This window comes from Stenotrophomonas sp. YJH_SMC_21, from assembly GCF_059369555.1.
Genome location: NZ_JCAFSU010000001.1, coordinates 506,451 through 615,088, shown reverse-complemented (window position 1 = coordinate 615,088; position 108,638 = coordinate 506,451). Strand labels below are relative to the sequence as shown.

Annotated in this window: 106 protein-coding genes, 1 tRNA gene and 2 pseudogenes (1 of these 109 only partly in view); 60 read left to right on the top strand and 49 right to left on the bottom strand. The window is 66.0% G+C overall.

Annotation, left to right across the window (positions count from 1 at the left end; all coding sequences use genetic code 11):
• The 5 genes and pseudogenes from AC5P67_RS02845 to AC5P67_RS02825 form a co-directional block, all read left to right on the top strand.
• Positions 1 to 636, top strand: a pseudogene (locus tag AC5P67_RS02845) (RHS repeat-associated core domain-containing protein); the annotation flags it as partial.
• A gap of 283 nt (positions 637 to 919) precedes the next feature.
• Positions 920 to 1,090, top strand: coding sequence for a hypothetical protein (locus AC5P67_RS02840; RefSeq protein WP_154329644.1), 171 nt, complete (start codon positions 920 to 922; stop codon positions 1,088 to 1,090).
• 14 nt (positions 1,091 to 1,104) lie between these two features.
• A complete protein-coding gene (locus AC5P67_RS02835) occupies positions 1,105 to 1,572 on the top strand; it encodes a hypothetical protein (RefSeq protein ID WP_227843593.1) in 468 nt (155 codons plus the stop codon).
• A gap of 643 nt (positions 1,573 to 2,215) precedes the next feature.
• Positions 2,216 to 2,713 (top strand): hypothetical protein, encoded by a 498-nt coding sequence (locus tag AC5P67_RS02830; protein ID WP_224119306.1) that lies wholly within the window; start codon positions 2,216 to 2,218, stop codon positions 2,711 to 2,713.
• A complete protein-coding gene (locus AC5P67_RS02825) occupies positions 2,710 to 3,159 on the top strand; it encodes a hypothetical protein (protein ID WP_043034236.1) in 450 nt (149 codons plus the stop codon). Before AC5P67_RS02830 ends, AC5P67_RS02825 begins: the two co-directional genes overlap by 4 nt.
• Before the next feature lie 82 nt (positions 3,160 to 3,241).
• On the opposite strand, the gene AC5P67_RS02820 is transcribed toward AC5P67_RS02825, so the two are convergent.
• A tRNA-Arg gene (locus AC5P67_RS02820) sits at positions 3,242 to 3,318 on the bottom strand.
• A gap of 149 nt (positions 3,319 to 3,467) precedes the next feature.
• On the opposite strand from AC5P67_RS02820, the gene ubiA reads away from it, so the two are divergent.
• The 3 genes from ubiA (at position 3,468) to AC5P67_RS02805 (ending at position 6,496) form a co-directional block, all read left to right on the top strand.
• Entirely contained in the window at positions 3,468 to 4,361 is an 894-nt protein-coding gene (ubiA, locus tag AC5P67_RS02815) for a 4-hydroxybenzoate octaprenyltransferase (protein ID WP_005411493.1), read from the top strand.
• 272 nt (positions 4,362 to 4,633) lie between these two features.
• The gene (locus tag AC5P67_RS02810; RefSeq protein WP_005411492.1) at positions 4,634 to 6,058 is read left to right on the top strand and encodes a short-chain fatty acid transporter; all 1,425 of its coding nucleotides are present in this window, start codon (positions 4,634 to 4,636) and stop codon (positions 6,056 to 6,058) included.
• A gap of 273 nt (positions 6,059 to 6,331) precedes the next feature.
• Positions 6,332 to 6,496, top strand: coding sequence for a hypothetical protein (locus tag AC5P67_RS02805; protein ID WP_005414774.1), 165 nt, complete (start codon positions 6,332 to 6,334; stop codon positions 6,494 to 6,496).
• Positions 6,497 to 6,547: 51 nt separating this feature from the next.
• Here AC5P67_RS02805 and AC5P67_RS02800 read toward each other — a convergent pair whose 3' ends face one another.
• Positions 6,548 to 7,174: a YiiX/YebB-like N1pC/P60 family cysteine hydrolase gene (locus tag AC5P67_RS02800; RefSeq protein ID WP_099484241.1), complete on the bottom strand. Its 627-nt coding sequence runs from the start codon at positions 7,172 to 7,174 to the stop codon at positions 6,548 to 6,550.
• A gap of 82 nt (positions 7,175 to 7,256) precedes the next feature.
• Here AC5P67_RS02800 and AC5P67_RS02795 point away from each other — a divergent pair, with 82 nt between their 5' ends.
• The 3 genes from AC5P67_RS02795 (at position 7,257) to AC5P67_RS02785 (ending at position 11,003) form a co-directional block, all read left to right on the top strand.
• Complete coding sequence (locus AC5P67_RS02795) at positions 7,257 to 7,769, top strand: hypothetical protein (RefSeq protein ID WP_111117764.1); 513 nt, start codon at positions 7,257 to 7,259, stop codon at positions 7,767 to 7,769.
• 73 nt (positions 7,770 to 7,842) lie between these two features.
• The gene (locus AC5P67_RS02790) at positions 7,843 to 9,681 is read left to right on the top strand and encodes a M3 family metallopeptidase (RefSeq protein WP_111189163.1); all 1,839 of its coding nucleotides are present in this window, start codon (positions 7,843 to 7,845) and stop codon (positions 9,679 to 9,681) included.
• A 2-nt stretch (positions 9,682 to 9,683) separates the two neighbouring features.
• Positions 9,684 to 11,003: a TPM domain-containing protein gene (locus tag AC5P67_RS02785; protein ID WP_495214287.1), complete on the top strand. Its 1,320-nt coding sequence runs from the start codon at positions 9,684 to 9,686 to the stop codon at positions 11,001 to 11,003.
• Position 11,004: 1 nt separating this feature from the next.
• Here the strand turns inward: AC5P67_RS02785 and AC5P67_RS02780 are convergent, their stop codons facing one another.
• The 3 genes from AC5P67_RS02780 to AC5P67_RS02770 are packed head-to-tail and all read right to left on the bottom strand — an operon-like array spanning position 11,005 to position 13,650.
• A complete protein-coding gene (locus AC5P67_RS02780; RefSeq protein WP_100443422.1) occupies positions 11,005 to 11,676 on the bottom strand; it encodes a VOC family protein in 672 nt (223 codons plus the stop codon).
• 53 nt (positions 11,677 to 11,729) lie between these two features.
• Positions 11,730 to 12,809, bottom strand: a complete 1,080-nt coding sequence (locus AC5P67_RS02775; protein ID WP_087802585.1) for an alpha/beta hydrolase family protein — start codon at positions 12,807 to 12,809, stop codon at positions 11,730 to 11,732.
• A gap of 13 nt (positions 12,810 to 12,822) precedes the next feature.
• Entirely contained in the window at positions 12,823 to 13,650 is an 828-nt protein-coding gene (locus tag AC5P67_RS02770) for an AraC family transcriptional regulator (protein WP_024957993.1), read from the bottom strand.
• 187 nt (positions 13,651 to 13,837) lie between these two features.
• On the opposite strand from AC5P67_RS02770, the gene AC5P67_RS02765 reads away from it, so the two are divergent.
• From AC5P67_RS02765 to AC5P67_RS02755, 3 genes are all read left to right on the top strand, one after another.
• Positions 13,838 to 14,239 (top strand): hypothetical protein, encoded by a 402-nt coding sequence (locus AC5P67_RS02765; protein WP_014648738.1) that lies wholly within the window; start codon positions 13,838 to 13,840, stop codon positions 14,237 to 14,239.
• 218 nt (positions 14,240 to 14,457) lie between these two features.
• Entirely contained in the window at positions 14,458 to 16,860 is a 2,403-nt protein-coding gene (locus AC5P67_RS02760; protein WP_495214286.1) for a TonB-dependent receptor plug domain-containing protein, read from the top strand.
• Positions 16,860 to 18,161, top strand: a complete 1,302-nt coding sequence (locus AC5P67_RS02755; RefSeq protein WP_495214285.1) for an aminotransferase class V-fold PLP-dependent enzyme — start codon at positions 16,860 to 16,862, stop codon at positions 18,159 to 18,161. Before AC5P67_RS02760 ends, AC5P67_RS02755 begins: the two co-directional genes overlap by 1 nt.
• A 341-nt stretch (positions 18,162 to 18,502) precedes the next feature.
• Here AC5P67_RS02755 and AC5P67_RS02750 read toward each other — a convergent pair whose 3' ends face one another.
• The 4 genes from AC5P67_RS02750 to AC5P67_RS02735 are packed head-to-tail and all read right to left on the bottom strand — an operon-like array spanning position 18,503 to position 22,375.
• The gene (locus AC5P67_RS02750; RefSeq protein ID WP_114619005.1) at positions 18,503 to 20,017 is read right to left on the bottom strand and encodes an aminotransferase-like domain-containing protein; all 1,515 of its coding nucleotides are present in this window, start codon (positions 20,015 to 20,017) and stop codon (positions 18,503 to 18,505) included.
• Positions 20,018 to 20,026: 9 nt separating this feature from the next.
• On the bottom strand, positions 20,027 to 20,626 hold the full coding sequence (locus tag AC5P67_RS02745; protein ID WP_012481503.1) for a DUF6436 domain-containing protein: 600 nt from the start codon (positions 20,624 to 20,626) through the stop codon (positions 20,027 to 20,029).
• The gene (locus tag AC5P67_RS02740) at positions 20,626 to 20,904 is read right to left on the bottom strand and encodes a hypothetical protein (RefSeq protein ID WP_005420041.1); all 279 of its coding nucleotides are present in this window, start codon (positions 20,902 to 20,904) and stop codon (positions 20,626 to 20,628) included. Before AC5P67_RS02740 ends, AC5P67_RS02745 begins: the two co-directional genes overlap by 1 nt.
• A 55-nt stretch (positions 20,905 to 20,959) precedes the next feature.
• Complete coding sequence (locus tag AC5P67_RS02735) at positions 20,960 to 22,375, bottom strand: aminotransferase-like domain-containing protein (RefSeq protein WP_114619004.1); 1,416 nt, start codon at positions 22,373 to 22,375, stop codon at positions 20,960 to 20,962.
• A 183-nt stretch (positions 22,376 to 22,558) separates the two neighbouring features.
• Between AC5P67_RS02735 and cyoA the strand changes: the two genes are divergently transcribed.
• Genes cyoA through AC5P67_RS02710 form a run of 5 tightly spaced genes read left to right on the top strand, consistent with a single transcriptional unit; the run spans position 22,559 to position 27,104 of the window.
• Complete coding sequence (cyoA, locus tag AC5P67_RS02730) at positions 22,559 to 23,464, top strand: ubiquinol oxidase subunit II (protein WP_099472679.1); 906 nt, start codon at positions 22,559 to 22,561, stop codon at positions 23,462 to 23,464.
• 5 nt (positions 23,465 to 23,469) lie between these two features.
• Positions 23,470 to 25,446 carry a cytochrome o ubiquinol oxidase subunit I gene (cyoB, locus tag AC5P67_RS02725; protein WP_043034249.1) on the top strand — a complete coding sequence of 659 codons (1,977 nt, stop codon included), beginning with the start codon at positions 23,470 to 23,472 and terminating at the stop codon, positions 25,444 to 25,446.
• Entirely contained in the window at positions 25,443 to 26,078 is a 636-nt protein-coding gene (gene cyoC / locus AC5P67_RS02720; RefSeq protein WP_080281857.1) for a cytochrome o ubiquinol oxidase subunit III, read from the top strand. The genes cyoB and cyoC overlap by 4 nt, the downstream gene beginning before the upstream one ends.
• Position 26,079: 1 nt before the next feature.
• The gene (cyoD, locus tag AC5P67_RS02715; protein ID WP_005411473.1) at positions 26,080 to 26,412 is read left to right on the top strand and encodes a cytochrome o ubiquinol oxidase subunit IV; all 333 of its coding nucleotides are present in this window, start codon (positions 26,080 to 26,082) and stop codon (positions 26,410 to 26,412) included.
• Positions 26,413 to 26,423: 11 nt separating this feature from the next.
• Positions 26,424 to 27,104, top strand: coding sequence for an SCO family protein (locus AC5P67_RS02710; RefSeq protein ID WP_099472681.1), 681 nt, complete (start codon positions 26,424 to 26,426; stop codon positions 27,102 to 27,104).
• A 102-nt stretch (positions 27,105 to 27,206) separates the two neighbouring features.
• On the opposite strand, the gene AC5P67_RS02705 is transcribed toward AC5P67_RS02710, so the two are convergent.
• Positions 27,207 to 27,785 (bottom strand): hypothetical protein, encoded by a 579-nt coding sequence (locus AC5P67_RS02705; protein ID WP_005414757.1) that lies wholly within the window; start codon positions 27,783 to 27,785, stop codon positions 27,207 to 27,209.
• Positions 27,785 to 29,551 (bottom strand): S8 family serine peptidase, encoded by a 1,767-nt coding sequence (locus AC5P67_RS02700; protein ID WP_043034251.1) that lies wholly within the window; start codon positions 29,549 to 29,551, stop codon positions 27,785 to 27,787. Before AC5P67_RS02700 ends, AC5P67_RS02705 begins: the two co-directional genes overlap by 1 nt.
• A gap of 248 nt (positions 29,552 to 29,799) precedes the next feature.
• Here AC5P67_RS02700 and AC5P67_RS02695 point away from each other — a divergent pair, with 248 nt between their 5' ends.
• The 3 genes from AC5P67_RS02695 (at position 29,800) to AC5P67_RS02685 (ending at position 32,062) form a co-directional block, all read left to right on the top strand.
• Complete coding sequence (locus AC5P67_RS02695) at positions 29,800 to 30,210, top strand: hypothetical protein (protein ID WP_043034252.1); 411 nt, start codon at positions 29,800 to 29,802, stop codon at positions 30,208 to 30,210.
• Positions 30,211 to 30,318: 108 nt separating this feature from the next.
• Positions 30,319 to 30,759 carry a DUF2231 domain-containing protein gene (locus AC5P67_RS02690; protein ID WP_099562468.1) on the top strand — a complete coding sequence of 147 codons (441 nt, stop codon included), beginning with the start codon at positions 30,319 to 30,321 and terminating at the stop codon, positions 30,757 to 30,759.
• Entirely contained in the window at positions 30,752 to 32,062 is a 1,311-nt protein-coding gene (locus AC5P67_RS02685) for a PQQ-dependent sugar dehydrogenase (protein WP_133050233.1), read from the top strand. The genes AC5P67_RS02690 and AC5P67_RS02685 overlap by 8 nt, the downstream gene beginning before the upstream one ends.
• Positions 32,063 to 32,209: 147 nt before the next feature.
• Here AC5P67_RS02685 and AC5P67_RS02680 read toward each other — a convergent pair whose 3' ends face one another.
• Positions 32,210 to 32,860, bottom strand: coding sequence for an exopolysaccharide biosynthesis protein (locus AC5P67_RS02680; protein WP_033833724.1), 651 nt, complete (start codon positions 32,858 to 32,860; stop codon positions 32,210 to 32,212).
• A gap of 149 nt (positions 32,861 to 33,009) precedes the next feature.
• Here AC5P67_RS02680 and yidA point away from each other — a divergent pair, with 149 nt between their 5' ends.
• Positions 33,010 to 33,843 carry a sugar-phosphatase gene (gene yidA, locus AC5P67_RS02675; protein WP_114619002.1) on the top strand — a complete coding sequence of 278 codons (834 nt, stop codon included), beginning with the start codon at positions 33,010 to 33,012 and terminating at the stop codon, positions 33,841 to 33,843.
• A gap of 15 nt (positions 33,844 to 33,858) precedes the next feature.
• On the opposite strand, the gene AC5P67_RS02670 is transcribed toward yidA, so the two are convergent.
• The gene (locus tag AC5P67_RS02670; RefSeq protein ID WP_133050235.1) at positions 33,859 to 34,392 is read right to left on the bottom strand and encodes a hypothetical protein; all 534 of its coding nucleotides are present in this window, start codon (positions 34,390 to 34,392) and stop codon (positions 33,859 to 33,861) included.
• A 297-nt stretch (positions 34,393 to 34,689) separates the two neighbouring features.
• On the opposite strand from AC5P67_RS02670, the gene AC5P67_RS02665 reads away from it, so the two are divergent.
• Both AC5P67_RS02665 and AC5P67_RS02660 read left to right on the top strand, forming a co-directional pair.
• On the top strand, positions 34,690 to 37,008 hold the full coding sequence (locus AC5P67_RS02665; RefSeq protein WP_099527046.1) for a TonB-dependent receptor: 2,319 nt from the start codon (positions 34,690 to 34,692) through the stop codon (positions 37,006 to 37,008).
• Between the two features lie 165 nt (positions 37,009 to 37,173).
• Complete coding sequence (locus AC5P67_RS02660; protein WP_099472686.1) at positions 37,174 to 37,560, top strand: hypothetical protein; 387 nt, start codon at positions 37,174 to 37,176, stop codon at positions 37,558 to 37,560.
• A 159-nt stretch (positions 37,561 to 37,719) separates the two neighbouring features.
• On the opposite strand, the gene AC5P67_RS02655 is transcribed toward AC5P67_RS02660, so the two are convergent.
• Positions 37,720 to 39,219 (bottom strand): YifB family Mg chelatase-like AAA ATPase, encoded by a 1,500-nt coding sequence (locus tag AC5P67_RS02655; RefSeq protein ID WP_495214284.1) that lies wholly within the window; start codon positions 39,217 to 39,219, stop codon positions 37,720 to 37,722.
• A gap of 262 nt (positions 39,220 to 39,481) precedes the next feature.
• Between AC5P67_RS02655 and AC5P67_RS02650 the strand changes: the two genes are divergently transcribed.
• Positions 39,482 to 40,240 carry a carbon-nitrogen hydrolase family protein gene (locus tag AC5P67_RS02650; RefSeq protein ID WP_111197396.1) on the top strand — a complete coding sequence of 253 codons (759 nt, stop codon included), beginning with the start codon at positions 39,482 to 39,484 and terminating at the stop codon, positions 40,238 to 40,240.
• Positions 40,241 to 40,339: 99 nt separating this feature from the next.
• Here the strand turns inward: AC5P67_RS02650 and AC5P67_RS02645 are convergent, their stop codons facing one another.
• From AC5P67_RS02645 to AC5P67_RS02630, 4 genes are all read right to left on the bottom strand, one after another.
• Positions 40,340 to 43,039 (bottom strand): XVIPCD domain-containing protein, encoded by a 2,700-nt coding sequence (locus AC5P67_RS02645; protein WP_329754677.1) that lies wholly within the window; start codon positions 43,037 to 43,039, stop codon positions 40,340 to 40,342.
• Between the two features lie 41 nt (positions 43,040 to 43,080).
• On the bottom strand, positions 43,081 to 43,743 hold the full coding sequence (locus AC5P67_RS02640; RefSeq protein WP_024957931.1) for an imm11 family protein: 663 nt from the start codon (positions 43,741 to 43,743) through the stop codon (positions 43,081 to 43,083).
• 100 nt (positions 43,744 to 43,843) lie between these two features.
• Positions 43,844 to 44,395 carry a cold-shock protein gene (locus AC5P67_RS02635; RefSeq protein WP_495214283.1) on the bottom strand — a complete coding sequence of 184 codons (552 nt, stop codon included), beginning with the start codon at positions 44,393 to 44,395 and terminating at the stop codon, positions 43,844 to 43,846.
• Positions 44,396 to 44,485: 90 nt separating this feature from the next.
• Entirely contained in the window at positions 44,486 to 44,842 is a 357-nt protein-coding gene (locus AC5P67_RS02630; RefSeq protein ID WP_329754679.1) for a hypothetical protein, read from the bottom strand.
• 627 nt (positions 44,843 to 45,469) lie between these two features.
• Here AC5P67_RS02630 and AC5P67_RS02625 point away from each other — a divergent pair.
• The 5 genes from AC5P67_RS02625 (at position 45,470) to AC5P67_RS02605 (ending at position 49,002) form a co-directional block, all read left to right on the top strand.
• Positions 45,470 to 46,072, top strand: coding sequence for a DUF998 domain-containing protein (locus AC5P67_RS02625; protein ID WP_495214282.1), 603 nt, complete (start codon positions 45,470 to 45,472; stop codon positions 46,070 to 46,072).
• A 238-nt stretch (positions 46,073 to 46,310) separates the two neighbouring features.
• Positions 46,311 to 46,640: a hypothetical protein gene (locus AC5P67_RS02620; protein WP_012481479.1), complete on the top strand. Its 330-nt coding sequence runs from the start codon at positions 46,311 to 46,313 to the stop codon at positions 46,638 to 46,640.
• Between the two features lie 634 nt (positions 46,641 to 47,274).
• On the top strand, positions 47,275 to 47,670 hold the full coding sequence (locus tag AC5P67_RS02615) for a hypothetical protein (RefSeq protein WP_143566062.1): 396 nt from the start codon (positions 47,275 to 47,277) through the stop codon (positions 47,668 to 47,670).
• Between the two features lie 58 nt (positions 47,671 to 47,728).
• Positions 47,729 to 48,457, top strand: coding sequence for a hypothetical protein (locus AC5P67_RS02610; RefSeq protein ID WP_139338733.1), 729 nt, complete (start codon positions 47,729 to 47,731; stop codon positions 48,455 to 48,457).
• A gap of 98 nt (positions 48,458 to 48,555) precedes the next feature.
• Complete coding sequence (locus AC5P67_RS02605; RefSeq protein ID WP_012481476.1) at positions 48,556 to 49,002, top strand: DUF4279 domain-containing protein; 447 nt, start codon at positions 48,556 to 48,558, stop codon at positions 49,000 to 49,002.
• Here AC5P67_RS02605 and arr read toward each other — a convergent pair.
• Both arr and ubiK read right to left on the bottom strand, forming a co-directional pair.
• A complete protein-coding gene (gene arr / locus AC5P67_RS02600; protein WP_044571000.1) occupies positions 48,995 to 49,429 on the bottom strand; it encodes an NAD(+)--rifampin ADP-ribosyltransferase in 435 nt (144 codons plus the stop codon). The two genes, AC5P67_RS02605 and arr, sit on opposite strands and share 8 nt — an antisense overlap.
• A gap of 126 nt (positions 49,430 to 49,555) precedes the next feature.
• Entirely contained in the window at positions 49,556 to 49,807 is a 252-nt protein-coding gene (gene ubiK, locus AC5P67_RS02595) for a ubiquinone biosynthesis accessory factor UbiK (protein ID WP_005411375.1), read from the bottom strand.
• Between the two features lie 155 nt (positions 49,808 to 49,962).
• Here ubiK and AC5P67_RS02590 point away from each other — a divergent pair, with 155 nt between their 5' ends.
• Complete coding sequence (locus tag AC5P67_RS02590; RefSeq protein ID WP_005411374.1) at positions 49,963 to 50,301, top strand: P-II family nitrogen regulator; 339 nt, start codon at positions 49,963 to 49,965, stop codon at positions 50,299 to 50,301.
• Between the two features lie 167 nt (positions 50,302 to 50,468).
• Here the strand turns inward: AC5P67_RS02590 and AC5P67_RS02585 are convergent, their stop codons facing one another.
• Entirely contained in the window at positions 50,469 to 51,086 is a 618-nt protein-coding gene (locus AC5P67_RS02585; RefSeq protein ID WP_227843616.1) for a hypothetical protein, read from the bottom strand.
• Positions 51,087 to 51,202: 116 nt separating this feature from the next.
• Complete coding sequence (locus AC5P67_RS02580) at positions 51,203 to 51,862, bottom strand: kinase (protein WP_495214281.1); 660 nt, start codon at positions 51,860 to 51,862, stop codon at positions 51,203 to 51,205.
• A gap of 434 nt (positions 51,863 to 52,296) precedes the next feature.
• Between AC5P67_RS02580 and AC5P67_RS02575 the strand changes: the two genes are divergently transcribed.
• Positions 52,297 to 53,202, top strand: a complete 906-nt coding sequence (locus tag AC5P67_RS02575; RefSeq protein ID WP_024957655.1) for an aspartyl/asparaginyl beta-hydroxylase domain-containing protein — start codon at positions 52,297 to 52,299, stop codon at positions 53,200 to 53,202.
• 119 nt (positions 53,203 to 53,321) lie between these two features.
• On the opposite strand, the gene speE is transcribed toward AC5P67_RS02575, so the two are convergent.
• Positions 53,322 to 54,173, bottom strand: coding sequence for a polyamine aminopropyltransferase (speE, locus tag AC5P67_RS02570; RefSeq protein WP_032127130.1), 852 nt, complete (start codon positions 54,171 to 54,173; stop codon positions 53,322 to 53,324).
• Positions 54,174 to 54,364: 191 nt separating this feature from the next.
• Between speE and speA the strand changes: the two genes are divergently transcribed.
• Positions 54,365 to 56,254 (top strand): arginine decarboxylase, encoded by a 1,890-nt coding sequence (gene speA, locus AC5P67_RS02565; RefSeq protein WP_005411370.1) that lies wholly within the window; start codon positions 54,365 to 54,367, stop codon positions 56,252 to 56,254.
• A gap of 37 nt (positions 56,255 to 56,291) precedes the next feature.
• Positions 56,292 to 56,612, top strand: coding sequence for a DUF6122 family protein (locus AC5P67_RS02560; RefSeq protein WP_059035666.1), 321 nt, complete (start codon positions 56,292 to 56,294; stop codon positions 56,610 to 56,612).
• 302 nt (positions 56,613 to 56,914) lie between these two features.
• Here AC5P67_RS02560 and AC5P67_RS02555 read toward each other — a convergent pair whose 3' ends face one another.
• The 3 genes from AC5P67_RS02555 to AC5P67_RS02545 are packed head-to-tail and all read right to left on the bottom strand — an operon-like array spanning position 56,915 to position 59,180.
• Positions 56,915 to 58,234: a sensor histidine kinase gene (locus AC5P67_RS02555; RefSeq protein ID WP_495214280.1), complete on the bottom strand. Its 1,320-nt coding sequence runs from the start codon at positions 58,232 to 58,234 to the stop codon at positions 56,915 to 56,917.
• On the bottom strand, positions 58,231 to 58,890 hold the full coding sequence (locus AC5P67_RS02550; RefSeq protein ID WP_065183397.1) for a response regulator transcription factor: 660 nt from the start codon (positions 58,888 to 58,890) through the stop codon (positions 58,231 to 58,233). The genes AC5P67_RS02555 and AC5P67_RS02550 overlap by 4 nt, the downstream gene beginning before the upstream one ends.
• Positions 58,890 to 59,180: a PepSY domain-containing protein gene (locus AC5P67_RS02545; protein WP_012481470.1), complete on the bottom strand. Its 291-nt coding sequence runs from the start codon at positions 59,178 to 59,180 to the stop codon at positions 58,890 to 58,892. The genes AC5P67_RS02550 and AC5P67_RS02545 overlap by 1 nt, the downstream gene beginning before the upstream one ends.
• A 151-nt stretch (positions 59,181 to 59,331) precedes the next feature.
• Between AC5P67_RS02545 and AC5P67_RS02540 the strand changes: the two genes are divergently transcribed.
• A complete protein-coding gene (locus tag AC5P67_RS02540) occupies positions 59,332 to 59,766 on the top strand; it encodes a PepSY domain-containing protein (RefSeq protein ID WP_111189270.1) in 435 nt (144 codons plus the stop codon).
• Between the two features lie 152 nt (positions 59,767 to 59,918).
• Here the strand turns inward: AC5P67_RS02540 and AC5P67_RS02535 are convergent, their stop codons facing one another.
• From AC5P67_RS02535 to AC5P67_RS02525, 3 genes are all read right to left on the bottom strand, one after another.
• Positions 59,919 to 60,401: a hypothetical protein gene (locus AC5P67_RS02535; RefSeq protein WP_005411364.1), complete on the bottom strand. Its 483-nt coding sequence runs from the start codon at positions 60,399 to 60,401 to the stop codon at positions 59,919 to 59,921.
• Between the two features lie 126 nt (positions 60,402 to 60,527).
• Positions 60,528 to 61,736 carry an NAD(P)/FAD-dependent oxidoreductase gene (locus AC5P67_RS02530; protein WP_012481468.1) on the bottom strand — a complete coding sequence of 403 codons (1,209 nt, stop codon included), beginning with the start codon at positions 61,734 to 61,736 and terminating at the stop codon, positions 60,528 to 60,530.
• A gap of 11 nt (positions 61,737 to 61,747) precedes the next feature.
• Complete coding sequence (locus AC5P67_RS02525) at positions 61,748 to 62,242, bottom strand: lipocalin family protein (protein ID WP_099523853.1); 495 nt, start codon at positions 62,240 to 62,242, stop codon at positions 61,748 to 61,750.
• A 182-nt stretch (positions 62,243 to 62,424) separates the two neighbouring features.
• Between AC5P67_RS02525 and AC5P67_RS02520 the strand changes: the two genes are divergently transcribed.
• Positions 62,425 to 62,673 carry a hypothetical protein gene (locus AC5P67_RS02520; protein WP_005414723.1) on the top strand — a complete coding sequence of 83 codons (249 nt, stop codon included), beginning with the start codon at positions 62,425 to 62,427 and terminating at the stop codon, positions 62,671 to 62,673.
• Positions 62,674 to 63,007: 334 nt separating this feature from the next.
• Positions 63,008 to 65,437, top strand: coding sequence for a DUF3772 domain-containing protein (locus tag AC5P67_RS02515; RefSeq protein ID WP_049397258.1), 2,430 nt, complete (start codon positions 63,008 to 63,010; stop codon positions 65,435 to 65,437).
• 536 nt (positions 65,438 to 65,973) lie between these two features.
• Here the strand turns inward: AC5P67_RS02515 and AC5P67_RS02510 are convergent.
• Entirely contained in the window at positions 65,974 to 68,079 is a 2,106-nt protein-coding gene (locus AC5P67_RS02510; protein WP_241889106.1) for a phosphoglycerol transferase I, read from the bottom strand.
• A gap of 244 nt (positions 68,080 to 68,323) precedes the next feature.
• Positions 68,324 to 69,970 (bottom strand): annotated as a pseudogene (locus AC5P67_RS02505) (ABC1 kinase family protein); the annotation flags it as partial.
• 207 nt (positions 69,971 to 70,177) lie between these two features.
• Between AC5P67_RS02505 and AC5P67_RS02500 the strand changes: the two are divergent.
• Entirely contained in the window at positions 70,178 to 71,104 is a 927-nt protein-coding gene (locus AC5P67_RS02500) for a DUF808 domain-containing protein (RefSeq protein WP_005411357.1), read from the top strand.
• Positions 71,105 to 71,211: 107 nt separating this feature from the next.
• Here AC5P67_RS02500 and AC5P67_RS02495 read toward each other — a convergent pair whose 3' ends face one another.
• A complete protein-coding gene (locus AC5P67_RS02495; RefSeq protein WP_495214279.1) occupies positions 71,212 to 72,750 on the bottom strand; it encodes a GGDEF domain-containing protein in 1,539 nt (512 codons plus the stop codon).
• Between the two features lie 105 nt (positions 72,751 to 72,855).
• Between AC5P67_RS02495 and AC5P67_RS02490 the strand changes: the two genes are divergently transcribed.
• The 3 genes from AC5P67_RS02490 to AC5P67_RS02480 all read left to right on the top strand — a co-directional run bounded on the left by AC5P67_RS02490 (position 72,856) and on the right by AC5P67_RS02480 (position 74,776).
• The gene (locus AC5P67_RS02490) at positions 72,856 to 73,491 is read left to right on the top strand and encodes a Rossmann-fold NAD(P)-binding domain-containing protein (protein ID WP_062605846.1); all 636 of its coding nucleotides are present in this window, start codon (positions 72,856 to 72,858) and stop codon (positions 73,489 to 73,491) included.
• A complete protein-coding gene (locus AC5P67_RS02485) occupies positions 73,491 to 74,198 on the top strand; it encodes a helix-turn-helix transcriptional regulator (RefSeq protein WP_062605498.1) in 708 nt (235 codons plus the stop codon). Before AC5P67_RS02490 ends, AC5P67_RS02485 begins: the two co-directional genes overlap by 1 nt.
• Before the next feature lie 191 nt (positions 74,199 to 74,389).
• Entirely contained in the window at positions 74,390 to 74,776 is a 387-nt protein-coding gene (locus AC5P67_RS02480) for a VOC family protein (protein ID WP_062605500.1), read from the top strand.
• Between the two features lie 138 nt (positions 74,777 to 74,914).
• Here AC5P67_RS02480 and AC5P67_RS02475 read toward each other — a convergent pair whose 3' ends face one another.
• Genes AC5P67_RS02475 through pdhA form a run of 4 tightly spaced genes read right to left on the bottom strand, consistent with a single transcriptional unit; the run spans position 74,915 to position 78,806 of the window.
• A complete protein-coding gene (locus tag AC5P67_RS02475) occupies positions 74,915 to 76,312 on the bottom strand; it encodes a dihydrolipoamide acetyltransferase family protein (protein ID WP_062605502.1) in 1,398 nt (465 codons plus the stop codon).
• Positions 76,309 to 76,662 (bottom strand): SH3 domain-containing protein, encoded by a 354-nt coding sequence (locus tag AC5P67_RS02470; RefSeq protein ID WP_005411349.1) that lies wholly within the window; start codon positions 76,660 to 76,662, stop codon positions 76,309 to 76,311. Before AC5P67_RS02470 ends, AC5P67_RS02475 begins: the two co-directional genes overlap by 4 nt.
• A 1-nt stretch (position 76,663) precedes the next feature.
• Positions 76,664 to 77,731 carry an alpha-ketoacid dehydrogenase subunit beta gene (locus tag AC5P67_RS02465; RefSeq protein ID WP_005414714.1) on the bottom strand — a complete coding sequence of 356 codons (1,068 nt, stop codon included), beginning with the start codon at positions 77,729 to 77,731 and terminating at the stop codon, positions 76,664 to 76,666.
• Positions 77,724 to 78,806 (bottom strand): pyruvate dehydrogenase (acetyl-transferring) E1 component subunit alpha, encoded by a 1,083-nt coding sequence (gene pdhA, locus AC5P67_RS02460; protein WP_049451145.1) that lies wholly within the window; start codon positions 78,804 to 78,806, stop codon positions 77,724 to 77,726. Before pdhA ends, AC5P67_RS02465 begins: the two co-directional genes overlap by 8 nt.
• A gap of 335 nt (positions 78,807 to 79,141) precedes the next feature.
• Here pdhA and AC5P67_RS02455 point away from each other — a divergent pair, with 335 nt between their 5' ends.
• From AC5P67_RS02455 to AC5P67_RS02440, 4 genes are all read left to right on the top strand, one after another.
• A complete protein-coding gene (locus AC5P67_RS02455; protein WP_005414712.1) occupies positions 79,142 to 80,017 on the top strand; it encodes a tryptophan 2,3-dioxygenase in 876 nt (291 codons plus the stop codon).
• A 181-nt stretch (positions 80,018 to 80,198) separates the two neighbouring features.
• Positions 80,199 to 81,698 carry a peptide MFS transporter gene (locus AC5P67_RS02450; protein WP_005411345.1) on the top strand — a complete coding sequence of 500 codons (1,500 nt, stop codon included), beginning with the start codon at positions 80,199 to 80,201 and terminating at the stop codon, positions 81,696 to 81,698.
• Between the two features lie 19 nt (positions 81,699 to 81,717).
• A complete protein-coding gene (locus AC5P67_RS02445; protein ID WP_059035654.1) occupies positions 81,718 to 82,323 on the top strand; it encodes a thioredoxin family protein in 606 nt (201 codons plus the stop codon).
• Between the two features lie 222 nt (positions 82,324 to 82,545).
• Complete coding sequence (locus tag AC5P67_RS02440) at positions 82,546 to 83,685, top strand: hypothetical protein (protein ID WP_005411343.1); 1,140 nt, start codon at positions 82,546 to 82,548, stop codon at positions 83,683 to 83,685.
• A gap of 31 nt (positions 83,686 to 83,716) precedes the next feature.
• On the opposite strand, the gene AC5P67_RS02435 is transcribed toward AC5P67_RS02440, so the two are convergent.
• Positions 83,717 to 84,712: a PDDEXK nuclease domain-containing protein gene (locus AC5P67_RS02435; RefSeq protein WP_425513250.1), complete on the bottom strand. Its 996-nt coding sequence runs from the start codon at positions 84,710 to 84,712 to the stop codon at positions 83,717 to 83,719.
• Positions 84,713 to 84,922: 210 nt separating this feature from the next.
• The gene (locus AC5P67_RS02430) at positions 84,923 to 85,480 is read right to left on the bottom strand and encodes a MarR family winged helix-turn-helix transcriptional regulator (protein WP_111193478.1); all 558 of its coding nucleotides are present in this window, start codon (positions 85,478 to 85,480) and stop codon (positions 84,923 to 84,925) included.
• A gap of 66 nt (positions 85,481 to 85,546) precedes the next feature.
• Here AC5P67_RS02430 and hppD point away from each other — a divergent pair, with 66 nt between their 5' ends.
• Both hppD and hmgA read left to right on the top strand, forming a co-directional pair.
• Positions 85,547 to 86,659 (top strand): 4-hydroxyphenylpyruvate dioxygenase, encoded by a 1,113-nt coding sequence (gene hppD, locus AC5P67_RS02425; RefSeq protein WP_005411340.1) that lies wholly within the window; start codon positions 85,547 to 85,549, stop codon positions 86,657 to 86,659.
• Positions 86,660 to 86,744: 85 nt separating this feature from the next.
• Entirely contained in the window at positions 86,745 to 88,043 is a 1,299-nt protein-coding gene (gene hmgA / locus AC5P67_RS02420) for a homogentisate 1,2-dioxygenase (protein WP_005411339.1), read from the top strand.
• 84 nt (positions 88,044 to 88,127) lie between these two features.
• Here the strand turns inward: hmgA and AC5P67_RS02415 are convergent, their stop codons facing one another.
• On the bottom strand, positions 88,128 to 88,664 hold the full coding sequence (locus tag AC5P67_RS02415) for a hypothetical protein (RefSeq protein WP_033833880.1): 537 nt from the start codon (positions 88,662 to 88,664) through the stop codon (positions 88,128 to 88,130).
• Positions 88,665 to 88,789: 125 nt separating this feature from the next.
• Between AC5P67_RS02415 and AC5P67_RS02410 the strand changes: the two genes are divergently transcribed.
• Positions 88,790 to 89,446, top strand: coding sequence for a hypothetical protein (locus AC5P67_RS02410; RefSeq protein ID WP_114618296.1), 657 nt, complete (start codon positions 88,790 to 88,792; stop codon positions 89,444 to 89,446).
• Between the two features lie 73 nt (positions 89,447 to 89,519).
• Complete coding sequence (locus AC5P67_RS02405) at positions 89,520 to 90,479, top strand: sodium:calcium antiporter (protein WP_043034283.1); 960 nt, start codon at positions 89,520 to 89,522, stop codon at positions 90,477 to 90,479.
• Positions 90,480 to 90,553: 74 nt separating this feature from the next.
• Here AC5P67_RS02405 and AC5P67_RS02400 read toward each other — a convergent pair whose 3' ends face one another.
• The 8 genes from AC5P67_RS02400 to AC5P67_RS02365 all read right to left on the bottom strand — a co-directional run bounded on the left by AC5P67_RS02400 (position 90,554) and on the right by AC5P67_RS02365 (position 98,364).
• Positions 90,554 to 90,943 carry a Na+/H+ antiporter subunit G gene (locus AC5P67_RS02400; protein WP_012481450.1) on the bottom strand — a complete coding sequence of 130 codons (390 nt, stop codon included), beginning with the start codon at positions 90,941 to 90,943 and terminating at the stop codon, positions 90,554 to 90,556.
• Positions 90,940 to 91,224 (bottom strand): K+/H+ antiporter subunit F, encoded by a 285-nt coding sequence (locus tag AC5P67_RS02395; RefSeq protein ID WP_005411334.1) that lies wholly within the window; start codon positions 91,222 to 91,224, stop codon positions 90,940 to 90,942. Before AC5P67_RS02395 ends, AC5P67_RS02400 begins: the two co-directional genes overlap by 4 nt.
• Positions 91,221 to 91,727 carry a Na+/H+ antiporter subunit E gene (locus tag AC5P67_RS02390; protein WP_005411333.1) on the bottom strand — a complete coding sequence of 169 codons (507 nt, stop codon included), beginning with the start codon at positions 91,725 to 91,727 and terminating at the stop codon, positions 91,221 to 91,223. Before AC5P67_RS02390 ends, AC5P67_RS02395 begins: the two co-directional genes overlap by 4 nt.
• A complete protein-coding gene (locus tag AC5P67_RS02385; protein ID WP_005411332.1) occupies positions 91,724 to 93,259 on the bottom strand; it encodes a monovalent cation/H+ antiporter subunit D in 1,536 nt (511 codons plus the stop codon). The genes AC5P67_RS02390 and AC5P67_RS02385 overlap by 4 nt, the downstream gene beginning before the upstream one ends.
• Positions 93,256 to 93,648, bottom strand: coding sequence for a Na+/H+ antiporter subunit C (locus tag AC5P67_RS02380; protein ID WP_012481447.1), 393 nt, complete (start codon positions 93,646 to 93,648; stop codon positions 93,256 to 93,258). Before AC5P67_RS02380 ends, AC5P67_RS02385 begins: the two co-directional genes overlap by 4 nt.
• Positions 93,648 to 96,476: a monovalent cation/H+ antiporter subunit A gene (locus AC5P67_RS02375; protein WP_114618295.1), complete on the bottom strand. Its 2,829-nt coding sequence runs from the start codon at positions 96,474 to 96,476 to the stop codon at positions 93,648 to 93,650. Before AC5P67_RS02375 ends, AC5P67_RS02380 begins: the two co-directional genes overlap by 1 nt.
• A gap of 333 nt (positions 96,477 to 96,809) precedes the next feature.
• Positions 96,810 to 97,295 carry an Mpo1 family 2-hydroxy fatty acid dioxygenase gene (locus AC5P67_RS02370; RefSeq protein WP_005411329.1) on the bottom strand — a complete coding sequence of 162 codons (486 nt, stop codon included), beginning with the start codon at positions 97,293 to 97,295 and terminating at the stop codon, positions 96,810 to 96,812.
• 142 nt (positions 97,296 to 97,437) lie between these two features.
• Positions 97,438 to 98,364, bottom strand: a complete 927-nt coding sequence (locus AC5P67_RS02365; protein WP_043034284.1) for a phosphoribosylaminoimidazolesuccinocarboxamide synthase — start codon at positions 98,362 to 98,364, stop codon at positions 97,438 to 97,440.
• Positions 98,365 to 98,508: 144 nt separating this feature from the next.
• Here AC5P67_RS02365 and AC5P67_RS02360 point away from each other — a divergent pair, with 144 nt between their 5' ends.
• The 10 genes from AC5P67_RS02360 (at position 98,509) to AC5P67_RS02315 (ending at position 107,162) form a co-directional block, all read left to right on the top strand.
• The gene (locus tag AC5P67_RS02360; protein WP_005411327.1) at positions 98,509 to 98,838 is read left to right on the top strand and encodes a J domain-containing protein; all 330 of its coding nucleotides are present in this window, start codon (positions 98,509 to 98,511) and stop codon (positions 98,836 to 98,838) included.
• Between the two features lie 29 nt (positions 98,839 to 98,867).
• Positions 98,868 to 99,542, top strand: a complete 675-nt coding sequence (gene rpe, locus AC5P67_RS02355) for a ribulose-phosphate 3-epimerase (protein WP_495214278.1) — start codon at positions 98,868 to 98,870, stop codon at positions 99,540 to 99,542.
• A gap of 59 nt (positions 99,543 to 99,601) precedes the next feature.
• A complete protein-coding gene (locus AC5P67_RS02350; RefSeq protein WP_308310365.1) occupies positions 99,602 to 100,084 on the top strand; it encodes a GNAT family N-acetyltransferase in 483 nt (160 codons plus the stop codon).
• 304 nt (positions 100,085 to 100,388) lie between these two features.
• A complete protein-coding gene (yegS, locus tag AC5P67_RS02345) occupies positions 100,389 to 101,318 on the top strand; it encodes a lipid kinase YegS (RefSeq protein ID WP_308310364.1) in 930 nt (309 codons plus the stop codon).
• 300 nt (positions 101,319 to 101,618) lie between these two features.
• Positions 101,619 to 103,094 carry an anthranilate synthase component I gene (trpE, locus tag AC5P67_RS02340; protein ID WP_024957679.1) on the top strand — a complete coding sequence of 492 codons (1,476 nt, stop codon included), beginning with the start codon at positions 101,619 to 101,621 and terminating at the stop codon, positions 103,092 to 103,094.
• Between the two features lie 67 nt (positions 103,095 to 103,161).
• Positions 103,162 to 103,941 carry an SIMPL domain-containing protein gene (locus tag AC5P67_RS02335; protein ID WP_308310363.1) on the top strand — a complete coding sequence of 260 codons (780 nt, stop codon included), beginning with the start codon at positions 103,162 to 103,164 and terminating at the stop codon, positions 103,939 to 103,941.
• Between the two features lie 2 nt (positions 103,942 to 103,943).
• Positions 103,944 to 104,531: an anthranilate synthase component II gene (locus tag AC5P67_RS02330; RefSeq protein WP_005414697.1), complete on the top strand. Its 588-nt coding sequence runs from the start codon at positions 103,944 to 103,946 to the stop codon at positions 104,529 to 104,531.
• Positions 104,532 to 104,547: 16 nt separating this feature from the next.
• Entirely contained in the window at positions 104,548 to 105,579 is a 1,032-nt protein-coding gene (gene trpD / locus AC5P67_RS02325) for an anthranilate phosphoribosyltransferase (protein WP_005411320.1), read from the top strand.
• 75 nt (positions 105,580 to 105,654) lie between these two features.
• The gene (gene trpC / locus AC5P67_RS02320; RefSeq protein WP_495214288.1) at positions 105,655 to 106,449 is read left to right on the top strand and encodes an indole-3-glycerol phosphate synthase TrpC; all 795 of its coding nucleotides are present in this window, start codon (positions 105,655 to 105,657) and stop codon (positions 106,447 to 106,449) included.
• The gene (locus AC5P67_RS02315) at positions 106,446 to 107,162 is read left to right on the top strand and encodes a haloacid dehalogenase-like hydrolase (RefSeq protein ID WP_227843592.1); all 717 of its coding nucleotides are present in this window, start codon (positions 106,446 to 106,448) and stop codon (positions 107,160 to 107,162) included. The genes trpC and AC5P67_RS02315 overlap by 4 nt, the downstream gene beginning before the upstream one ends.
• 116 nt (positions 107,163 to 107,278) lie before the next feature.
• On the opposite strand, the gene AC5P67_RS02310 is transcribed toward AC5P67_RS02315, so the two are convergent.
• Entirely contained in the window at positions 107,279 to 108,040 is a 762-nt protein-coding gene (locus AC5P67_RS02310; protein ID WP_005411317.1) for a sulfite exporter TauE/SafE family protein, read from the bottom strand.
• Between the two features lie 62 nt (positions 108,041 to 108,102).
• A protein-coding gene (gene crp / locus AC5P67_RS02305) for a cAMP-activated global transcriptional regulator CRP (protein ID WP_012481435.1) crosses the window boundary here: on the bottom strand, positions 108,103 to 108,638 show its 3' portion. 154 nt of this gene lie beyond the right edge of the window; only the last 536 of its 690 coding nucleotides appear in the window; its start codon lies beyond the right edge, outside the window; it ends in the stop codon at positions 108,103 to 108,105.

The following is a 108,638-nucleotide window of genomic DNA, read 5'->3' as shown; positions in this document are numbered from 1 at the left end:
CCATGACGCAGCGGGCAATACCAGCAGCATCGGCAGCAAGACGTTCACCTACAACGATGCCAACCGCATGAACGCGGTGAAGCAGGGCGATGCTGTACTGGAGAGCTACGCCTACAACCATCGCGGCGAGCGCGTGCTGCGTACTCCAGCCGGTGGCGCAGCTCAGATCACGCTGTACGATGAGGCCGGGCAGTGGCTGGGCAACTACTCGGCCACGGGCCAGGCGCAGTTGCAGGCCATCTGGTTGGACAACTATCCGGTGGCGCTGATCAATGTGCCGAGTACCGGTGTTCCGCAGCTGGCCTACGTGCAGCCGGATCATCTGAGTACGCCGCGCGTGGTGATCGATCCGATGCGCGATGCGGCGATCTGGGAGTGGAGCAACAAGAGTGAGGTGTTCGGTAACCAGATTCCGAGTGCTGATCCGGATGGCGATGGTGTGGCGTTCGAGCTGGCGCTGCGATTTCCGGGCCAGCAGGCCACGGATGCGAGTGGGTTGTTCTACAACTACCAGCGGGAGTATGACCCGGCAGCGGGGCGCTATTCGCAGAGTGATCCGATGGGATTCGACGGGGGGTATCTACCTTCTCCTATGTATCAGCTGATCCAGTGCAGGCGGTTGATCCGCTCGGACTGCTGGCCAATTGCACTTGCGTGGATGGTGGAGTTCATATCGACATCCCTATTCGCTTCAGTGCTGAGGGAGCTACTCCTGAGACTTTGAGTAAAATGATAAATGCAATTGAATCGACCTGGTCTGCGCCCGGATTTACAGTGACTGTTAGCCAGCCGGAGAAAGGTCGGTTAAACCGTGTTGAGGTTCCGCTGGGGAGGGGGGGTGACCGTAACTGGAGGCAGTGTCGGTAAATGGTATGCAGGAAACACTGAGTGGACGGCTGCGCACGAAGCAGGGCATTTGATGAAATTCAAGTACGATGGTCGTTTTGATATGTACGATGTGGTGTCGCAGGCGCCATCTCGTTCTACCAAGCCCGTTCCGGGGTGGGAGGGAAACATCATGGCAGAGCATCTTGGCGTTCCAGACGATAGGGTTCGGGATGCTATCAAGAAGCGGTTGGGGTGCAAATGATGGTGAGTCTACGCGTGGCTGCGCTCCTTCTTCCATTGCTCGGAGGCTGTGGCACTAGCCAGATCAAACACATTGAATGGAACTCAGATTGGGTGGACGTTTCATCGGATGAGATCATTCCTGGGAACTCGACGACACTTCGAAGTGACCGCTTGGCCACCTTGAATCCGCAGAGCGAAAAATCGATTGCTCAGTGGATGCTCGATCAGAACTTGAGCATCATCCAAGCATCGGATGCGGCTGAGAAATTCGCGCCACTACAGTTGAATGGGTTAGTGCCGGCAGAGGGGGAGACTGTTTATCTCGTCAGAGCGGCCTCGGGTGCAGGAGGCGGGAGTTTTGTCGGCTACATAAATGAAAATGGAATTCTCATCTTGTACGGGGTAATGGGAAGTTGTGGGGAGCAAGTGCATCGAGTGGTTGCTGTGAGCCTGAGTAAGAGGCCTGCCAAGGTCTTCGGAGGGTGTTCAGGAGCGCTTTGAAGATTCTTATGTGTGTGGGTCTGAGGTGGGAATAGGGAAGTGGGAATTTCATTTGCGAGCGCTCTGTTGGTGTGTTTGCGGGCGGGGGCATAGATTGCAGCTGTTGAGCGGCTTGGCGACACCGTGGTCTTCATTGAGGCCTCTGTCGGCGCAGAAGATTGCACTTCTAGTAGAGGGCGCTTGGGAAGGCCGGTTGATTCCTGTCAAATCATGATTCTTGAGCAGAGCTTCCCGGGACGATCGAGCTATCGATCACAGGCGTAACGGTAGACCGCTAGGCCAGATGGGGACGGGCTGTTCTTTTTCATGCGAATCCATGGTGGGTGCGGAGCGATTGGCCGTTGTGGCGCATTGATCGATTGAGGGCATCACCCCGCGGTGCACGCACCGCTTGGCTTGAGCTGGGGCAGGTTGCGGGGCATGTAGGCCGGCAGGGAGCTGACGAAGGGATGGATTACAGGACGGATCACCATCGGGCCAACGCAATGGGCTCTACCGTGCGTGCAGCTCGATGAACATCATGGATCCTGTACTCAGCGAACTGCTTTCCCGGTTCGGTGTCGACAGTGACTCGGGCAGGCAGGTACTCTCAGCGCTGCGCGATGGGCTGCGTGAGTAGGCCGCCAAGCAGGAGGCAAGGTGCATGAGCTCCCGCGCTCCTCCACAACAGAACGCGATCGGCCTGCACGCCTCGGAGAGGTACAAGATGAAAGCGAGGCAGATTCTTCGGTACGGGCTGGCCTACGCAGTGTCGTGTGGAGCACTCTGGCTGTTCCTGCACTTTGTGGGCAGGGCGCTTTACGCCTTCGACTCACATCAGGTTTTCTTCTGGCTGTATGCCGTCAGCCTTCTGTTGCTGGGAATTGGCGCACGGGTTCCCGCCGCTGGCCGCCTGACGTTCAGGCGGCTTGCCAAGGGGGCTGGCTTGGGGCTGCTCGCGGGCCTTCTGGCCCAGGTCGTGGTACTTGTACTGGAAGCCTACAGATTCAGCGGATTCAGGCCATCGCTGCTCTGGCAGGTACCGGTTTCGCTGACGGTGATCAGCGTCGTGCTGCTCACGCCGCTCTGGGGCGTAGTGCTGGTTGCCCTCACCGCCGCATTCCGCCGCGACAACCACCCACATCAGGCCTCGAACCCATGAAGCGCCTGACTGCCTTTTGCCTCGCGGCCGCACTGACATCCTGTGCGGCGCATCCGAACCGCACGACGAAGTGTCAGCCTGCCCAATTCACTTACATCGGCACCGAGAGCATCGACGGGCTGACCTATGGGCGCTTCCAGGTCAGCCACAACGCTGGTCAGCCGCTTCAGCTGTGGGTGGATGAGAGACGCAGGTTGAACTCAAGGACCGCTCGCGCAGAGATGAGGCGCACAGGCGAAGATGCCTGGCGGCCTTACAACGTGATCCTTGAGGAAATCACACCGGGAGCGATCGGGGTGTCGATCGGGCAGGATGAACAGCAGAGCGTTCTGTTCGATGGTGATGGCCTGTTCCTGCCCGGCGCATCCAGCGCGGGCGCGAATTACTCCATCGTGGTACAGGACGCTGCCGGTTGCGAACATCGCTCGGCAACGTTCATTCCCTGACATTCCTGGCGGCGAGCCGGATTCCTTGCGACTTCGCAGCATCGCCCGGTTGGGACGCTGCGTACAGGCAATGAAGGAAAAATGGCGCGCCCGGAGGGATTCGAACCCCCGACCAATGGCTTCGGAAGCCACTACTCTATCCGGCTGAGCTACGGGCGCGTTGTAGAACCGCCGCGCCGTCGGCCAGTGCCGGGGCGGGCGTCGCAGCGCCATGAGGCGGTGCGGGACCGGCATTCTATCCAGTTTCGTCGAACAAATCTCCCCCCACCGGCAAAGCCCTGCCGGAGGGGCAGGAGTATCCTATCGCCATGGCTGATACCCCCCTCACTTCGCCGCAGTCGCCGGCGACGCCGCGTTGGCGGCATTACTGGAGTCTGATGCGTGCTGATCGCCCGATCGGCACGCTGCTGCTGCTGTGGCCCACCTGGTGGGCGTTGTGGCTGGCTGCTGGCGGCCTGCCGCCGCTGTGGACGCTGTTCGTGTTCACAGCCGGCGTGTGGCTGACCCGCTCGGCCGGTTGCGTCATCAACGACTACGCCGACCGCTGGCTCGACCCGCACGTGGAACGCACCAAGGCGCGTCCGCTGGCCACCGGCGCAATCAGCGGCCGAGCTGCGCTGGCGTTGTTCGCCGTGCTGATGCTGGTGGCCTTCGGCCTGGTGCTGACCCTGAATGGCCTGACCATCGGCTTGAGCTTCATCGGCGTGTTCCTGGCCGCCAGCTACCCCTACCTGAAACGCTATACCCATCTGCCGCAGGTCTACCTGGGCATGTCGTTCGGCTGGGGCATCCCGATGGCCTTCGCCGCCGTGCAGGGCGAGGTGCCGATGCTGGGCTGGCTGCTGTACGCCGGCAACATCCTGTGGTCCACCGCCTACGACACCTGGTACGCCATGGTCGACCGCGAGGACGACCTGAAGATGGGCTCGCACTCCACCGCGATCCTGTTCGGCGACCTCGACCTGGTCATCCAGGGCGTGCTGTACGCGCTGTTCCTGGCCACCATGGCGCTGGTCGGCGTGCGTGGCGGGCTGGGTGGGTACTACCTGGCCGGCGTGGCCGTGGCCACCGCGCTGGTGGTGTACGAATTCTGGATCTGCCGCAACCGCGAGCGCGGCCCGTGCTTCAAGGCGTTCCTGCACAACAACTGGGTGGGTGCCGCGCTGTTTGCCGGCATCGCCGTGGATCTGGCACTGCGTTGAGCCCAAGGTGAGGTAGAGCCGGCCGCTGGCCGGCTGCACGACCATCCCAATTGGGAAATTGCCGGCCAGCGGCCGGCGTTACCGCCTTCCACCACCTGCGATGATGCTTGGATCTGGTAGAGCCGGCCGCTGGCCGGCTGCACCCGTGTGCGATCCCGAGGTTGCCGGCCAGCGGCCGGCACTACCCTCCTCCGCGACCTACGACCAATAGGTGGCTGACAGGCCGCACCCCACCGCCCAGAATCGATCCATCGAACCTGGGAGGGTAGGCGATGGCCTCGACGGCAGCAGTACAGGACGGCTGGATGGCGCGCGCAGCGCTGCGCTCGGCCGCCTGGGCGGAAAAGTGGTTCCCCGATGCGTACGTGTTCGCGGTGCTGGGCGTGGTCATCGTCGCGCTGGCCGCGATGGGCTTCGGCTCGACCCCGCAGGCCACCGCCAGCGCCTTCGGTGACGGTTTCTGGAGCCTGATTCCCTTCACCATGCAGATGGCCTTCGTGGTCATCGGTGGCTACGCCGTGGCCACCGCGCCGGTGGTCGCACGCTTCATCGATTTCCTCGCCCGGGTGCCGCGTACCGGCCGCGGTGCGGTGGTGTACGTAGGCCTGGTCAGCATGCTCGCTTCGCTGCTCAGCTGGGGTTTCTCGCTGGTGTTCGGTGGCCTGCTGGTGCGCGCGCTGGCCCGCCGCACCGAACTGCGCATGGACTACCGCGCGGCCGGTGCGTCGGCGTACCTCGGCCTGGGTGCGGTGTGGGCCATGGGATTGAGCTCGTCGGCCGCACAGCTGCAGGCCAACCCGGCCAGCATGCCGCCGGGCCTGGTCGAGATCACCGGCGTCCTGCCGTTCACCGAAACCATCTTCCTGTGGCAGTCGATCGCACTGACCGCGGTGCTGATCCTGGTCTCGCTGCTGATCGCCTGGTTGACCGCACCGGCCGCCGGCAGTGCCCGTACCGCTGAAGACTTCCCCGGCGCCGCGCAGGCCGAGCCGGAGCCGTTGCAGCGCCGCACGCGCCCGGGCGAATGGCTGGAGTACAGCCCGCTGCTGACCGTGCTGCTCTCGCTGCTGGCGTTCGGCTGGCTGTTCAACGAGTTCGCCAACAAGCCGGTGGTCACCGCCATCGCCAACCTCAACACCTACAACTTCCTGTTCATTTCGCTGGGCCTGCTGCTGCACTGGCGGCCGCGCAGCTTCCTCAACGCGGTGGCCAAGGCGGTGCCCAGCACCACCGGCGTGCTGATCCAGTTCCCGCTGTACGGTGGCATCGCGATGATCCTCACCCACGCTGCCGGTGGCGACGGGCAGACACTGGCGCACCGGCTGTCGAGCCTGTTCGTGCACGTGGCCAGCACCGATACCTTCGCGCTGGTGATGGGCGTCTACTCGGCGGTGCTGGGCTTCTTCGTGCCCTCCGGTGGTGGCAAGTGGATCATCGAGGCGCCGTACGTGATGCAGGCCGCCAACGAACTGAAGGCACACCTGGGCTGGGCGGTGCAGGTCTACAACGCGGCCGAAGCGCTGCCGAACCTGATCAATCCGTTCTGGATGCTGCCGCTGCTGGGCGTGCTGGGTCTGAAGGCACGCGACATCGTGGGCTTCACCTTCATACAGCTGCTGGTGCACATCCCGCTGGTGCTGGGCCTGCTGTGGCTGCTGGGGATGACCCTGGCGTATGTGCCGCCGGTGATGCCCTGAATGCTGGGCTTGCTTGCCTGCGTGAGTTGGGAAGCCAGCCTCCTTCCGCGCGTGTTTCCGGCTGAGAACGCCATGAATGCGCGCCATGCTGACCACTGCATGAGCACATGCCGAACCCGCATGAATTCTTCAGCCGCTTGTGCCACAAGGGCTTCTGCGCGTTCATTCACAGGCGTACACGCAGATGTAGCCGCGCACCCACGCGTGATTAACCATTCGCTGCAGACGATGGCCACGTCCACCGCATTCCGCGAGTGGCTTTGGAGATCGGACATGGCACAGCAGAACCAGAACCCGAACCAGAAGCAGCAGGGCCAGCAGAACCAGCAGGATCAGCAGCAGGGTCGTGGCCGCGACCAGCAGCAGCAACAGCAGCAGGAACAGCAGCAGCGCAACCAGCGCAACCAGCAGCAGGGTGGGCAGGACGAGGAAGAGTGACCTCGCCACCAGCTCCGGTGATGCAAAGCCCCGCCCCGTGCGGGGCTTTGCTTATTCCAGCACGCCGAGACGCTGCAGCACCGGCGCTGCCGACATGTCGTTCGGATTGGTGCCGGGCTGATCCTGCGGTACGTCCATGCCCATGCCGCGGTACAGATCCACCCAGTGCTGGGCGATCTCCCCGGTCTGCGGGTTGCGGAAGTTCATCGGCTGCAATGCGAACACGTGGTGCGCACGGAAGACGCGTTCGATGAAGTCCGAGCAGTAGTAGCTGTCCTCGTTCAACACATACGACGTGTTGTACGGCTTGCCCAGCATCGTGCGCGCGGTGGCGACCGCATCCTTGATGGCCGCCTGCTGCGGCGCATGCAGGCGATAGACCACGATCTGCCGCTGCTTGGCGCGCGCCTCCTGGCGGAACTCGACCAGCGATTGCCGGCGCGATCCTTTCTCGTCCGCATGCAATACCTCCCAGCCCTTCGGCGTGGAAGCGACCAGGGCGACGTGATCGAAGCTGGGCGCGCCCTGCTTGCCGGTGGCATCGTCAATGGCGGCACTGAGGCCGCTGCGGCCGGCGGTGACAAACAGCAGATCGCCTTCGTGGACATCGACGGCCATCGCCACCGCTGGCCACAGGGCGGGCAGCAGCAGGCCGATCAGGAGCAGGAGGCGATGCATGAGGACTCTCGGACAGGCGGAATGCCGGAATTGTAGGGCGCGCGGTAGCATGGAGCGACCGGACCGGATTCAGGATGAGCCCATGTGTCGATACCGTTCTGCCGCACTGCTGATGCTCGCCTGTGGCGTGGTGCTGGTTGCCTGCACGCCTGCGCCGCAGCCGCAGCAGACAGCGGGCGAAGCCGGGCCTGCCGCAGCGGCGCCGGCGATCACTGCCGCCGAGCCCACACCTGTGGCTGCACGCAGTGAATGCCCCCACCCGGAATTCGATGCATTCCTGAAGCATTTCGGCAATGAGATCGCGCTGCAGGAAAAGGCCACTGCCGACCCGCTGCTGGACAGCTACATCGATGCGGAGGCCGAGCCGGAACCGCGCAAGGTGGAGAGCCGGTTGGCGCTGGCCGATGTGGAGTGGCCGGTGATGCCCGATCCTGCCGCGTTGGCCGGCCAGGGCCGCGAAATACAGATCAGCCCCCTGGCCGATGGGCAGCGGCAGGTGCAGATCCGTATGCCGGACAGCAGCGACCAGCAGACCTACACCTTTGCGCAGACGCCGTGTTGGACACTGGTCAAGCGTGAGGACGAGTCGATCTGAAACCTGATCCGGCACAGGCGCGGCGGGCCAGTGACTGCTAGGCTCGATCCCTGGTCCAGGCAGGGAGACGCCGATGCAGGCTTTCAGGAAGCACGCCACCACCACCGCCATCGCAGCTGTGCTGGCGATAGCCTCCCTCAGCGGCGCCCAGGCACAGTCGGTGCATGCCGATGACCGCGCCTACTTCGCCAATGCCACCGCCGAACAGGCCGCGCGTGACGCACTGGGCAAGCGCGTCGAGGCTCTGCAGCAGGCGTCCACCGTTGCACCCGCGGAACGCTTCCGGCAGGCCGAGGTACTGGAGGCGCAGTGCCTGCGCCATCACAGCTACCTGCACCTGCAGGCCGCCCGCAATGCGCGTGATCAGCGTCCGGCCCAGGCGCTGGACCAGGTGATGGGGCTGTGCAGCCGCATTGCCCGCAGCGGCCGCGCCGCTCTGCGCGAGGCGTCCGCGGATGCACCATGGGCAGCACCCTATGGCTTCCTGCGCGCACGCGCGTTGAAGGAGGCCGCCGCCCCGGCCAACGCCGCGCTGGATGAGGCCGTGGAGGCACTGGCCGATCCGGCGCTGGACAGCTTCGCGCGCCTGCGTGGGCAGATCCTGCGCAGCGCCGAGTACCCGCAGATCGAGCACGGCGGCCGGCACTGGGACACGGGGCGCGACAGGCAGGCACTGGCCCGGCAGCCCGACCGCGCCCTGCGCGAGGCGGGCTGGAAGGGCTACTGGCAAGGTCTGCAATCGCGCCGTGAGCCGATGGCGTCGGTGCTGCTGGGGCTGGTGCAGGTGAATGACGCCGCGGCACGCCTGCAGGGTGACGGCTCGGCGCCGGCACATGGCTATCAGCGCATGGGCCTGGATACTGCTGCAGTGGATGCAACGCTGGTGGCGATCGAACAGCATGCGGAAGACCGCCGCGCCTACCAGGAGATGCTGCTGCACCACGCTGCGCGATCGGGCATCGACGCGCCGCAGATCTGGGATACCACGGTGCCCGATGCCGGCTACACGCCACCGATGCTGACGCTGGCGCAGCTGCGCGACAACGCCGCCGATGCCATGCAGCACCTGGGCCCGGCGTACGTCGCTGAACTGCGCGCGCTGCTCGATCCGGCCAGCCACCGCATGGATCTGGCCACCGAACGCGGTGACCGCAGCCAGGACGCGTTCTCCGTGAGCGCTCCCGGTGTGCCGGCAATGCTGTTCGTTGGTGTCCGCAGCGGGGACCTGGAAAGCGATGTCGAGATCGCCCATGAAGCTGGCCATGCCCTGCACGGCGAGTGGATGCAGCGGGGTCATGCGTCGCCGCTGCAGCGCAATGGCAGCCAGTGGCTGACCGAGGCGTTCGCGATCTACAACGAGCTGCGCTTCCGCGACCAGCTGTACCAGCAGGCACAGGACCCGCGTGCCAAGGCCTACTACCTGAAATCGCTGCTGGACGACATGGTGCTGCAGCTGTTCACCTCATCCGAGGAAGCGCAGCTGGAGCAGTCGATCTACCAGGGCGTTGCCGCCGGCACGCTGGGCACCGCCGATGACCTGGACGCGCTGACCGGGCGGGTGCTCGCACGCTTCGGCCAGCAACCGGAGCGCTACCCGCAGCTGCGCAACGCCTGGATCGGCAAGCGCCTGATGTATGAAGACCCGAACTATCTGGTGAACTACCTGTATGCGGGTCTGCTGGCCGTGCAGTTGTATGTGCAGGACCAGCGCGACCCCGAGGGGTTCCGTGCGCGCTATCTTGCCGTGCTTGGCGAGGGCTTCGATCGCGCGCCGAACGAGCAGGTGGCGCAACTGCTGGGGCACGCGCCTGACTGGGCGGCCCTGGTGGATGCCGATCTCCAGGTGTTCAACCAGACGGCGGCACAGCTGCAGGCGCTGCATGCGCGGATCGAGGCAGGGCGGGGTACGTGAGGATGCTGCGCAGGATGACGTGCACCTGGGCCACGGCATGGCTGTTGATGCTGTTGTGCCTGTTGCCGAGGGTGGTGATGGCCGGTGCTGCAGTCCCTGCGCTGGATGATCCGGTGGTGGACGCCGCCAACGCACTTTCGGCGGATACCCGCGACAAACTGCGCACGCAGGCATTCCAGTTGCAGGCGCGCACCGGCGCGCAGCTGCAGGTGATGGTAGTCAACCATGTTGGCGACGAAGGCATCGAAGCTAACGCACAGCGGGTGTTCGACCAGTGGCAGCTGGGCCGCGAAGGCGTTGACGATGGCGTGCTGCTGCTTGTGGCCGTGCAGGACCGCCGTGTACGCATCCAGACCGGCTACGGCCTGGAGGGCGCGATACCCGATGCCTATGCCGCCCGCATCATCGACAAGGCGATCGTGCCGCGCTTCCGCGATGGCGACCTTGACCAGGGCGTGCTGGACGGAACGAAGATCATAGTGGCGCTGATCGATGGCGAGGACCTACCGGCATGGGAAGAACCATCGATGCGCAACGTGCTGCCGGCCGATTGGCGCAGCGCAGACTCGGTGGTTGCACTGACGCTGCTGGCCGGCTTCCTTGCGGGTCTGTGGCGCTCGCCGCCCTCGGCGCAGGCGCACCCGGAGCGATTGCCGGCCTGGGCCCGTCCGCTGCTGGTGACGGCCGTGGTGGCCGCGGGCCTGCTGGCGGCGGCCATGTGGGCGCCACGCCAGGCACTGGCAGCGCTCTGCATCGTGTTGGCGTTGTGCGTACCGGTGGCGAGCCTGCTTGGCTGGTGCTGGCGCCGTAGCCGCGGTGTGCGCGTGGTGCTGCTCGGCATGCTCGGGGTCAGTTCGGGGTTCTTCGTGGTGATGGTGGTGCGTGGCCAGTTGCCACCCAGTCTGGCCTTGCACACGTCGCTGGACCTGGCGGTAGGCATCATGGCCATGCTGGTGTTTTTCCTCGTACAGGCGTGCCGCGCGCGCTGGCACAAGGACCGCAGCAGCTTCGGGGTGAGGTGCGCAGTGCTGTTGCTGCTGACCGCTGGCTACGTGCTCTTCGCACTGCTGGCCATCGATCGCGCCGGCCCGGGTGCGCGCCTCGCCACGACGATCGGGTGGAGTGCCGGCACGCTCGTGCTGTACTTCACCTGGATCTTCACCATGCTGCCAGGTGAGAAGGCTCGCGGCAGCCGCAGATCATCCGGCGGCCACCGCAGCGCGTCCAGTTCGTCATCCAGCAGTTCGTCGTCGAGCAGCTCCAGCAGTTGGTCCGGAGGCGGCGGCCGCAGCGGCGGAGGCGGCGCGTCGGGCAGCTGGTAGATCAGGTCGCCTGCACACGCCAGCCGAGTGCAGCGTCCTCCACAACGCCCGGGCCGGCCACGTCGCCGACCTGCAGCAACAGCCCCTGCGCATTGGGCAGGTCCTTCTGCTCGGGGAACCAGCGCCGGTCCGCAGCGACCACGATCAGCAGCCCTTCGTCGTCGCCCATCGGCGCGAACTGCGGCGAAGGCGGGCTGATCGGTTGCAGGCCAAACCGCAGGCTGGACTGTTCGCGCACAGCATCGACATCGTGGCTGGGCAGGCCGACCTCGCTCAGGCAGGTCAGTTCGCTGCCGTTGAAGGCGCCCTGATGCGTACTGTCGGGCAAGCGGCGGCGGCCGATCAGTTCCAGGATCAAGCCATCGGGGCCAGTGAAGTACACCGACTGCGACTGCCAGCTGCTTTCCAGCGCGAAGTAATCCAGCCCTGCTGGATTGCGTTGCAGTGGCGTGCGTTCGCGCAGCCAGGTCATTGCCTCGCCGAAGCGGTTGTCCGGTACGTTGAAGGCCAGGTGCACGCCTCCGAGCGGACGTCCTTCAGCGGGCTGCAGTTCGATCGTGCTCCAGCCGATGTGCACATGGGGGCCGATCACGCGTTGCTGCAGGACATCGTGAAAATACGCAGCGACGGCGCCGACATCGGAGACCGGCAGGGTGAGGTGCAGCAGGCGCATGATCGTTCTCCGTGGACGCGATCACTGTAGCGCCGGGCCGCATCCGGCGGCCACTAGCGCAGTGCGTCGGCGAAGAATCGCGTGGCTGCATCCACCGCCTGCCGGTGGGTTTTCGTCCTGGGAACCGCAGTGCTGCAGAGCTCGGGCAGCCTCTGCCCGCCGACAACGGTACAGGCCGCCAGGAAGTCGTAGTGACCCACGTCCGGCAGGCGTTGCAGCGTTGCGCGCGGAATCTGCGCCTGTGCGGCCTCACCATTGGTCTCCGGTGGCGCGACGGTGTCTGCGGTCCCCAACATGATCGATACCGGCTGCCGCAACGCGGACAGCTGCGCGGGCGCGAACGCCTGCACGATGGCGGGTGCCAGCAGGAACACGGCACGCACGCCGGGAATCGCGCGCTGTGCGTCAGCCTCGGCGATCCAGGGGGCAAGCGCGGGCGAAGCCGCAGCGGCCCGGCGCGCCTGCATCGTGTGCGTGGCCGCCTCCTGTTGCGGTTGGCAGACGCCGTCATCCGGGTGCGCGGTGCAGAAGGCCAGCAGTCGCTGCAGGCTGGGCCGTGCACCGGCTGCCAGCAGCGCGGTGTAGCCACCGGCCGAGAAGCCGACCACGCCCAGCCGTTCTGGATCGACATGCGGGCCGAGGATCGGATCGGCCTGCACGGCGGCCAGCGCAGCGCGCAGATCATCCGCGCGCAGCCAGCTCAGCATGCTGCCGGCCAGCGTCATCTCGTCGGCACCGTTGTTGCCGGGATGATCGACCGCGATCACCAGATAACCGTTCCGCGCCAGCGCCGTGCCCAGCCAGCCCATCATGCGTGCGCTGCCGCCGTTACCGTGCGACAGCAGCAGCGTCGGCAGGCGAGCCCCCGCGACGGGAGCATCCACCGCTGCGCGTCCAACCTCGAACAGCGGTGCGTCGGGCGGGCCGATGGTCAGGGCGGTTTCCCGGCTGCCGGCCAGCGCTGGGTACCAGACCGTGTAGCGCAGCGCGTCGTGGTGCTGCGCATCGCGTACAGCCGCGCTGGCCACCATGGTGGCGCCGTGGCGCTCGCCGGCCGCCTGCGTCTCGCTGCCCTCGGCGATGGCAGTGGAGACCATGAGGATCATTCCCAGCACAGCGGCCATCATGCGCATCTTCAGTTCCTTGTCAGTTGGGACGTTCGTCGACTGGCAGCCAGATCTCCACGCCGCCGTTGCCGGTGTGCTCATCAAAGCGGGTGTCGTAGCGTTCCAGGTCCGGTGCCTCTGCCAGGCTCAGGCCGGAGCCTGGCAGGTAATGGTCCAGCAGCCAGAACCAGGTCGAGCGGATGGCCGAGATGTGCCCGCCGTGCCAGGCCACAAGATAGCGGCGCGCCGGCACGTCCACCCGTTGCCAATGCGCAGGCACGCTCGGCACCGCGCTTGCCGGCAGAGCCGCGATGTAATCGAAGCCGCCATCGTCATCGCTGTTGCAGCACACGCCGAAGCTGATTGGAGCGGGCGTCGGCCATTCCCGGTTGAGCTGCGCCCATTGTCCGGGAATCGCACCGCCGCTGTCGCGGGTATGCCGCATGCCGATACCCGCCAGCTGGAAGGCGGGCGTGTCGAGCAGGCGCGGTGCCTCATCGCAGGGTACAGGCGCCTCGTCCACGCGGATCGCCTGCACCAGTGCCAGGCCGTCGGTGCCCTGTTCGCGTACCCGCTCTGGTGTCTGTCCGAACTGTTCGCTGAAGGCACGGGTGAACGCTGCATGGGTGGTGTAGCCCGCACCCAGTGCCACCTGCAGGATGTCGCCTGCGCCGGCGGCCAGCCGCTGCGCGGCCGCGGTCAGGCGCCGTCCGCGCAGGTAGCGCACCACCGAGGTACCGGTGCGGGCCTGGAACAGGCGCGACAGATGGAACGGCGACAGCCCCGCCGCAGCGGCGACGTCGGCCAGTGCCAGCGGTCGATCCGCATGGGTTTCGATGTACCACAACGCCTTGCCTGCCGCGCTCATCCTGCCGTTCCTTGAATCCGATGCCGGGCACAGTAGCGGATCGGTAGGCGCGGCGTTTAGCAGTTCTTGCGCTGCCGGGGCTTTGCGTCTGCCCGCGTGCCGGCAACAATGCGTGCTTCATGGACGTGATGAGGAGCAGGGAGATGCGATCGACGACGTGGGATGCCAGGCCAGCGGAGCCCGGCCGATGATCGAGATGATCGAAATGCTGCTTGCCCTCTGGGTACTTCCCAGTCTGTTGACCCTGGCGCTGATGCTGCTGATGTTGTTCGGCGCGCCACGGTGGCGCGGCAATCCCTGGGTGTACCGTGTCGGCTTCGCGTTGCTGGGCGGGTTTCTGACACCGACGTTGTTGGGGGCCGGTCACGGTGGGTTGCCGTGCGCGACTATCGGCGGGCTGGTGATGATACTGACGCAGCTGCAATGGATCGGCGATCTGCAGGTCGACTTCATGGGGATCGGGATTCGCAACAGGGGCATCTGGATCATGTCCACCCCCGCCTTGGTGGTGTTCGCCGCCATGATGTTCGTTCCGCTGCGAACGGCACGGCCGGCCCGTTTCGGCTTTGGCGACGACGCCAACGGCTAGCCGCAGTGTGCGGGGATGGGGCGTGGGTCTGCATTGCCCATCCATGCATGGCGTGGATCTACGGATGAGCCCTGGCGGGGGCCAACCTTGGTTGGCGCATCAAGCTGTCGTACTGACGTCATGCCTCCTTCACAGATCGCGCCGAGACTGCGCGCCTTGTCCAGCCCTGTTGTGTCCGCACAGGTGCTGGCCCTGTCGCGTCCTCCCGGAGCCCTGCCGTGCATCGTTCGAAGCTTTCGCGTTCCATCCTCCTCGCCCTTTCCATGGCCAGCGCAGGAGGCGCGATCGCAGCGGAAGCCGATGCGGTCGATGCCGCAGGCGGCAACCGCGCCGCACCCACCCAGCTCGACGCGATGCTGGTCACCGGTACCCGCGCCTCCAACCGCACCCAGTTCGAAACACTGGCGCCGGTGGACGTGTTCACCAAGGAAGACATCACGTCCGTCGAATCCACCGACCTGAAGGACGTGCTGGCCCAGCTGGTGCCCTCGTTCGTGGTGCAGCGCCTGCCGATGGCAGATGGCCAGGTGTTCGTGCGTCCGGCGACGCTGCGTGGCCTGTCGCCGGACCAGACCCTGGTGCTGGTCAACGGTCGCCGCTTCCACCGCAGCGCGCTGCTCGGCAACCGTGGTGCGCAGGCCGCTGATCTGGCTCAGATTCCGACCAGCGCGATCAAGCGCATCGAAGTGCTGCGCGACGGCGCATCGGCGCAGTACGGCTCGGACGCCATCGCCGGTGTCATCAACATCATCCTCGAGGATGGTCCGGGCACCGAGATCACCGCCGGCTATTCGCAGTACGCGCAGGGCGACGGTGCCTCCCGCGATTTCAGTGCGCGCACCGGCTGGTCGCTGGGCGACTACGGCAGCCTGGTGCTGTTCGCCGAATTGTCCAACTCCGACGCCACCTCGCGCACGCGCCAGCGCCCGGACGCGATCGCCCTCCAGGCTGCACATCCGGAGCTGGACGTGCCCAATCCGGTGCAGCGCTGGGGCCAGCCGGAACTGGAAAGCCGCCGCGTCGGCTTCAACGTGAAGGCCAATGCCAGCGAGACGCTGGAGCTCTATGCCTTCGGCCTGTACAGCCACAGCGATGGCGTCAGTGATTTCAACTGGCGCAACCCGGACACCACCACCGGCGCGTACCGCACCACCTCCATCTTCCCCGGCTGGAACCTGCGCTCGCTGTATCCGGTCGGCTTCAGCCCGCAGTACGGCAACGTCCAGAACGACCTGCAGCTGGTCGGTGGCCTGCGCGGCGAGATCACGCCGAAGCTGCGCTGGGATGTCAGCGCCTCGTATGGCCGCAACGCCATCGACTACAGCTTGAAGAACTCGATCAATGCCTCGCTCGGCCCGGCCAGCCCGACCGACTTCGATCTCGGCCGCCTGACCCAGACCGAGAAGAACGCCAACGCCGACTTCAACTACGAATGGGACGTGGCCGCGCTGTCCAAGCCGATCAACGTAGCCTTTGGTGGCGAGTTCCGCCAGGAGACCTACCAGGTGCGTGCCGGTGATCCGGCTTCGTACGCCGTGGGCCCGGGCGCTGCCGCTGGGCTGGAAGCCAACTCCAACGGTGCACCGGGCTTCTCGGCCAGCCAGGCCGGGCAGTGGAGCCAGCGCAGCAAGGCTGCCTACGTGGACATGGAGGTGCCGCTGGGTGAGCGCTGGAGCATCGGTGCGGCCAGCCGTTACGAGGACTTCTCCAGCTCTGGCAGCACACTGGATGGCAAGCTGTCGGCGCGCTTTGCGATCACCCCGGACGTGGCCCTGCGCGGCACCGTGTCCAGCGGCTTCCGCGCACCGACGCCGGCGCAGCTCAACACCACCAGCACCACCCAGGGCCTGGACACGCGCACGCTGCAGATCTTCACCAGTGGCCGCCTGTCGCCTAACGATCCGCTGGCGCAGCTGCTTGGAGCCAAGCCGTTGAAGCCGGAGGAATCGCGCACCGCCTCGCTGGGCCTGACCTGGCGCACGGACCTGGGTCTGTCCGGCTCGGTGGATGTCTACCAGATCAAGCTCACCGACCGCTTCAGCCAGTCGGCCAGCTTCGCCATTCCGGCCGGTACGCCCAATCCACTGGGCTACACCTCGGTGAACTACTTCACCAACGACTTCGATACCACCACCACTGGCGTGGACGTGGTCGGCAACTACCTGCGTGATCTCGGCGCCGGCCGCATGACGTTGACCCTGGCCTACAACTACAACCGTACACGCGTGGACAACGGCAGCACCTCGGTGGCCACCAATGAGACCCAGCGCGTGCTGTTCGAAGACCGGCTGCCCGAGCACAAGGGAAGTCTGACCAGCAGCTGGGACATCGGTGCTTGGTCGCTGATGGCGCGCATGCGCTACTACGGCGCCTGGACCGATTCCAGCGGCAACGCGGTGGGCGACATCTACCAGCGCTTCGGTGAGATGAGCTTCCTCGACCTGGCCGTGGGCTATCGCATCAACGAGCACCACAGCCTGCGCGTGGGCGCCGACAATGTGTTCGATCGCTACCCGGATGAGGCCACGTTCCAGGCCAGCCGTGGCCTGGTCTACTCGCGCAACGCGCCGTACGACACCGACGGTGCCAACCTGTACGCGCAGTACCGGCTGACCTTCTGATGGACGCTCGTCGTCGTTCCCTGCTGCGCGCCGGCACACTGCTGCCGGCCGCAGCTGCACTGTCTTCACTGCCTGCCAGCGCCGCTGCGCGTTACGCTTCGCCGATGGAGATTCCCTCGACGACCGTGGCGCCGGACGTGCTGGCCCTCGATGAAGGCTACTGGGCCGCCGTGGCCAGCCACTTCGACATCACCGATGAAGTGAACCACCTGGAGAACGGCTACTGGGGCGCGATGGGTCGCGAGACGCTGGCCAGCTACCAGCGCCACACCACTGAAGTGAACCGTGGCAACGCCTGGTATGGGCGCCGCGCGTTTCCGGCGCAATACATGGCGGTGCAGCGAGAGGTAGCCGAACTGCTGGGTGTGGGTGCTGATGAGATCGCACTGACGCGGGGGGCCACCGAGGCGATGCTGGCGCTGATCGGTGGCTACAACCGCCTGCAGCCCGGCGACCAGGTGTTGTATGCCGACATCGACTACGACAGCATGATCGGCGCGATGCGCTGGCTGCAGCAGCGTCGCGGCGTGCAGGTCGAGCGTATCGCGCTACCGGCCGTGCCCGACCACGCGCAGATCCTGCAGGCCTACGAGGCCGCGTTCGCGCGGTTGCCGCGCCTGAAACTGGTGCTGCTGACCCAGGTCAGCCATCGCCATGGGCTGGTGCTGCCGGTGGCCGAGATCGCCGAGCGTGCGCGGGCACGCGGTATCGATGTGATCGTTGATGCTGCCCATGGTTTCGGTCAGATCGACTACGCCGTGCCGGATCTGAAGGCTGACTTCGTGGGCATCAATCTGCACAAATGGATCGGCGCGCCGGTCGGCGTCGGCGCGATGTACGTGCGAAGGGGGCGCGTGGCGGACCTGGACCCGTACATGGGCGAGACCGATGATGGCCGTGTCGGCAGCCGCGTGCACACCGGTACGGTCAACTTCGCCGCCTACCTGGCACTGCCGGAGGCGATTGCCCTGCATCAGCGCGTCGGCGTGGCCAACAAGCAGGCGCGGCTGCGCTACCTGCGCGAGCGCTGGACGCTGCCAGCGCGGCAGATGGCGCACATCGAAGTGCTGTCTTCGCCGAACCCGGCGCTGGCCAGTGCGCTGGCCAGCTTCCGCCTGCGCGGGCGCACCAGCGTGGCTGACAACCTCGCGCTGCAGAAGCGCCTGCTGGATGAGCATCGCGTGTTCACCACCCATCGCGACGGTTTGGATTCCGGTGCCTGTGTACGCGTGACGCCATCAGTGTTCACGCGGCCGGAGCAGATGGATGCGCTGGTGAAGGCCCTCTCCGCCTTGGCCTGACCCTGCTTTGGTGGGTGCCAACCTTGGTTGGCACATTCCAACCGTGCCGGGGAATCTTCCGCCGGCCAGCGGCCGGCGCTACCGGTCGGGTGGGTGCCGACTGTTGGTCGGCACATCCCATTCCACGATCTACCTCCGATCTGGTGGGTGCCAACCTTGGTTGGCACATTCCAACCGTGCCGGGGAATCTTCCGCCGGCCAGCGGCCGGCGCTACCGGTCGGGTGGGTGCCAACTGTTGGTTGGCACATTCCAACCGTGCCGGGGAATCTTCCGCTGGCCAGCGGCCGGCACTACCGGTCGGGTGGGTGCCGACCGTTGGTCGGCACATCCCATTCCAGGGCTACCGCTCGATCGCCGGCAACGCATCGGACAACAACAACCGATCAATCCGTCGCAGCGCACTCTCCAGCTGTCGGCGGTCCGCCGCCAGCCCCAGCGACAGCCGCACGCCATTTGGGTAAGACACGCCTTGCGGGCAGAACGCCGAAGATGGCGCAATCGCCAGCCCCTGCAGCTGTGCGGTACGCACCAGCGTGGCGTCGGTCCACGGCGCTGGTACCCGGCACCAGGCATGCAGGCCTTCCGCGCGCTGCAGCAGCGATGGCGCCAGCAGGTAGCGCGCCATGCGCATGCGCTCGCGTGCCTCGGTGCGCACCTGGGCCAGCAGTGACTGCGCCGAACCATCCAGCAACAGCTGGCTGGCCAACGCCGAGACCAGCGGATGACCCATCAGCCGCGTCGCCCGCAGTGCAGCCGTCATCGCCTCGGCATGCGCCGCGCTCGGGCAGCGCACGAAGGCGGTGCGCAGGCCGGGGCTGATCACCTTCGACAGCGTCGCCACGTAGAACACATGACGCGGTGCCAGTGCCGCCAGCGGTGTCGGTGCATCCTCGGCGAGGTGCCAGTAAGGATCGTCTTCGATCGCCAGCAGGCCCTCGCGCTCCAGCACGCGTGCCAGCGCTTCGCGCCGCTGCAGCGGCAGGGTCAGCGCGGTCGGGTTCTGGCAGGTCGGGTTGAGATAGACCAACCGCGCGCCGCTTTCGCGTGCCAGCCGGGCCAGCGCATCGGGACACATGCCGTGTTCGTCGCTGTCCACCGGCAGCAGCCGCCGGCCCAGTGCGGCGGCGGCCTGCAGCAGGCCCGGATAGACCAGCGCATCGCAGAGGATCGCATCATCGTCGCGGCCCTGGCTGACCAGGATCGCGGCAAGCGCCACCTGGGCGCCTTCGGTCAGCAGCAGGCAGGCGTCGTCCACCTTTCCCAGCATCGGTTGCAGCCAGCGCGCCGCTGCGTGGCGGTCGGTCGGGTTGCCGCCGCCCAGGTGATAGGTCATCAGGTTGGGCGCGTTGCTGCGTGCAAGCACGGCGGCGGCGCCGCGGCGCAGGGTCTCGGCCAGCGCATCGGCGTCGGGCACCGGTGGCACGTTCATGCTCAGGTCCACGACCTGGTCGAAGCCGGCCTTGGGCGGTGCGATGAAACTGCCTTGTGGCCCGCGTGCTTCGATCAGGCCGCGCTTGCGTGCTTCATCGAAGGCGCGGGTGACCGTGGTCAGGTCGATGCCGAGCTGCTGCGCCAACGCGCGCTGCGAGGGCAGGCGCTGTCCGGGTGCGAGGCCGCCACGGCGCACCGTGCGTTCCAGCGAATTGACGATGCGCAGGTAGATCGGCCCGTTGTGCGCGAGCACGTCCTGCACCCATTCGCGCGCTGCGACATCCGGTCGCGGCATGTACGGAGCATGTCGGGGCGTATCGTTGCTTCCAACGGCGGGAGCCTGTCCATAACCATCGGTCGGTTCGGACAGGTGACCGCCGTTGTTGTTTGCGGCGGCCGCACCGGCCAGCGTCAGTGATGTCATTGCGCGTCCTCAGCGCTTGGCCTGCCAGGGGCAGTAGCAGCCCACGGCAAGCAGTCCCTTTGGGCGCACGGTCTCGCCGCGCACCAGTCTGTCCAGCAGCGGTTCGACAAAGCTGTTGGCCGAGTTGCAGACCATGCCGATGCTGTACGGCCCGGCATAGGCGAGGTGGCCCTGGCGATCCCAGATGGCTACGGCGGGGCTGGCCGGGATGTGTTCGATACCGTCGATGGTCGGCAGGTTGATCACCTTGTTGCGCAGCGGCTCGGGCAGCTCGCCCTGGGTACCGGGGCGGCGGATCGCATAGAAGTCGATGCCGGCGCGGCGGTACATGCTGATCAGGTAGCTCAGGTGCGCACCGGTCTCGCGGTTGCACACGCCGCAGGCCGGGTCCCAGAAATGCACCACGCGGATGCGGCCGGTATCACCGGCCAGATCGGCCGGCAGGCGCAGTTGCGAGTCGTCGAAGACGATGGCCTGTTCGGTGAAGGTGGACTGCGCGCTGTAGCCGAAGTACTGCCACAGCGCAGCCGCCACGCCGGCCATGAACAGGCAGGCGAGGGCGATCATCGTCGGCAGCAGCCAGCGGCGACGCGGCGCGGCTGCGCCCATCAGGACGCGTCCCCGCCGAACTTGTGCACGTACTGCTTGCGCATCTCGCGGCAGGAATCGGCCTGCGCGCGGCGCTGGATCTCGCTACGCGACGGATCCTCGCTGCGCTGCACGCACTGCTCGATGGCGTGGCGTTCGGCGGCCTGCACGTCCACGGTCTGCGGCTGCAGGCAGACCCAGGCCAGCGCGGCCAGCATCAACACCACAAAGCCACCGCACCCGGCCATCACCAGGTGGAACTTCAGTTTCTCGGCGCGCATCGATGCACGTCCCTTCATCCATACATTGCATACAAAATATCATCTTGTATGGATGAAGTGCCATGCACCCGGTTCAGACGATGGCGTTGTGCCGGGCCTCGGGGGCTTCGGACAGAATCTCGTTCAGCTTGGCCAGCGCCCCGGCCAGCGCGCCCTGGTCGACCGCGCCGCCCAGCGACAGGCGGATCGCGTTGCCCGGCGGCGGCTCTTCCACGCTGAAGGCATCCGAGCTGGCGATGCCCAGGCCCTGTTCCTGTGCGGCCTGGATCAACCGGTACTGGTCCAGCCGTGGCGGCAGCGGCAGCCACACATGCAGGCCGGCCGGATGCGCCTGGGCGCGGGGCGGCAGGAACTGCGCGGCAATCGCCTGGCGCTCGCGCAGTTCCTGCTGGAAGCGCTGCACCATGTCCCGGGCCTGGCCGCTGCGGATCCACTGCGACGCCACCGCCACCATCGACTGGGTCGGCATCAGTGCGATCGCACGCAGGGCGTCCAGCACCGGTTCCATCGGCTCGCCGGCCGGCACCACCAGGTAGGCGGTGCGCAGGCCCGGCGCCAGGCACTTGGACAGGGTGGAGATGTAATACACCGGGCAACCGGCGTGGCGGTGGGCGGCCAGCGGTGGCGCGGCGTCACCGGCCAGCAACCAGTAGGGATCGTCTTCGATCACGGTCAGATCGTGGCGCTCCGCCACCGCCAGCAGGGCCTGCCGGCGCTGCGCCGACATCGTTGCCGTGGTCGGGTTCTGGATGGTCGGCACCAGGTACAGCAGGCGCGGGCGACGTAGCTGGCAGGCCTCCTCCAGCGCGCCCGGCAGCATGCCCTCGGCGTCCATCGCCACCGGCACCACGCCCCGCTGCAGCACGCGCGCGGCGGCCAGCAGGCCCGGGTAGGTCAGCTGCTCAGCGGCGATCAGCTCGCCCGGCTGGGTGCGGGCCAGGATCAGCGCGCACAGCGCGGTCTGCGCGCCCGGGCAAATCACCACCTGGTCGGCACCGACCGTGCCCAGCATTGGCGCCAGCCACTGCACGGCGGCGGCGCGGTCCTCACGGGTGCCGGCGCCGACGTGATAGCTCATCAGTTCGCCCTGGCCCAGCTGCTGGCCCACGTGCTGGAAGCCGGCCTCCATGCCCTGTGCGAACGGCGCGCTGCCCAGCAGCGGCGGGATGTTCATGCTCAGGTCCACCGAGGTGCTGCGGTTGCCGGCCGACAGCGCGATGAAGGTGCCGCCGGCGCCCTGCGCGTCGAGCAGGCCGGCCTGGCGCAGCTCGGCGAAGGCGCGGGTGACCGTGGTCAGGTCCACGCCCACCTGCTGGGCCAGGTCGCGCTGCGGCGGCAGCCGGTCGCCCGGGCGCAGCACGCCGTCATCCACCGCCTCGCGTACCTGCTGGGCAATCTGCAGGTACAGCGGGCCGGCGCCCTCGCGGAAGGGGCGAACCCAGGTGCGATTGGGGTGTTTCAGGCGGCGGCCGGCGGCAGGTGGCGTCATCGGTCAGTTTTTTCCATACGTGCAGATGCACAATTCCATACAATGATGTATCTTGTATTGGCTTGATTGGAGTGGTTCGCCTGCTTGTAGGCGACCTCGTACCCACAGTGTAGCCGCTCCACGCCCGGGCGCTGCGCGCAGGCGAGCCGGTCAAGCGCGCTTCTTCAACAGGGTTGACCTCCAATGAATATCTGCTGGAACCGCATCCGCCTGGCGCTGGTCGCCCTGGCCTGCGTCGGCCTGTCGGGCTGTGACTGGGTGCTGCTGGATTCGAAGGGCATGGTCGGGCTCGCCCAGCGCGACCTGATCCTGATCTGCATCGGCCTGATGCTGATCGTGGTGATACCGGCCATCGTGCTGACCTTCGTGTTCGCGTGGCGCTACCGCGCCGGCAACACCAAAGCCAAATACATGCCTGACTGGTCGCACTCCACCAAGGTGGAGATCGTGGTCTGGGGCGTGCCGCTGATCATCATCGCGGTGCTGGCGGTGATCGTGTGGAAGTCGACCCACGAGCTGGACCCGTACAAGCCGCTGGACGTGGCCGGTGAGCCGCTGCACGTGGACGTGATCGCCACCGACTGGAAATGGGTGTTCGTGTATCCGGATCTGGGCATCGCCACGGTCAACCAGCTCAACTTCCCGGCCAACCGCCCGCTGGCGTTCAACATCACCTCCAACTCGACGATGAATACCTTTTTCATCCCGCAGCTGGGAGGGCAGATCTACGCGATGGCCGGCATGCGCACGCAGCTGCACCTGATCGCCAACGAGCCCGGCCAGTTCCGTGGCATGTCCGGCAACTACAGCGGGCATGGCTTCTCGAACATGAAGTTCATCGCCACTGCCAGCAGCAACGAAGACTTCGATCGCTGGGTGGCCGAGGTGCGCAGCGCGCCGGACGCGCTCAGCTTCACGCAGTTCAAGGCGCTGGCCGCACCGTCGAAGAACGTACCGGTGCAGCACTTCTCCAGTGTTGAACCGCTGCTGTTCAAGAAGGTCATCGACCAGTTCATCGGCGTCGGTGAGAACACCGCTGCTGCTACCCCGGCGGGCGCTGCCGGCGGTGCCCAGGTTTCCCAGGAGTAACGAACATGTTGGGTAAATTGACGTGGGAGGCCGTGCCACTGCACGAGCCGATCGTCGTGGTCACATTGGCGGCCATGGTGCTGGGCGGCCTCGCGCTGCTCGGCGCGGTGACGTACTTCAAGCTGTGGGGTCCGCTCTGGCGTGACTGGTTCACCACCGTGGACCACAAGAAGATCGGCATCATGTACGTGGTGGTGGCGCTGGTCATGCTGGTGCGTGGCTTTGCCGATGCGCTGATGATGCGCGCGCAGCTGGCGGCGGCCGGGCCGGGCAGTGACGGCTTCCTGCCACCGGAGCACTACGACCAGATCTTCACCGCGCACGGCGTGATCATGATCTTCTTCGTGGCCACCCCGTTCGTGGTCGGACTGATGAACATCATCGTGCCGCTGCAGATCGGCGCGCGCGACATGGCATTCCCGTTCCTCAACGCCTTCAGCTTCTGGATCTTCGTGGTCGGCGCAGCGTTGATGATGATCTCGCTGGGCGTTGGCGAATTCGCCATGACCGGCTGGGTGGCCTATCCGCCGCTGTCGGGCATCGAGTTCAGTCCAGGCGTCGGCGTGGACTACTACATCTGGGCATTGCAGGCTTCGGGCGTCGGCACATTGCTGACCGGCGTCAACCTGTTCATCACCATCCTGCGCATGCGTGCGCCGGGCATGACCCTGATGAAGATGCCGGTGTTCACCTGGACCGTGCTGGTCACCAGCGTGATCATCATCGCCGCCTTCCCGATCCTGACCGTGGCGCTGGGTGCACTCACCCTGGACCGTTACCTGGACTTCAACTTCTACACCAACACGTTGGGTGGCAACCCGATGATGTACGTGAACCTGGTGTGGGCCTGGGGCCATCCGGAGGTGTACATCCTGGTGCTGCCGGCGTTCGGCATCTTCTCTGAAGTGACTGCCACGTTCGCGCGCAAGAAGCTGTTCGGCTACAAGTCGATGGTGGGCGCCACGCTGGCGATCGGCATCCTGTCGTTCATCGTCTGGCTGCACCACTTCTTCACCATGGGCTCCGGTGCCAGCGTCAATGCCTTCTTCGGCATCATGACGATGATCATCGCCATCCCCACCGGCGTGAAGATCTTCACCTGGTTGTTCACCATGTACGGCGGCCGCGTCGAATTCAGCGTGCCGATGCTGTGGACCATCGCCTTCCTGGTCACCTTCACCATCGGTGGCATGACCGGCGTGCTGCTGGCCATTCCGGGTGCGGACTTCCTGCTGCACAACAGCCTGTTCCTGGTCGCGCACTTCCACAACACCATCATCGGCGGCGCGCTGTTCGGCTACCTGGCCGGCTTCGCCTACTGGTTCCCGAAGGTGTTCGGCTTCACCCTCAACGAGCGCCTGGGCAAGTGGTCGTTCGCGTGCTGGGTGATCGGCTTCTACCTGGCCTTCATGCCGCTGTACATGCTGGGCTTCATGGGTATGACCCGTCGCATGAACCAGTACGACAACCCGGCGTGGACGCCGTACCTGATCGCCGCCTTCATCGGTGCACTGTTCGTGTTCGCGGGCATCATCCTGATGCTTGTGCAGATCTACGTGAGCGTGCGCGACCGCAAGCGCAACCTGGACCTGACCGGCGACCCGTGGAACGCACGCACGCTGGAATGGGCCACGCCGTCGCCGCCGCCGTTCTACAACTTCGCCGTGGTGCCCAAGGCCGATGAGCTGGACGCCTTCCACGAAGCGAAGAAGCGCGGCCTGCCGCCGCCGCCGAAGAAGTACGCACCGATCCACATGCCTAAGAACACCGGCGTGCCGCTGGTCCTCAACATCTGGATCCTGGTGCTGTGCTTCGCCCTGGTCTGGCACATCTGGTGGATGGCCGCGGCCAGCTTCATCGCGATGATCGTGACACTGATCGTGCGGTCCTACGACGAGGACGTGGACTACTACGTCAGTTCCGACGAGGTGGCGCGCACCGAAGCGGCCAACCTTGCCAAGCTGAAGGAGGTACGCGCATGAACCTGTTGACCCGCCCCGAGCTGGCCAGCGACACGCAGGCGCACGAGGACCACCACGAGCACGACCACGGCCACGAACAGGGCGGCATGAAGGTGTTCGGCATGTGGGTCTACCTCATGTCCGACCTGGTGCTGTTCGGTTCGCTGTTCGCCTCGTACGCGGTGCTCAGCACCGCCTACGCCGGCGGCCCCACCGGCAAGGACCTGTTCTCGCTGCCGTTCGTGATGGCCGAGACCTTCCTGCTGCTGGTCTCCAGCATCACCTACGGCCAGGCCGTACTGGCGATGCATCGCCACGACACCTCGGCGGTGCTGCGCTGGCTGGGCGTGACCTTCGTGCTCGGTGCCTCGTTCATCGGCATGGAGATCTACGAGTTCTCGCACCTGATCCACGAAGGCGCAGGCCCCAGCACCAGTGCCTACCTGTCGGCGTTCTTCGCGCTGGTCGCCACCCACGGCCTGCACGTGGCCAGCGGCCTGATCTGGATGGCGGTGGTCATGCACCAGGTCTACCGCCGTGGCCTGACCCCGACCAACATCACCCGCGTGTCGTGCCTGAGCCTGTTCTGGCACTTCCTGGACCTGGTGTGGATCTGCGTCTTCACCTTCGTCTATCTGATTGGAGCCTTCTGACATGGCCCACGTCGAAACTTCGCGCGCCGGCAATGCGCACGGCTCCACCAAGTCCTACCTGATCGGCTTCGTGCTATGCGCGCTGCTGACCGTGGTGCCGTTCGCACTGGTGATGAACCCGGTGCTGTCGCGGCCGCTCACGCTGTTCCTGCTGGTTGGCTTCGCGGTGGCGCAGATCCTGGTGCAGCTGGTCTATTTCCTGCACATGGACCGCAAGTCCGAAGGTGGCTGGAACCTGGCCAGCTTCGTGTTCACCCTGGTGATCCTGTTCATCATCGTCGCGTTGTCGGTCTGGATCATCTGGAGCATGCACTACCACATGATGATCAACTGAGCCTGCGAACCGTGAAAGGCATTGCGTTCCCCCAACGTGGCCTGCGGCTGGCCGCAGGCCTGCTGCTCGGCCTGCTGGCCGGCTGCAGTGCGCAGTCGCGCATGGACTTCTACTCCAAGGACATCGCCTGCGAAGAGCTCGGCCAGCAGTGGTCGATGCCCGACAGCCACGGCACCGTGCGCGGCCCGAAGGACCTGCAGGGGCAGGTGACCTATCTGTTCTTCGGTTTCACCAGTTGCCCGGACGTGTGCCCGACCACCATGGTCGAGCTGAGCCAGGTCAAGCACCTGATGGGCAAGGATGCCGACCAGCTGCAGGTGGTGTTCGTCAGCGTTGACCCGGCCCGCGACACCCCGGAGGTTGCGCGGACCTACGTGGAAGCGTTCGACCCCAAGGCAATCGCACTGGTCGGCAACGAAGCGCAGCTGGCGGCGATGGCCAGCGACTTCAAGGCGTTCTACGAAAAGGAACCCGGTCAGGTACCGGATACCTACACGATGAGCCACATTGCCGGTGGCTACGTGTTCGACCGCCAGGGGCGACTGCGCCTGTTCGCGCCGTACGGCATGCCGGTGGAAAAGCTGTTCTCGGACGTGCAGCGCCTGCTGCTCGAGCCCGGCCACCCGGCCGCCGGCAACGACGCGCTGGCCAGCTGCCACCTCAAGCACAGCGGCACACTCGCCGCCCGCTGACGCCACCTCCACCGCGGTGGGTGCCGACCGTTGGTCGGCACACCCCCACACCAATCCCCGGCCGGCCAGGAGAGCCAGCCGGCCGGGGCACCGCTCAACGCCTTACTTGGTCTCTTCCCACTGCACCACGTCCGGCTCGGTGGCGCGGATACCGGCGGTGGACAGCAGCCTGGTGGTCGCATCCAGTGCCGCGTTCACCGACGGATACTCCACGATGGCCTGGCCCGAAGCCTTCGACACCTTCACCACGGTGCCACCGGTGGCCGTAGCCGCGCGCTGGGCCGATGCCGCATCGGTGAAGAACACCTTGACCCGCGAGGTCGCCACCACCGGCGCTCCGTCGCGGGAGACCGCCGCCGCGAACTTGCCGGCACCGGCATCAGCAGGCGCGGCCGCTGCGCCATCCAGCGAACGCTTGGTACGCGAACTGGTGGTCGCCGCCGCCTGCGGGGTGATCGTGAACTGACCGCCGCTGGCCTGCTTCACGGTGGTCGAGGGGGATAGCTGGAAGCGCGTGCCGCCCACATCGAACGAACGGCCGGTAGCGGAGGCCTTCAGTTCCTGCGCATCCACGGTCGACAGGGTCCTGGCTGGAGGGGTCTGCCCCGAGCTCTGTGCCCAGGCAGGGGAGGTCATCGCCGCGAAGGCGAGCGTGCTCAACAGAATGGTGGTCTTCATCATCAGTGCCCCAGAACGCGGATCTTGAAGAATTCGAGGTTGCCACGCGATGCAGCGGTCGCGGCCTGCCCCATGTCGGTCACTTCCAGCGTCCAGGTGCCGCTGGCACTCTCATCCAGGAAGGCATTGCTGGACAGCAGGTCCCAGCTGGTGAAGTTGCTCTGCGCGCCACCCGTGCCCGAACCGATCGCGGTGAACGCCGGTTGCACCACGCTGCGGGTGCCGCTGGGCGACACCAGCACGAACTGCAGCTGGCGCGTGTTGCGGTGGTTGACCCGGAAGCCCAGCTGCACGCTTTCGATGTTGCGCGCGCCGTTGGCCAACTGGAAGGTCAGGCGTGCGGCGGCAGCCGAGGTGTTGCCGATGGCCACGGTACGCGTGGTGTTGCGCCAGCCGCTGTCGACCAGCGCACCGAGCGACTGGAAGTTCTCGGCGACCTGCACTGCACGTGCAGCGTTGACTACGCCGAAGCCGTACCAGTTGCTGTAGGCACGGCCGGCAGCATTCACCGTCCAGCCCGGCACCAGCGTGCGCCCGTCGGCCAGTGTCACCGCCGGCTGGTTCGGGTGGTTGCGGGTGGCGGTGGTGGCCAGGATGTACTTCACATCGCGATAGGACAGGTTCGGATTGGCTTCCAGCACCAGTGCGGCCACGCCCGACACCATCGGTGCCGACGCGGACGTGCCGTTCATCTTGGCGGTGTAGTTGCAGGTGCTGTCGATGGCCGACAGGTTGCTGTCCAGCGTGTTCTGGCGGTTGGTGTTCTTGTTGCTGCCCTGCGCGCACCCGGTCACGTCGGTGGTGACGATGGCCGGGTCGTAGGCGCGTGCCACCAGGCCCGGGGCGTACTGCGCCTGCAGGCCGTACTCGCCGCCAAAGGCCGACACCCACAGCGCCGAGCCGGTGGAGGAATACGACGAGCGCACGCCATCGGCGCGCACCGCGCCTACGGTGATGACGTTGAACAGGTTGTTGCGCGGGTCGCGGCCAGCCGGCACGCAGCCGGTGTTGCGGTTCTTGGTGTCGGTGGTGCAGACATCCTGGGTCTGGCTGATCGAGGCATTGTTGAAGTTGTTACCGGCCGACTTCACGTAGATGCCGCCGCGGCCACCGCGCGTACCCGACAGGGCTTGCTCATACGAACGAATCGTGTTTTCGCTGTACGCCAACGGCAGGTTCGGATTGCCCGGGCCGGCGCCCCAGCTGTTGTTGAACACCTGCACGTCGGCCGACTCCGCGCCGTCCCACCAGGCGTACTCGATGTTGCTCTGCTGGTTGCCCAGGGCTGAGCGCGAAATCGGGTTGAAGCCCTTCAGCGTCGCCGCCGGGGCCACACCGCGCACGCCCAGGTTGTTGGCGCCCACCGCACCGGCGATGCCACCGACCATGGTGCCGTGGTTGTCGACATCCGGGTTGGTCGGGGTGGGGTTGTTCGAGCCATTGGTGAAGTTCTTGCCGGCCACCGCGGCCACGTTGGCCGCCAGGTCCGGATGCGCGATCTGCAGGCCATCGTCGACGATGGCGATGGTGACGCCCTGGCCACGGATGCCATTGCGGAACAGGCCATCCACGTTCAGATCGTTGCCGGCCACCGGCAGTGTGTCGGCCGGGACCGTCTGACCGGTGTTGAGCAGGTGCCACTGGATACCCGCCAGCGGATCAGCCTGTTGGGCCTGGGCGGTGGCGGCCAGGCTGCCCAGCACCAGGGCAGTGGCGAGGGCCAGGCGCGCAGAGCGCGGTGGCGCGGAGCGTTGCGTGTGTCGCTTCATACACGAATCCTTCTGTTGTGAATCGGCATGGCAGGACGGCGGGGCGGAACTACCCCATCGCAACGAGCCAAACGCGACACAACGAAGAACTCCCTACCTCTTCACACCCGCAATGTGCGAATGTGCCAATTGCGTCACAAACACTTAGTACGTCAGGTTATGACAGGGCGCGCGAATGCCTTCACGCCATCTTCGCGCGCTTGCTTCCGGTGCGGGAAACTCGGGTAATCACATGCAAGTGAAGACACATGAAGAATGGACGCCAGCGTGCACGTGCGCGCGCAGACCAGACCCCGCTCTCGGTTGCCGCCATCCGCAAGGTGGTGCTGTCGATGTACCACCGTCGCCACGATTACTGGACCGATGCGGATATCGCCGAGCTGCTGCCGGCGCTAGCCACATTCAATATCACCACGGTCAAACAGTTGCGCTTGCTGATGAAGCGGCACCGACGTGCGCTGCTGCAGGAGGAAAGAGTGAAGATGCGTAGGGCGCAGACACTGCACCTGCTGGCTGAGGATGGTCCCTGTGGCATCGATGTGCACGCCAATACCAGCTTCTACGCCATCGGCGGCCTGGTCCGCACCAGCATGGAACACGAATTCGGCTTCGAGACGATGCTGCCTTTCCACGAGGTGCGCGAGGACGAACCCGCGTAGCGCGGTGCCCTCCCGGCGGATGTGGCAGCCCCGCCGGGGCATCATCGCGCGCCCTCACAGCCCGCTGTGCTACTACAGCCCGTGCACCCTTCCGCACGGAGCACGATGATGGTCAATCCGCTCGCCCAGGCCCATCGCGGGTTCGGCACCACGCTGTTCAGCCTGTTGAACCCGATACCCTTCGGCTTCTTCGTCGGTGCACTGATCTTCGACGCGATCTACCTCAACAGCGCCGAGGTGATGTGGGGCAAGGCCGCCGCCTGGCTGATCACCTTCGGCCTGATGATCGCCATCCTTCCGCGCCTGATCAACCTGTTCGCGGTCTGGCGCCGCAACGGCACGGCCACCCGTATCGACCGCATCGACTTCTTCCTCAACCTGGTCGCGGTGGTGCTGGCCATCTGGAACGCCTTCGTGCACAGCCGCGATGCGTATGCCGTTGCAGTGCCGGGCACGATCCTGTCGGCGCTGACCGTGGCCCTGATCGCGCTGGGCCTGATCCTGCTGTCACTGCAGCCGCCGGTGCTGCAGGGAGGTCGTCATGGCTAAGCACATCCTGCCCACCGTCGCCGCCTTGGCATTGGCCGCCGCCCTGTCGGCCTGCGCCGGCAAGGCCGAGTACCATCCGGCCGACCAGTCGGGCCCGCAGCCGCCGCTGCCCAAGCCGGCCAACTTCCTGATGCCGCCGATGCAGGTGCCCAAGGGCGTTGGCTGGGCTGATGGACAGACCCCCACGGTGGCCGAGGGCCTGAAGATCGAGCGCATCGCCGCCAACCTGCAGCATCCGCGGCGGCTGCTGACCCTGCCCAACGGCGATGTACTGGTGGTGGAAGGCAACGGCCCCGGCGAAGAACCAGTCACCACGCCCAAGCAGTGGATCGCCGGCAAGGTGAAGGCGCGCTCGGGCAAGGCCGGCAAGGGCGGCAACCGGGTCACCCTGCTGCGCCGCACGCCGGGAACGAACACCTGGACCCAGCATGTCTACATCGAAGGCCTGCATTCGCCGTTCGGCATCCAGCTGATCGGCGACACGCTGTACGTGGCCAACACCGGCAACATCGTGCAGTACCACTACGTGCCCGGCGAAACCCGCATGTCCGACAAGGGCCGCGAGTTCACCGACCTGCCCAGCACCATCAACCACCACTGGACCAAGGAACTGCTGGCCAGCCGCGATGGCCGCAAGCTGTACGTTGGCGTGGGCTCCAACAGCAACATCACCGAAAATGGTCTGGCCGTCGAGTACCGCCGCGCAGTGGTGCTGGAAGTGGACGTAGCCACCCGTGGCAGCCGTATCTTTGCGTCGGGCATCCGCAACCCGACCGGCCTGGACTGGGAGCCGAGCACTGGCACGTTGTGGGCGGTGGCGAACGAACGCGACGAGATCGGTGCCGACCTGGTGCCGGATTACCTCACCTCGGTGAAGGAGGATGGCTTCTACGGCTGGCCCTACAGCTACTACGGCCAGCACGTGGACGAGCGCGTGCAGCCGCAGCGGCCGGACCTGGTGGCCAAAGCAATCACGCCCGACTACGCCATCGGCTCGCACGTGGCACCGCTGGGCCTGCTGTTCTACACCGGCCAGGCACTGCCGGCGCAGTACCACGGCGGCGCCTTCATCGGCGAGCACGGCAGCTGGGACCGTTCGCCGCTGAGTGGCTACGAAGTGGTCTACGTAGCGTTCAAGGACGGCAAGCCGACCGGGCGGCCGCAGACCGTGGTCAGTGGCTTCGCCTCGAAGGACGAGAAGACCCTGATGGGCGCACCGGTGGGCATGGCGATGGATGCCGAAGGCGCGCTGCTGGTGGCTGATGACGTGGGCGACGTGGTGTGGCGGGTGTCGGCCAAGTAGCTGTGTAGCGTCGAGCCATGGCCGAAGAACATCCGGTAGAGTCGACTGTCAGTCGACTCGAGCGCGCAGCGCGTGCTTCCCCGGTAAGCAGCGAAGGGCAGTCGACACTACCCTGTCGACTCCGCCCTGCCGGTTCTGCCACCGGGTTCAGCGTGCCCGGAACCCGCTGAACACCGACTCGGCGGCAAACCCCACGCCACCCAGCAACACGCCGAAATACACCACCGTGGCCACCAAGAAGCCATAACCGGCCACTACCGCCGCACCATCGCGCTGGATGAAGCCAATCGCAAAGGACATCAGCGCCAATGCCGGCAGCGTGTTGCTGAAGGGAATCGGTCCGGCCGGCGCCATCAGCAGCAAGGTGGCGAACACCAGCATCAGGTTGTTCAGGCGCATCATCTTCTTCGAGCGCACCATCACCGCCAGCCGCATCGGCCGCGACAACCGCTCCATGCGGTGCACCCACTTCAGCGCACGGCCGAGGTTGGCCTTCAGCTTGTCGGTGGCGATCTCGCGGCGCGCCAGTTTCTGCGGTACCCACAGCGGGCGGTTGCGCACCCGGCTCAGGCCGATCAGCAGGATCGAGGCGCCAAACACGGTACTCAGCCCCGGAATCGACACCGGAATAATGAAGATGGCCGAGAGCAGGATCACGATCAGCAACAGGCCTTCATCGCCCAGCGCACTGAGCAGGGTGCCGACCCTCACCTGGTCGCCGGGCAGCTCGTCGATCATCTGCTCGATCTGCTGGGCCAGGGGGGCGCTGTCGTCGGTTTCGGGGGCACGGTAGGTCATGCGTCGCAAGCTTCTCCAGGGAAGGGCGGTCAATGGGCCGTCCTGCGGTGGGGAACGCACAGGCTCCTGCAGTATCCCGGCCAACGTGGGCAAAGAGGTGAACCGGCCATGAGGGGGTAAACTGGCGTGCCCCGCACGAGTTGAACGCAATGGACATGGGCCGCAGGCAATCGACCATCGAACTGGTCGCCATCGACATGGATGGCACCCTGCTGGACCCGTCGCACCAGCTCACCCCACGCGCCAGGAAGGCCATCGCGCAGGCGCGCGCGCTGGGCGTGCACATCGTGCTGACCAGTGGCCGCCCGGTTCCGGGCCTGGCGCCGTACCTGCACGAGCTCGGCATCACCGGCAACGACGACTACTGCATCGCCTGCAATGGCGGCCTGGTGCAGCGCGTCGGCACGCGCGAAACCGTGGTCGACTATCCGCTCAGCTTCGACGATTTCCTGTTCTGCGAGCAGGTGGCCCGCGAAGTGGGCGTGCACTTCCAGGCGCTGGACAGCCAGCGCATGTACACGCCCAACCAGGACATCAGCTACTACACCGTGGCCGATTCGCATCTCTCGCGGATGCCGCTGTCCTATCGCCGCGTGGAAGACATGGACCCGTCGATGTCCTTCATCAAGCTGATGATGATCGACGAGCCCGAGGTACTGGATGCCGCCATCGCGCGCCTGCCCAGCGCGCTGACCGAGCGCTTCGCGGTATTGAAGAGCGCGCCGTACTTCCTGGAAGTGTTCGACCACCGCGCGGGAAAGGGCCCGAGCCTGCAGAAGCTGGCCGAGCACCTGGGCATCGACCGCGCCAACGTGATGGCCATCGGCGACCAGGAAAACGATCTGACCATGCTGCAGTACGCCGGTACCTGCGTCGCGATGGGCAATGCCATCGATGCGGTGAAGGCGGTGGCGCGGTTTGAGACCAGCAGCAATGCTGATGACGGCGTGGCGCGCGCCATTGAGGCCTACGTATTGCGTTGAGGCGCCAAGCGGCGCTCAGCGCCTCAGGCCCAGCACGCAGTGCGGAGCATCGCGCTGGCTGCGGACGATGATCTCCTGCGCTCCTACGGTGAGCGAATGGTGCTGCTCGTGGTTCCGCGCGATCAATGGCGCACCATGGCTGGGTGGATAGATGAATGGCTGCAGGGTGTAACGCTTAGCCAACCGCTCCAGTGGGAAGCATGGCGTATCCACGAACGTGACGAACAGAAGGCGGATTTCATCGTCCTCGCCGCGTATAACGCGATACTCCACGTTATCGATGGCAAAGCCATCGGCGGTCAGCATCGGCTGTGACCGGTAGATGCGCGGTCCTGCATCCTTCTCAAATGAAAACGGCGCGATGATGCCCAGCTCATGCAACTGGGCCGGGCTGATCGGCGACGGCGTGGTGACGAGCGCGTCGATCAGGGCATCCAGACGCTGTGGGGAACGCACTTCAACTCTGTCGTGCGATAGCGCAGTTTCCATGCACGAAAGCAACATCATGCCAACGCTGGCTATTGCTTTCCAGGTGGTCCAGCGGGTCATCAAGGCTCCTGCCAATCTGGAATCGGGTATCTGAAGATACCGGACAGGACGATACCTGCGTATAGCCGCGCTGTACCACGGTGCAATGGCGGATGCGGCAGTGCGATGCAAGAATTTCGCACGTCGAAATCACCCCACCGAATCCCACGGCAGATGATCGTCTTCGTCTGCTGACCGGCGCGCAGCGCGCCGTCACCCCCTCAACGCGATCGCACCGCCAGCCAGGGCGCCGACACCGGTGCTGCAACGCGCTGGGCGTGCGCCTGCGCCGCTCTCTCCCTGCACCTGGATCTGCCCATGAACACCCCACCCACGACGCGCCTCGCCCTGGCCATCATCGCGGCGATCACCGCACCTGCGTACGCAGCAGACACGCACGATGCCGCGCACGACTCGCCCACCACGCTCAACGCCCTGCAGGTCATTGCCACACCGCGCGGTGCGGCCGTGGCACCGACCCAGGTGGTCGGCCCCAACCGTTACATCATCAAGGCAGACGACCTCGACGCGATGGTCACCGGCAACAACGGCCTGGCGATGCTGAAGCAGGTGCCGGGCGCCAGCTACACCGCCACCGACGGGCTGGGCCTGGATATCTCGGCCACCAGCCTGTTCGTGCGCGGCTTCCGCATGAACGAAATGGGCATCACCTTCGAAGGCGTGCCGCTGAACGACAACGGCTTCCTCTCGCTCACCGGCACCAGCGTGGTGAACGTGGGCGTGCCCGATGGCATCGGCGCGATCACGGTCAGCCCCGGTGGCGCACCGGTCAGCGTGTTCTCCAGCAGCGTCAACGGCGGCAGCCTGGAATACCGCCTGCGCGAGCTGCAGGACACGCCCAGCCTGCGCGTGAAGCAGGGCGTGGGCAGCAACAACACGCTGGTCACCACCGCATCCGGGCAGAGCGGCCAGCTCGGCGAGCATGGCCCGAAAGTACTGGTCGACCTGCAGCGTGTGTCCGCCGACAAGTACCAGGGCGAGGGCACGCAGAACTTCCTGCGCGGCGACCTGAAGCTCCAGCAGGACGTCGCCTGGGGCGATTTCACCGTGTTCCTGTCAGACAGCAAGGCCAAGGTCTGGGGCTACAACAACATCTCCTTCGACATGATCCGCAAGCTGGGCTGGAAGGCCGACATCTTCTACCCGGACTACGCTTGGGCGTATTACGTGGCCTCGCCGGAGAATGCGGACAAGTCCTGCGGCGCCTACACCTGCGGTGAGCTGTCCGAACTGATTCCGTACGACACCGGTCAGATCACCCGTGACCGGGTGTCTTCGATCAGCCATCGCTTCCAGATCAGTCCGGCGCTGAGCGGCAACGTGCAGTTGTACAACGCCAACAGCCACACCCAGGCCACGCTGACCGACCCGACCGTACCGTCACCCAACGGCGCGCCGTTCTCCGAACAGGTGCAGACACCGCGCCTCAACCGGCTGGGCGGCATGCTCAACCTGCAGTTCGAGGCGGGCGCGCACACCTTCACCGCCGGCTTCTGGCAGGAGAAGAGCAAGGCCGCCGCCAAGACCGAGTGGTACCAGCAGCCGCTGCTGGGCGAGGGCCCGCCGCTGAAGGCCACCGGTCCGTTCGATGTGTATGGCCCCGCGTTCAAGACCGACAACGCATCGAGCTGGGTGACCCGCTCGCGTCAGTTCTACCTGCAGGACGACATCGTGTTGAACGACACGCTGAAGCTGGGTGTCGGCTTCAAGGCCGTGGATTTCCGCACCAGTGGTGGCGGCCTCGGTGATGCCAAGGACCGGCCGGTGAACGGCACGCTGCGCGCGAAAAGCAACTTCCTGCCGCATGTCTCGCTGTTCTGGAGCCCGACCGAATCCACCGATGCCTTCATCGACCTGGCCAACACCATGAACGGCTACCGCGTCGCCCAGCGCGGCAACATCGGCTACACCGCCTCGGCGTGGACCATCACCGACCAGGAAGAGTTCGATCGCGTGGCGGGCACGCTGCGTCCGGAGAAGAACTGGAACCTCACCGTGGGCGCGTCGCATCGCTTCGACCGGCTGACGATCACCGGCGACGTGTTCTACAACGACATCCGCAATCGCCTGCTGTCGGCGGCCATCGGCACCCAGTTCGCACAGATCAATACCGTGCGGTTGATGCCGAAGATGCACGTGATCGGTGCCGACCTCGGCATCACCGCCGATCTGACCGACCACCTGCAGTTCTACCAGGGCGTGGCCGTGGCCCGTTCCTACTACGACAGTGACTTCGTGGTGGGCGACACGGTGTACCCGATCAAGGGCAACGCCCAGCCGGGTTACCCGCAGATCTCGCTGGTCAGCGACCTGTCGGCGCATTTCGGCGATTGGCGTTTTGGTGCCACCAGCACCTCCTACCTGCGCCAGCCCTTCACCTACGAGAACGACATCCGCGTGCCGACGTTCTGGCAGGTCAATACCTATGCCGCCTACCGCTTCGGTACGGACAGCGCGGTGCCCGGCCTGGAGCTGCGGCTGGACGTGAGCAACCTGTTCAACCGCCACAACATCGGCACCGCCACCATTGCAGGCTCGTCATTCTCGGGGGATTACCAGACCCTGCAGCGCAGCGCGCCACGGCAGCTGATGTTCAGTACCTCGATGACGTTCTGAGGCAACGAAGGCCGGGGTCAGAGCCCTTTGCTGCGCAAAGGGATCCGACCCCGCAGCCATCCCGTGATCGGGGTCAGATCCCTTTGCGCAGCAAAGGGCTCTGACCCCAGACCCAGCTTTGCGCGGCCGGCAGCGATTTTCCGGCAACGACGCAAGGTTCCCACAATGTTGCTGGGTCATCCTGTTGGCATGGCACAGCACAACCCGCGAACCCTGCTGTTCGGCATCCGGGGCCCAGGACGGCTCCGGCAGGTGCCGTCCGTGACGCCTGTGATCGACCTGCAGGCCGAGTACCAGTTCTGGCACGTCTACGAGCGCGTGGTCCGTCCGTTGCCCGGTGGGGGGCTGCGGCTGGCCTGGCTGGTGTGCCAGAAGGTTTACCGGGACCGGTGGCAGCACCCGGACGACAGCGACGAGGCGGCGTTGTCGCGGGTGCTGTTTGGCGGGAACATGACGGCTGACCGGGCGTCGGAGCTGGCGGAGCTCCATGCGCTGGTCAGCCGTCGGGTGGCGCTGCTGGCGAAGCGGGGGCGGGTGGATTCCGCGGCGTGATGGCGGGGGCGGCATTAGCGCCGCCAGGCGGCCATGACCCGCTCCTGGTAGAGTCGACTGTTAGTCGACTGCTCTTCGCGTCGGCCCACCAAGATACCGCGCTTCGCGCGCGAGTCGACTAACAGTCGACTCTACCAACGACCACTCGGGACGGTGCTTCTAGGGCTTTCCCCGGTCCAACTGCCGGTAACCAATAGCCTCAGCCAGATGCGCTGTCTGGATCACTTCGCAACCCGCCAGATCAGCAATCGTGCGCGCCACCCGCAGGATTCGATGCATCGCACGTGCCGAAAGCTGCAGACGCTCGATGGCCTGCTCCAACAGATCCTGATCGGCCTCGCTCAGCTTCGTGCACTCCCGCAGCGCCGCTGGCGGCAGATGCGCATTGAGCGCACCACGCGCCTGCTGCCGGGCGTGGGCGGCTTCCACCCGTGCGCGTACCGCAGCACTGGGCTCACCCAGCGGCGTGCTCTCCCGCAGCTCCACCGCGTCCATCCGCGTCACGCCGATATGCAGATCGATGCGGTCCAGCAACGGGCCAGACACCCGCGCGCGGTAGCGATTGATCCGTTCGTCGCTGCACAGGCAGCGGTTGCTGCGGTCACCGGCCCAGCCGCACGGGCAGGGATTCATCGCGGCCACCAGTTGGAACCGCGCGGGATACTGCACGCTGCGTGCCGCGCGGGCGATGCGGATGTGGCCGGACTCCAGTGGCTCGCGCAGGGTTTCCAGTGCGCTGCGGTTCCACTCTGGAAGCTCGTCAAGGAAGAGGACTCCATGGTGGGCCAGTGATATCTCACCGGGGCAGGGCGGGTTGCCCCCACCCACCAGCGCCGCCGCACTGGCACTGTGATGCGGTGCCCGAAAGGGCCGCTGCCGCCACCGTCGCGGGTCCAGTCCTTCGCCACTCACCGATGCAATCGCGGCCAGCTGCAGCGCCTCAGTCTCTTCGGTATCCGGCAACAGGCTGGGCAGGCGCGAAGCCAGCAGTGTCTTGCCGCAGCCAGGACTGCCGATCAACAACAGATGGTGCCCACCGGCGGCAGCCACTTCCAATGCGCGTCGTGCATGCGCCTGCCCGCGCACGTCGGCCAGATCGGGTAGTGGCAACGGTGTCGTGTCCACGCGTTCCACGGGCGGCAACAGGCGCGGATTGCCCAACCCGGCGCAGCACTCCAGCAGCGTACGCGCTACACGCACATCGGCGTGCTCGGCCAAAGCTGCCTCTGCGGCATTCCCTGGCGGTACCACCAGGATGCGACCGGCTTCAGCGGCGGCAATCGCGGCCGGCAGTGCACCGGCCACCGGCCGCAGCTCGCCGGTCAGCCCCAGCTCGCCCAGAAACTCGTATTGAAGCAGCGACTGTGGATCGACTTGGCCGCTGGCCGCAAGAATGCCCAAGGCAATCGCCAGGTCGTAGCGCCCGCCTTCCTTTGGCAGGTCGGCGGGCGCCAGATTCAGGGTGATGCGCCGCTGTGGAAAGTCGAAGCGAGCGCAGAGCAGGGCGGCCCGCACACGCTCGCGGGATTCGCGCACGCTGGTTTCGGCCAGGCCAACGATCTGGGTGACAGGAAGGCCGCCAGAGAGATGCACTTCTACCCGCACCAGCGGGGCATCGACCCCGGCGCGGGCACGGCTGTGGACCAGCGCCAGGCTCATGTGTGGTTTCCTGCGGATGGATGTTCGATGGTGCGGCAGGCATTCGGCACGGCGCCATCGGGCATTGCGGGTGAAACGGCTAGGGGGATTCCGGTCAAGGGCGATCCTTCGCTCTGAATAGTCATCGCTGCGCATCAGGAGTCGCCTCGCTGAAGCGTCAAAATCGCGCCTCGATCCCCGATGGATGCACTCAACCGGCGGTTGCATAATCAGCGTACGAGGCGGTTCTTGCTTCGGCCTGCGTCTGAGTAGAGAGGATGGAATGAAGATTGTTGCAGCACAGATGCGGTCAGCTCCTGGCGACATCGTTGGCAATATCGAACGGCACGTGCACTTCATTGAACGAGCCGCCTCGTGTGGCGGTGCGGCGGTCCTCTTTCCGGAGATGTCGCTGACCGGCTATGAGCCGCGGTTGGCCGAACAGCTGGCAATGACCCCAGATGACGCGCGTCTGGAGGTATTCCAGTCTCTGAGCGATCGGCACCAGATTCTGGTCGCAGTCGGTGGGCCATATCGTGGCAACGATAGGCCGGAGATCGGCATGTTCGTCTTCCGCAGCGGTCAGGCACCGGCTGTCTACACCAAGCAGATGCTGCATCCCGACGAACTGCCTTATTTCAAGGCAGGAAACACGTCCCTGTCAGTAACCCTTGGAGAGGAAATTCTTGTCCCCGCCATCTGCTTCGAGTCGCTACAGATGGAAAGTGCATTGCGGGCCAAGGACGCGGGAGCGACGGTCTACGTTGCCAGTGTTGCAAAGAACATGATCGGTATGGAGCGGGCTCACCGCCACTACGCAACAGTCGCGCGGGAGCTTGGGATGAACGTGTTGGTATGCAACGGCGTGGGCCATGCCGATGGATTCGAGATGACGGGAGGGTCCGCCGCCTGGGACAACAGGGGGGCGCTGAAGTGCCGCGCCGGAACTGGAGACGAGGCATTGGTGGTGTATGACCTCGCAGATCAGAGCGGTAGTGCCGTGGCACTCCCAGCAATGGGCACGCTCCGGAGTGCGGGCTAACGCCCGGAAGGCTTGAGATGTTCGGAGGGAGCATTCGCCTGATTCCGTCCAGGCAGGAACCCTGGCGTTCTCATGAAGAACCCAAGCGTCACGTTGCCATCAACCCAACCGCGGCCCCTGCCGGCTCTCTTCCTGCTGCCGTTCCTGCGCTTGTGCCAGCTGCTGCGACTGCTCCTGATCCTGAGCGCCGAGGCTCCGGTTGGCCGCTGCATACTGCTGCTCCGGTGCGACCGCCAGGGCCTCCTGTGTTGGCATCTGCACCCGGTTGGCGGCGGGGTCCGATGACGCGCCCGGTCCTGAGCGCGTCACGAACAGCGTGGCGCCCGCAGCACGGGTTTCGGTGGCTTCACTCAGTGCCATGTCTACCTGGTCGCCGGGCTTGAACCCGGCTTCTGCTGCAAGCCGGTAGGCGCTGGCCAGCAGGCGGTCGCTGCTCTGGTCCCACGGCTTGTTGTTCTTCTCATCCAGCATGGCTACCGACGAGCGCAGCTGTTCCAGCAGCCCGCTGCCATCTGGGCGAAGGGCCGTGCCGTGGTGCCGGTCTACGTCAGCGTCGTGCTGCGTGGCAGGCCTGGAGGTGTGTGGCGGCGATGCACTCGGTGCGGGCTCAGGTGAAGTTGGCGCGCGCGGCAGGGCATCCGCGGGCTGCTGCTCCGCAGTCGAGCGCTGCACGTGTGCCTGGGCAATCTCCTGTGGCGTGGTGACGCAGACGATCTGCATGCGCTCGTCATCTTTCCCGGCCAGTGTGGCCAGCGAGCCATCCTTTTGCACCTGCAGCATGAACGTACCGAAGTCGGGCACGGCGCGTGCATGATCCTGGGCAACGGCGGCTACGGCGTCATCAATCTCTTCTGCACTGCGCACAATGCCGGCACTACGGTAGGCGTCCACCACCTGGCTGCGCAGGCCGTATTCGGTTGGCGTGGGGTTGGCCCGGGCGATGTCGGCCATGGACGTCAGCTCCTGTACGCCGGCTTGCTGGCTCTGGCGCGTACGATTGAGCTCCTCGACGATGCTGCCCTCGGCCGGGTTGGTGCCATACAGCCAACCCGGCGTTTGCCACTGCCCGTTGGGGTCCTGCGTGTACTTCTCGCCGTTGGAAGCGCGCAGGGGCTGCGTCTGGGTCAGCGCGTTGGTGATCACCTCCGGTACCGGCTCAATGGTGGCGAACTCGTGCCAGTTGTACTGGTTGAACGCCACCTGGTAACGGGCGGCAAGCGCCTCCGGCGTGTTCAAGGCGTTCTGGGCAATGATGCGCTGCGATTCCCGTTCCAGTTGGCCCGACTTTTCCGGGCTGACAGGCACGCTGTAGTCAAAAGGGACGCGTCCATCAATCATCGAGTGGATGGAGAGGTTCCATTCGCCGTTGTGCGGATTGCGCACGTAGTGGCGGTTGGTTTCAAACGGCTCGCGCGGCGGCATGCTCTCGCCGCCTGCATCGAGCTTGAAGGGGTTCTGCGGCTTGGGCAGGTTGGCCATGCCCAGTGAATATGAGTCGTTGGCGGCTTTGTAGTTCAGCTCATCCTGCAGCCGGCCACCGGCGACCATAGTGGTCTCGCGGTAGCTTCCGTCGGGTTGCGGCGTGCGCACGCTGCGGCTCCAGGTGCCCTTGGCATCTTCCGGATCGCGGCTCCATTCGTTGCCGCTGCGGTCCACCTGGGTGTAAACCGCTTTCTTGTCCTGGTACTGGGCCCAGTACTCACCGCCGAAGCCACCGGCCACGCCGCCCAGCAGCCCGGTAGCCAGCGCACCTGGCCCGGTCCACGATCCGGTGAACAATCCGTACCCCGCGCCCAGCAGGAAGCCGCCACCGAAGCCGCCTGCAGTGCGCCCCACGAAGTGGGTGGCCGCGGATTTTGCGCCGGCGTTGTTGCCCTCGCTGTGCAACTCGGCCACGCGGTGGCCGGTGATGGCGAAGTCCACGGCCAGTGCGGCAACACCCGCGGCCCCGAGTACGCGCGCGCCGGTGATCTGTCCGCGCGCGGCGGCAGCTTCGGCGGCACCTTCCGCAGCGCCAGCGCGCCCGGCAGAGCCGGCCAGTTCCGGAGCGGTGGTTGCCGGGCCAGGGCGCACGATGGTCAGTGGCATCTCCGGGTTGAACGCCGTACGCACGCGGGCCGCGGTGTGCTCGCTCAGCGGCAGGCGGCCGCCCTGGTTGGCCTCCTGGATTGCGGTGCCCAACGATGCGCGGCCCCCCCAGCGCTCGCTCAGGGTGGAGTTGCCGGATTGGTCGATGGCATCCAGCGCCGCCGTCACGTTGGCTTCGGAGTGGGTGACGCCGCGCCAGCGCAACTCGGTCGGGTTGAGGGTCTTCAGTTCCGCAATCTGCGCGGCGTGGGTGCGCTGGTAGCCGTCCAGATCGGCGAAGAAGGTGCGGATCCTGGCGTTGGCTTCGGCCGGGGTCATGTTCTCCGGCGTGTTGGTGACCAGGTCGCCGTTGAGGATGCCGGCGCGAAGCGTGAACTCCAGGTTCTGGATGCGGGCAGCCATACGCTCGGCGGCGGCAGCGCGCACATCCGGCGCAGAATCCTTCGCCAACAGCGCTCGGCCATCGTAGGTTTCTGCGAGGTCGTCGAGAACGAACTTCAGTTGATCCGAGTACGCACTCAACGGGCCGCCCGAGTGCGGCGATATACCCAACCGGGTTGCCAGCGCGGGGTTCGCGGGCAGGTTGAGGATGTTGTCGGAACCGTGGAGCGTGAAATGACCACTCCTGGCAAGCGACTTCAGCAGCTGGCTTTGTTCGAACGCATTCTGTTCGATCAGATGGTGTCCCTGGAAAACCGGTGTGTCGGCCATGCGCACCACCTCATTCAAGAATCCGTTTGAAGGAGCTCGTCCTAGAGATCGGCTACATCGCGCAGCCGTACGCCGGAAAAGTTGGCGGCATTCAATGCATCAAACATCGCGCGGTCGCAGATGGGCGGTGCGCCCATGCGATCCTGGCGGAAGATATGGGCATCGCCCACAACGTCCTGTTTGAACACCAGGCTGGCGCCGCCTACAAGGCTGTAAAGCTTCTCGTCCTCGCCGGTCTGATAATTGTGGTCGAGCTTGATTCTCACGCGGGACGAGGCTTCATCCAGCGCGTCGAGCCTGCGCAGCACATTGCCCAGGTAGTACTGAGGCCCGGGGCTGCCGTCGGCAAGGCTGAAGTCGCAGGCCACAAAGGCAAACGCCTGGGGGTCCATCTGCTCAAACAGCTGCTTCAACGGCTCCGACACAATCCAGATGCCAGCGAGCTCTTCCAGATCGCGTGGCATTGCGCCCTTCTCGGGCACATGAACCAGGTGGGGGCGCTCCGGATACTGGCCTGGCGTTCCATCAGGACGCGAGATGACATTCATCCCCGGATCGATCAGCTTGTCTTCGTTGGCGATCTCTATACCGGGTACCCCGCCATTGCTCAGCAAGCCTGCGTCGATCAGGAAGAATTCGCCCTTGTGGGATGCGGCTTCGGCTGAAACTTCAGTGGCGGTCGATTCGGTCACGGGGGCTTCCATCATGGATGCGGGGGCAGAACGGGAAAAACCGTTGAGCCGATGCTAGCGGGGCTTCTGCGCAGCCACAAGTTGCGCCGAAACGGTGCCGAGGGCACGTGATTCACGCGGCTATTTTGGAATTTCGGAGCAATGCCGAGGATGATGCTGCCATTCCTTCCACTGCCTGCAATGGTCTGCTGGATAGGCGGAATGACGAGGGAGATTCCAGCCGAGGGTGGCCTGGGTCCCTGAACACGCAGCGCTGGTCATCAGGCACCGACCTGTCAAGGCGCCCAAGCCGTGCCTCAACCCACGAAGGCCCCGCACTTTCCACCAGCAACCGCCCCTGGCTCTGGTGCAGATCCAGCCAACGCTCGAAGCTGGTGCGCACACGTTCGATGTCCGGCGCCCGCCACCGTGCATCGGCAGGCATGCGGATCAGCACGCGCGAGGGCGCGTTCTCCACGTCCATCACCAGCACGCCCTTGCACCGGATCTCGAAGGACGTCGCCCCGGCATGGCGCGCGTGCAGTTCAAAGCCCTCGTGGGCCTTCGCGGTCACGAAGCCAAGCGCATCACTGTGCAGCAGGCGGTAATCGGCCGGCCGCAGCTTCTGGTAGGCCCACACCTGATCGCCCGCAGGCTCGGGCCACCCCATCCACACCGCCGCCATGATCGAGGCGCACACCGCCGCAGCGGCAAGGCCGTGGTTCTTCATTTGTCACCCCAGACACAGGCAGAAACGTGCGCGCCACAAGCGCGCTCAGTCCTTGGGCCGTACCCGTTCGTGGATGAACGCGGTAAGCGCCAGATCGGCCATCACCAGCCCCTCCATCACCCGCTCGCCCACGTACTGCTCAGGCTCACCGTTCTGGCGCGTGCGTTCGGCCGCCAGCAGGATCTCCTGCACGATGCGCTGGCCGGTGAGCGCGCAGTCGGCGTCGGACAACGCCATCTGCCGGCTGCGCAGGTGATGCCGCTCGGGCCAGGGCTGGCCGTCGGCCGCAGCGCCCGCGCCGATGGCGTGCAGGATGGCGATGAGGCTGTTGGGATCCAGGGCCGGGGCGGCCGAGGGCGCTTCCTGGATCGGGCGCGGGGGAGGGGAGTGCGGCGTGGTCATGGCGGGCTCCGTGCAAGCAGGCAGAAGCCGCCACCGATAAAGGTGGCGGGCAGAGCGTGGCTCGAAAACCGGATGTTGGGAACCGGCGGGTACAAGACCCCCACGCCCCGCCCGCCATAGCCGGCAGACGGATTGCCAGCCGGCACCACGCGCGGTGGTGCCGGCTGGCAAGCGCAAACTACTTCCCAACAAAACGGGTTTTCGAGTCCCGACCACCGATGCACGGTGGCGCAGTAACGATTACCTGCTGTTGTTCGGAATGCCAACGGGTAGGGGTCAATGCCGCCAAAACCCGAGACGCTTTTGGCATTGTCGCATAGCGTGGAAAGGGGCGAGAGCCTTGGTGTGCTAGGCGCAGCGGCACTTCTGGAACGGAGTCGTCAGAACCTTCCGTCAGAGATGTAGGGCGCGGCAAATGCGACAGCATTGGTCTGACTGTCGCTGATGGATGCCGCGTAATTCGCCTCCATGCGTGAGTGACTTTCTGCCTATTGACCCCGTGGGGCGTCACGCAGAACCTGACTACCGTTGTAGTCACCAGGAACTGTCCTGCCCGCAGCAGGAAGGTTCTGCGGCGTTTGAACGGACTCCACCCACTGGCGCAGGCCGCTACAAGGATCACTGGACGTGTTACGCCGCAATCGACTTCTTCTGTCTGCGGGTCTGCTCCCGCTTCCGTGGTTCCTGTTCGGGACCAGCGTTGCTGCCCTGTTCGCGCCGGGTTACAACCCGCTTGCCCAGCACGCCAGCGAGCTGCTGCAGGCGCCAACGCTTGCAAGCATCTGCGGCAGGATTGCGGCTATCGGCTCCGGTATGGGCTTCGTGGCGTTCTCCATCGGGGTATGGCGGGAGTCCGGTCGCCGGATTGCAGTAGGTGCAATCTGCTGGTTGGTCTTTGGCATTTCCATGCTGACCAACGGGCTCTGGCCCATGGGCCATCCGATGCACGGCTTCTACACCATCGGTATCGCCAACATCATTGCACCGGCGATGTCGCACATCGAATTGAGCGCGTGGTCGGCCAACCGAAGGGCGTACGCCGTGACCGCTATGGTGAGCATCGCGGGCATCGTCTATCTCTGGTTGAACGTGGTGGGAGCGGATCCGGAGGGCTTCAGGGGGCTGACCCAGCGGCTGTTCTCGTCGATCAACTCGCTGTGGCCGTTCCTGGTTGCGCTGTACCTGATGCGCAGGGATTCAAGCGCGCTGAAGGCGGAGCCTGTGCATTGATGGCGGCGCGCGACAGGAACATAGAGGGCCGAACAAGGGCTTCTCGATTCTCCGGCCCCAGCTCAAGGTGATCTTCTCGGGATTCATGCCAGGGTGCTCACTGTTCAAGCCGTGGGTGCTCTTCAACCATCTGTTCCTTGATGCTGGCACCACGGGTGGTAAGAGGGGAAAGGTCGTGCGCGCCTTCTGCTATAAGTAGGGACCGCGCCCAGAGGGCCTTTTGGAAGATTGTGGGCTCATGGAGTTGTACTGGCGCTTGTTCACCAGTTGCACATCGCAGCAGGCGGCTCTCAAGGTCGCGGCGCGGATGTTTGAGCAAGCAGGTCTTGAAGTCAGCAATCTCCACGCCGAGCCATATCACAAGGGCGGCTTCATGGTGAGTGCCTGCTCCCGTCATGCTGCGCAATCGTGGCCTGAGTTTGTGGTTCTTGCCCTGGCTTCGGCACAGTGCACCGGCCGCGGATGGCTCCTGAGTGGTTCAATTGCGGAAGAGCTGGATGCTTGGTCCAATCATTCCTTGGTTTCCGGTGTTTCGTCTATCCATATCCAGGCGGAAAGGCGGGAATGACGAATCGCTGAAGTAGATGCCTAGTTCCGGCTTGGAGCTGCTCCAGAGACCAAAGCCGCTAGCCGGTAATCGCCTTGCAGTAGCGTGTCACGAAGAATGAACTCGTAGGATTCCAGGTGGTTGCCATGCGTAGTGGGATGAGTCTCTGCGTACTCTCCACGTGGAAGCAGCAGCATGAAGACGAGGACTTTTTGGACATGTTCAAGTAGGGGCCGGCTCGAACATTCTCTCAGGGCCAAACCGCTTCGTGGCTGGGCGTGGTTGAGATATTGCGAGTGTCCGCATCTGGCCACAGGGCGTCATGCGAAACATAAAGGACATTGGCTCGGTCAATGAGCCCACCGCCGGGTCCGGGTACGCGCTGGCTTGTCAGCTGCGCATGGTCGGTCTAGGATCGAACTGCATTAAGGTGAAAGGCCGCCATGCGCTGTTTTGCGGATAAGCTGTATAGCCGGACCCTGGGGTCGTCTATTAGATAATTAGCCGAGAGGAGCAATTGATGGAGCTTGATGGGCTGACAACCCCGGGGCAAATAGACGCGAAAGTTCGAGACTTTTGCAAGTCAATCAGCAAGGGGGCGCCCATATTCGTTGATGTTATCCCCGAGCTTTGGTGTCGACAGTCATGTTGCGAGATGAATGTCGATAAGCTGATAGAAGGGCGTGGTGGCGAAAAGGTGCTTGGGTACAAGATCTGGTACCTGCCCAAGTCTTACATTGAGGCTGAGCGCCACGTAGTTCACAAGCTGGGCGATGTTTTTCGTGACCCTACTTTTAATGCGGATGGTGAAGATAGGATTCTTTTTGTCGCTGACGATGATCAGAGGGGCGGCTATATGGGGCGCCCAATGAAGATTCGGCGTGGTTTCACCAATCAAGCCAGAAGATTCGTTGAGGTTTCCAATGCCCATGAGTCGAGTTCTCGCATCCAGCAGTTGGATAATGATCAGTCTTGGAAAAGGATGATTACCTATGCGGATTGGTTGAATGGCAAGCGGCAAGCGAACATGTGGATTGAGCAAATCGGCTAACAATTCATCCAGGCCGACGCCGCTTCGCGGCGCGGCTTAACTAAAATTCTAGAAGGCTATGGCCAATCTTCCAGCGACCATTGAAACATCTGTTGTAGAGTCAATGAAAAGCCCGTCTTTAATTGACCTCACCCTGGAGGTTGGGGAGGTCGCTATCGACTCCCTTCTCGATGATGGGCTTGCCAAAGACATCCCTTTCTTTGGCTTAATAATGAAGGCTAATGATGCGGTTACATCAATCAGTGCCAGGATATTTGCTGCAAAGATATACAAATTTCTTAAGGTTATTGGACAGACATCAAAAGAGGAGCGGGATCGCGTCATTGACGATATATCCCGAAAAAAGGGCGGTACCGAGGCGGCGGGAACAGCTATCCTCGACCTGATTGATAGACTTGATTCAGAGAAAAAGCCAGAATTCGTTGGCAAACTATTCAATGCATGTGCTAGAAGGGATATTGCCGTCGATGAGTACCTTCGTCTCGCAGATATCATATCGAAAGTATATTTGAAAGACATTGAGCTGCTCTCAGATCCGCACCCGGGCGGACTCGCTACATCCCAGCAGAAGAATATATTCATGGCCAACGGATTGATGATCATGGGGATAAAGAATCCGTCGCGCGGCAGTGAGTCAGGTGCAAATATGTTGAAAATTGCGTCGGACATATACGAGAAGCCGTTTGATTTGACCTATAAGCTCACGCGATCGGCGGCGCAAATATCTCTGCACTGCTTTGGGCTGGATCGCTTTTCTGATCGCGGCATTGAAGGTTTCGTTAGCTAGTCGTCGAATAATTCATTCAGGGTCGATGGCGGGTAACTGATCTAGCGTCGATGAGACGTGTGGATTGGAAGAGATTCCGAAGGGACAACTGGATTCCCATGTCAGCATTCGATCATTCCCTGGTAACCCTCCGATTCTTCGGAGACGGCCTCCTGCCCGAAGAAGTCAGTGCCTTGCTCGGAGCGACTCCAACCGCATCGCATCACAAGGGCCAGGAACTCAGAGGCAACCAATCAGGCACCGTGCGTATCGCCAGGACCGGGGGCTGGCGACTTGATGCGGAGCGTCGTGAGCCTGAAGATCTGGAAGCGCAGATCTTCGAGATCCTCGATCAACTCACCGGCGATCTCGCCGTATGGCAGGCTCTGGCACGCTTCCGGCCTGATCTGTTCTGTGGCCTTTTCATGGGCAGCAGCAATGATGGTGTCTCGCTTTCGCCTCGCGCGCTGCTCGCCTTGGGTGAGCGCGGCATTGAGCTCGGGCTGGACATCTATGAAGCCGATGAAGAAGTGCGCAACGCCCAGCGCCAGCAGGCCATCAGTTGATGATCTCTCCACTCCCCGAAGCAACGAACGCCTTCAACTGCCGAATAAACTCCGCGTCGTAGAGCTCCCACTCCGTAATCTCCCCAACCACCCGCAACGGCTGCGCACTCCGATACGAACGCGTCGGGTTCCCGGGAAACTTCTTGTTGGTCACGTTCGGGTCGTCTTCAAACGGCCCGGTCGGCTCCACCACATACACGCGCGGCCGCCCTTCACCGCGGGCCATCTCCGCAGCCAGCCCGGCGCCCTTGGCAATGGTGGTGAAGTAGATGTGGTTCATCACCACACTGTCGCGATAGTTGGAGCGGAAGCCCGCGCTCAGCAGCTCGCCCACCGCCAGATCAGCGCGGGTACCGTGATAGAACGGCCCGGCGACCTGGTCGCAGGTGTCATGCGAAACGGGTGTCCAATCGGTGTCCTGCGCCATCGCTGCTGCCCCCGCGTGTCCTGCCGGATTGACAGGCCGGCGAGTCTAGGGCGCCCGGTGGGCCTTGCTGCAAGGCCCCATCCGGGAAATAATCTGTAAACGGGAGGCGCGGTGCGCCTCCTTTTTTCATTCTGCGGCGCCGCGCCCTTCCAGCTCGCGCACGGCGGTTTCCAGCGCATCCAGCTTTTCGCGGGTCTTCAGCAGCACGGCGCGCTGCACTTCGAACTCCTCGCGGGTGACCAGGTCGAGCTTGGCCAGGCCGGCCTGCAGCGCGCTCTTGAAGGTGGCCTGCAGTTCCTCGCGCGATTCGCGCAGGCCCGGCGGCACCAGGTCGCTGAGGCGACGGGCGAGGTCATCGATTTGATTCAGGTCGATCATGGGGTGCTCCGTGGGGGTGGGCCCGTGCATCCGGCGCGGGCAGGCCATTCAGGCACAAGGATACTGCTGGCACCCACTGCCCGGACAGGCGGCAGCGGCTTCGCACGGGCCGCGTTCAGGCGCTATCCTCCACGCCGGAAGACAGGAGATAGACGATGAAGATGGTCATGGCGGTGATCAAGCCGTTCAAGCTCGACGACGTGCGCGAAGCGCTGGCCGAGCGTGGGGTCACTGGGATCACGGTGACGGAAGTGAAGGGCTTTGGTCGCCAGAAGGGCCACACCGAGCTGTACCGTGGCGCGGAGTATGTGGTCGATTTCCTGCCGAAGGTGAAGCTGGAAGTGGCGGTGACCGATGACCAGGTGGAGGCCGTGGTTGAGGCCATCGTGAAGGCCGCCGGTACCGGCAAGATTGGTGACGGCAAGGTGTTTGTGTACGACCTGGGCAGTGTGGTGCGTATTCGTACCGGTGAGTTGGACGCGGACGCGTTGTAAGGGGGGGGCTGGACCGCTGCGCAGTCTGAGCGACGGGATGCTTGCCCCCTCTGTTGTAGAGTCGAGCAAGCTCGACTCCACAACCGGGATCGGGCGGAGCGAACACCCGTGTTCGACGAAGTACCCTCCCAGTGTGATCAACCCGGCGGAATGAGGGAGGACGACCGTCACTCCGGCAGACCGAGCGCGCGGCGGGTGCGCGTCACGGTGGCGGCGATCTCTGCCTCGAAGCCGCCATCACGTTGCAGCAGCGGCATGAGTTCGGCACAGCGTTGCTTCAGCACATCGACCCATGGCGCTGGGTGGGTCTCCGTAGCGGCCAGTGCCAAGTGCCTGCGACCCTCGTCGTAAGCGCCCGCCAGCCCGGCAGTGATGCCCGCATGGATGTGTTCGCGGATGCCCGGTTTGGGGTGGCGGTTCATCAATGCACGCACATGCCCCGGGGTGGGGAAACGGTCACGCAGGGCCAGTACCTCGGCGGCGGCCTGCTCGGCCAGTGCCTGTGCGGCCGAGGCAAACTCGGCGGTTTCGGTGAAGCGTTCGAATCCGGCAACGCGGCCGCCCACGTCGAAGGACAGGTAGTCCTTTTCTTCCCAGAGCCAGCAGGCGCCGACATTGAGGTAGCTGCCCCTGTCCCATGCCGAAGGCTGGAACTCGACCACCCCGACCCACCAGCCCTGGTCGTCAAGCCAAGTGCGCGAACGGCCCTTTTGCACGCAGCCCAAGGGGCGCAGTATGGATCTTGCGGCTGCAGTCAGCAGGCGGGTGTGTTCAGGTGTCGGCATCCCCAGCATCCTTGCGAGTGGCGTGCCGACGAGTATCGCAGAGCACATCGGGCGTGTGGCCCGGGGCAAATGCGGGGCAAACAGCAGTCGCGCAAGCAATGCAGGGCGAACAGCGCTTACCGCCGCTTGGCCCACTTGTAGAACCGCTTCCAGCCCTGCCGCACGGCCGCGACCCAGCCCGGGTCGGCCACCAGTGCGGCCTGCGCGGCACTTGGCGCCTGGCCGGTCACGCGCTGGCGGATCTTCAGCAAGTTCTTCATGTCGCTGCGGCTCAGTTGCCGGCTCAGCGGGTTGCGGCGCAGCCAGCGTGGAGCGCGCCAGGCCGAGGTGAAGTCCAGCAGCACCGGTACGCCGCCGCTGACCACCACGTTGGTGCCATGCAGGTCGTTGTGGCTGATGCCGGCGGCGTGCAGGCGGCTGAGCGCGTGCTGCAGCTGCTCGAACACGTCATTGCCCACGGCCTGCGCGGTGCTCAGGGTCTGGCCGGGGATGAATTCCATGCCCAGCGCCAGGCCACCGAGGGTGCCGAGCAGCGCGGGGGCATGCTTCCAGCCGCCCAGGCGCTGCAGCATGCGGGCTTCACGGCGCACCATCAGTCGCGCGATTAGCGAAACGGGCGTGCCGCGGCAGCGGGAATAGTCCTTGATGACTGCCTCGCGCCCGTCCAGGCAGGTGCGATAGACGTCAGGGGCCAGGAAGCGTTCGCCGCGCTTGAGCAGCAGCGGGGTGGCGGCCTCATCGCCGCAGGAGGAGGGGGGCAGAGCAGGAAGATACATGTCGGGGTCTCGGACGACCCGGTGGGTGGCGCAAAGCGTCAAGCGAACCGGTGTTACAGGGAGTTACTAAGTTTTCGTTAATTTTAGTACTCGCCAGTTCGCTATTCCACGATTTGTCGGAGAAATGTCAGGGGCGTGGCTGGAACAGTTCGTCGCGCTCAATCGGACAATTATGTCTCACTTGGTCGACGGTTCTTTCCGAATCAATAGGTTGGGCGTCGCATCGGTTCGTTCATCCGCGGCCCGCTGAACGTCGCGCACGTCCGGCTTGACCCCGACGCACGGCCTGCCGACCATAAGCTGTTAATTCGCGACATCGGCGGCCGCACCCTTCGGCACGTCCCGTTCCCTGCCGCGTTCCTTACCGGTGCTGGCCGCCAGGCCGTGCACCACCCCGATTCCCGTTCCGGCCGCGGCTGGAGGAAAGTGCTTTGATCATCAAAATCGTCATTGCAGCGCTGTTCGTCGCCTGCGTGCTGTACATCCACTTCCGTGGCAAGGTCCGCGCGCGCTGGTCGCGCCAGCTGCTGGACCACTCCAGTTTCATGGCCCCGATCAACGTGGTCATGTACATGTTCTCGAAGGTGCCGACCACGCCGTTCCTGGACCCGGCCAAGGAGTTCCCGCAGCTGGAGCCGCTGCGCCAGAACTGGCAGATGATCCGCGATGAAGCGCTGGCGCTGCGCGATGCGCAGAAGATCGCCGCGTCCAGCACGTTCAATGATGCCGGCTTCAATTCGTTCTTCCGCCGTGGCTGGAAGCGCTTCTACCTGAAGTGGTACGGCCCGTCGCACCCGTCGGCGAAGGCGATGTGCCCCAAGACCACGGCGTTGCTGGAGTCCCTACCGGACGTGCGTGCGGCGATGTTCGCGCAGCTGCCGTCGGGCAGCGAGCTGCGTCCGCACCGCGACCCGTTCGCTGGTTCGCTGCGCCTGCACCTGGGCCTGGCCACGCCGAACAACGACGGCTGCTACATCGAAGTGGACGGCATCAAGAAGAGCTGGCGCGATGGCGAGTGGATGATGTTCGACGAGACCTACATCCACCACGCGCACAACGAGACGCCCGATGACCGCGTGATCCTGTTCTGCGACATCGCCCGCCCGCTGCGCTTCGGCCTGCCGGGGCTGTTCAACCGCGCCGTGGCGGCCACGCTGTTGGCCGGCGGTGCCTCGCCGAACCTGCCGGGTGACCCGACCGGTGGCGTCAACAAGGCGTTCGGCAGCGTCTACAAGGTGCGGTTGAAGGCCAAGGCACTGCGCGAGCGCAGCGTGGTGGCCTACCAGCTGATCAAGTGGGGCCTGGTGGTGGCGGTGATTGCCGGTATCTGGGCGCTCTGATCGTTACATGAGGTTGCCGGCCAGCGGCCGGTACTACCGGAACATGAAAAAAACCCGCGCTGTCGCCAGCGCGGGTTTTTCTTTTGCATGGGTGGGTGCCGACCGTTGGTCGGTACGCCTTACTTCAATGCCGCCTGCACGAACGGCGGGGTCACCAGCACGCCGGTGTGCAGCGCGGCGGTGTAGTACAGGGTGTTGAAGGTCTTGGCGGCCGAGTCGGCCTGGCGGAAATCGAAGCTGCTGTCGCCCTTGCGCGCCATGGTCACGCTCCACCAGCCGGTGGGGTAGCACGGCTGCGGGAACGGCAGGGTCTTGAACGAACCGAAGCCGGCCTTGCCCATCTCGGTGCGCATTTCGTTGATCAGGTCCAACTGCATCAGCGGCGACTCGGACTGCTGCACCAGGATGCCGTCGTCCTTCAGGGCCTTGAAGCAGCTCTCGTAGAAGGCTTTGTTGAACAGGCCTTCGCCCGGGCCGACCGGGTCGGTCGAATCCACGATCACCACGTCCACGCTGCCCGCCGGGCAGTTGGCCATGTAGGCCACGCCGTCGTCGAACAGCAGCTCGGCGCGGGCGTCGTCGTTGGAGTCGCACAGTTCCGGGAAGTGCTTGCGCGCCATCACCGTGACCTGCTCGTCGATATCGCACTGGGTCACGCTCTCCACGCCGGTGTGCTTGAGCACTTCGCGCAGGGTGCCGCAGTCGCCGCCGCCGATGATCACCACGCGCTTGGGCGCGGCGTGGGTGAACAGCACCGGGTGGCTGATCATCTCGTGGTAGAAGAAGTTGTCCTTGCTGGTCAGCATGATGGCCCCGTCGATGGTCATCAGGTTGCCCCAGTCGGTGGTCTGGAAGATCTCGATCTTCTGGAACGGCGACTGCACCTCGTCCAGCTTGCCGGTGATGCGGTAGCCGATGGCCGAGCCGGTGCGCTCGAAGTGTTCGATGTACCAGTTGTTGCTGTCAGTCATTGGAAAACAGTCCTGTTCGGAGGGGTGGAGCCGGGCTGGCGGGCGGGGCCGCGTGGCACAGATGCCACATCCGGACGGATCGGCCCGTTCAGGTTGGAACCTGTCACGGGCGCGGGCGCGCATGATAACGAACCTGTGGGCATATAGGCGTTATCATGCCCCCCCTTTTATTGCCAACAAGGCCGACTGAAATGACCGATTGGTCCCTCGACCAAGCCCGCAAGACCTACTCGATCCCGCATTGGGCGGACGGTTACTTCGACGTGGATCAGGCCGGGCACATGGTGGTGAGACCGACCGGGGCGGACGGCCCGGTGGTGTCGCTGCCCAAGGTGGTCGATGCGGCGCGCGCGGCCGGTGCCAAGCTGCCGCTGCTGGTGCGCTTCCCGGACATCCTCGGCCAGCGCCTGGGCAAGCTGCAGGCGGCCTTCGCCCAGGCCCAGCAGGACTGGGAGTACAGCGGCGGCTACACCGCCGTGTACCCGATCAAGGTCAACCAGACCCGCGGCGTGGCCGGCACCCTGGCCAGCCACCACGGCGAAGGCTTCGGCCTGGAAGCGGGCAGCAAGCCCGAGCTGATGGCCGTGCTGGCGCTGTCGCGCCCGGGTGGCCTGATCGTCTGCAACGGTTACAAGGACCGCGAGTACATCCGCCTGGCCCTGATCGGCCGCAAGCTGGGCCTGCAGACCTTCATCGTCATCGAGAAGCCGTCCGAGCTGAAGCTGGTGCTGGAAGAGTCCAAGGCGCTGGACGTGAAGCCGGGCCTGGGCGTGCGCATGCGCCTGGCCTCGCTGGGCGCCGGCAAGTGGCAGAACAGCGGTGGCGACAAGGCCAAGTTCGGCCTGTCGCCGCGCCAGCTGCTGGACCTGTGGAAGTCGCTGCGTGACACCGAGTACGCCGACTGCCTGAACCTGCTGCACTTCCACATGGGCTCGCAGATCTCCAACGTGCGCGACATCGCCAACGGCATGCGCGAAGCCACCCGCTACTTCGTGGAGCTGTCGCGCCTGGGCGCGAAGATCACCCACGTCGATGTGGGCGGTGGCCTGGGCGTGGACTATGAAGGCACCCGTTCGCGCAGCTTCTGCTCGATCAACTACGGCCTGCATTCCTATGCCAGCAACATCGTGCAGCCGCTGGCCAATGCGTGCGAAGAGTTCGGCCTGACCCCGCCGCGCATCGTGACCGAGTGCGGCCGCGCGATGACGGCACACCACGCGGTGCTGATCGCCAACGTCTCGGAAGTGGAAGAGGCGCAGGAAGGCCGCGTGCCGGACCAGCACGACGACGAACCGGCGGCGATTCGCCACCTGCGCGAGATCCACGACGAGCTGGACGTGCGCCCGGCGGTGGAACTGTTCCAGGAAGCGCAGCATTTCCACGCCGAAGGCCTGGCCAGCTACGCGCTGGGCCAGATCGACCTGCCGCAGCGTGCGCGTATCGACGACCTGTTCTACGCCATCGCCCACGGCGTGCGTGCGCGCCTGAGCTATGACGAGAAGAGCCACCGCCCGGTGCTGGACGAACTGAACGAGCGCCTGGTCGACAAGTACTTCGTCAACTTCAGCGTGTTCGAGTCGATCCCGGACGTGTGGGCGATCGACCAGGTGTTCCCGATCGTGCCGATCGAGCGCCTGGACGAAACCCCCGACCGCCGCGGCATCATCGCCGACATGACCTGCGACTCGGACGGCATGGTGGAAACCTATGTCGAGAACGAGAGCCTGGACAGCTCGCTGCCGCTGCACAAGATGAAGCCGGGCGAGAGCTACCGCATCGGCTTCTTCATGGTCGGCGCCTACCAGGAGATCCTGGGCGACATCCATAACCTGTTCGGTGATACCGACGCGGTGGAAGTGCTGGCCGATGCCGATGGCTACGCGATCACCCAGCAGCGCCGTGGTGACACCACCGACGTGATGCTGGATTACGTGGGTTACCGCCTGGACGAACTGCGTGCGACCTATGCGCAGCGCGTGGCCGAGGCCCAGTTGTCGCCGGAACGTGCGCAGGAGTTGTCGGAGGCGCTGGAAGCCGGCCTGACCGGTTACACCTACCTGTCCGACGAACCGCTGGTCTGATGGACGGCGCCGGGCCTGCCCGGCGCCACCGTTGCAGATGAGCGTCCGCGCGATCTTCCACCTGTTCCTGCATGCCGCCGTGCCAGCCCTGCTGGCATGGCTGTTCTGGCGCAAGCGCTTTGCTTCGGCGTGGCTGCTGATGCTGCTGGGCTGGATCATCGACCTGGACCACCTGCTGGCCGACCCGATCTACGCACCGAACCGTTGCAGCATCGGTTTCCATCCGCTGCACACCGCACCGGCGATTGCCGTGTATGCAGGCCTGTGCGTGCCGAAGAAAACGCGGTTGTTCGGCATCGGTTTGATCATCCACATCGTGCTGGACGCGATTGATTGCTGGTGGATGCATCACCGTTGATGTTTGATGTGTGTCGACCAAGGTCGACACCTACCGGGCGTACGGCGACCGGTCGGATTGGCGCTTGGTAGAGCCGGCCGCTGGCCGGCTTCCGCGGGGCGTTCCCTGATCACGCGGTTGCCGGCCAGCGGCCGGCATTCCCCATCGTTGGGTTGGCCAATGTCGACGCCTACCGGGCGTACGGCGACCGGCCGGATTGGCGCTTGGTAGAGCCGGCCGCTGGCCGGCTTCCGCAGGGCGTTTCCGGTGACCACGTGGTTGCCGGCCAGCGGCCGGCACTACCCACCGTTTGGTTGGCCGCTTCACCCCACCGGCAACCACAACGCTGCGCGCAGGCCGGGCTGCGCATTTTCCAGCGCCAGGCGCCCGCCATAACTGGCGGCGATATCGCTCACAATCGCCAACCCCAATCCACTGCTGCCCTCGCGCTCATCCAGGCGTACACCACGCTGTGTGACCTGTGACAGCGCATCCGCCGCCAGGCCAGGGCCGTCATCACGCACTTCGATGCGCAACTGCCCGTCGTGGGCTTCCGCTTCGACAGTGACCTGCTGTTGCGCCCACCGCCCGGCGTTGTCCAACAGATTACCCAATATCTCTTCCAGATCCGCACTGGCACCGGCGAACTGCAGCGCCGGATCAATGCCTTCCGCTGTGAACGCAATGCCGCGTTCGCCATGCACGCGTGCCATCAGCCGGCACAGCGCCTGCGCGACAGTCGCCACGTCGGTGCGTTGGCGATGGTCGGCGGCCAACCCAGCGGCCAGGTAGCGGTCGACACTGGCCTGCATGCGGGCGCTCTGCTCACGAACGGTCGCCCGCCAGTCCCTGCCGTCGCCGTCGGCCTCGGTGGCCAATACGCTCATCGGGGTTTTCAGCGCATGCGCCAGATCCTGTGCGCTGGTGCGCGCGCGCGCGACCATGCGTTGCTGGTGGTCCAGCAGCGCGTTGAGTTCCTCACCCAGTGGTGCGACTTCCGCCCCAAGTCCCCGCGTCTCGATGCGCTGCACATCGCCGCGCCGAACCCGTTCCAGCTGTGCACCGAGGCGGTGCAGTGGACGCAATCCAAAGTGCACCTGGCTGGCCAGCACCGCCAGCCAGGCCGCGACCAGCACACCCAGCGCGATGGCGGTGCGCTTGCGGAACGCGGCCACATCCGCATCCAGCGCGCTGCGGTCGGTGGCAACCACGGCGACGAACGGTGCGCTGGCGCGCGGCAGGCGCACCTGTTGCACGCGTGCACGCAGGGACTGCTGGAGTGGCCCAGCCAGATTGCGCGTGGCCGCACCTGTGGCCATGGCCGGCAGGGTTTCATCCCACAGCGAGCGCGACTGCAGCAGCACGCGGCCATCGGCACCGGCAATCTGCCAATAGGCACCGGAGAACACGCGCTGGAAGCGCGCGTCATTCGGTTCCTGGCGCAGGCGCAGCTGTCCTTCGGGGTCCACTTCGGCCTGCGCCAGCAGGGTCAGCATGTCCTGCTGCAGTTCGTGGTCGAGGCGGTCACGCGCGCTGCGCTTGAACAGTTCGCCCAGCAGCGCACTGGCCAGCAACGAGACCAGCAGCAGGCCGACGCCACCGGCCAGCAGCAGGCGCCGCCGCAGCGAGGGCTGCCGCGTCACGGCGCCGCCAGCCGCCAACCCTGGCCGCGCACGGTCTGGATCAGTTCGGTACCGAGCTTGCGGCGCACGCGCCCCAGCAGCACATCCAGCGCGTTGGAGTCGGGATCCAGCCCGCCCTCGAACACCTGTTCGCCGAGTCGATCACGGCCGATCACCTGGCCGCTGTGGTGGATGAAGTAACTGAGCAGGCGGAACTCCTGCGGGCTCAGCGCCAGCGGCTGTCCGTCCAGTTCGAAGCGACCGGCGTTGACGTCCAGCTGCAGCGGGCCGCAGTGCAGGCGCGGGCTGGCGTGGCCATGGCTGCGGCGGATCAGGGCGCGCAGGCGCAGCACCAGTTCGTCGGCCTGGAACGGTTTGGTGAGGTAATCGTCGGCGCCTGCGTCGAATCCGGCCAGCTTGTCGTGCCAGCGCCCGCGTGCGGTCAGCACCAGCACCGGGAAGCTGCGGCCGTTGCCGCGCCAGCGCTCGATCACGCTCAATCCGTCCAGCCCGGGCAGGCCCAGGTCGACGATGGCCGCCTGCAGGTCTTCGATCTGGCCGATCTCCTCGGCCTGGCGGCCGTCGGCGACCACGTGCACCACGTAGCCGGCCTGTTCCAGCAGGGGCACCAGGCGCTGTGCCAGTGCGGCATCGTCTTCGGCCAACAGGATGCGCATCAGTCGTCCAGCTCCGTCTTCAGCAGCCTTCCGCTGCGCGCATCATAGTCCAGCTCCACCACCACGCCGTCGCCGCGCAGGATCTCCACTTCGTAGACGCCGTCGTCCAGCTCCACTTCCAGCAGTTGGCCCGGAAAGCGCTTGAGCGCATCGCGCACCACGCTTTCCAATGGCACGTAGCGGCCCTGCTGCACGGCGCGGCGCGCGACCTGCTGCGCCGGGTCCTGTGCGGGCGCGGCGGCGGTCGGGGCGCTGGCCAGGGCCAGCAGCAGGGGCAGGGTGGAGAGCATCGGGGCGCGGGGAGGACTGTAGGACCAGGCGTGAGTGTGGCGGAGGTGACTAACAGCTGGCTAACAGTGCCGGCTAAGGCGCTGTTAACCACGGGGTGCATTGTGGCGTTGCCGGGATGGTCCGGCCACGAACACGAACAGGAGAACCCCCATGTTGAAGTCACTCACCCTCGCCACTGTTGCCCTGCTGGCCGTCGCGCCGGCCGTACAGGCTGCGCCGCTGGGCATGGCCCAGGTTGAACAGACCCTGCGCAAGGCCGGCTACACCCGGATCCATGAGATCGAACGGGATGATGGCCTGTGGGAGGCTGACGTGAGCCTCGCCGATGGCCGCTTCAGCGAGGTCTACGTGGACCCGAAGACCGGCGAGATCTTCGATGAGCACAGCAGCCGCGCGCTGTTGACCACCGAGCAGGTGCTGGCACGGGCACAGGCGCATGGCCTGCGCGAGATCCATTCGCTGGAACGCGATGGTGCGACCTGGTCGCTCGAAGCCCGCAATGCCCGCAACCAGAAGGTAGAGGTGCGCCTGAGCGGTTATGACGGCCGCATCCTGCACAGCGAGCGCGATGGCTGGCTGGATTGATTCCCGTGCGGGTAGGTGCTGGCCGCTGGCCGGCACGGAATGCAGAGCGTGTCGACCAAGGTCGACACCCACCGGCACATGCAAGGTCGACACCTACCAAGCGTACGCAGCGGTAGTGGCCGACCTTGGTCGGCCCAGGCCCGACGCGGGGCTTACCAGCCAAACGGCGGCGGGTAATCCCAATAGCCCGGGCCGCGGCCGTAGTAGCCGCCGTACGGGCCGAAGAAGCCCGGGCCCTTGCCTTCGCTCACGTGGATGTTGACGTTGACCCCGTGGGTCTTGCCCTCATCGGTGGTGTAGTTCTTGCTCAGGTTCAGCGTGGCGGCGTTGTAGTGGCTGTTGCCACCGTTCTTGGAATAGCCGATACCGGTGGTGAAGCTGCCGGATACCTTGACCTTGTCATCGGTGACGTCGGCGATCTTCGCGTCGTCGTGCACGCGCGGGCCGCTCTTGTCACCGTAGTACGTGCCCGGCGGGTCCTGCTGCAGGGCCGGGTCGTTGAGGTAGCGCATCGGCGCCTGCGGCAGCGTCAGGTCCAGGCCGGCAGCCTGCGGCGCGGTGGCGCCGGCGGCGGACTGGGCCAGCACGGTTCCCGGCAGGGCCAGGCACAGCAGCAGGGTCAGGGGGCGGATCATGACGGTGCTCCAGCGGACAGATGGCCGCGCAACACGCGGCGGTACAGGCCGACGCTAGCAGGGGCTGCTTGAATGATGCCTGTCGGCGCCCGCTCGCGGTAGAGCCAGGCCATGCCTGGCTGCAGGCTACAACCGCCCGAACCCGAACAGCCCCGCCAGCGGATGCGCCCGCCGCTCGATCCCGGCCCGCAGCAGCTGCGCGCCGATCATCGAATAGGTGATGCCGTTGCCGCCGTAGGCCATGGCGAAGTGCACCCGCGGCCCCCACTGATCGTGCGGGCCGAAGAACGGCAGGCCGTCCGCCGTTTCGGCGAAGGTGCCGGCCCAGGAAAACGCCGGCACCGGGTCCAGCCGTGGGAACCAATGCAGCAGCTGCTTCATCAGCTTGTCGGCCTTGCTCTGAACGCGCCGGTCGCGGCGGGCGGGGATGTCGATGGCGTCGTCCAGCCCGCCCACCAGCAGGCGACGGTCGCCGGTGGCGCGCAGGTACAGGTAGGGGCGGGCGCTCTCCCACACCATGGTGGTGCGCAGCCGGCCGAGCACGTCCGCATCGATGGGATCGGTGATGAAGGCGTAGCTGCTGCGGTTGCGTGCAACCCGTTGCTTGAGCCAGCGCTGGTTGGCATAGCCCATGGCCAGCACCACGTGGCGTGCGCGGATGGTGGCACCGTCTTCGGTACGGGCGGTCACCCCGCGCGCAGTGGCGTCGAGGCTGTGCAGCACCGTGCGGTCATGCACGTGGCCGCCGCGCCGACGCAGGCGCTGCAGCAGTGCATAGGTCAGCCGATACGGATCGACCCGCGCCGCCTGGCGCGTGAGCAGGGCACCACCGGCGTCCACGTCGAAGCGTTCCTGCAGTGCCTCCGGGCCCAGCCAGCGGGCATCCAGACCGATGCTGCGCCGCGCCTCACCTTCGGCCATCAGGCGCGGAACGTCGCGATGGCGGCTGGCCAGGTACAGGCTGTCCATGCGCTGGAAATCCACGTCCTTCAACCCGCGTGCCACGTCGCCCAGCGCTGGGATTGCTTCCGCACACGCCCGATAGGCAAGCGCCGCGGCGTCCTGGCCATAGCGCTGGGCCAGTTCCAGCAGGTGGGTGTCGATCTCGTACTGCAGCAGCGCGGTGCTGGCAGCGGTGCTGCCCCAGCCGATGTCACGCTGCTCGATCACCGCCACGTCGTGGCCATGCCCGGACAACTCGTCGGCAATCAGCGCACCGGTGATGCCGCCGCCGACCACCAGCACGTCGCAGCGCAGATCCCGCTCCAGCGGTGGGAAGGCGTGGATCAGGCCGTTGCGCACCGCCCACCAGGGGTAGCCACTCTTCAGGTCCATGAGTGGGCGGCTCAGGCTGTGGGGCGACCGGTGTGCGGGGTGTGGATCAGTTCGGACAGATCGAAGCCCTGCAGGCGGGCGGTAGCCAGATAATGATCCTGCACGGTGGAGTCCAGCTGCGGTTCGCGGGCCAGCAGCCACAGGTACTTGCGGTCCGGGCTGCCGACCAGCGCCACGCTGTAGTCCGGAGCGACCTGGATCACCCAGTAGTCGCCCTTGGCGAACGGCAACCAGCGCAGGCCCTTGGGCAGGAAGCTCACCTCCAGGCGCGCGCTGTCGTTGTCGACGGCACAGGCCTCGCCGGTGGCTTCCTCGACGTCGCCGTCCATGCGGCAGCGGTTGGTGACGCCGACGTTGCCGTTGTCGAGCAGGGTGTAGTGCGCCGACACATCGGTGCAGCCTTCCGGCTCGTGGCGCATCGGCAGGCGTGCGATTTCGTACCAGGTGCCCAGGTAGCGGGGCAGCTTGAGGTCGGCGACGGTCTTCAGCGGCGGGTGGTCGGTCATCGGCGGTCGTGGCAGGGGTGGGCCTCCACGATGCCGATGGCCTTGCCATGGGCGGGTGAAGCCTGGGCGATGGCCGTGTCCAGAACGTTCCGTCGCCGCTGCGGCGTGGCCGTTGTCACCGGCGTGGCGGTATGCTGCCGCCAGCGCCGTGTTTTCCTGATCCAACCGAGGTGGAGGTGCCGATGTACCAGGTAATCCTGTTGAAGAGTGAATCCGCGTTCGCACGCGAGCAGTGGCCGCAGGTTGATGACCTGGTCGACTACGAGGGCGTCAGCTACAGCCTGCGTGCCGGCCCGCGCCAGCCGCTGCCCACCGACCACGACTGGCACCCGGTGGCGGTGTACGCGCCCGATGAGATCACCGAGGAAGAGTTCCAGGACTGGTACGCGCTGCAGCAGCCGGCCGTCGAAGAGCTGCGCCTGAAGTACTGACTTCGCCGGCGTGGCGTGCGTGCGCGCGGAAACGTGGGCGGGGTGAACCGACGGGGTAGAGTCGACTGTTAGTCGACTGCTCTTCGCTGGACGCTGTGCCAAAGCCCGCGCTGCGCGCGATAGTCGACTAACAGTCGACTCTACCCCGTCGATTCGCCCGGCCACGATCACCCCGCCGCAATCGCCAGGCCGTTATCGCCCCGTCGTGACCACCCCGCGCCTTCACCCCTTCGAAGCTCCCATCGCGGTGGGTGTGGTCCTCTGAGCCACCATCCAGCCTTTACCGCCTGTGCCGTATAGTCGCGCGCAGGCGCGGTGGTCCGCGCGAAACGGTGTGGCTGGCGTGTCTTCTTTCCTGCGATCGATCCGTGCACGGGGGCCTTGGCTGGCCCTGCTGCTGTGCACTGCCTTCCTGCTGTCCGCACCGGTGCTGGCCCAGGATGAGGACCCCACGCCGAAGCAGCAACTGGCGGACATCGATTCCAGGCTGAAGGAGGTCGAGCGCAAGCGGGGCGATGCAGAGGCCATCGAGACACTGGCGATGCTGTCCGAGAATGCCTCGCAGGCCCGGCGCGATGCCGAAGCGCTGGAGAAGGCGTTGCAGCCGCAGCTGGATCGGATCAGCGAACAGCTGGCGCAGCTGGGCACGCCTGCGGAAGGCACCACCGAACCGCCGGAACTGGCCGCGCAACGACGCACCATCACCAAACAGCGCGACGGCCTGGCCGCGTCGGTAGCGCAGGCCAAGGCCAGTGCCGTGCGTGCCCAGCAGCTGGCAGCCGACATCGACCAGCAGCGCACTGCGCAACGCGCCGAAGACATGGGGAAGAAGGTCGCCTCGCCGTTGTCTCCGGCGCTGTGGAGCAAGGTGGCCGAGCGCCTGCCGATCGATATCGCACGCGTCGCGCCGTTGGCCGAGCAGGGGCGCGATACGTTTGTTGCTGGTGTCCGGGCCAATGGCTGGGGCACGCCGTTGCTGGGCCTGCTGGCCGCGTTGGTGATGATGTTCCCGCTGCGGCTGTGGCTGCGCAGGCTGGGGCGGCGCTTTGCGGCGTCCGAGCGTGCGCCGGACGGTCGCCTGCGCCGCTCCGGCCTGGCCATGTGGCTGCTGCTGGTCGGTACGCTGCTGCCCGGCTATGCCGTGGTGGTGCTGATGGCAGCGCTCGATGCGATCGATGCGATCGCGCCGCGCCTGCAGGTGGTGGCCGACGGCCTGGAGACGGCCACCTTCCGCGCCGCCTTCATTGCGGCGCTCAGCGCGTGCATGCTGGTACCCAAGCGTCCGTCGTGGCGGTTGCTGAATCTGGATGACACCGCCGCACTCAAGCTGCGCAAGTACGCGTGGGGCGCGGCGGCGCTGGCCTGGCTGAGCACGGTGCTGGTCGCCCTCGATCAGGCCACGCGTACCAGCGACGTCACCACGGTGGCGCTGGACGGCCTGATTGCGCTGACCTACCTCGGCCTGATCATGGCCATGCTGGTGACCCTGGCACGCCTGCATCGCCGGCAGACCGCCGAGGCCGAGGCCAAGCTGGAGGCACAGGCCGATGGCGTGGGCGCGGCCACGCCGGTGCGTCGCAGCAGCTGGCTGGTACTGGCCCGGGTAGCGGGCAACATTGCGGTGGTGGCGGCCATCATCGCCACATTGCTGGGCTACCTGAACTTCGCCAAGTTCGTGAACCAGCAGCTGATCGGCGGCAGCATCGTAGTGCTGGCCGCGACCCTGCTGTTCAAGTTCGTCGATGACCTGAGCACCTGGATGCTCAACGCCGACAGCAAGGTTGGCCAGACCATCCTGCTCAGCACCGGCCTGAGCGTATCGCGGCTGGAGCAGGCCGGCGTGCTGCTGTCGGCGGCGTTGCGTACCATCGTCGTACTGATCGCGCTGCTGGCCCTGGTGGCACCGTTCGGCAACATCGGCGCGGTGGTGGAGCGCTTCACTTCACTGTTCACGACCGGATTCGATATCGGTGGCACCAAGCTGGCACCGGCGGGGATCGTGTTGGCGGTACTGGCGCTGCTGGCCGGCCTGGCGATCACCCAGCTGGTGCAGCGCTGGCTGACCGACACCTACCTGCCCAAGACCGAACTGGATCTGGGCGCACGCAATTCGGTCAGTACGGTTGCCCGTTACGTGGGCATCATCATCGCGGTGATCTGGGCGCTGAGCGCGATGGGCCTGCAGCTGAGCAAGCTGGCGTTGCTGGTCAGTGCGCTGTCAGTGGGTATCGGTTTCGGCCTGCAGGTGATCACCCAGAACTTCGTCTCCGGCCTGATCCTGCTGGCCGAGCGCCCGGTGAAGATCGGCGACTGGGTGAAGCTGGGCGACCAGGAGGGCGACATCCGCCGCATCAGCCTGCGTTCGACCGAGATCCAGGTGGGCGACAAGTCGACGCTGATCGTGCCCAACTCCGAGTTGGTCACCAAGACCGTGCGCAACATGACGATGGGCAACAACCAAGGCCGCATCCAGATCCAGTTCGCGGTGCCGCCCAGCACCGATGTCGGCAACCTGCGGCAGGCGTTGCTGGATGCGTACACCGCGCATACCAACGTGCTGAAGCAGCCGGCGCCGACGGTCTACATCGACAGCATTGCCGGTGGCCAGATCACCATCAACAGCTTCGCGTACGTCGCCAGCCCGCGGCAGGTCTACGCCACCCGCAGCGATCTGTACTTCAGCCTGCTGCAGATACTGGCGGAGCGGAACATTCCGCTGTCGACCCCGACCGATATCCACATCACCCGCGATCCGCAGGAGTAGGGGGTGTTCTGCAGGGCTGCGCCCTGCACCCGCTACGAGCCGGAGCAAAGGCAACAGCAACAGCAACAGCAACAGCGGGCATTCCGTGGTTTGGCGGGGTGGGTCCGGTTGCGGGAGACGCCGTAAACCCGTCCATGGGGGCTTGGCCGCGGCATCCATGCCGCGGACACTCCCGCAACCGGACCCACCCCGCCTTCGACAATCTCCCGCGATCTGTTGGAATTGCTCTCGGGGTCAGATCCGTTTTCCGGAGGAAAACGGATCTGACCCGATCTTGATTTTCGATATCTGACAGAGTGTGTCGACCAAGGTCGACACCTACCGACAGCCGCAGGAACTGTCAGAGGTGGGGCGGTGTCGGAGTGCGGGGTGTCAGCCGCATGGATGCGGCTGCCAAGCCTCCAGGGACGGATTTACGGCGTCCCCGCACTCCGACACCGCCCCGCCAAACCACGGAATGCCCGCTGTTGCCGTTGCTGTTGCTCTTGCTTCGGCCGTTGCTTCGGCGGGTGCAGGGCGCAGCCCTGCAAAGAGCCCTACCCCCGCGGTCGGCCGCGCGAGGGCACCAGTGCGAACGTGTCCACCGCCAGCTTCTCGGCATGATTCAACCACGCGCGGATCTCCAGATCATCCACTTCGTGGTCCAGCCCGAACGACACGTTGATCTTGCCGTTGGCATCGGGCTGCACCCACTGCTGGGCCAGCACCACCTTGCGCTGCGAGGACACCGCCTCGATCCAGAAGCCACGATCCGGCCGCGTGCTCGCCACCAGCTGCAGCATGTACTGGCCGGCGCGGGTGCGGCGACCCTTCTGGGTGATCATGTGCGCCTGGCGCACGCTCGGGCGCGGGCCCTGGAATGCGTCCAGCGGTGCGTCCACGGCAATGCCGCCACGCAGGTCGTTGTCGCGGTACAGCTTGATGCCGTTGTCACGGTTTACCAGCAGGGCGCACCAGTCGCCATCGGCCGAGCCGTCCTCGAACGCGGTGCAGCGGTCGACATAGGCCAGGGTGTTGTCCGGGTCGGCATCATCGAACTGGCGCGAGGTGTTCTCCAGATACACCGACTTCAATCCCCAGTCCTTGTCGTATTCCAGCAGCACCGGCGGTTGCACGTGCTGCAGGCCGACCACCACCTGGTCGTCGCCGTCGATCCTCAGTTCGCGGGTCGGCTCACCCAGCCACAGCGAGCGGGCGAAGGCGAGGTACTGCGGGTAATCTCGGCCGCCATCACGCTGGGTGGCCACGCTGGCGCTGGGCGCGCGCTGGGTATCGATCAGTGAACGGCCAAAGCCCATCGTCTTCAGGTTCGGGTCCAGCAGGCTGAGCAGGGTCGCACCCGAATCCAGGGTGGTGCCGGCGTCGGCGCTGAGCTGCTGCGGCGCAATGCCATCGCCGAGGAACAGCAGCAGGTTCTCGCGCTTCTGCCGGGTCAGGATGTGGGTCAGATCGTTGGGCATCGCCAGGTGGTCGGAGGCGATCACGATCAGCGTGTCCTTGCCGTACGGGCTGGCCTGGATGCGTTCGACCAGCTGCGAGATCAGCCGGTCACTGCACTTGAGCGCGTTGAGCATGTTGATGTTGCCGTACTGGCTCTGGTAGCGCTCGCCCTTGCACGACACCGGCAGGTGGCCCGCCGGGTGGTGGGTGTCCATGGTGAGCGTGGTGAGCATGAACGGCGAGCCGGCGCGCGAGAGCTGTTCGAAGCGCTGGTAGGCGGTGTCCAGCAGCACGTCGTCGTGCACGCCCCAGGCGGAGTAGTGGATGCGCCCGATCTTCTTCTGCTGCTTGAACCAGGCGAGGTCATGCACTTCATCAAAGCCGTGGCTGGCGAGGAACTGGCCCTTGCCGGCGAACTGGCCGTTGGCCCCGCCCAGGTAATGGTTGGTATAGCCCTGCTGCTTCAGGTAGTCGCCCAGGCACACTGCCTTGGGCAGGAAGCTGCCCATCCGGTCCATGCTGTTCTCATCGCCCTGCGAGGTGGTCAGCGGCACGCCGCACATCGACGACACCAGGCCGGCGATGGTCCAGCCGCTTCCCTCGGCCGAGGCCAGGTTGCGCACGTCCAGCGACTCGGACGCCAGCCGGTTGAGGTTGGGCATCAGGCCCGGGAACACGTTCTCGTCCAGGTAGGTGCGCTCCAGGCTCTCGCCGTAGATCCAGACGATGTTGCGCGGGCGCTGCAGCGGCTGCGTCGGCACCTGGTATTCGGGGGCGATGCGGGCGAAGTCGACCGGGCGCAGCTGCTGGTACAGGCGTTGGCCGTCGCGGGCCAGCGGGCTGATCATGATCGTGGCCACCCACACGGCCGCGAAGCCCGCGAACAGCGCACGACCGTGGCCGGGCCGGCGCCAGCGCTTCACCCGCGTGGCGAACAGCGGCAGCAGCGAGACCAGCGCCAGCACGATGAAGCCGGCGATGTAGCCCTTGAAGTCGGAGACTCCGGCGCCTTCCATGTCGGCGCCGAGGTGGTACAGCGTGGCGGCGTTGAGCCCATCACCGGACAGCTTGTCGATCAGCCACCATGCGCTGAGCGTGAGCAGCAGCAGCGAGAACGCACTGGCCTTCCACCACACCCATTTGCCGGACGCGAGGAACAACCAGCACAGCAGCAACAACGACAGCAGCAGTATCCAGAGCATAGGCAGCTTCGGCAGTGACGGGGTGGTGGTGATGGACGTCGTACCGACGCGTGTCCATCCGACCGGCGCTGCCGCAAGCACATGCATGTGACAGGCCGATGACCCGATAGTGCATGCACGAACCTGACTGAAATGTTTGTTGAAATGACGCGCGCGAAATCGCGCTCAGAAGGTAAAACGAGCGTGAAAGGCTTCGTTGGATTGCATTAAAAACCGCATGAATACGGGTGTTTTCGCAGATTCGCTAGCGATGCCCGCGCTCTTCGCGTGCCCGCGCGCGACGATCGAACAGCAATGCACTGGTCACGATGCCAAGGCCGAGCACTACGCCGATGAACAACAGAACCAAGGCGATGAGCGGGTAGCCGAACAGATGCCAGCCGGTGTCGATCTTCATCATCATCGCGGCGGCCATGATCAATGCCGCGCTGATGATGCCGGCTGCCACGCGGTTGGCGATCTTCTGCAGGTTCTCCATCAGCCGCGATTCTTCCAGGCCCGTCACCTTCATCTGCAGACGGTTCTCGGCCAGCAGCGCCATGATGTCCGACAGCTTGCGCGGCCCATCGCGCAGCAGCTGCTGCAGCTCCATCGCCTCGCTGGCGATGTTGGCTGCCGACAGGGACTTTTTCAGGCGCGCACGCATCACATGCTGCAGCTGGCGCTCGACGATGCGGCGGGTCTCCAGTTCGGGTGCCAGCAACCGGCATACGGTTTCCAGGTTGAGCAGCGCCTTGCCGAGCAGGCTCAGTTCCGGCGGGGTGCGCAGGCCGCAGGCGGTGGCGATGCGCACCATGTCCAGCACCACGCGGCCTTCGGAGAAACTGCCGCTGGCGGCGTAGCGCGCGATCAGCTGGCCGGTCTCGCGCAGGTAGCGCTCTTCGTCGAAGGCCTCCAGCCGCGTGCTGATGCTGATCAGATCGTCGGCTACTTCCTCGCCACGGCCATCGACTGCGGCGAACAGGATCTTCAGCAGCCGCTCGCGCAGGCGTGGCGGCATGTGCGCGACCATGCCCAGGTCGAAGATCGCCAGCCGTCCATCGGGCATCACCCGCAGGTTGCCGGGGTGCGGGTCGGCGTGGATCTCGCCGTGCACGAAGATCTGGTCCAGGTAGCCGCGGATCAGCGCCGCCGCCAGCGGGTCCATCGATTGTTCGGTGCGGCGCACGTCGGGAATCGCATCCACGCGCACGCCGGTGGCCAGTTCCATGGTCAGCACGCGCTGGCTGCTGTAGTCCCACAGCGGCTGCGGAATCCACAGGCGGCGGAACGGCTTCAGGTGTCGGCCGAAACGGGCCAGGTTCTCGGCCTCGGCGTGGTAGTCCAGCTCCTGCATCAGGGTCTTTGCGAACTCGTTGAGCCAGTCGCGCAGGCGCACGCGGCGGCCTACCTGGGTCAGGTGGTCGGCGGCCAGCGCGAAGCTGCGCAGCGCCTCCAGGTCCGAGCGAAGTTGTGCAGCCACTTCAGGCTTCTGCACTTTCACTGCCACCTGGCGTCCGTCGTGCAGCACCGCGCGATGCACCTGCGCGATCGAGGCACAGCCCAGCGGTTCGGGATCGAATGAGGCGAACAGCTTGTTCACCGGTGCGCCCAGCTCCTGCTCGACGATCGCATGGATACGCTCGACCGGAATCTCGGCCACCTTTTCCTGCATGCGCTCCAGGGCTGTGGCGAACTCCACCGGCACCATGTCCGGGCGCGTGGACAGCATCTGGCCCAGCTTGACGAAGGTCGGGCCCAGCGCTTCCAGATCGCTGACGAACTGTTCCGGGTTGCCGTCCGCGGGAACGTCGGCTGGATTGCCTGCGGCATCCAGGTTCATGCCCGAGAACACCCCTGAATGGCGATAGCGCATCAGCAGGCGCAGGATCTGGCTGCGCCGGTTCATGCCTTTGACCAGCGGAGGATTGCCATTGGCGGTGGGCGGATTGCTCAAGCGGAACTCCCATGCGACGAAGACAGGTAGCGCCGGCCACGGGCCGGCAATGTCCGGATTCAGCAGTGTCGCCGGGGGGCGGTGGGCACGCGGTGAATCCGACGTCTTCCGCAGTCCACACCGGATCGGTCAGAATCCGCTCATTCCCTCTCTGGACTTCCCATGGCCGGTGCCAGCCTGTTCGCCCTGCTCGACGATATCGCCACCCTCCTCGACGATGTCTCGGTCCTGACCAAGGTCGCGGCGAAGAAAACCGCCGGCGTGCTGGGCGACGACCTGGCGCTGAACGCGCAGCAGGTCACCGGGGTCAACGCCAACCGCGAACTGCCGGTGGTGTGGGCGGTGGCCAAGGGCTCGCTGGTCAACAAGGTGATCCTGGTGCCGGCAGCATTGGCGATCAGTGCGCTGGAGGCCTGGCTGCACAGCCGCGGCTGGAACGTGCCGCTGATCGTGCCGCTGATGATGATCGGCGGCGCGTTCCTGTGCTTTGAGGGCGTTGAGAAGCTGGCGCACCGGTTCCTGCACTCAGCCGAGGACGACGCCGAGCATCAGGCCGAGCGGCGCAAGGCGCTGGCCGACGCGCAGGTGGACATGGTGGCGTGGGAGAAGGACAAGGTGAAAGGCGCGATCCGCACCGACTTCATCCTGTCGGCCGAGATCATCGTACTGACCCTGGGCGTGGTCGCCACCGCATCGTTCACCAACCAGCTGGTCACGCTGGCCGTGGTTGCACTGGCGATGACGGTCTTCGTCTATGGGCTGGTGGCGGGCATCGTGAAGCTTGATGACGTCGGCCTGTACCTGTCGCGCAAGGGTGGGGCCGTGGCCGCCTTCGGTCGCGGCCTGGTGGCCTCGGCGCCGTGGCTGATGAAGTTCCTGTCGGTGGCCGGCACCATTGCCATGTTCCTGGTGGGCGGAGGCATCCTGGTGCACAACGTGCCGGCGCTGCACCACGCAGTACAGGCGATGGGCGGCGAGGGGCAGTGGGGCTGGCTGGTCAGCGCGGTGGGTAACATGGTGGTCGGCATCATCGCCGGCGCCATCGTGCTGGCGGCCGTGACCGGGTTCCAGAAGCTGCGCGGCAAGTAATCACCGGCGGGTCGCAAGGTAGAGGCCGACCTTGGTCGGCGCTTTGTTTGGCGCTCGTGCCAACCAAGGTTGGCACCTACCAAAGCGGTTCGCGACGGGCCGGACGGTCAGCCCGCCTGCACGCGGTTCTTGCCCTGTCGCTTGGCCGCATACAACGCGTCATCCGCACGGCGCAGCAGGGCCTCGGTATCGTCGCCCGGCTGCCATTGCGCCAGCCCGGCGCTGAAGTGCACCGGCACGCGGCGGTCCTGCACGGTCAGCACACGGTGCGCCAGTGAGCGTTGCAGGCGCTGCACGGTGGCCATGCTGTCGGCACCCTGGGTTTCCGGCAGCACCAGCACGAACTCGTCGCCACCCAGCCGTGCGATGCCGTCGGTAGCGCGCAGCAGCAGCCTGCAAACGGCCACCAGGTGCTGCAGCAACGCATCGCCGCCGGCGTGGCCGTGCGCCTCGTTGGTCAGGTGGAAATCATCCAGGTCGATCACCGCCACGCCCAGCGGTGAGTTGTTGCGCGCAGCACGCGCCAGTTCACGCTGCAGCAGTTCGTCCAGGCCGCGGCGGTTCAGCGCCTGGGTCAGCGGATCGATACGCGCCAGGTCACCGGCGGCACGCAGTTCCTGCTCCAGCTCGGCAATGCGCTGTTCGGCGCGTTCCACTTCCTGCCGCGCATTGGCCAGGTGATCGCGGGCCTGCGCGGCCTGTTGCTGCACCTTGCCGGTGTCGCGCATCACGTCCTGCAGCAGCTGGTTGAGGTCGGCGATGCTACGCGCCTCGCGCAGCTGCAGTGCGTAGCTGCCGATGCGGTCGTGGTATTCGCCGGTGCTGGTGGCCATGCCATCCATGCGCTCGATGAACTCGCCCATCAACCCGCGCATCGCCGCCTTCGAATCGTCGATGCCCTGGCGCAGCAGGCCCTGCTTGTAGATCACTTCGCGCAGTTCGGCACGGGTGCGCTCGACTGCCTCGGCTTCCAGCGGCCCGTCCAGCAGCTGGCGCACCGCCGCGATCTGGCCCTGCAGCCAGCTGCGGTCGTCCAGCAGCTCGCTCACGTTTTCCAACAGCAGCGCGAACAGTTCCAGCAGCAGCGCCTGCTGCTCCTGCCAGCTCTCGGCACGCACGCCGACCTGGTACCCGAGTTCGCGCACGCCCTGCTCGATCGGCTCCAGTGCGGTACCCGGCTGCCACTGGCGCAGGCGCGTGGCCAGGGCCTGCGCTTGTTCGCGCAGATCCGGGTCGTGCTGCAGCAGGGCCACCACGGCGCCACCCAGCAGCAGCCGCAGCTGCTCGGACAGGCGCAGGCTTTCCGGCTGACCGTCCGGCGAATGCTGTTCGATGGTGCGGATGTACTTGTCGATCAGCTGCCGCATCGCGCGCCCGTAGCGCGGCCAATCGGCACTGGCCTGCGCCGACTGCAGGCGGTCGCCCATGTCACCCAGTTCGCCGGGCAGGGTGGCCATGCCGTTGGCGAAGGCGGCCAGCAGCGGTTCCGGCGCGTCGGCGCCGGCGAACAGCTGCTGCAGCGCCATGCCACCACCGCCCTGCAGTACCACGCGGTCGCCCAGCCCATCGTCCACCACCGCGCGCACGCGTGCCGGCGGCCCAAGGGCGGTACCGGGGGCAGGGCGGTGGTCGGGCTGGTCCGTCATGGAGCGAATCCTGGGGCTGGCAGGGACTGGTTCCAGCATATCGGCGCGGTCGCCGACGGCTTGAACGGCTAGGATGGGCGACAGGATGCCGCAGTGGAGGTGGTGATGCGCGTGATGTTGCTGGGGGCGACCGGCCTGGTCGGCGGGCTGGCCCTGCCCCGGCTGCTGGACGACCCGCGCTGCAGTGGCGTGGTGGCGCCCACCCGCCGCCCGTTGGGCATGACCCACCGGAAGCTGGAGAACCCGGTACTGGCCTTCGACGCGTTGCCCACTTCGCCAGCATGGGCGCGCGTGGACGCGGTCATCTGCGCGCTGGGCAGCACCATTGCCCAGGCCGGCAGCCGCGAGGCTTTCCACCGCATCGATCATGACTACCCGCTGGCGTTCGCGCGGCTCGCACAGGCACAAGGTGCGCAGACTTATGTGCTGAATTCCGCGGCCGGTGCCGACCCGCAGTCGTCGATCTTCTACAGCCGGGTGAAGGGCGAGCTGGAGCGTGACCTGCGCGCGCTGGGCTTCAACGCGTTGACCCTGGTTCGCCCAGGGCTGATCGGGGGCGAGCGCAACGAGGTGCGTCGTGGCGAGCGCCTGGCGCTGATGGTGCTGGGTGCTCTGGGGCCGATGTTGCCACGGGCGTGGCGGATCAACCCGGCGAGCGAGATCGCCAAGGCACTGGTCGAGTCCGCGCTGGCCCCGCAGCCGGGTGAGCACGTGGTTGCATCGAGCGCACTGGTCGGCTGATGTCGCGTGCGCTGCGCCTGACCCAGTTGCTGCAGCTGCTGCGCCGCCATCGGCGGCCGGTGGCCGGGCAGACGCTGGCCGAAGCGTTGGGCATCAGCCTGCGCACGCTGTACCGCGATATCGAGACCCTGCGTGAGCAGGGCGCTGACCTGCGTGGCGAGGCCGGCGTTGGCTACCAGCTGGCGCCGAGCGACACCCTGCCACCGATGACCCTGCCGCCGGCCGAGATCGATGCGCTGGTGCTCGGCCTGCGCTGGGTCGCCGCGCGCACCGAGCCGGCGCTGGCCGAGGCGGCGCGTGATGCACTGGCGCGCATCGCGCATGTGTTGCCTGCAGCGCGACGCGAGGCCTTGCGTGACAGCGGCCTGCGCGTTGGCCCTTCGCGCGCCGCGGCCAAGGTGCCGGCTGGGCGCTTGCAGGCCGTGCGAGAGGCTGTCGGTTCACAGCAGCGCCTGAAGTTCGGCTACGAGGACGCGCACGGTCAGCGCAGCGAGCGGATCGTCTGGCCGTTCGCACTGGGCTACTTCGATGAGGTGCCGATGCTGGCGGCGTGGTGTGAGCGCCGCGAGGACTTCCGGCATTTCAGGCTGGACCGCATCCGCCAGGTGCGCGTGCTGGAGGATCACTACCTCGTGCCACGCGCCACCCTGCTGCGACGCTGGCAGAAGGCGCAGGGCATCGCGCCGGACTGGCTGGATCGTTCATAACCACAGCAACAGCCGGGAACGGGGCGTGTAGAGTCGACTGTTAGTCGACTATCGCGCGCAGCGCGGAGTTTTAGGCAGATTGAGGGAAGAGCAGTCGACTAACAGTCGACTCTACCAACAATCGACTCTACTGACAGAATCTGTCAGCAGGGCCGTACCACCATGAGCGCTCCCAACAACGGAGCTTCCCCATGTTCACGCCCAGCACCCTGCTGCAGTACGTGCGCGACGTCGCCGCCAGCGCCACCTTCTACAGCGGCATCCTCGGCAAGCCGCCGGTCGAGCAGTCGCCCGGCTTTGCCCTGTTCCTGCTCGGCGATGGCGCCGCACTGGGCCTGTGGCAGCGCGATGACGTGCAGCCGCCGGTGTCCGCGCAGGCCGGTGCCGCGGAGCTGGCGATGGTGGTGGCCAACCCGGAGGCTGTGCAGCAGATGCACGATGCGTGGCGCGCTCTTGGTGTGGAGATCCTGCAGGCGCCGGTGACGCTGGAGTTCGGCCATACTTTTGTCGGGGCAGATCCTGATGGCCACCGCCTGCGTGTGTACAGCCGCGCCGAGGGCCTGGTCGCGCGCGATTGATCGCCCGCATTGTGTAGATCCACGCCATGCGTGGATGGAGCGCGACGGAGCAGGCACAAAAAAACGCCGGGCAATGCCCGGCGTTTTCTCCAAGTCATGTGCCAACCAACGGTTGGCACCCACCGATCAGGTGGCCGATCAGCTGGCCAGCGCCAGGTCGTCCATCATTGCGCGCAGGAAGCGCGCCGCTTCGCCGCCGGTGGCCGCGCGGTGGTCGAAGGTGACCGACAGCGGGATCACCTTGTGCGCTTCCACGCCGCCCATCACCGGGGTCATCTGGTGGCGGGCACGGCCGGCACCGACGATGGCCACGCACGGCGGCACCACGACCGGGGTCGCGTAGCGGCCGGCGAACATGCCGAAGTTGGACAGCGAGATGGTGTAGCCGCTCAGTTCCGAGGCGGCGATCGAACGCGATTCCACCTGCTCGCGCAGGCGGTTGACGCCTTCGCGGATGCCACGTGCATCCAGCATGTCGGCATTGCGCAGGGCCGGCACGAACAGGCCGTCGTCGGTGTCCACGGCGATGCCGATGTCCACCTGTGCGTGCAGGGTGCGGGTCAGCGCTTCACCGTCGAACCAGGCGTTCATCGCCGGCACCTTCTGCGCGGCGACCACGATCGAACGCACCAGGCGCGCGGTGACGTCGTTGCCCGGCACCCAGGCGTGGATGTCGGCGTCGTCGTTCAGCGTAGTCGGCACGACCTTGCTGTGCGCATCGGCCATCACGCGGGCCATGTTGCGGCGCACGCCCTTCAGCGGTTCCGGCTGGCCCTTGGCGACCACGCCCGGCGGCTGGGTACGCATCGGCTTGCCGGCGGCGGACAGCGGGGTGCGGGCTTCGCTCTGCACCGGGGCAGACACCTGCGCCGGGGCCGGCGCGGCATAGGCAGCAGCGGCAACCGGTGCCGGAGCAGCGCCGAGCTTGGCGGTGCCGTTGGCGGCGGCCTGCTTGACGTCGGCCATGGTGACCGCGCCATCGGTGCCGGTAGCGGCCACGCGGCTCAGGTCCACGCCCAGCTTGCGCGCCATCGCACGCACGGCCGGCACGGCCTTGACGCCACCGACGGCCAGCGCCTGCTCGGCGTGCACGGCGTTGGAGCTCTGCATGGCGCCGACCACGGTGCCGGCATCATCGCGCTCGGCAGCGGCGGGCTTGGCTTCTTCTGCGGCCACCGGTGCGGCAGCAGTGGGAAGCGGCGGCGGGGTCGGTGCGGCAGCCGGCGCGGCCGGTGCGGCATGACCATGGCTGTGGCCGGTGTCCTGGCCATCGGCACGCTGCGGCAGGTTCGGGTCCAGTTCGAAGCTGGCCAGCACCGAGCCGGTCGGGATGATGTCGCCGGCACCGCCGGACAGCTTCAGCACCTTGCCGGAGAACGGCGAGGGCACTTCCACCACGGCCTTGGCGGTCTCCATCGACACCAGCGGCTCGTCCAGCTTGATCACATCGCCTTCCTTGACGAACCACTCGACGATGGTCGCGTCCGGCAGGCCTTCGCCCAGGTCGGGCAGGTTGAAGTTCTTGGTCTGGCTCATTTGCAGTTCTCTTCCAGCAGTTCCAGTTCGCGGGCCGGCAGCCAACCCGTCGCGCCATTGGCGCGCTCGGACCACCACCACCCGCCGTGTTCGTGATGAAGCTTCACCATCTCGCCGCTTTCCACATCCAGCTCGCGGGCGTCGTAGTCGCACAGCGCTTCGGCGCGACCCTCGTCCAGCAGCTGCAACCAGGCGATGGGCGCCCATCCAGCGCGCCCATCGTTGGTGCGTACCCAGGCAAACGCCGGCCATTCCTCGTCACGTACACCTACTTCGACGATCTGGCCGGTGTGGAACCGGAGCGGGTTGGGATACTGGCTGCGGTAAGCCCCCAGAAGGCGGGCCCGCATGTCAGCCGGCCGCCACCGCGCGCTTGGCCGCAGCCACGATCCGCTCAACGCTCGGCAGGTACTTCATTTCCAGGCGGAACAGCGGAATGTGGGTGTCGTAGCCAGTGACGCGCTCGACCGGGGCCAGCAGGTCGTAGATCGATTCCTCGGCCAGGCGCGCGGCGATCTCGGCGCCGAAGCCCGCGGTTTTCGGGGCCTCCTGCACGATCACGCAGCGGCCGGTCTTGGCCACCGATTCGGCGATGGTGGCGAAGTCCAGCGGACGCAGCGTGGCCACGTCGATGACTTCGGCACTGATGCCTTCGCCGGCCAGCTTGTCGGCCGCTTCCAGCGCTTCCTTCACCTGCGCGCCCCAGGTCACCAGGGTCACGTCGGTGCCGTCGCGCAGCACGAAGCAGACGTCCAGCGGCAAGGCTTCGCCGTCGTTGACGACCACTTCCTTGTACTGGCGGTAGATGCGCTTGGGCTCCATGTAGATCACCGGATCCGGTTCGCGGATCGCGGCCAGCAGCAGGCCGTAGGCGCGCTGCGGCGACGACGGCAGCACCACGCGCAGACCCGGCACGTTGGTGAAGATCGCCTCGTTGGCTTCGCTGTGGTGTTCCGGCGCGCGGATGCCACCGCCCCACGGCACGCGCAGCACCATCGGGCAGTGCAGGCGGCCACGCGTGCGGTAACGCAGGCGGGCGGCGTGGCAGACGATATGATCGACCATCGGGTACATGAAGCCATCGAACTGGGCTTCGGCGACCGGCTTCATGCCCTGCGCGGCAAGACCAATCGTCAGGCCGGCGATGGTGGTTTCATCCAGCGGGGTGTCGAGGATGCGGTCCGAGCCGAAGCGCTGCTGCAGACCGGCAGTGGCGCGGAACACGCCGCCGTTGACGCCCACGTCTTCGCCCAGCACCAGCACCGACGGGTCGTGTTCCAGCTCCCAGGCCAGCGCCTGGGTGATGGCTTCGATGAGGGTGATCGGGGTGGTGGTCATGCTCTCTTCTCCGCGCGCGACCGCAGCGCTGTCGGCGGCGTTGGTGTGCGCGCCGGGCGCGCCGTTCTTGATCTCATCCATGGCGCTTCTCCAGGGCGATCGCCTGGGCACGCTGGGCCAGCAGGTCCGGCGGCGGATCGGCATACAGGAAGTCGAACATCGCCTCGACCGGCTGCACCGGCGTGTTGAGGTACAGGTTCACTTCCTCGTCCACGCGCGTGCCGCACTCGGCGACCCAGGCAGTCTCTTCGTCCTCGCTCCACACACCGGCGTTGATCAGGTACTTGCGCAGGCGCAGCATCGGCTCGCGCTGCCAGGCATCCTTCACTTCGGCGTCGTCACGGTAGCGGCGCGCGTCATCGGCGGTGGTGTGGTCGGACAGGCGATAGGTCATCAGTTCCAGCACGGTGCCGCCGTCGCCGGCCAGCGCACGTTCGCGCGCCTGCTCCATTGCCGCCAGCACCGCGATCAGGTCATTGCCGTCCACCTGAAGGCAGTGCAGGCCACCGGCCAGGCCCTTCTGCGCCAGCGTTTCGGCACCGGTCTGGGCCGAACGCGGAACCGAGATGGCCCAACCGTTGTTGACGATGCACAGGATCAGCGGCAGCTTGTAGGCGCCGGCCGAATTCAGTGCTGCGTAGAAGTCGGTCTTGGAGCTGCCGCCGTCGCCGCACACGGCCACCGCGATCTGCGGTTCCTTGTTGAGCTTGAACTTCAGCGCCGCGCCTGCGGCATGCAGGCACTGGGTGGAGATCGGCACGCAGAACGGGAAGTCCTTGGCCGCGTTGCCGCCGTAATCGTTGCCGCGTTCGTCGCCGCCCCAGTACATCAGCACGTCGTGCGGGCGCACGCCACGCATGAACATCGCGCCATACTCGCGGTACGAAGGCGCGAACACGTCGTCCTTCTGCATCGCCGCGCCGATACCCACGTGCGCGGCTTCGTGGCCCAGGCAGGCGGCATAGGTGCCGAGCTTGCCGGTGCGTTGCAGTGCGATGGATTTGCTGTCGAACGTACGTACGAACAGCATCTGCTTGAACAGCGGTACCAGGACCTTGGGGTCGCGCAGCGACGCAGGCAGGTCATCGCGGACGAGTTTGCCGTCCGTATCCAGGTACTGCAGGTATTCGATCTTGAATTCAGCGGCAACCGTCATTGCGTACTGCACCTTCGACAGAGAAGTTACAAATGATATGAATCGCCATGTTAAGGAACGCGTACGGAATAGCCTTCCTGCGCCGCAACACGGGGATTCCCCGTTTTACCCCTGCCGGCGGGTGGGGGGCCAATAACAACAACGTATTCAGTCGTTGCTGCAAAGCATCAGAATACGCCTCTGGCTGACCGCCAGTACAACGGCCTGGACGGTTCCACGCGCAGGCCCGGGATCGGCCGATGCTCCACGGCCAACCGCACGCCCGGGTATGGACCCGGCGGCTGCCAGCGCGGCGGCAACGCGCTACCCTTGCCGCCCCCGATCTGGTCCCGCCCATGTCCGTCGACAACAACCAACGCGATCTCGAAGCCGGCATCCACACCGACCTGCAGGGACGCCTCACCTACGGCGGCTACCTGCGGCTGGACCAGCTGCTCAGCGCGCAGCAGCCGCTGTCCAGCCCGCCGCACCATGACGAGATGCTCTTCATCATCCAGCACCAGACCTCGGAGCTGTGGCTGAAGCTGCTGGGCCATGAGCTGCGTGCCGCAATCGGCTTCCTGCAGCGCGATGAAGTCTGGCAGTGCCGCAAGGTGCTGGCGCGCAGCAAGCAGGTGCTGCGCCAGCTGACCGAGCAGTGGTCGGTGTTGGAAACACTGACCCCGTCCGAATACATGGGCTTCCGCGACGTGCTGGGCCCGTCGTCGGGCTTCCAGTCGCTGCAGTACCGCTACATCGAGTTCCTGCTGGGCAACAAGAACGCGCAGATGCTGCAGGTGTTCGAGCACGACCCGGCCGGGCAGGCGCAGCTGCGCACCGTGCTGGAGGCGCCGAGCCTGTACGAGGAATTCCTGAAATACCTGGCCCGCTTCGGCCATGCCGTGCCGGCGGTCTACGAGGCCCACGACTGGACCCAGCCGCACGTGGCCGACGACGCCCTGCAGCCGGTCTTCGAACGCATCTACCAGGACACCGACCGCTACTGGCGCGAGTACGCGCTGTGCGAAGACCTGGTGGACCTGGAGACCGCCTTCCAGCTGTGGCGCTTCCGCCACATGCGCACGGTGATGCGGGTGATCGGCTTCAAGCGCGGCACCGGTGGCTCATCCGGCGTGGGCTTCCTGGCCAAGGCACTGGAGCTGACCTTCTTCCCCGAGCTGTTCCAGGTGCGCACCAGCCTGCAGGCCGCGCCCCCGGCAGAACAGGCCTGATCCGTATTCAGCTTGGATCGCGGCCGACGGCTGGATCGTTTCAGATGCAAGTTCAGCGAGCAGGCTGGCACCTGCCTCAAACGGCGTGTATTTGACGTGAACGCCAGAAGTCGGTGATCCTCGCGCGTTGCTCCAACTGCACAGCGGACGTGCTCGTCATCCACCGAACCAGGAAACCCGCATGAGCGTAAACGCCACTGCGAACACCCCAGAGCCGGCGCTGCCGGACTTCAAGACCACGCTGGGCCACCCGCGCCCGTTGTGGATGCTGTTCATGACCGAGTTCTGGGAACGCTTTGCGTTCTACGGCATCCGCTGGGCCTTGGTGCTGTACATCGTCGCCCAGTTCTACAACGGCAGCGCTGCCGGTGAAGGCGACGCCAGCCGCATCTACGGCGCCTACCTGGCCCTGGTGTACGCCGCGGCGATCTTCGGTGGCTACGTGGCCGACCGGGTACTGGGCTACCAGCGCTCGATCCTGACCGGCGCGATCATCATGGCCGCCGGCCTGTTCATGATCTCGCTGCCGCAGGAGCACATCTTCAAGCTCGGCCTGGCCACGATCATCGTCGGCAACGGCCTGTTCAAGCCCAACATCTCGACCATGGTCGGCAAGCTGTACGGGCTGAAGGACGAGCGCCGCGATTCGGGCTTCACCATCTTCTACATGGGCATCAACATCGGCGCGATGATCGCCCCGGTGCTGACCGAGTACCTGGCCCGCAAGGTGTTCGGTACCGACGCGATGCCGTCCTACAAGGTCGTGTTCATCGCCTCGGGCGTGGGCATGCTGATCTCGCTGGTGTGGTTCTACATCGGTCGTGCCGGCCTGAAGGGCATCGGTGCACCGCCGGCCGGCGCTGAAGGTTTCGGCCGCATCATCATGGTGCTGGCCGGTGCCGTGGTCGCCATCCCGGTCGCGTACTTCCTGCTGGCCACCGGCGCCACCGCGCTGGCCTGGATCCTGGGTGCGATGTTCACCGCGCTGGCCGTCCTGCTGCTGGTCGAGGGCATCCGCGAAGGCAAGGTGCAGCGCGACCGCGTGATCGCCATGCTGATCATCTTCGCCTTCAACGTGATGTTCTGGATGTTCTTCGAACAGGCCGGCAGCTCGTTCACCTTCCTGGCCGAGAACATCGTCAACCGCCAGTTCGGTGACTGGACCTTCCCGACCGCGTGGTTCCAGTCGGTCAACTCGGTGGCGATCATCACCCTGGCCCCGGTGATCGCCTGGATCTGGGTGGCCATGGGCCGCGCCAATCCGTCCATCCCGCGCAAGTTCGGCCTGGGCCTGCTGTTCAACGGCGCCGCCTTCGCGCTGCTGATGTTCGCCCTGTCGCAGATGGTCGTGGACGGCAAGATCCCGTTCTGGACCCTGTTCATGGTCTACGTCATCCAGTCCGTGGGTGAGCTGTGCCTGTCGCCGATCGGCCTGTCGATGGTGACCAAGCTGGCCCCGGTGCGCCTGGTCGGCTTCGGCATGGGTGGCTGGTTCCTGTCCACCGGCATCGGCAACAACCTGTCGGGCATCTTCGCTGGTGTGGTCAGTGGTGAAGGCGGCATGACGGTCGAGTCGGCCCTGAAGGGGTATACCTTCGGGTTCTGGGCCCTGATCGGCTCCGGCGTGGTGCTGTTCCTGATCGCCCCGCTGATCAACAAGCTGATGCACGGCGTCAAGTAATGATGAGAGGGTAGAAGGCATGCGTAGCAAGCTCGGTACTGCGGCAGTGGTGGTCTGTGCGGCGCTGATCGGCGCCTGTTCCCAACCGCAACCGCCTGCCACCGCCGAGCCCACGCAGCCCCTGGATACCCGACCCACCGAGCCACCGGTCGCTGACCCCAGCGAACCGGTGGCCTCGGGCAACACCCCGGTGGCGGCAGACATCGCCGCCATCGCCGGGCTCGGTGCGCAGTTCGACCCGGCCCGCAACCCCGCCGATGATCTGGCCACCGCCAAGGTGGAAGCCCAGCGGGGCAAGAAGCGCATCCTGCTGGAGGTCGGCAACGCCGCCTGCGAGCGCTGCCGGGCGCTGGACGATGTGGTGGAAGGCAACGGCGACCTGCGCCGCTTCCGCGATGCCCACTACGTGTGGGTGAAGGTCAACGCCAGCGACGAGCAGCCCAACACCGCCTTCTTCGCCCAGTTCCCGGTGATGGAGCGCGACTACCCATACCTGCTGGTACTCGATGCCGATGGAAGCCTGCTGGTCTCGCAGGCCACCGGCGAACTGCGCAGGGGCCAAGCCTTCCAGCCGGCACGGGTGAGCGCCTTCCTGAAACAATGGGCGCCTGACAAACCGGAATAGGGGTAGTGCCGGCCGCTGGCCGGCAGGGGTGGGCCGACCGCTGACCGCCTTCCCTGGTGGGTGCCGACCGTTGGTCGGCACAGAAGTGCATCCACGCATGGCGTGGATCTACTGTGGTTGCGGTCACATTCCCGGAATCGGCATCTCAATATCGCAACGCGCTCGCCGTTACCGGCAAGGACCTCAGTCGACATCCCGTCGATGCAACCTTCCGGAACGCCCATGCACAGCGACCACGCCGAACGACTGCCCGAACCCGCCAGTGAGTTGGCCGAGGGTGGAGCAGGCGAGGGCGTAACCCTGCCGCCGCAGGAGGCGCTGCTGGATGACACCGGAACCGGCGAGGCCACCGTCGACCTGGCGCCGCCGCGTCATCGCCTGCCGCAGATCGCGCTGCCCGACAACGTGGTGCTGAAGGGGGCGGTGCAGAAGCTGGTCGAGCAGAAGTCCCGGCTTGATGCGCTGGCCGCCGATGGCCAGCTGGCCGGGCTGCTGCCACCGGAGTGGCAGGGGCACGGCGTGCGTGCGATCGAGCTGTCCACCTTCATCCAGGGCGTGCTGCCGTTCCTGCAACCCGGCGAACGTGGCGAAACCGCGCCCGCGCGCCTGCCGGTGCGCCATGTGCTGGGAGACGACAGCCGCTGGGGCCTGGACGATGTCGCCGAACCGAAATCGCTGGCCTGGTACCTGGCCAGCGACGAACGCGCCACCGCTGGCAGCAAGGACGTGGCCGAGGCCTATCTGGTGGGTGCGCTGGGACTGGCGTGGATGCAGGAAGGGCGCAGCCGCCCCGGCTTCCTGCGCGCGATGGGGCAGGACAGCCTGGCCGCGCGGGTGACCATGCTCGGCTACCCGCCGGCCAACGAACTGGCGCTGTACAGCGTCACCGCGCATGGGCAGCAACAGATCTGGTGCGTGCATGGCCGCCGTCGCATGCGCCCGCTGGTGGCGCCGTGGCTGAGCGTGCCGGTGCTGACCGCGTATGGCGTGCCGGCGCCGGTCGCGTGGCCGTCCAGTTTCCCGCCGGTGGAGGCCGTGGCCGAGCTGCTGGCGACCGCACGGCAGGGGCGCGCGCTGCCGGAAGTGGACCTGGCCAAGGCGGTGGCGAAGATCGCCGAGGACGCTGCCTCGGAAGCCTGGCAACCGGTCAGCCTGCTGCAGCTCAATACCTGGTCACCGCGTTGGCATTTCTTCCTGGGCACCTTCGTCGGCCTGCCGTCGCTGCTGCTCGTGGCGGCGGCGCTGGCGCTGCCGGGGGCGGTCGAAGCCGCCACGGTTGCGGCTTCCCTCGGCTTCGCCGGTGGTGCCATCGCGGCGCTCGCGGTGCCGTGGATCCATGCACGGCGCAAGCATCTGAGCTGAAGCTTGAACGCCATCCGCGCGTGGCGTAGATCTACGGGAGGCCGGGCGCCGCGGTCTGCAGCTGCTGCCGCGCCCGCTCCATGGCAGTCTGCAATCTTTGCTTGAGGACCTCCCGGGAGGGCAGCGTGGTCAGGTACTCCGCAACATGGATGCCTGAGCGGTCCAGCTCCAGCAATTCAATCTGGCCCGCCTTCTTCCCTGTGCAGAGGATGATGCCCAACGGCGCCTGCTCGCCGTCCTCACGTTCGTACCGGTCCAGCCAGCGCAGATAGAGTTCCATCTGTCCCTTGTAGGCCGGCTTGAACTCGCCGATCTTCAACTCGATGGCAATTAGTCTGCGCAGGCGCCGGTTGTAGAACAGCAGGTCCAGGTGGAAGTCATCGCCGTCGATCTGGATGCGCTTCTGGCGGGCGACGAAACTGAAGCCCGTGCCAAGTTCAAGCAGGAAGCCCTGCATCTCGCGAAGGATCGCGGTTTCAAGGTCCTGCTCGTCCCAGCTGTCCTTGAGGCCAAGAAAGTCCAGCACGTAGGGATCACGCAGTACCAGCCCTGGAGACAGCTGCTGGTTGCCGCGCAGTGCCGCCAACTCTTCGGCGATGGTCTGCTCTGGCTGACTGGAGAGTGCCGTGCGCTCATACAGCATCGAATCGACGCGCTGGCGCAGCGTACGTACACTCCAGCCCTCGGTGGCGGCCATCTGTGCATAGAAGTCGCGCTTGAGTGGGTCCGCCAGTGGGATCAGCGCGATGAAATGGGTCCAGCTCAATTGTCGTATCAGCGATACGACAATCTGCTCGTCTGCAAATGCGATGGAGAACTGCACCATCCGGCGCAGGCTCTTCTCACCGAAGGATGTGCCGAACTCGGCAGACAGCGCCTTGGCGATCCGGGTGAAGAGGACCTCTCCGTAGCGCGCACGTCGCCCAGCCATCTGATCCACATGGATGCGACGCCCGATTCGCCAGTACAACAGAGTGAGCTCGGCGTTGATGGTCCTGTGCATCCTGTTGCGCGCCGCGCAGATCAGCTCTCTGAGACACTTCAGGGCGGGATCTGCGGAAGGTGAATGCGTCCGATGGCATCGTTTGCGGTCGGTCCGCAGTCCGCCAAAGAGCGGGTCCCGTCAGATCAAAGGGAGCGGACGACAATCGCCCAGCCACTGTTCCGCTACCGGCCGGGGTCGGCACCCGCGACTTGGGGCCCAAAACGACTTAATCCCCTCCGTCCCCTTTTTCTTTCAGGCCCCTTCGCCCATCCGTTCCAGGCCTTCGCCGGCCAGGCGCAGGATCAGCTTCTCCAGCACCTGCTCTTCCTCTTCGCTCAGCACCGACATCAGCTTGCGGGTGATCTCGATCACCATCGGCGCGATGGTCTCGTACACCTCGAAGCCGGCTGCCGACAGCGCCAGCACCGAGCGGCGGCGGTCGTCGCCGTGGGTCTCGCGCTTGATGAAGCCGCGCTCCAGCAGGCGGGCCACGGCGCGGCTGACCGCCACCTTGTCCATCGCCGTGCGGTCGGAGACCTCGCTGGCCGAGGAGCCCGGGTACAGCGCCAGGATGGTGATCACCCGCCATTCGGGAATCGCCAGACCGTAACGATCGCCGTATAGCTTGGCGATGTTGCCGCTGACCCGGTTGGACAGCACGCTCAGCCGGTACGGCAGGAACTGTTCCAGGTCGAGCAGGACGTGCGAGGAACGCAGGCGGGTCGAAACGGGATCGGCGGGGCTCATGTTGCGGTGCACCTTGCTGGTGGTTTCAAGTGTAACTATAAGGGGTGGGTCCAGACCCTGCATTCTCGCCGGGTCCCTACCTGCCCGCACCTGGTTTGTACCGATGCGGTACCGATTCGGAGCCACGCCATGAATACCGCAGTCCCGACCGCCTCGCATCCCAACCCCGGCATGCAGGTCACCACCTTCGAGAACCCGATGGGCATCGACGGCTTCGAGTTCGTCGAATTCGCCGCCCCGGCCGGCCGTGGCCAGGAGCTGCACGAGTACTTCCGGAAGATGGGCTTCAGCGCGGTGCTCAAGCACAAGCAGCGTCCGATTACCGTCTATCGCCAGGGCGACGTCAACTTCCTGGTCAATGAGGACCCCGATTCGTTCGCCGCCGACTTCGCCGAGAAGCACGGTCCGTGCGCCTGCGGCTTCGCCATCCGCTTCAAGAAGCCGGGCCAGGAGGTCTACCAGACCGCGCTGGGCAACGGCGCCGAAGCCATCGCCTTCAAGCCGGACAGCAAGGCGGTCAGCGCGCCGGTCATCAAGGGCATCGGCGACTGCATGCTGTACCTGGTCGATCGCTACGGCAGCGCCGGCAGCATCTATGACGGCGACTACGAGCCGATCGCCGGTGCCGACCTGCACCCGGTGGGCTTCGGCCTGACCTTCATCGACCACCTGACCCACAACCTGTATTTCGGCAACATGCAGCAGTGGTCGGACTACTACGAGCGCCTGTTCAACTTCCGCGAGATCCGCTACTTCGACATCAAGGGCCTGAAGACCGGCCTGGTGTCCAAGGCGATGACCGCGCCGGATGGCATCGTGCGCATCCCGCTGAACGAATCGTCCGATCCGAAGAGCCAGATCAACGAGTACCTGGACGCGTACAAGGGCGAGGGCATCCAGCACATCGCCTGCTTCACCGAGAACATCTACGAGACCGTCGAAGCGATGCGCGCGCAGGGCGTGGACTTCCTCGATACGCCGGAGACCTACTTCGACGTGATCGACCAGCGCGTGCCGAACCACGGTGAAGACGTGCCGCGCCTGGCGAAGAACAAGATCCTGATCGATGCCGATCCGGAAACCCACCAGCGCAAGCTGCTGCAGATCTTCACCCAGAACTGCATCGGCCCGATCTTCTTCGAGATCATCCAGCGCAAGGGCAACGAAGGCTTCGGCGAAGGCAACTTCACCGCACTGTTCGAGAGCATCGAGCGCGACCAGATCCGCCGCGGCGTGCTGTAAGGTCTGCAGGCAATGTCGGCGTCCCGCCGGCATTGCCTGTCCGAATGGTCGTGCCGGCCGCTGGCCGGCAGTCTCTGGAGTTCCCATGTCCCCCGCCATCACCGCCCGCGGCTACCAGTCCGGCTTCGGCAACGAATTCGCCACCGAGGCCGTTGCCGGCGCGCTGCCGGTCGGGCAGAACTCACCGCAGAAGGTGGCCCACGGCCTGTACGCCGAACAGTTGACCGGCACCGCCTTCACCGCGCCGCGTGGCAGCAACCGCCGCAGCTGGCTGTACCGGATCCGCCCGGCGGTGACCCATGGCGAGTTCACCCCGTTCGCGCAGTCGCAGCTGCAGTGTGATTTCGGCGCACAGCCGGCTTCACCGAACCAGCTGCGCTGGAGCCCGCTGCCGCTGCCGGAGCTGCCGACCGATTTTGTCGAAGGCCTGTACACGATGGGTGGCAACGGCTCGCCCGATGCGCATGCCGGCGTGGGCATCCACCTATACGCTGCCAACCGCGACATGGTCGGCCGCTACTTCTACGACGCCGACGGCGAGCTGCTGATCGTGCCGCAGCTGGGCGCGCTGCGCCTGCTGACCGAGCTGGGCGTGATCGAGATCGAGCCGCAGCAGATCGCGGTGATCCCGCGCGGCGTGCGCTTCCGCGTTGAACTGCCCGATGGCCCCAGCCGTGGCTACATCTGCGAGAACTACGGTGCGCTGCTGAAGCTGCCCGACCTCGGCCCGATCGGTTCCAACGGCCTGGCCAATCCGCGCGACTTCGAAACCCCGCACGCGGCGTTCGAGGATGTGGATGGCGATTTCGAACTGATCGCCAAGTTCGAGGGCCGCCTGTGGCGTGCGCCGATCGACCATTCGCCGCTGGACGTGGTGGCCTGGCACGGCAACTACGCGCCGTACCGTTACGACCTGCGTCGCTTCAACACCATCGGTTCGATCAGCTACGACCACCCGGATCCGTCGATCTTCCTGGTGCTGCATTCGCCCAGCGACACCCCGGGCACCAGCAACATGGACTTTGCGATCTTCCCGCCGCGCTGGCTGGTGGCGCAGAACACGTTCCGTCCGCCGTGGTTCCACCGCAACATCGCCAGCGAGTTCATGGGCCTGGTGCATGGCGCCTACGATGCCAAGGCCGAAGGCTTCGTCCCGGGTGGCGCATCGCTGCACAACTGCATGAGTGGTCATGGCCCGGACGCGCCGACCTTCGACAAGGCGTCCAATGCCGATCTGTCCAAGGCCGATGTGATCAAGGACACGATGGCCTTCATGTTCGAGACCCGCGCAGTGATCCGCCCGACCGCACAGGCGCTGGCCGCCGGCCACCGCCAGGGCGATTACCAGCAGTGCTGGAACGGCCTGCGCAATAACTTCCGCTGACCCTAAAAAGGGGACGGAGGGGATTAAGCCGCAATCAGCACACGTGTGCCTGAAACGACTTAATCCCCTCCGTCCCCTTTTTCTTCAGGCGACCTCGGCGAACGCGTCGCAATGTTCCAATGGCAACGCCTCCAGCAGGCGCTGCCGTACGCGCTGGCAATAGCCATCCGAAGTGAGCGTGGGCAGCAGCTGCATTGCCGACTGCAGTCGCTGCAGCACCTCGTCCTCCGCACGCGCCTGCTGCAGGTCGCGGAACAGCGCCGCCGCCTGTGGATGCCGCTGCATTTCCAGGATGCCCAGCACGTAGATGCGCGCTGCCACCAGTGAGCGCCGGCGTTCGACCGCGGGTGCAGCAGGTGTCGCTGCCGGCGGCGCGGGCACCGGCGCTACCGCGGCTGCGGTCGACGGTGCTGGGGTCGTGGCGCCCGTGCCGGTGCTCAGGTACCCCGCCTGTACCAGCTGGATGACCATCGCCGGTGCTTCCTGGCCGAGCAGACCGGTCAGGTCGGCGACGGTACGCTGGCCGTCGCACAGGATCAGCAGCCGGCGCTGGCGCATGTCCAGCGGCGCGCGGTGGGCCTGCAGCGCGGTTCGGGCGAGATCGGTCTTGCGCGGTTGCATGGAAGGGACGGCCAGGTCGGTGCTCGCCGAGCCTGAACGAAGGCGATGAAACCGCGATGACAATGCAGCGCCTGCACACCGGATGGGCTAGCGTGCAGCCATCCTTGTGCCAGGGAACCGCACCGATGAAGCACCTTCCGCTTGCTGGTCTGTTGCTCCTTTCGCTCACCGCCTGCAGTGCTGGCCCCGACAAGCAGGGGGCGGCCGGCAGCGGCAGCGACACCCCGGCGGAAACCGCCTCGGCGACCGGACCCGCGCAGTCGACGGATCCCGACCTGGCCGCCCGTCCAGCCAATGACCGTCGCGAGGACAGTCCCGCGCGCCTGGATGGCTTCGCTGGGGCGAAGCTGGGTGCCGGCATAGCCGAGGTCCGTGCCGGCTTCGGCACGCCGCTGCAGGGTCTGGGCACCGATGCGGCCGGCAAGCCGCTGCCGGCTGACGACAGCAACGACGGCTGCTACTTCCTGCGCCCGCAGGATGCCGAAGATCCGCGCCTGATGATCGAGGGCCGCAAGCTGGTGCGCTACGACGTGCGCAGCGCCGCCATCACCGCACCGGGCGGTGGAAAGGTCGGCATGACCCTGGGTGAGCTGCAGGTGCTGTATCCCGAGCGCGCGGACGTCGGCCCCGACAAGTATGACGAGAAGGCCCAGCACCTGCGCGTGCGCCCGGCGCAGGAGGGCGGGGCGGTGATCGACTTCGCACTCGGTGCTGATGGCCGGGTGGGTGCTTGGCGCGTCGGACAGACCCCGCAGATCGATTATGCGGAAGGCTGTGGCTGATCCTTGATCCACGGCCCAGCCGCGCGTACGGGCCAAGCGTAGAATCGCGCCACGACCGCTGGGGGAGTGCTCGATGATCGCCATTGCCATTGCCTGGTTCCTGCTCGGCCTGCTGCTGCTGGCGTTGGGCGGGGACTCCATCGTCAAGGCCGTGTCCGGCCTGGCCCAGCGTTTCGGCGCCAGCCCATTCACTGCCGGGCTGTTGCTGCTCGGAGTGACCACCTCGTTGCCGGAACTGGCAGTCAACGCGCGCGCCCTGGCGGTGGGCCAACCGGAGCTGGCACTGGGCAACGCGGTGGGCAGCAGCATCGTCAACCTGGGCTTGACCCTGGCCGTGGCGGCCATGGCTGCGCCCCTGCTGCTGCGCGCGCGCCTGCAGACGGTGCTGTGGTGGTCGCTGCTGGCGGCGGGTGTGCTGCTGATCCTGTTCGGGCTTGATGGCGGCCTGGCACGTTGGGAAGGCGGCATACTGCTGGCCGGTTTCATCGTGGTGCAGGTGCTGCTGCTGCGCCGTGGTCGCAGCGAGAGCGCGGAGGTGCAGGTGGCCATCGCCGAGTCCGCACTGAGCCGCACCAGCCTGCCGTTGAACGTGCTGCGCGTGCTGATTGCCGCGTTGACGCTGTACTGGGGCGCGCGCCTGGTGGTGGGCGCCGCCGCCGACTTCGGCGCCGCCCTGGGTTGGACGCCGCTGCTGGTCGGCCTGCTGCCGGTGGCGATCGGTACCGCACTGCCGGAGGTGGCCACCGCCATCGCCGCCGCGCGTCGCGGGCATGGCGACATGGTACTGGGCCACGTGCTGGGTTCCAGCGTGGTCAACCTGCTGCTGGTGATCGGTGCGATGGCCGTGCTGCAGCCGCTGGCGCTGCCGGCCTCGTTCGTGCGCCTGGAACTGCCGGCGCTGCTGGCGTTCGCGCTGGTGCTGTACCCGATGCTGCGTGGCGACCTGAAGATCAGCCGCGGCGAAGGTGTGATCCTGCTGGTCGCGTTTGTCGGCTGGTTCGTGCTGGAACTGCTGCTGGTCGGCGCGGCATGAGGTAGTGCCGGCCGCTGGCCGGCAACCTCACTGCCTCTGACGGAACCCTTGCCACTGCCGGCCAGCGGCCGGCACTACCGGTTCTGCGTGGTTTCTTCTTCCCGCACCGGCTCCGGCGGTGGCAGCTGCTCCTCGGCGGCACGTTCGTTGCCCGGCAGGGTGGGGCGGGTCTCCATCAGCAGCGACAGCGCGGCCTTGGCCATCATGTGCGCGCTGATCGGTGCGGTGATGAACAGGAACACGGTGATCAGCAGCTCGCGCGGCTGCGGGTCCTGGCCGAGGAAGATGTGGTAGCAGACCGAGCACACCAGCACGCAGCCCACGCCCAGCGTGCTGGCCTTGGTCGGCGCGTGCAGGCGCTTGAAGAAGGTCGACAGCTTCACCAGGCCCAGTGCGCCGACCAGGATGAAGAAGCAGCCGAACAGCAGCAGGATCGACAGGCCGATCTGGATCGCGGTGATCATTCGACGATGTCCCGGCGCAGCACGAACTTGCTCAGCACCACGGTGCTGCCGAAGCCGAGCATGGCGATGATCAGCGCCGCCTCGAAGTAGATCGGCGAATTGAGGTACATGCCGAACAGCATCAGCTCGGCGATCGCGGTCACCGACAGGGTGTCCAGCGCAAGGATGCGGTCGGGCACGGTCGGCCCGCGCAGCAGACGCCAGGTGGCCAGCAGCATGGCCAGGCCGACCACGTGCATGCACACCACCAGGGTGGTCTGGATGACTTCAAAACCGGTCATGGGAAGATCTCCATCAACGGCGCCTCGTAACGGCGCTTGATCGTATCGATCAGGTCCTGTGGGTCCTCCAGGTGCAGCACATGCACCAGCAGGAACTTGCGGTCGTCGCTGAGCGCGGCCGAGACCGTGCCCGGGGTCAGGGTGATCATGCTGGTCAGCGCGGCGATGCCGTGGATGTTGGCGATGTCCAGCGGCAGCCAGATGAAACCCGGGTGGATGTTCTTTTCCGGGCCCAGCACCTGCAGGGCGACGCGGATGTTGGACATCAGGATGTCCCACAGGGTCACGCACACCAGCCTGGGCAGTGGCCGCAGGGTGCCGATGCGGGCGAACTCGCGGTCCAGGCGCGCGGCGAACAACGGCACCACCACGCCCAGCAGCAGCCCCAGCACGATCTGGCCGAGGGTGAAGCTGTCGGACATCAGCAGCCAAAACGCCACCACCATGATGCTGAGCATCGGCGAGGGAATCAGGCGACGGAACAGGGAGCGCTGAGCGGTCATGGCTGGCGGATCTCCGGCGTGGTCGCACGCAGTTGCTGCACGTACTCGCTGGGTTGCAGCAGCTGTGCGGCGGTGGCGTCGGTGTAGCGCATCAACGGTGCCGCAGCCAGGGTCATGCCGATGCCGTAGGCCAGCAGCAGGCAGGCGGCGTAGAGTTCTACCCGGCGCAGGGGAGCCTTGCGCGGCTTCGGTGCCTCCGGATCGACCGGCGGCACGCGCCAGAACAGGCGGATGCCGCCGCGGGTCAGGCCCATGATCACCAGCAGGCTGCTGACCAGCACGGCGGTCCAGACCGGGCCGGTGTACTGCGCCGGCATGCCGGCCAGCAGCGCGGCCTTGGCCAGGAAGCCGGACAGAGGCGGCAGGCCGGCCACCGACACTGCCCCGATCAGGAACAGCACCGCCGGCGTTTCCTTGCCCGGCATCGGCGCCACCACCTCCTTGCGGTCGCTGGCGCCACCACGGCGGCGGCGGATCAGGTCGGCAACCAGGAACAGCGCAGCGGCCACGAAGCTGCTGTGCGGCAGGTAGTACAGGCCGGCCGAGAGCACCTGCGGCGTGCCCACCGAGAAGGCGATGAACAGCGTGGCTGCCGACACGATGACCAGGTAGGAAATCAGTACGCGCAGGCGGGTCGCGGCCAGGGCGCCGAGCCCGCCCAGCACCAGCGTCGCCACGCCGGCCCACAGCAGCCAGTCGCGGCCATAGCCGGCCATCGCGCCGGCATCGTCGCCGAACCACAGCATCTGGATGCGCAGCACCGAATACAGGCCGACCTTGGTCATGATCGCGAACAGGGCCGCTACTGCAGCCGGCGCGCGCGAATAGGCTTCCGGCAGCCACAGGTACAACGGCATCAGCGCGGCCTTGGCGCAGAACACCAGCAGCAACAGGCCCATCGTGGCCTTCACCAGGGTCAGCTGCGTCGGCGGCACCGCAGCGATGCGCTGCGACAGCTCGGCCATGTTCAGCGAACCCAGCGTGGCGTACAGCAGGCCCAGCGCGATCAGGAACAGGGTCGAGGCGGTGACGTTGAACACCACGTAGTGCAGGCCGATGCGCATGCGCAGGCCGCGGCCACCGCTGAGCAGCAGGCCGTAGGAGGCGATCAGCATCACCTCGAAGAACACGAACAGGTTGAAGATGTCGCCGGTCAGGAACGCACCGTTGAGGCCGACCAGCTGGAACTGGAACAGTGCATGGAAGTGCGGTGCGCGGCGGTCCCAACCCGAGCAGGCGTGCAGCAGGCAGGGAATGGCCAGCAGCAGGGTGGTCAGCAGCATCCATGCCGACAGCCGGTCGGCCACCAGCGCGATGCCCAGCCGCGACGGCCAGTCGCCCAGCAGGTAGACGTTGATGTCACCGCCCGCGGTCGACGCGAACAGCAGGCCCACCGCAAGCGCCAGCGCCGACAGTGCAGTCCAGGCCACCGCGCGCTGCACCCTGGGGCCGTAGCGGCGGTGTTCGACGAACAGCGACAGCGCGGCGCCGAGCAGCGGAATCAGGATCGGCAGGATCACCAGATGGTTCATGCGCGATCCTCGCCCTGGCGCGCCGATGCGCTCTCATCCTGCAGGTCGTCGTCGGGCTCGTGGGCGTCCACATGGTCGCTGTGGTTGTCGCTGCGGCTGCGCATGGCCAGCACGATGCTCACTGCGGTCATCGCGAAGGCGATCACGATCGCGGTCAGCACCAGTGCCTGCGGCAGTGGGTCGGTGTAGTTGCCCAGGTGGCTGTCCACGCCCTCCTGCAGCACCGGCGCCTTGCCCAGCACCACGCGGCCACCGGCGAAGATCAGCAAGTTGGTGGCGTAGGACAGGAAGGTCATGCCGAGGATCACGTCGAAGCTGCGCGCACGCAGCAGCAGGTAGATGCCGATGGCGGTCAGCACGCCGATCGCGGTAGCCAGGGCCAGTTCCATCAGTGCATCTCCCCGGTGCGGGCCGAACGGCGTTGCAGGTCGATCTCACCCTTGCGGGCAGCGCGGGTACGCGAGGGCTTGATCGTGCCCATCATCGACAGCATCAGCATGGCGCCGCCGAACACCACCAGATAGACGCCGATGTCAAAACCGATCGCGCTGGCCAGCGGCACGTCGCCGATCAATGGCAGATGCAGGTCGAGGTGGCCACTGGTCAGGAACGGCACGCCGAACAGCATCGAGGCGCTGCCGCTGAGCAGGGCGATCAGCAGCCCCATGCCGATGCAGCGGATGTAGTCGAAGCCGAAGCGCGATTCCACCGACGCGGTGCCCTGGATCACGTACTGGATCAGCAGCGGCACCGCCAGCACCAGGCCGGCGATGAAGCCACCACCGGGCGCGTTGTGGCCGCGCAGGAACAGGAAGATCGACACGGTCAGCGTCAGCGGGAACATGATCTGCGCCAGGTCGGCCGGCACCGGCAGCTTGATCGGCGGGCCGGGCATGATCTGTTCCGGTGCCATCCGCGTGCGCCGCAGCAGTGCGTGCACCACCAGCGCGGCGATGCCGAACACGGTGATCTCGCCGAAGGTATCGAAGCCGCGGAAGTCGACCAGGATCACGTTGACCACGTTCTGGCCGTAGGCCTCGGGCAACGCACGGGCGAGCAGTTCGCCGGCCATGGTGTTCGGCGGCAGGGTCATCGCCGAATAGGCCAGCGCACCCAGGCCGGCGCCGGCGATGATCGCGATCACCGCATCGCGGCGCTTGCGCCAGCGCGGACGTTCCGGCCCGGACTGCGCGGGCAGGTAGTTCATGCCCAGCAGCATCAGCACCAGGGTCACCATCTCCACGAGCAGCTGGGTCAGGGCCAGGTCGGGTGCGGACAGGAACACGAAGGTCAGCGCCACCATCAGGCCGACGCCGCCGACCAGCAGCACCGCCAGCAGGCGCTGCTTGTAGATGCGCAGGGTGGCCACCGCGCAGGCCATCATCACCAGCCACAGCGCCCAGCCCAGCAGCGGCATCGGCTGCGGCGCGGTCCAGTTTGGCGACGCCGGATTTGCCACGAATGGCGCGGCGGCAACTGCGATCGCCACCAGCACCAGGCCCAGCAGCATGCGCTGCAGGCTGCCGTTGGCGATGCCGTTGGTCAGGCGCATGGCCAGTGCGGACACGGCATCCAGCTGTGCATGGAACACATTGCGGCCAGTGCTGACGTTGGTCACGGCATGCAGGTTGATCAGCTTGCGCAGGCCGAAGTACAGCGCCACGCCGCCGATCACGCCGATCGCGCTCATCGCCAGCGGCAGGTTGAAGCCGTGCCATACCGCCAGGCTGTACTCGGGCATGGCGCTGCCGAGGATCGACGCCGCAGCGGCATGCAGCACCGGTGCCACGGTCAGTGCCGGGGCGATGCCCACTGCCACGCAGATCACCACCAGCAGTTCCACCGGTACCTTCATCCAGCGCGGCGGCTCATGCGGCACGCGATCCAGGTCGTGCGGGCCGGGGCCAAAGAAGGTGTCGTGCACGAAGCGCAGGCTGTAGGCCACCCCGAACACGCCAGCCAGCAATGCGGCGATCGACACCGCCGTGCGCATGATTCCCGGGCCTCCGGCCGTGATCGCCTCGGCAAACAGCATTTCCTTGGACAGGAAGCCGTTGAGCAGCGGGATGCCGGCCATCGCCAGCGAGGCGATGATCGCCAGCGCGCTGGTGAACGGCATCAGCCTGCGCAGGCCGCCCAGCTTGCGCATGTCGCGGGTGCCGGTCTCATGGTCGATGATGCCGGCGGCCATGAACAGCGAGGCCTTGAAGGTGGCGTGGTTGAGGATGTGGAATACACCGGCCACCACCGCCATCGGCGTGGACAGGCCGAACAGCAGGGTGATCAGGCCCAGATGGGAAATGGTCGAATAAGCCAGCAGGCCTTTCAGATCGTGCTGGAAGATCGCGTTCCAGGCGCCGATCAACAGCGTGATCGCACCGATGCCGCTGACCGTGTAGAAGAACAGGTCGCTGCCGGCCAGCGCTGGATGCAGGCGCGCCAGCAGGAATACACCGGCCTTCACCATGGTGGCCGAGTGCAGGTAGGCAGAGACCGGAGTGGGCGCGGCCATCGCGTGCGGCAGCCAGAAATGGAACGGGAACTGCGCGCTCTTGGTGAAGATGCCCGCCAGCACCAGGAACAGCGCGTACGGGTACAGCGCGCTGGCGCGGATCTGCTCGCCGGCGGCCAGCACCACGTCCAGGTCGAAGCTGCCGACGATGCGCCCGATCAGCAGTACGCCACCGAGCAGCGCAAGGCCGCCGCCGCCGGTGATCACCAGCGCCATCCGCGCGCCCTCGCGGGCGTCCTGGCGGTGCGACCAGAAACCGATCAGCAGGAACGAGCTGATGCTGGTCATTTCCCAGAAGATCATCAGCAACAGCAGGTTGCCCGACAGCACCATGCCCAGCATGGCGCCCATGAACAGCAGCAGGTAGCAGTAGAAGCGGTGCGCGTTGTCCTGCTGGCTCAGGTAGTAGCGCGCGTACAGCACCACCAGCGCGCCGATGCCCAGCACCAGCCCGGCGAACATCCACGCCAGCCCGTCCAGGCGCAGGGTGAAGTCCAGGCCGATCTGCGGCAGCCAAGGGACCATCGTCCGCACCACCTGGCCGTCGAGTACGGACGGGGTCAGCCAGCCGAGGATGGCCAGTCCGCCCAACGGCGCCAGCGCCGCCAGCCAGGCAGCAGTCGAGCGCGAACTACGGGGGAAGGCCGCAACAGCCGCTGCCATCAGGAACGGCAGGGCCAGCAGCAGGGGCAGGCTGGAGAGCATGCAGGGAATCCATGATTCACGAGCAGGTCAGGGAGGATAACAGGCTGCGAAATGTCGCTGAAACCCATCGAACAGCGATCAATTGCATGTAACGTCCGCTGATTCATATTTTCTGCGACGCAACATCGCGTTCCTGCAGTCCCTCCCCGGTTGCCCTCGGGGGACGCCCTACGCCCACGCAGGGAGACCGCAGGCCCTGTCGCACAGGGGCTGCCGTCGACGGGCGGGAAGTGGGGAGCGGATCACCGGCGCAGGCTGGCAGGGCCGTCGTGGAGTGCGGGTGATGGAATCTGCCCGTTCAGGAAACGAGGGGCGCCGTCGGCCCTGGGCAGGTCAGTAGCGCCAGTCGAGCTTGCGGTAGAACTTGGCCATCACCCAGGCCGGGCCGATCAGCAGGTAGGTCAGGTCGGTCAGGAAGCTGGGCTTGCGGCCCTCGAACTTGTGGCCGATGAACTGCGCGATCCAGGCCACCACGAACACGCCCACCGCCAGCCAGAACAGGTTGTGCAGGCCGATTTCGGCCTCCAGCAGGCGGCACAGGCAGCCGAACACGAAGAACTGGATGAGCATGCCGATGCCCAGCGGGCGCGACAGTTTGTTGTAGAAGCACCAGGCGCTGAACATCGCGAACGCCGACCAGATGCCGTACTGGAACCAGGTGATCAGCGGCGGCAGGCACCAGAGCAGGGCCACCACCGACCACAGGATCGCCGGGACCGCCACCACGTGGATGCGCTGGTTGATCACATTGCGGTGGTCGTCGGAGTAGCTGGCGAAATAGCGGTCGATCGGCCGCGCAAGCTCGGTGGATGTCTGCATGCTGCGTTGCTTCCTCGGACAACGGTAGTGCCGGCCGCTGGCCGGCACTCCAGAGCATAGCCGAGTTCATGAGGTTGCCGGCCAGCGGCCGGCACTACCCTTCAGAGCGCCCCCCGCCTTTCCGGCCGGGGGCGCAGGCGCATCAGTCGACGCTGATCCCGGCCAGGCGCTGCAGTGCCTCGGCATACTTGGCGCGGGTGCGCTCGATGATCTCGGCCGGGATGGTCGGGCCCGGGGCGGTCTTGCCCCAGTCCAGCGTCTCCAGGTAATCACGCACGAACTGCTTGTCGTAGCTCGGCGGGCTGGTGCCCACTTCGTACTCGTCGGCCGGCCAGTAGCGCGAGGAATCCGGCGTCAGCATCTCGTCCATGATGTACAGGCGGCCATCGGCGTCGGTACCGAACTCGAACTTGGTATCGGCCAGGATGATGCCGCGCTCGCGGGCGTAATCGGCCGCGAACTTGTAGATGCGCAGGGTGGCGTCGCGCACGCGCTCGGCCAGTTCCGCACCGACCTGCTTCACCATCGCATCGAAATCGATGTTCTCGTCGTGATCGCCCACGGCGGCCTTGGTCGAGGGGGTGAAGATCGGCTCGGGCAGCTGCTCGGCCTGGCGCAGGCCGTCGGGCAGGTCGATGCCGCTGACCTTGCCGGTGCGCTGGTAATCCTTCCAGCCGCTGCCGATCAGGTAGCCGCGGGCGATCGCTTCCACCGGCACCGGCTTCAGCTTGCGGGTGACCACCGCGCGCCTGGCATACAGGGCCGGGTCCACGCCTTCGGGCAGCACGCTGGCCACGTCGATGCCGGTCAGGTGGTTGGGCATCAGGTGCGCGGTCTTGGCGAACCAGAAGTTGGAGACCTGACAGAGCATCTCGCCCTTGCCCGGAATCGGGTCGGGCAGGACCACGTCGAACGCCGACAGGCGATCGGTGGCCACCATCAGCAGGTACTCGCCCGGCGGGGTTCCGGCTGGCAGCCGTTCGCGCGGGATATCGAACACATCACGCACCTTGCCGCGATGGCGCAAGGGCAGGCCGGGGAGATCGGATTGCAACAGCGTGGTTGGCACGGGCACTCCTGGGGCGTTGTCGATACGGCTGCTGCCCAACGGACCCGGCGGGCCCGCTGACCAGCGGGCGGCCTAGTGTAAAGCCGTCCGGGCCCGCTGTGACGTAAAATGAGCGTCCATTTCGTCGGTCGACCCCGGAGCGCCATGCGCTGGTACGGAAAACTGCTCGGATTCATCGCCGGCGCCCTGCTGTTCCGGCCCAATCCGCTGTTCGGGGCGGTGGTCGGCCTGCTGATCGGCCATGCCTTTGATTCGGACTGGTTCCGCCTGAACAAGGAGAACCCGTACCGGGAGCTGGGGCTGACCTCCGAGGCCACCGATGCCGAGGTCGAGCGCGCCTACCGCAAGCTGATCTCGCAGTACCACCCCGACAAGCTTGGCGGCGCCGCCCCCGAGCTGCAGCAGCAGGCCGAGCAGAAGTCGCGGCGCATCAACGCCGCCTACGACCGCATCAAGACCCTGCGCAAGCGCTGACCCCTTTCCCCTCGTTGCAAGGCCCGGCCATGTCCCACTGCCTCATCGCCCCCTCCATCCTGTCCGCCAACTTCGCCCGCCTCGGCGAGGAAGTCGACAACGTCCTCGCCGCTGGCGCGGACTGGGTCCACTTCGACGTGATGGACAACCACTACGTGCCGAACCTGACCATCGGCCCGATGGTCTGCCAGGCGCTGCGCAAGCACGGCGTGACCGCGCCGATCGACGTGCACCTGATGGTCGAGCCGGTGGACCGCATCATCCCGGACTTCGCCGAGGCCGGTGCCACCTACATCAGCTTCCACCCGGAGGCGAGCCGCCACGTGCACCGCACCATCCAGCTGATCCGCTCGCTGGGCTGCAAGCCGGGCATCGTGCTGAACCCGGCCACGCCGGTGGACATCCTCGACTGGGTGTTGGAGGACCTGGACCTGGTGCTGCTGATGTCGGTCAACCCGGGCTTTGGTGGCCAGGCCTTCATCCACTCGGCGCTGGACAAGCTGAAGGTGGTGCGCAAGATGATCGATGCCAGCGGCAAGGACATCCGCCTGGAGATCGACGGCGGCGTGAAGGCCGACAACATCGGCGAGATCGCGGCTGCCGGTGCCGACACCTTTGTCGCCGGCTCGGCCATCTTCAACGCCAAGACCAGCTACCAGGACGTGATCGCGCAGATGCGCGCGAACGTCGCTGCGGCACGCTGACAAAAAGGGGGCGGAGGGGATTAATCTCGTTTAATTCCCTCCGTCCCCTTTATCTGCGCATGGCACTGTTGAACATCCGTCCGGCCACCGTGGCCGATGCTGGCCTGATCCTGCATTTCATCCGCGAACTGGCCATCTACGAGAAGGCCGAGCATTCGGTACAGACCGATGAGATCGGCATCGCCGAGAGCCTGTTCGGTGTCGATGCCACGGCGCGCGCGTTGATCTGCGAAGGCGACGGCGAGGCCATCGGCTATGCGGTGTACTTCTACAACTACTCCACCTGGCTGGGCCGCAAGGGCATCTACCTGGAAGACCTGTATGTCAGCCAGGAAAAGCGCGGCGTGGGCGCCGGCAAGGCACTGCTGAAGTACATCGCACGCCAGGCCGTGGCCGAGGGCTGCGGTCGCTTCGAATGGTCGGTGCTGGACTGGAACACCCCGGCCATCGAGTTCTACACCGCTGCCGGTGCGAAGCCGCAGGACGAGTGGACCGTGTACCGGCTGCAGGGCCAGGCGCTGCACGATTTCGCCAACGATTGAAGCGAAGTGCATCCACGCATGGCGTGGATCTACCAACCGGGTGGGTGCAAACCGCAACCCGGGGGAGAGCGAACCGCAACCTGGTGGGTGCGAACCTTGGTTCGCACTCCCTGCACACCCCAAAAAAAAGCCACGCCAATCACTGGCGTGGCCTCGCTGCATGCGTGGGAGGCTGATCCTGCCTCCATCCGTCGTCCCTGCTATGGACTCCCATTCTCCGGTAGCTGAATGACATCTGCGTGACATTCACCGCAGGCAAACAGCGCATTGCTAGCCTGTGCCACCGCATCCCTGGAAGCTCTGCATGACCACCCCGCGCTGGCGCCTGATCCTCAACGGCAAATCCGCCGGCAATGATGAGTTGCGCGACGCCGTCGGCCATTGGCGCGGACAGGGCGTGCAGCTGGAAGTGCGGGTGACCTGGGAGGACGGTGACGCCGAGCGCTATGTCGCCGAGGCGATCGATCATGGCGTGGATGTGATCGTGGCCGCCGGTGGCGATGGCACGCTCAGTGCGGTGGCCGAGACACTGGCGCATCGTGAGGAGCTGGCAGATGCGCTGCCCTCGCTGGCGCTGATCCCGATGGGGACCGCCAACGATTTCGCGACTGCGGCCGGCATACCGACCGAACCGAAGGAGGCCTTCGCCTTGATCGGGCAGGCGACGCCGCACGCCATTGACCTGTTGCGCGTGAACGCCGATGGCACCCAATGGTGGTGCGCCAATCTCGCCAGCGGTGGCTTCGGCACGCAGGTGACGGTGGAGACTGATGCGGGCTTGAAGAAGATGCTGGGCGGGCTGGCCTATGTGATCACCGGCATCGCCAAGCTGGGCCGCATCGAGCCGATCACCGCACGGTTGTCCGGTCCGGACTTCGCGTGGGAAGGCGACTTCATTGCGCTCGGCATCGGCAATGGCCGCCAGGCCGGCGGTGGCCAGCAGCTGTGCCCGCAGGCCCTGATCGACGACGGGCTGCTGGATGTCACCGTGCTGCCAGAGCTGGAAGGGGAGGTCACCGCCACCCTCGGCCAGATGCTGAAGTCAGGCACCCAGGCTGCGCTGGAACAGCTGGCCACGCGTGCGCGGCTGCCGTGGCTGGAGATCGCATCCGAGCGCCCGCTGACCCTCAATCTGGATGGCGAGCCGGTACAGGCCCGCCAGTTCCGCATCGAGTGCGTGCCGGGCAGGGTACGGATGCATCTTCCGGCTGGCTGCCCGTTGCTGGGTGGGTAGGGAGGTAGAGTCGACTGTTAGTCGACTGCTCTTCGTTCCGACGGCGTAAAACCCCGCGCTACGCGCGCAAGTCGACCAACAGTCGACTCTACCGGTCCGCGTCGTCGGTTCCCGTGGCTGGCCCCGCCCGTCCCGTGGTTCAGTTTCCCAGGGTTCCCCTGCCGTCCAAGCTGCGATACAGTCAAGGGGTGTCCAGCCTGACGACCCCGCATACCCTTTCTTCCGCACGCCGTTGGTGGCGATGGTGGCCCGTTGCCGTCGTCCGCCCCCATAACGCTGTGTCCCGGAAGGAAAGTCGTCTTGAACTCGCACGCTCAGTTTCAGCAGCAGGCCGCTGAAGGCCACACCCACATTCCCGTCGTCCGCGAAGTGCTGTCCGACCTGGACACGCCGCTTTCGGTCTATCTGAAGCTCGCCGACGGCCCCAATACCTACCTGTTTGAATCCGTCGAAGGCGGCGAGCGCTTTGGTCGTTATTCGATCATCGGCCTGCCGGCGCGCCGCGTGTACGCCTTCCACGGCCACACGCTGACCGTGCGCGAAGACGGCCAGGTGGTGGACACCCGCGAGGTGGCCGACCCGTTCGCCGAGGTCGAGGCGCTGCGCAGCGCCCACTCGGTGCCGAAGCTGGAAGGCCTGCCGGGCTTCACTGGTGGCCTGGTCGGCTGGTTCGGCTTCGAGTGCATCGGCTACATCGAACCACGCCTGGCCCCGCCGGCCGGCCGCGATGAGCTGGGCACGCCGGACATCCTGCTGCTGGACTCCAACGAGCTGGCCGTGTTCGACAACCTCAAGGGCCGCCTGTACCTGATCGTGCACGCCGACCCGCGTGTCGACGGCGCCTTCGAACAGGCGCAGGCGCGCCTGGATGCACTGACTGCCAAGCTGCGCGCGCCGGGCGCCGGCTATCCGGCACCGCTCAACAGCGATGTGCTGGACGAATCCGATTTCGTTTCCGGGTTCACCCGCGAAGGGTTCGTCGATGCGGTCCAGCGCAGCAAGGAGTACATCCGCGCCGGTGACATCTTCCAGGTGGTGCTGAGCCAGCGCCTGAGCGTGCCGTTCAAGGCGCGGCCGGTGGATGTGTACCGCGCGCTGCGTGCACTGAACCCGTCGCCGTACATGTATTTCCTGGATGTCGGCGACCTGCAGGTGGTCGGCTCCTCGCCGGAAATCCTGGTGCGCCTTCAGGATGGCGAAGTCACCGTGCGCCCGATCGCCGGCACCCGCCCGCGTGGTGCCACGCCCGAGCAGGATCTGGCGCTGGAAGCCGAGCTGCTGGCCGATCCGAAGGAACGTGCCGAGCACCTGATGCTGATCGACCTCGGCCGCAACGATGCCGGTCGTGTGTCCAGGGCGGGCACCGTGGAAGTGGGCGAGCAGTTCGTGATCGAGCGCTACAGCCACGTCATGCACATCGTCAGCGAAGTGACCGGGCAGCTGCAGCCGGGCCTGAGCTATGCCGACGTGCTGCGTGCCACGTTCCCGGCAGGTACCGTCAGCGGCGCGCCGAAGATCCGCGCGCTGGAAGTGATCCGCGAGCTGGAACCGATCAAGCGCAATGTCTACGCAGGCAGCATCGGCTACATCGGCTGGCACGGTGATGCCGATACCGCGATCGCGATCCGCACCGCGGTGATCAAGGACGGCCGCCTGTACGTGCAGGCCGGCGCCGGCATCGTCTACGACTCGGACCCGGACAAGGAATGGGACGAGACGATGAACAAGGGCCGCGCGTTGTTCCGCGCCGTCGCCCAGGCCGCCAAGGGCCTGTAAGCCTGCCTCGCCACGGCCGCCGCGCCGTGGTCGTTCCGCTGTTCCCTTTCAAGACAAGGAGTACCGCATGAAGCTGCTGAGCGCATTGCTGTGGTCGTCACTGCTGGCCACGATGGCCCCGTCTGCGTGGGCGCAGGCCAATACCATTCCGTCGCAGCCGCACCTGCTGGTGAAGGGCGAGGCGCGTAGCGTGGTGATGCCGGACCGGTTCGGCCTGCAGTTGAACATCGAAGAGACCGACATGGACGCCGACGCCGCGCGCCGCCGCGTGCAGGACAACGTTGCCCGCGTGCTGGCACTGTTCAAGCAGCACAAGGCGGTGGAAGGCAGCGTGCGCGCGGACAACCTGCGGATTGGTCCTGCGACGCGCTATGAGCAGAATCGGCAGGTTTTCATCGGCACCCGCGTGTCACGCCAACTGCGCGCCAGCTTCGCCAGCGTCCAGCAGATGCAGGACGTGCTGGGGGCGCTGAAGGCCAACGAGAACGTGCAGGTCAGCAGCGTGGCCCCGACCTACTCGGGCGAAGTGGCGCTGCGCCGCGAACTCAAGGGCGAGGCGGCGGCCCAGACCCGCGAGTCTGCGCAGGGCCTGGCCAAGGCCTACGGCACCCAGCTGCGCGGGCTGTACAGCATCTCCGATGTGGCGCCGAACTTCGCCTATGGCGTGCAGGCGGGCAATTGGCCCAGCAGTGGGGATCTGGTGACGCCGCCCTCGCCGCCCGCGCCCGAGGCACCGATGAACAGCATCGAGACCACGGGCTCGCGCCTGCGCGAGTCGGTGGAAGCCGGCCCCATCACCTACACCGAAAACGTGTACGCCATTTTCCTGATAAGCGACGGAACCTGACCATGTTGTGGATGATCGACAACTACGACAGCTTCACCTACAACCTCGTGCAGTACCTGCAGACACTGGGCGCCGAGGTGAAGGTGGTGCGCAACGATGCAATGAGCGTGGACGAGATCGCCGCGCAGAAGCCGGAGCGCATCGTCATCTCGCCCGGCCCGTGCACGCCCAACGAAGCGGGCGTGTCGCTGGAACTGATCGAGCGCCTGGGCCCGACCACGCCGATCCTCGGCGTGTGCCTGGGCCACCAGGGCATCGGCCAGGTCTACGGCGGCACGGTCATCCGTGCCGGCAACATCATGCACGGCAAGACCTCGCCGATCCGCCATGAAGGCAAGGGCGTGTTCGCTGGCCTGCCGGACCGCTACCAGGCCACCCGCTACCACTCGCTGGTGGTGGACAAGAACAGCCTGCCCGATGTGCTGGAAGTGACTGCCTGGACCGAGAACGACGACGGCTCGATCGAAGAGATCATGGGCCTGCGCCACCGCCAGTTCCCGGTGGAAGGCGTGCAGTTCCATCCCGAATCCATCCTCACCGAACACGGCCACGCCCTGCTGCGCAATTTCCTGCAGCGCCCGGCGGCCTGATCCAAGGAGCATTCCCATGAGCTTCTCCCCCCAGGAAGCCCTGCATCGCACCATCGAACACCGCGAAATCTTCTTCGACGAAATGGTCGACCTGATGCGGCAGATCATGCGCGGCGATGTCTCGCCGATGATGACCGCCGCCATCCTCACCGGGCTGCGCGTGAAGAAGGAGACCGTGGACGAAATCGCCGCGGCGGCCACCGTGATGCGTGAATTCGCCCGGCCAGTGCCGGTGGCCGATACCTCCAACCTGGTTGACATCGTTGGCACCGGTGGCGATGGCTCGCACACCTTCAACATCTCCACCTGCGCGATGTTCGTCGCTGCTGCTGCAGGCGCGCGCGTGGCCAAGCATGGCAACCGCAGCGTGTCGTCCAAGTCCGGCAGTGCCGATGCGCTGGAAGCGCTGGGCGCGGTGATCGAGCTGCAGCCTGACCAGGTGGCCGCGGCCATCGACCGGACCGGCATCGGCTTCATGTTCGCGCCGATCCATCACCCGTCGATGAAGGTCGTCGCGCCGGTGCGCCGCGAGATGGGCGTGCGCACCATCTTCAACATCCTCGGTCCGCTGACCAACCCGGCCAGCGCACCGTCGGTACTGATGGGCGTGTTCCATCCCGATCTGGTCGGCATCCAGGCGCGCGTGCTGCGCGAACTGGGTACCGAGCGCGCGATGGTGGTCTGGGGCCGCGACAACATGGACGAGATCTCGCTGGGCGCCGGCACTCTGGTCGGCGAACTGCGCGATGGCAAGGTGCGCGAGTACGAGATCCACCCGGAGGACTTCGGCATCGCCATGTCGGCCAGCCGCAACCTGCGCGTGGACGGCCCGGAACAGTCCATCCAGATGCTGCGCGCCGTGCTCGACAACGAGCCGGGCCCGGCGCTGGACATCGTTGCGCTGAATGCCGGTGCCGCCCTGTACGTGGCCGGTGTGGCCAGCGACATCGGCGATGGCCTGGCCCGCGCCCGTGCCGCCATCGCCAACGGCAGCGCCCGCCAGCGCCTGCAGCAGTATGTGGAGACCACCCGCGCGCTGGTTGCCTGAGCGCGCGGTTCAGCCTGACCCTCTCGATGGCCGATAATGGCCGTCCTCACCGCCCCCCGCACCGACCCGAAGACGATGAGCGACATCCTGCAGACGATCCTGGCCCGCAAGGCCGAAGAAGTGGCCCAGCGCCGCGCCCAGCGCCCGCTTGAGGAGCTGCAGGCCGCCGTGGCCAGCGCCCCGCCGGTACGTGGCTTCGTGCGCGCGCTGCAGGCGGCGGTGGCCAATGGCGACCCGGCGGTGATTGCCGAGGTGAAGAAGGCCAGCCCTTCCAAGGGCGTGATCCGCCCGGATTTCCGCCCGGCCGACATCGCCGTCAGCTACGAGTTCGGTGGCGCCAGCTGCCTGTCGGTGCTGACCGACGTGGACTTCTTCCAGGGCGCCGACGCCTATCTGCAGCAGGCCCGCGAAGCCTGCACGCTGCCGGTGCTGCGCAAGGATTTCGTCATCGACGCCTACCAGGTGTACGAGGCGCGCGTGCTGGGCGCCGACTGCATCCTGCTGATCGTCGCCGCGCTGGACGATACCCAGCTGGCCACGTTGTCCGAGCTGGCGCTGTCGCTGGGCATGGACGTGCTGGTGGAAGTGCATGACATCGACGAACTGGAGCATGCGCTGCAGGTGCCGGCGCCGATGATCGGCATCAACAACCGCAACCTGCGCACCTTCGAGGTGTCGCTGCAGACCACGCTGGACATGCAGCAGGCGGTGCCGCGTGACCGCCTGCTGGTCACCGAGAGTGGCATCCTCGGCCCGCAGGACGTCGCGCTGATGCGCGATGCCGGCATCCATGCATTCCTGGTCGGCGAGGCCTTCATGCGCGTGGAAGAGCCGGGCGAGGGCCTGCGTCAGCTATTCTTCGCGGCATGACAACGCACTATCCGACGCCGCGCGACGATGCGCCGCTGGTGGTCTTCGATTTCGACCACACCCTCTACGACGGCGATTCGGGCACCCATCTGTTCGCCTCGCTGATCAAGCGCAACCCGCTGCGCATGCTGGCCGCGCTGCTGGTCACGCCGATCGCCGGGCCGTTGGTGGCGATGCTGCCGACCCGCCGAACGGGTATTTCGGTCTACGTGTGGATCGGCAGCTTCGGCCTGCACCGTGCGCGCGATTTCAACAAGGTGATCGATGCCTACGTGCTGCGCAACGAGGCGCAGATGCGCGCCAAGCTGCTGCCGCAGGCGCTGGAGGTGTTCGCCGCGCACCGCGCCAAGGGCGACCGTGTAGTGGTCGCCACCGGCGCGCCGCCGGAACTGGCCCGCGCCATCCTGGCGTTCGTTGCCCACCAGGACGTGCCGGTGATCGGCACCGAGGTCGGCCCGCGACTGGGCGGCGTCGGCCCGACCCGCCACTGCCACAACGAAGAAAAGATGCGCATGCTGCGCGAGCGCGGCTACGGCAATATCGACATCGCCTACTCCGACAGCACCGCCGACCTGCCGTTGCTGCTGGCCGCCAAGGCGCCGGTGGTGGTGAACCCGAAGCGATCCAAGGTGGACTTCTTCCGCCGCGTGCTGCCGGCCGGCACCCGCATCCTCAACTGGGGCTGCGTGGACCGCGGCGGCGACAAGGCGTAGCCCGGGGCCGGATCCCGTCCGGGGCCTGACCCCATCGCACGATGACGGATCTGCCGGCCAGCGGCCGGCACTACCCTCCTCCGTCCCGGTAGTGCCGGCCGCTGGCCGGCAAACGCTCAATGCCCCAGGTACCCGTACACCGCATGGCCGATCTGGAACAGGCTGATCCCCAGCACCAGCACGCCAACGGCCACCAGCACCCAGCGCTCCTTCACCCGCTTGACCAGGATCGCCGCCACCGGCGCGGCCATCATGCCGCCGATCAGCAGGCCGGCGACGATCTGCAGGTGCTGCACGCCCATCGACAACAGGAAGGTCGCTGACACCGTCAACGTGACCACGAACTCGGCCGCGTTGACCGTACCGATGGTGGTGCGCGCCTGGCCGCCACGGGCGAGCAGGGTGGACGTGGCGATCGGTCCCCAGCCGCCACCGCCGCTGGCGTCGAGCAGGCCCGCGAAGAAGCCCAGTACCGGCACCCGGCGGATCTCGCCCTTGGGCATCCAGCGCCCCGCGGCGCGCGCCAGGATGATGATCGCCAGCACCAGCAGGTACAGATAGATGAGGGGGCGGATGATGTCGCCGGGGATCTGGGTGAGCACGTACGCGCCCAGGGCGCCGCCCACCGCACCGGGCAGGGCCAGCCGCAGGAACAGGCGTTTATCGACATTCCCGGCGGCGAGGTGCGACACGCCCGAGGCACCGGTGGTGAACACTTCAGCGGTGTGGATGCTGGCGCTGACCTGCGCCGGTGGCAGGCCCATGCTCAGCATCACCGACGAGGACACCAGGCCGAAGGCCATGCCCAGTGCGCCGTCAACCAGCTGCGCGCCAAGGCCGATGAGGATGAACCACCAGAATTCGCTGCTCAGTTCCATGCACCGAGCCTAGCGCGCGAAGGAGTGCGGACCAAGGTCCGCACCCACCGGGTGCTCAACGGTCAACGGGTGCCGTACAGCACCACGGTCTTGCCGCGGGCATGCAGCAGGCCGTCGGTCTGCAGCTTCTTCAGCACGCGGCCGGCCATTTCGCGCGAGCAGCCGACCAGGCGCGCCAGTTCCTGGCGTGACACGCGCAGCTGGCTGCCCTGCGGATGGCTCATCGCTTCTGGTTCCTGCGCCAGATCGTGCAGTGTGCGCACGATCCGATCGGTAACATCCAGGAATGCCAGGCGACTGGCCTTGCGGCTGGTATCGAGCAGGCGCTTGGAGATCTGCTGGCCCAGCGCATACAGCAGGCGCGGGGCGTCGGCCGACAGCGGGCCGAGGAACAGCTGGTGCAGGCGCTCGTAGCTGATTTCGGCCAGTTCGCAGGCGGTACGGGTCCGCAGGATCACCTCGCGGCGGTCCGATTCGACGAACAGGCCCATTTCGCCAACGAACTCGCCGGCACCGAAGTAGCCCAGCACAAGCTCTCGATCGTCATCTTCCTCGGCCATGATTGAAACCGAGCCGCTGACAACGTAATACAGGGTTC

What these genes read in the sequence shown, in the direction of transcription:
- AC5P67_RS02840 (WP_154329644.1), top strand. Translation starts at nt 920, where the DNA reads ATGAAATTCAAGTACGATGGTCGTTTTGATATGTACGATGTGGTGTCG.
- AC5P67_RS02830 (WP_224119306.1), top strand. Translation starts at nt 2,216, where the DNA reads ATGAGCTCCCGCGCTCCTCCACAACAGAACGCGATCGGCCTGCACGCC.
- AC5P67_RS02825 (WP_043034236.1), top strand. Translation starts at nt 2,710, where the DNA reads ATGAAGCGCCTGACTGCCTTTTGCCTCGCGGCCGCACTGACATCCTGT.
- ubiA (WP_005411493.1), top strand. Translation starts at nt 3,468, where the DNA reads ATGGCTGATACCCCCCTCACTTCGCCGCAGTCGCCGGCGACGCCGCGT.
- AC5P67_RS02810 (WP_005411492.1), top strand. Translation starts at nt 4,634, where the DNA reads ATGGCCTCGACGGCAGCAGTACAGGACGGCTGGATGGCGCGCGCAGCG.
- AC5P67_RS02805 (WP_005414774.1), top strand. Translation starts at nt 6,332, where the DNA reads ATGGCACAGCAGAACCAGAACCCGAACCAGAAGCAGCAGGGCCAGCAG.
- AC5P67_RS02800 (WP_099484241.1), bottom strand. Translation starts at nt 7,174, where the DNA reads ATGCATCGCCTCCTGCTCCTGATCGGCCTGCTGCTGCCCGCCCTGTGG.
- AC5P67_RS02795 (WP_111117764.1), top strand. Translation starts at nt 7,257, where the DNA reads ATGTGTCGATACCGTTCTGCCGCACTGCTGATGCTCGCCTGTGGCGTG.
- AC5P67_RS02790 (WP_111189163.1), top strand. Translation starts at nt 7,843, where the DNA reads ATGCAGGCTTTCAGGAAGCACGCCACCACCACCGCCATCGCAGCTGTG.
- AC5P67_RS02785 (WP_495214287.1), top strand. Translation starts at nt 9,684, where the DNA reads ATGCTGCGCAGGATGACGTGCACCTGGGCCACGGCATGGCTGTTGATG.
- AC5P67_RS02780 (WP_100443422.1), bottom strand. Translation starts at nt 11,676, where the DNA reads ATGCGCCTGCTGCACCTCACCCTGCCGGTCTCCGATGTCGGCGCCGTC.
- AC5P67_RS02775 (WP_087802585.1), bottom strand. Translation starts at nt 12,809, where the DNA reads ATGCGCATGATGGCCGCTGTGCTGGGAATGATCCTCATGGTCTCCACT.
- AC5P67_RS02770 (WP_024957993.1), bottom strand. Translation starts at nt 13,650, where the DNA reads ATGAGCGCGGCAGGCAAGGCGTTGTGGTACATCGAAACCCATGCGGAT.
- AC5P67_RS02765 (WP_014648738.1), top strand. Translation starts at nt 13,838, where the DNA reads ATGATCGAGATGATCGAAATGCTGCTTGCCCTCTGGGTACTTCCCAGT.
- AC5P67_RS02755 (WP_495214285.1), top strand. Translation starts at nt 16,860, where the DNA reads ATGGACGCTCGTCGTCGTTCCCTGCTGCGCGCCGGCACACTGCTGCCG.
- AC5P67_RS02750 (WP_114619005.1), bottom strand. Translation starts at nt 20,017, where the DNA reads ATGACATCACTGACGCTGGCCGGTGCGGCCGCCGCAAACAACAACGGC.
- AC5P67_RS02745 (WP_012481503.1), bottom strand. Translation starts at nt 20,626, where the DNA reads ATGGGCGCAGCCGCGCCGCGTCGCCGCTGGCTGCTGCCGACGATGATC.
- AC5P67_RS02740 (WP_005420041.1), bottom strand. Translation starts at nt 20,904, where the DNA reads ATGAAGGGACGTGCATCGATGCGCGCCGAGAAACTGAAGTTCCACCTG.
- AC5P67_RS02735 (WP_114619004.1), bottom strand. Translation starts at nt 22,375, where the DNA reads ATGACGCCACCTGCCGCCGGCCGCCGCCTGAAACACCCCAATCGCACC.
- cyoA (WP_099472679.1), top strand. Translation starts at nt 22,559, where the DNA reads ATGAATATCTGCTGGAACCGCATCCGCCTGGCGCTGGTCGCCCTGGCC.
- cyoB (WP_043034249.1), top strand. Translation starts at nt 23,470, where the DNA reads ATGTTGGGTAAATTGACGTGGGAGGCCGTGCCACTGCACGAGCCGATC.
- cyoC (WP_080281857.1), top strand. Translation starts at nt 25,443, where the DNA reads ATGAACCTGTTGACCCGCCCCGAGCTGGCCAGCGACACGCAGGCGCAC.
- cyoD (WP_005411473.1), top strand. Translation starts at nt 26,080, where the DNA reads ATGGCCCACGTCGAAACTTCGCGCGCCGGCAATGCGCACGGCTCCACC.
- AC5P67_RS02705 (WP_005414757.1), bottom strand. Translation starts at nt 27,785, where the DNA reads ATGATGAAGACCACCATTCTGTTGAGCACGCTCGCCTTCGCGGCGATG.
- AC5P67_RS02700 (WP_043034251.1), bottom strand. Translation starts at nt 29,551, where the DNA reads ATGAAGCGACACACGCAACGCTCCGCGCCACCGCGCTCTGCGCGCCTG.
- AC5P67_RS02695 (WP_043034252.1), top strand. Translation starts at nt 29,800, where the DNA reads ATGAAGAATGGACGCCAGCGTGCACGTGCGCGCGCAGACCAGACCCCG.
- AC5P67_RS02690 (WP_099562468.1), top strand. Translation starts at nt 30,319, where the DNA reads ATGGTCAATCCGCTCGCCCAGGCCCATCGCGGGTTCGGCACCACGCTG.
- AC5P67_RS02685 (WP_133050233.1), top strand. Translation starts at nt 30,752, where the DNA reads ATGGCTAAGCACATCCTGCCCACCGTCGCCGCCTTGGCATTGGCCGCC.
- AC5P67_RS02680 (WP_033833724.1), bottom strand. Translation starts at nt 32,860, where the DNA reads ATGACCTACCGTGCCCCCGAAACCGACGACAGCGCCCCCCTGGCCCAG.
- yidA (WP_114619002.1), top strand. Translation starts at nt 33,010, where the DNA reads ATGGACATGGGCCGCAGGCAATCGACCATCGAACTGGTCGCCATCGAC.
- AC5P67_RS02670 (WP_133050235.1), bottom strand. Translation starts at nt 34,392, where the DNA reads ATGACCCGCTGGACCACCTGGAAAGCAATAGCCAGCGTTGGCATGATG.
- AC5P67_RS02665 (WP_099527046.1), top strand. Translation starts at nt 34,690, where the DNA reads ATGAACACCCCACCCACGACGCGCCTCGCCCTGGCCATCATCGCGGCG.
- AC5P67_RS02660 (WP_099472686.1), top strand. Translation starts at nt 37,174, where the DNA reads ATGTTGCTGGGTCATCCTGTTGGCATGGCACAGCACAACCCGCGAACC.
- AC5P67_RS02655 (WP_495214284.1), bottom strand. Translation starts at nt 39,219, where the DNA reads ATGAGCCTGGCGCTGGTCCACAGCCGTGCCCGCGCCGGGGTCGATGCC.
- AC5P67_RS02650 (WP_111197396.1), top strand. Translation starts at nt 39,482, where the DNA reads ATGAAGATTGTTGCAGCACAGATGCGGTCAGCTCCTGGCGACATCGTT.
- AC5P67_RS02645 (WP_329754677.1), bottom strand. Translation starts at nt 43,039, where the DNA reads ATGGCCGACACACCGGTTTTCCAGGGACACCATCTGATCGAACAGAAT.
- AC5P67_RS02640 (WP_024957931.1), bottom strand. Translation starts at nt 43,743, where the DNA reads ATGGAAGCCCCCGTGACCGAATCGACCGCCACTGAAGTTTCAGCCGAA.
- AC5P67_RS02635 (WP_495214283.1), bottom strand. Translation starts at nt 44,395, where the DNA reads ATGGCGGCGGTGTGGATGGGGTGGCCCGAGCCTGCGGGCGATCAGGTG.
- AC5P67_RS02630 (WP_329754679.1), bottom strand. Translation starts at nt 44,842, where the DNA reads ATGACCACGCCGCACTCCCCTCCCCCGCGCCCGATCCAGGAAGCGCCC.
- AC5P67_RS02620 (WP_012481479.1), top strand. Translation starts at nt 46,311, where the DNA reads ATGGAGTTGTACTGGCGCTTGTTCACCAGTTGCACATCGCAGCAGGCG.
- AC5P67_RS02615 (WP_143566062.1), top strand. Translation starts at nt 47,275, where the DNA reads ATGAATGTCGATAAGCTGATAGAAGGGCGTGGTGGCGAAAAGGTGCTT.
- AC5P67_RS02610 (WP_139338733.1), top strand. Translation starts at nt 47,729, where the DNA reads ATGGCCAATCTTCCAGCGACCATTGAAACATCTGTTGTAGAGTCAATG.
- AC5P67_RS02605 (WP_012481476.1), top strand. Translation starts at nt 48,556, where the DNA reads ATGTCAGCATTCGATCATTCCCTGGTAACCCTCCGATTCTTCGGAGAC.
- arr (WP_044571000.1), bottom strand. Translation starts at nt 49,429, where the DNA reads ATGGCGCAGGACACCGATTGGACACCCGTTTCGCATGACACCTGCGAC.
- ubiK (WP_005411375.1), bottom strand. Translation starts at nt 49,807, where the DNA reads ATGATCGACCTGAATCAAATCGATGACCTCGCCCGTCGCCTCAGCGAC.
- AC5P67_RS02590 (WP_005411374.1), top strand. Translation starts at nt 49,963, where the DNA reads ATGAAGATGGTCATGGCGGTGATCAAGCCGTTCAAGCTCGACGACGTG.
- AC5P67_RS02585 (WP_227843616.1), bottom strand. Translation starts at nt 51,086, where the DNA reads ATGCCGACACCTGAACACACCCGCCTGCTGACTGCAGCCGCAAGATCC.
- AC5P67_RS02580 (WP_495214281.1), bottom strand. Translation starts at nt 51,862, where the DNA reads ATGTATCTTCCTGCTCTGCCCCCCTCCTCCTGCGGCGATGAGGCCGCC.
- speE (WP_032127130.1), bottom strand. Translation starts at nt 54,173, where the DNA reads ATGACTGACAGCAACAACTGGTACATCGAACACTTCGAGCGCACCGGC.
- speA (WP_005411370.1), top strand. Translation starts at nt 54,365, where the DNA reads ATGACCGATTGGTCCCTCGACCAAGCCCGCAAGACCTACTCGATCCCG.
- AC5P67_RS02560 (WP_059035666.1), top strand. Translation starts at nt 56,292, where the DNA reads ATGAGCGTCCGCGCGATCTTCCACCTGTTCCTGCATGCCGCCGTGCCA.
- AC5P67_RS02550 (WP_065183397.1), bottom strand. Translation starts at nt 58,890, where the DNA reads ATGCGCATCCTGTTGGCCGAAGACGATGCCGCACTGGCACAGCGCCTG.
- AC5P67_RS02545 (WP_012481470.1), bottom strand. Translation starts at nt 59,180, where the DNA reads ATGCTCTCCACCCTGCCCCTGCTGCTGGCCCTGGCCAGCGCCCCGACC.
- AC5P67_RS02540 (WP_111189270.1), top strand. Translation starts at nt 59,332, where the DNA reads ATGTTGAAGTCACTCACCCTCGCCACTGTTGCCCTGCTGGCCGTCGCG.
- AC5P67_RS02535 (WP_005411364.1), bottom strand. Translation starts at nt 60,401, where the DNA reads ATGATCCGCCCCCTGACCCTGCTGCTGTGCCTGGCCCTGCCGGGAACC.
- AC5P67_RS02530 (WP_012481468.1), bottom strand. Translation starts at nt 61,736, where the DNA reads ATGGACCTGAAGAGTGGCTACCCCTGGTGGGCGGTGCGCAACGGCCTG.
- AC5P67_RS02525 (WP_099523853.1), bottom strand. Translation starts at nt 62,242, where the DNA reads ATGACCGACCACCCGCCGCTGAAGACCGTCGCCGACCTCAAGCTGCCC.
- AC5P67_RS02520 (WP_005414723.1), top strand. Translation starts at nt 62,425, where the DNA reads ATGTACCAGGTAATCCTGTTGAAGAGTGAATCCGCGTTCGCACGCGAG.
- AC5P67_RS02510 (WP_241889106.1), bottom strand. Translation starts at nt 68,079, where the DNA reads ATGCTCTGGATACTGCTGCTGTCGTTGTTGCTGCTGTGCTGGTTGTTC.
- AC5P67_RS02500 (WP_005411357.1), top strand. Translation starts at nt 70,178, where the DNA reads ATGGCCGGTGCCAGCCTGTTCGCCCTGCTCGACGATATCGCCACCCTC.
- AC5P67_RS02495 (WP_495214279.1), bottom strand. Translation starts at nt 72,750, where the DNA reads ATGACGGACCAGCCCGACCACCGCCCTGCCCCCGGTACCGCCCTTGGG.
- AC5P67_RS02490 (WP_062605846.1), top strand. Translation starts at nt 72,856, where the DNA reads ATGCGCGTGATGTTGCTGGGGGCGACCGGCCTGGTCGGCGGGCTGGCC.
- AC5P67_RS02485 (WP_062605498.1), top strand. Translation starts at nt 73,491, where the DNA reads ATGTCGCGTGCGCTGCGCCTGACCCAGTTGCTGCAGCTGCTGCGCCGC.
- AC5P67_RS02480 (WP_062605500.1), top strand. Translation starts at nt 74,390, where the DNA reads ATGTTCACGCCCAGCACCCTGCTGCAGTACGTGCGCGACGTCGCCGCC.
- AC5P67_RS02475 (WP_062605502.1), bottom strand. Translation starts at nt 76,312, where the DNA reads ATGAGCCAGACCAAGAACTTCAACCTGCCCGACCTGGGCGAAGGCCTG.
- AC5P67_RS02470 (WP_005411349.1), bottom strand. Translation starts at nt 76,662, where the DNA reads ATGCGGGCCCGCCTTCTGGGGGCTTACCGCAGCCAGTATCCCAACCCG.
- AC5P67_RS02465 (WP_005414714.1), bottom strand. Translation starts at nt 77,731, where the DNA reads ATGGATGAGATCAAGAACGGCGCGCCCGGCGCGCACACCAACGCCGCC.
- pdhA (WP_049451145.1), bottom strand. Translation starts at nt 78,806, where the DNA reads ATGACGGTTGCCGCTGAATTCAAGATCGAATACCTGCAGTACCTGGAT.
- AC5P67_RS02455 (WP_005414712.1), top strand. Translation starts at nt 79,142, where the DNA reads ATGTCCGTCGACAACAACCAACGCGATCTCGAAGCCGGCATCCACACC.
- AC5P67_RS02450 (WP_005411345.1), top strand. Translation starts at nt 80,199, where the DNA reads ATGAGCGTAAACGCCACTGCGAACACCCCAGAGCCGGCGCTGCCGGAC.
- AC5P67_RS02445 (WP_059035654.1), top strand. Translation starts at nt 81,718, where the DNA reads ATGCGTAGCAAGCTCGGTACTGCGGCAGTGGTGGTCTGTGCGGCGCTG.
- AC5P67_RS02440 (WP_005411343.1), top strand. Translation starts at nt 82,546, where the DNA reads ATGCACAGCGACCACGCCGAACGACTGCCCGAACCCGCCAGTGAGTTG.
- AC5P67_RS02430 (WP_111193478.1), bottom strand. Translation starts at nt 85,480, where the DNA reads ATGCAGGGTCTGGACCCACCCCTTATAGTTACACTTGAAACCACCAGC.
- hppD (WP_005411340.1), top strand. Translation starts at nt 85,547, where the DNA reads ATGAATACCGCAGTCCCGACCGCCTCGCATCCCAACCCCGGCATGCAG.
- hmgA (WP_005411339.1), top strand. Translation starts at nt 86,745, where the DNA reads ATGTCCCCCGCCATCACCGCCCGCGGCTACCAGTCCGGCTTCGGCAAC.
- AC5P67_RS02415 (WP_033833880.1), bottom strand. Translation starts at nt 88,664, where the DNA reads ATGCAACCGCGCAAGACCGATCTCGCCCGAACCGCGCTGCAGGCCCAC.
- AC5P67_RS02410 (WP_114618296.1), top strand. Translation starts at nt 88,790, where the DNA reads ATGAAGCACCTTCCGCTTGCTGGTCTGTTGCTCCTTTCGCTCACCGCC.
- AC5P67_RS02405 (WP_043034283.1), top strand. Translation starts at nt 89,520, where the DNA reads ATGATCGCCATTGCCATTGCCTGGTTCCTGCTCGGCCTGCTGCTGCTG.
- AC5P67_RS02400 (WP_012481450.1), bottom strand. Translation starts at nt 90,943, where the DNA reads ATGATCACCGCGATCCAGATCGGCCTGTCGATCCTGCTGCTGTTCGGC.
- AC5P67_RS02395 (WP_005411334.1), bottom strand. Translation starts at nt 91,224, where the DNA reads ATGACCGGTTTTGAAGTCATCCAGACCACCCTGGTGGTGTGCATGCAC.
- AC5P67_RS02390 (WP_005411333.1), bottom strand. Translation starts at nt 91,727, where the DNA reads ATGACCGCTCAGCGCTCCCTGTTCCGTCGCCTGATTCCCTCGCCGATG.
- AC5P67_RS02385 (WP_005411332.1), bottom strand. Translation starts at nt 93,259, where the DNA reads ATGAACCATCTGGTGATCCTGCCGATCCTGATTCCGCTGCTCGGCGCC.
- AC5P67_RS02380 (WP_012481447.1), bottom strand. Translation starts at nt 93,648, where the DNA reads ATGGAACTGGCCCTGGCTACCGCGATCGGCGTGCTGACCGCCATCGGC.
- AC5P67_RS02375 (WP_114618295.1), bottom strand. Translation starts at nt 96,476, where the DNA reads ATGCTCTCCAGCCTGCCCCTGCTGCTGGCCCTGCCGTTCCTGATGGCA.
- AC5P67_RS02370 (WP_005411329.1), bottom strand. Translation starts at nt 97,295, where the DNA reads ATGCAGACATCCACCGAGCTTGCGCGGCCGATCGACCGCTATTTCGCC.
- AC5P67_RS02360 (WP_005411327.1), top strand. Translation starts at nt 98,509, where the DNA reads ATGCGCTGGTACGGAAAACTGCTCGGATTCATCGCCGGCGCCCTGCTG.
- rpe (WP_495214278.1), top strand. Translation starts at nt 98,868, where the DNA reads ATGTCCCACTGCCTCATCGCCCCCTCCATCCTGTCCGCCAACTTCGCC.
- AC5P67_RS02350 (WP_308310365.1), top strand. Translation starts at nt 99,602, where the DNA reads ATGGCACTGTTGAACATCCGTCCGGCCACCGTGGCCGATGCTGGCCTG.
- yegS (WP_308310364.1), top strand. Translation starts at nt 100,389, where the DNA reads ATGACCACCCCGCGCTGGCGCCTGATCCTCAACGGCAAATCCGCCGGC.
- AC5P67_RS02335 (WP_308310363.1), top strand. Translation starts at nt 103,162, where the DNA reads ATGAAGCTGCTGAGCGCATTGCTGTGGTCGTCACTGCTGGCCACGATG.
- AC5P67_RS02330 (WP_005414697.1), top strand. Translation starts at nt 103,944, where the DNA reads ATGTTGTGGATGATCGACAACTACGACAGCTTCACCTACAACCTCGTG.
- trpD (WP_005411320.1), top strand. Translation starts at nt 104,548, where the DNA reads ATGAGCTTCTCCCCCCAGGAAGCCCTGCATCGCACCATCGAACACCGC.
- trpC (WP_495214288.1), top strand. Translation starts at nt 105,655, where the DNA reads ATGAGCGACATCCTGCAGACGATCCTGGCCCGCAAGGCCGAAGAAGTG.
- AC5P67_RS02315 (WP_227843592.1), top strand. Translation starts at nt 106,446, where the DNA reads ATGACAACGCACTATCCGACGCCGCGCGACGATGCGCCGCTGGTGGTC.
- AC5P67_RS02310 (WP_005411317.1), bottom strand. Translation starts at nt 108,040, where the DNA reads ATGGAACTGAGCAGCGAATTCTGGTGGTTCATCCTCATCGGCCTTGGC.